General features: G+C 70.4%; 108 protein-coding genes and 1 pseudogene (1 of these 109 only partly in view). 53 read left to right on the forward strand and 56 right to left on the reverse strand.

What is annotated here, in order from left to right; all coding sequences use genetic code 11:
* Positions 1 to 282: 282 nt before the first annotated feature.
* Both WG923_RS02475 and WG923_RS02480 read left to right on the forward strand, forming a co-directional pair.
* Positions 283 to 1,401, forward strand: coding sequence for a metallophosphoesterase (locus WG923_RS02475; RefSeq protein ID WP_340349344.1), 1,119 nt, complete (start codon positions 283 to 285; stop codon positions 1,399 to 1,401).
* 65 nt (positions 1,402 to 1,466) lie between these two features.
* Entirely contained in the window at positions 1,467 to 2,189 is a 723-nt protein-coding gene (locus WG923_RS02480; protein ID WP_340349345.1) for a hypothetical protein, read from the forward strand.
* Positions 2,190 to 2,287: 98 nt separating this feature from the next.
* Here the strand turns inward: WG923_RS02480 and WG923_RS02485 are convergent, their stop codons facing one another.
* From WG923_RS02485 to WG923_RS02500, 4 genes are all read right to left on the reverse strand, one after another.
* Complete coding sequence (locus WG923_RS02485; RefSeq protein WP_340349346.1) at positions 2,288 to 2,797, reverse strand: diguanylate cyclase; 510 nt, start codon at positions 2,795 to 2,797, stop codon at positions 2,288 to 2,290.
* Positions 2,798 to 2,888: 91 nt separating this feature from the next.
* On the reverse strand, positions 2,889 to 3,311 hold the full coding sequence (locus tag WG923_RS02490) for an ExbD/TolR family protein (protein ID WP_340349347.1): 423 nt from the start codon (positions 3,309 to 3,311) through the stop codon (positions 2,889 to 2,891).
* A complete protein-coding gene (locus WG923_RS02495) occupies positions 3,312 to 3,737 on the reverse strand; it encodes an ExbD/TolR family protein (RefSeq protein WP_340349348.1) in 426 nt (141 codons plus the stop codon).
* Position 3,738: 1 nt separating this feature from the next.
* Complete coding sequence (locus WG923_RS02500) at positions 3,739 to 4,494, reverse strand: MotA/TolQ/ExbB proton channel family protein (RefSeq protein ID WP_340349349.1); 756 nt, start codon at positions 4,492 to 4,494, stop codon at positions 3,739 to 3,741.
* A gap of 60 nt (positions 4,495 to 4,554) precedes the next feature.
* On the opposite strand from WG923_RS02500, the gene WG923_RS02505 reads away from it, so the two are divergent.
* Together WG923_RS02505 and WG923_RS02510 are read left to right on the forward strand one after the other, a co-directional pair.
* On the forward strand, positions 4,555 to 5,076 hold the full coding sequence (locus WG923_RS02505; RefSeq protein ID WP_340349350.1) for an NUDIX hydrolase: 522 nt from the start codon (positions 4,555 to 4,557) through the stop codon (positions 5,074 to 5,076).
* A gap of 88 nt (positions 5,077 to 5,164) precedes the next feature.
* Positions 5,165 to 5,434: a hypothetical protein gene (locus WG923_RS02510; RefSeq protein WP_340349351.1), complete on the forward strand. Its 270-nt coding sequence runs from the start codon at positions 5,165 to 5,167 to the stop codon at positions 5,432 to 5,434.
* Between the two features lie 9 nt (positions 5,435 to 5,443).
* On the opposite strand, the gene WG923_RS02515 is transcribed toward WG923_RS02510, so the two are convergent.
* The 7 genes and pseudogenes from WG923_RS02515 to WG923_RS02540 form a co-directional block, all read right to left on the reverse strand.
* Entirely contained in the window at positions 5,444 to 6,424 is a 981-nt protein-coding gene (locus WG923_RS02515; protein ID WP_340349352.1) for a Bug family tripartite tricarboxylate transporter substrate binding protein, read from the reverse strand.
* A 17-nt stretch (positions 6,425 to 6,441) separates the two neighbouring features.
* Positions 6,442 to 7,197, reverse strand: a complete 756-nt coding sequence (locus WG923_RS02520) for an SDR family oxidoreductase (protein ID WP_340349353.1) — start codon at positions 7,195 to 7,197, stop codon at positions 6,442 to 6,444.
* A gap of 16 nt (positions 7,198 to 7,213) precedes the next feature.
* Positions 7,214 to 7,777, reverse strand: a pseudogene (locus WG923_RS30390) (NAD(P)-dependent oxidoreductase); the annotation flags it as partial.
* 24 nt (positions 7,778 to 7,801) lie between these two features.
* A complete protein-coding gene (locus WG923_RS30395; RefSeq protein ID WP_445322887.1) occupies positions 7,802 to 8,194 on the reverse strand; it encodes a hypothetical protein in 393 nt (130 codons plus the stop codon).
* Positions 8,191 to 9,177 (reverse strand): Bug family tripartite tricarboxylate transporter substrate binding protein, encoded by a 987-nt coding sequence (locus tag WG923_RS02530; RefSeq protein WP_340349354.1) that lies wholly within the window; start codon positions 9,175 to 9,177, stop codon positions 8,191 to 8,193. Before WG923_RS02530 ends, WG923_RS30395 begins: the two co-directional genes overlap by 4 nt.
* Positions 9,178 to 9,202: 25 nt before the next feature.
* The gene (locus WG923_RS02535) at positions 9,203 to 9,958 is read right to left on the reverse strand and encodes a class II aldolase/adducin family protein (RefSeq protein WP_340349776.1); all 756 of its coding nucleotides are present in this window, start codon (positions 9,956 to 9,958) and stop codon (positions 9,203 to 9,205) included.
* Between the two features lie 97 nt (positions 9,959 to 10,055).
* On the reverse strand, positions 10,056 to 11,420 hold the full coding sequence (locus tag WG923_RS02540; protein ID WP_340349355.1) for a hypothetical protein: 1,365 nt from the start codon (positions 11,418 to 11,420) through the stop codon (positions 10,056 to 10,058).
* 32 nt (positions 11,421 to 11,452) lie between these two features.
* Here WG923_RS02540 and mnmA point away from each other — a divergent pair, with 32 nt between their 5' ends.
* A complete protein-coding gene (gene mnmA / locus WG923_RS02545) occupies positions 11,453 to 12,589 on the forward strand; it encodes a tRNA 2-thiouridine(34) synthase MnmA (protein WP_340349356.1) in 1,137 nt (378 codons plus the stop codon).
* Complete coding sequence (locus WG923_RS02550; protein ID WP_340349357.1) at positions 12,586 to 13,680, forward strand: hypothetical protein; 1,095 nt, start codon at positions 12,586 to 12,588, stop codon at positions 13,678 to 13,680. Before mnmA ends, WG923_RS02550 begins: the two co-directional genes overlap by 4 nt.
* Positions 13,681 to 13,686: 6 nt before the next feature.
* On the opposite strand, the gene WG923_RS02555 is transcribed toward WG923_RS02550, so the two are convergent.
* The gene (locus tag WG923_RS02555) at positions 13,687 to 15,198 is read right to left on the reverse strand and encodes a tripartite tricarboxylate transporter permease (RefSeq protein ID WP_340349358.1); all 1,512 of its coding nucleotides are present in this window, start codon (positions 15,196 to 15,198) and stop codon (positions 13,687 to 13,689) included.
* Positions 15,199 to 15,316: 118 nt separating this feature from the next.
* On the opposite strand from WG923_RS02555, the gene WG923_RS02560 reads away from it, so the two are divergent.
* The 3 genes from WG923_RS02560 to WG923_RS02570 all read left to right on the forward strand — a co-directional run bounded on the left by WG923_RS02560 (position 15,317) and on the right by WG923_RS02570 (position 18,396).
* The gene (locus WG923_RS02560; protein ID WP_340349359.1) at positions 15,317 to 16,006 is read left to right on the forward strand and encodes a response regulator transcription factor; all 690 of its coding nucleotides are present in this window, start codon (positions 15,317 to 15,319) and stop codon (positions 16,004 to 16,006) included.
* Complete coding sequence (locus tag WG923_RS02565) at positions 16,003 to 17,403, forward strand: sensor histidine kinase (RefSeq protein WP_340349360.1); 1,401 nt, start codon at positions 16,003 to 16,005, stop codon at positions 17,401 to 17,403. The genes WG923_RS02560 and WG923_RS02565 overlap by 4 nt, the downstream gene beginning before the upstream one ends.
* 183 nt (positions 17,404 to 17,586) lie before the next feature.
* Positions 17,587 to 18,396 carry a hypothetical protein gene (locus WG923_RS02570; RefSeq protein ID WP_340349361.1) on the forward strand — a complete coding sequence of 270 codons (810 nt, stop codon included), beginning with the start codon at positions 17,587 to 17,589 and terminating at the stop codon, positions 18,394 to 18,396.
* Positions 18,397 to 18,398: 2 nt separating this feature from the next.
* On the opposite strand, the gene WG923_RS02575 is transcribed toward WG923_RS02570, so the two are convergent.
* The 3 genes from WG923_RS02575 to WG923_RS02585 form a co-directional block, all read right to left on the reverse strand.
* Positions 18,399 to 18,728, reverse strand: a complete 330-nt coding sequence (locus WG923_RS02575; RefSeq protein WP_340349362.1) for an AzlD domain-containing protein — start codon at positions 18,726 to 18,728, stop codon at positions 18,399 to 18,401.
* A gap of 16 nt (positions 18,729 to 18,744) precedes the next feature.
* Complete coding sequence (locus tag WG923_RS02580; protein WP_340349363.1) at positions 18,745 to 19,488, reverse strand: AzlC family ABC transporter permease; 744 nt, start codon at positions 19,486 to 19,488, stop codon at positions 18,745 to 18,747.
* Positions 19,489 to 19,561: 73 nt separating this feature from the next.
* Entirely contained in the window at positions 19,562 to 19,846 is a 285-nt protein-coding gene (locus WG923_RS02585) for a hypothetical protein (RefSeq protein WP_340349364.1), read from the reverse strand.
* Between the two features lie 108 nt (positions 19,847 to 19,954).
* Here WG923_RS02585 and WG923_RS02590 point away from each other — a divergent pair, with 108 nt between their 5' ends.
* The 5 genes from WG923_RS02590 (at position 19,955) to WG923_RS02610 (ending at position 24,993) form a co-directional block, all read left to right on the forward strand.
* The gene (locus WG923_RS02590; RefSeq protein WP_340349365.1) at positions 19,955 to 20,518 is read left to right on the forward strand and encodes a PAS and helix-turn-helix domain-containing protein; all 564 of its coding nucleotides are present in this window, start codon (positions 19,955 to 19,957) and stop codon (positions 20,516 to 20,518) included.
* Positions 20,519 to 20,607: 89 nt separating this feature from the next.
* Complete coding sequence (locus WG923_RS02595) at positions 20,608 to 22,116, forward strand: class I adenylate-forming enzyme family protein (protein ID WP_340349366.1); 1,509 nt, start codon at positions 20,608 to 20,610, stop codon at positions 22,114 to 22,116.
* A gap of 78 nt (positions 22,117 to 22,194) precedes the next feature.
* Complete coding sequence (locus tag WG923_RS02600) at positions 22,195 to 22,530, forward strand: c-type cytochrome (protein ID WP_340349367.1); 336 nt, start codon at positions 22,195 to 22,197, stop codon at positions 22,528 to 22,530.
* A 122-nt stretch (positions 22,531 to 22,652) separates the two neighbouring features.
* Positions 22,653 to 23,345 carry a DUF1345 domain-containing protein gene (locus tag WG923_RS02605; protein ID WP_340349368.1) on the forward strand — a complete coding sequence of 231 codons (693 nt, stop codon included), beginning with the start codon at positions 22,653 to 22,655 and terminating at the stop codon, positions 23,343 to 23,345.
* Positions 23,346 to 23,469: 124 nt separating this feature from the next.
* Positions 23,470 to 24,993, forward strand: coding sequence for a sensor histidine kinase (locus WG923_RS02610; protein ID WP_340349369.1), 1,524 nt, complete (start codon positions 23,470 to 23,472; stop codon positions 24,991 to 24,993).
* 60 nt (positions 24,994 to 25,053) lie between these two features.
* On the opposite strand, the gene WG923_RS02615 is transcribed toward WG923_RS02610, so the two are convergent.
* The 3 genes from WG923_RS02615 to WG923_RS02625 all read right to left on the reverse strand — a co-directional run bounded on the left by WG923_RS02615 (position 25,054) and on the right by WG923_RS02625 (position 25,962).
* Positions 25,054 to 25,365 (reverse strand): ATPase with chaperone activity, encoded by a 312-nt coding sequence (locus tag WG923_RS02615; protein WP_340349370.1) that lies wholly within the window; start codon positions 25,363 to 25,365, stop codon positions 25,054 to 25,056.
* Positions 25,366 to 25,584 carry a hypothetical protein gene (locus WG923_RS02620; protein WP_340349372.1) on the reverse strand — a complete coding sequence of 73 codons (219 nt, stop codon included), beginning with the start codon at positions 25,582 to 25,584 and terminating at the stop codon, positions 25,366 to 25,368.
* A gap of 102 nt (positions 25,585 to 25,686) precedes the next feature.
* On the reverse strand, positions 25,687 to 25,962 hold the full coding sequence (locus tag WG923_RS02625) for a hypothetical protein (protein ID WP_340349373.1): 276 nt from the start codon (positions 25,960 to 25,962) through the stop codon (positions 25,687 to 25,689).
* 96 nt (positions 25,963 to 26,058) lie between these two features.
* Here WG923_RS02625 and WG923_RS02630 point away from each other — a divergent pair, with 96 nt between their 5' ends.
* Positions 26,059 to 27,252 (forward strand): PQQ-dependent sugar dehydrogenase, encoded by a 1,194-nt coding sequence (locus WG923_RS02630; RefSeq protein ID WP_340349374.1) that lies wholly within the window; start codon positions 26,059 to 26,061, stop codon positions 27,250 to 27,252.
* A gap of 37 nt (positions 27,253 to 27,289) precedes the next feature.
* Here WG923_RS02630 and WG923_RS02635 read toward each other — a convergent pair whose 3' ends face one another.
* The 7 genes from WG923_RS02635 to WG923_RS02665 all read right to left on the reverse strand — a co-directional run bounded on the left by WG923_RS02635 (position 27,290) and on the right by WG923_RS02665 (position 32,814).
* Positions 27,290 to 27,589, reverse strand: coding sequence for a hypothetical protein (locus tag WG923_RS02635; RefSeq protein WP_340349375.1), 300 nt, complete (start codon positions 27,587 to 27,589; stop codon positions 27,290 to 27,292).
* Positions 27,589 to 27,846: a sulfur carrier protein ThiS gene (thiS, locus tag WG923_RS02640; RefSeq protein WP_340349376.1), complete on the reverse strand. Its 258-nt coding sequence runs from the start codon at positions 27,844 to 27,846 to the stop codon at positions 27,589 to 27,591. The genes WG923_RS02635 and thiS overlap by 1 nt, the downstream gene beginning before the upstream one ends.
* 6 nt (positions 27,847 to 27,852) lie before the next feature.
* Entirely contained in the window at positions 27,853 to 29,127 is a 1,275-nt protein-coding gene (locus WG923_RS02645) for an NAD(P)/FAD-dependent oxidoreductase (protein ID WP_340349377.1), read from the reverse strand.
* 9 nt (positions 29,128 to 29,136) lie between these two features.
* Positions 29,137 to 30,984, reverse strand: coding sequence for an aldehyde ferredoxin oxidoreductase family protein (locus WG923_RS02650; RefSeq protein ID WP_340349378.1), 1,848 nt, complete (start codon positions 30,982 to 30,984; stop codon positions 29,137 to 29,139).
* 13 nt (positions 30,985 to 30,997) lie between these two features.
* Positions 30,998 to 31,474 (reverse strand): 4Fe-4S dicluster domain-containing protein, encoded by a 477-nt coding sequence (locus WG923_RS02655; protein WP_340349379.1) that lies wholly within the window; start codon positions 31,472 to 31,474, stop codon positions 30,998 to 31,000.
* Positions 31,475 to 31,609: 135 nt separating this feature from the next.
* The gene (locus WG923_RS02660; RefSeq protein ID WP_340349380.1) at positions 31,610 to 32,416 is read right to left on the reverse strand and encodes a 2-keto-4-pentenoate hydratase; all 807 of its coding nucleotides are present in this window, start codon (positions 32,414 to 32,416) and stop codon (positions 31,610 to 31,612) included.
* A 26-nt stretch (positions 32,417 to 32,442) separates the two neighbouring features.
* A complete protein-coding gene (locus tag WG923_RS02665) occupies positions 32,443 to 32,814 on the reverse strand; it encodes a pyridoxamine 5'-phosphate oxidase family protein (RefSeq protein ID WP_340349381.1) in 372 nt (123 codons plus the stop codon).
* Positions 32,815 to 32,982: 168 nt separating this feature from the next.
* Here WG923_RS02665 and WG923_RS02670 point away from each other — a divergent pair, with 168 nt between their 5' ends.
* Positions 32,983 to 33,606 carry a hypothetical protein gene (locus WG923_RS02670; RefSeq protein WP_340349382.1) on the forward strand — a complete coding sequence of 208 codons (624 nt, stop codon included), beginning with the start codon at positions 32,983 to 32,985 and terminating at the stop codon, positions 33,604 to 33,606.
* A 271-nt stretch (positions 33,607 to 33,877) separates the two neighbouring features.
* Here the strand turns inward: WG923_RS02670 and WG923_RS02675 are convergent, their stop codons facing one another.
* The gene (locus WG923_RS02675; protein ID WP_340349383.1) at positions 33,878 to 34,894 is read right to left on the reverse strand and encodes a tetratricopeptide repeat protein; all 1,017 of its coding nucleotides are present in this window, start codon (positions 34,892 to 34,894) and stop codon (positions 33,878 to 33,880) included.
* 1,483 nt (positions 34,895 to 36,377) lie between these two features.
* Here WG923_RS02675 and WG923_RS02680 point away from each other — a divergent pair.
* The 4 genes from WG923_RS02680 to WG923_RS02695 all read left to right on the forward strand — a co-directional run bounded on the left by WG923_RS02680 (position 36,378) and on the right by WG923_RS02695 (position 42,814).
* The gene (locus WG923_RS02680; protein ID WP_340349384.1) at positions 36,378 to 37,298 is read left to right on the forward strand and encodes a DUF6502 family protein; all 921 of its coding nucleotides are present in this window, start codon (positions 36,378 to 36,380) and stop codon (positions 37,296 to 37,298) included.
* Positions 37,295 to 38,686: a DUF5666 domain-containing protein gene (locus tag WG923_RS02685; RefSeq protein WP_340349385.1), complete on the forward strand. Its 1,392-nt coding sequence runs from the start codon at positions 37,295 to 37,297 to the stop codon at positions 38,684 to 38,686. The genes WG923_RS02680 and WG923_RS02685 overlap by 4 nt, the downstream gene beginning before the upstream one ends.
* 282 nt (positions 38,687 to 38,968) lie before the next feature.
* The gene (locus tag WG923_RS02690; protein WP_340349386.1) at positions 38,969 to 40,954 is read left to right on the forward strand and encodes an acyl CoA:acetate/3-ketoacid CoA transferase; all 1,986 of its coding nucleotides are present in this window, start codon (positions 38,969 to 38,971) and stop codon (positions 40,952 to 40,954) included.
* Positions 40,955 to 41,074: 120 nt separating this feature from the next.
* The gene (locus WG923_RS02695; protein ID WP_340349387.1) at positions 41,075 to 42,814 is read left to right on the forward strand and encodes an alkaline phosphatase D family protein; all 1,740 of its coding nucleotides are present in this window, start codon (positions 41,075 to 41,077) and stop codon (positions 42,812 to 42,814) included.
* A 66-nt stretch (positions 42,815 to 42,880) separates the two neighbouring features.
* Here WG923_RS02695 and WG923_RS02700 read toward each other — a convergent pair whose 3' ends face one another.
* Genes WG923_RS02700 through WG923_RS02710 form a run of 3 tightly spaced genes read right to left on the reverse strand, consistent with a single transcriptional unit; the run spans position 42,881 to position 45,636 of the window.
* Positions 42,881 to 43,663, reverse strand: coding sequence for a DUF899 domain-containing protein (locus WG923_RS02700; protein WP_340349388.1), 783 nt, complete (start codon positions 43,661 to 43,663; stop codon positions 42,881 to 42,883).
* Between the two features lie 15 nt (positions 43,664 to 43,678).
* The gene (locus tag WG923_RS02705) at positions 43,679 to 44,371 is read right to left on the reverse strand and encodes a Vgb family protein (RefSeq protein WP_340349389.1); all 693 of its coding nucleotides are present in this window, start codon (positions 44,369 to 44,371) and stop codon (positions 43,679 to 43,681) included.
* Between the two features lie 44 nt (positions 44,372 to 44,415).
* Positions 44,416 to 45,636 carry a helix-turn-helix domain-containing protein gene (locus WG923_RS02710; RefSeq protein ID WP_340349390.1) on the reverse strand — a complete coding sequence of 407 codons (1,221 nt, stop codon included), beginning with the start codon at positions 45,634 to 45,636 and terminating at the stop codon, positions 44,416 to 44,418.
* Positions 45,637 to 45,744: 108 nt separating this feature from the next.
* Here WG923_RS02710 and WG923_RS02715 point away from each other — a divergent pair, with 108 nt between their 5' ends.
* Positions 45,745 to 46,254 (forward strand): hypothetical protein, encoded by a 510-nt coding sequence (locus tag WG923_RS02715; RefSeq protein ID WP_445322888.1) that lies wholly within the window; start codon positions 45,745 to 45,747, stop codon positions 46,252 to 46,254.
* 16 nt (positions 46,255 to 46,270) lie between these two features.
* Here the strand turns inward: WG923_RS02715 and WG923_RS02720 are convergent, their stop codons facing one another.
* Both WG923_RS02720 and WG923_RS02725 read right to left on the reverse strand, forming a co-directional pair.
* A complete protein-coding gene (locus tag WG923_RS02720) occupies positions 46,271 to 47,554 on the reverse strand; it encodes a YncE family protein (RefSeq protein ID WP_445322889.1) in 1,284 nt (427 codons plus the stop codon).
* A gap of 14 nt (positions 47,555 to 47,568) precedes the next feature.
* Positions 47,569 to 48,357, reverse strand: coding sequence for a creatininase family protein (locus tag WG923_RS02725; RefSeq protein WP_340349392.1), 789 nt, complete (start codon positions 48,355 to 48,357; stop codon positions 47,569 to 47,571).
* A gap of 170 nt (positions 48,358 to 48,527) precedes the next feature.
* Here WG923_RS02725 and WG923_RS02730 point away from each other — a divergent pair, with 170 nt between their 5' ends.
* Entirely contained in the window at positions 48,528 to 48,761 is a 234-nt protein-coding gene (locus WG923_RS02730) for a PepSY domain-containing protein (protein ID WP_340349393.1), read from the forward strand.
* A gap of 36 nt (positions 48,762 to 48,797) precedes the next feature.
* Here the strand turns inward: WG923_RS02730 and WG923_RS02735 are convergent, their stop codons facing one another.
* On the reverse strand, positions 48,798 to 49,703 hold the full coding sequence (locus tag WG923_RS02735) for a pyridoxamine 5'-phosphate oxidase family protein (protein ID WP_340349394.1): 906 nt from the start codon (positions 49,701 to 49,703) through the stop codon (positions 48,798 to 48,800).
* Between the two features lie 107 nt (positions 49,704 to 49,810).
* On the opposite strand from WG923_RS02735, the gene WG923_RS02740 reads away from it, so the two are divergent.
* A complete protein-coding gene (locus tag WG923_RS02740) occupies positions 49,811 to 50,722 on the forward strand; it encodes a LysR family transcriptional regulator (RefSeq protein ID WP_340349395.1) in 912 nt (303 codons plus the stop codon).
* Between the two features lie 28 nt (positions 50,723 to 50,750).
* Here WG923_RS02740 and WG923_RS02745 read toward each other — a convergent pair whose 3' ends face one another.
* From WG923_RS02745 to WG923_RS02760, 4 genes are read right to left on the reverse strand one after another with little or no spacing between them, the layout of a single operon-like run.
* Positions 50,751 to 52,097, reverse strand: a complete 1,347-nt coding sequence (locus WG923_RS02745; RefSeq protein ID WP_340349396.1) for a class-II fumarase/aspartase family protein — start codon at positions 52,095 to 52,097, stop codon at positions 50,751 to 50,753.
* 38 nt (positions 52,098 to 52,135) lie between these two features.
* Positions 52,136 to 53,326, reverse strand: a complete 1,191-nt coding sequence (locus WG923_RS02750) for a CaiB/BaiF CoA transferase family protein (protein ID WP_340349397.1) — start codon at positions 53,324 to 53,326, stop codon at positions 52,136 to 52,138.
* Positions 53,327 to 53,362: 36 nt separating this feature from the next.
* Complete coding sequence (locus WG923_RS02755; protein WP_340349398.1) at positions 53,363 to 54,223, reverse strand: FAS1-like dehydratase domain-containing protein; 861 nt, start codon at positions 54,221 to 54,223, stop codon at positions 53,363 to 53,365.
* A gap of 17 nt (positions 54,224 to 54,240) precedes the next feature.
* The gene (locus tag WG923_RS02760) at positions 54,241 to 56,298 is read right to left on the reverse strand and encodes a 4-oxalomesaconate tautomerase (protein ID WP_340349399.1); all 2,058 of its coding nucleotides are present in this window, start codon (positions 56,296 to 56,298) and stop codon (positions 54,241 to 54,243) included.
* A gap of 92 nt (positions 56,299 to 56,390) precedes the next feature.
* On the opposite strand from WG923_RS02760, the gene WG923_RS02765 reads away from it, so the two are divergent.
* The 6 genes from WG923_RS02765 (at position 56,391) to WG923_RS02790 (ending at position 61,160) form a co-directional block, all read left to right on the forward strand.
* On the forward strand, positions 56,391 to 57,296 hold the full coding sequence (locus WG923_RS02765) for a LysR family transcriptional regulator (RefSeq protein WP_340349400.1): 906 nt from the start codon (positions 56,391 to 56,393) through the stop codon (positions 57,294 to 57,296).
* Positions 57,297 to 57,535: 239 nt separating this feature from the next.
* Complete coding sequence (locus WG923_RS02770) at positions 57,536 to 57,901, forward strand: nuclear transport factor 2 family protein (protein WP_340349401.1); 366 nt, start codon at positions 57,536 to 57,538, stop codon at positions 57,899 to 57,901.
* 14 nt (positions 57,902 to 57,915) lie between these two features.
* Complete coding sequence (locus WG923_RS02775; protein ID WP_340349402.1) at positions 57,916 to 58,464, forward strand: DUF3280 domain-containing protein; 549 nt, start codon at positions 57,916 to 57,918, stop codon at positions 58,462 to 58,464.
* A gap of 146 nt (positions 58,465 to 58,610) precedes the next feature.
* Positions 58,611 to 58,964 carry a DUF1428 domain-containing protein gene (locus WG923_RS02780; RefSeq protein WP_340349403.1) on the forward strand — a complete coding sequence of 118 codons (354 nt, stop codon included), beginning with the start codon at positions 58,611 to 58,613 and terminating at the stop codon, positions 58,962 to 58,964.
* Positions 58,965 to 59,089: 125 nt separating this feature from the next.
* Entirely contained in the window at positions 59,090 to 60,643 is a 1,554-nt protein-coding gene (locus WG923_RS02785) for an amidohydrolase family protein (RefSeq protein ID WP_340349404.1), read from the forward strand.
* A gap of 250 nt (positions 60,644 to 60,893) precedes the next feature.
* The gene (locus WG923_RS02790; RefSeq protein WP_340349405.1) at positions 60,894 to 61,160 is read left to right on the forward strand and encodes a hypothetical protein; all 267 of its coding nucleotides are present in this window, start codon (positions 60,894 to 60,896) and stop codon (positions 61,158 to 61,160) included.
* 21 nt (positions 61,161 to 61,181) lie between these two features.
* On the opposite strand, the gene WG923_RS02795 is transcribed toward WG923_RS02790, so the two are convergent.
* A complete protein-coding gene (locus WG923_RS02795) occupies positions 61,182 to 63,044 on the reverse strand; it encodes an AI-2E family transporter (RefSeq protein WP_340349406.1) in 1,863 nt (620 codons plus the stop codon).
* 192 nt (positions 63,045 to 63,236) lie between these two features.
* Between WG923_RS02795 and WG923_RS02800 the strand changes: the two genes are divergently transcribed.
* Both WG923_RS02800 and WG923_RS02805 read left to right on the forward strand, forming a co-directional pair.
* On the forward strand, positions 63,237 to 63,512 hold the full coding sequence (locus tag WG923_RS02800) for a DUF2277 domain-containing protein (protein ID WP_340349407.1): 276 nt from the start codon (positions 63,237 to 63,239) through the stop codon (positions 63,510 to 63,512).
* The gene (locus tag WG923_RS02805; protein WP_340349408.1) at positions 63,509 to 63,835 is read left to right on the forward strand and encodes a hypothetical protein; all 327 of its coding nucleotides are present in this window, start codon (positions 63,509 to 63,511) and stop codon (positions 63,833 to 63,835) included. The genes WG923_RS02800 and WG923_RS02805 overlap by 4 nt, the downstream gene beginning before the upstream one ends.
* Positions 63,836 to 63,911: 76 nt before the next feature.
* On the opposite strand, the gene ssb is transcribed toward WG923_RS02805, so the two are convergent.
* The 3 genes from ssb to WG923_RS02820 all read right to left on the reverse strand — a co-directional run bounded on the left by ssb (position 63,912) and on the right by WG923_RS02820 (position 66,436).
* Positions 63,912 to 64,424 (reverse strand): single-stranded DNA-binding protein, encoded by a 513-nt coding sequence (ssb, locus tag WG923_RS02810; RefSeq protein ID WP_340349409.1) that lies wholly within the window; start codon positions 64,422 to 64,424, stop codon positions 63,912 to 63,914.
* 41 nt (positions 64,425 to 64,465) lie between these two features.
* Positions 64,466 to 65,671, reverse strand: a complete 1,206-nt coding sequence (locus tag WG923_RS02815) for an MFS transporter (RefSeq protein WP_340349778.1) — start codon at positions 65,669 to 65,671, stop codon at positions 64,466 to 64,468.
* A gap of 144 nt (positions 65,672 to 65,815) precedes the next feature.
* On the reverse strand, positions 65,816 to 66,436 hold the full coding sequence (locus tag WG923_RS02820) for a hypothetical protein (RefSeq protein ID WP_340349410.1): 621 nt from the start codon (positions 66,434 to 66,436) through the stop codon (positions 65,816 to 65,818).
* 192 nt (positions 66,437 to 66,628) lie between these two features.
* Between WG923_RS02820 and uvrA the strand changes: the two genes are divergently transcribed.
* Both uvrA and WG923_RS02830 read left to right on the forward strand, forming a co-directional pair.
* Positions 66,629 to 69,517 (forward strand): excinuclease ABC subunit UvrA, encoded by a 2,889-nt coding sequence (uvrA, locus tag WG923_RS02825; RefSeq protein ID WP_340349411.1) that lies wholly within the window; start codon positions 66,629 to 66,631, stop codon positions 69,515 to 69,517.
* Between the two features lie 262 nt (positions 69,518 to 69,779).
* The gene (locus tag WG923_RS02830; protein ID WP_340349412.1) at positions 69,780 to 70,034 is read left to right on the forward strand and encodes a GlsB/YeaQ/YmgE family stress response membrane protein; all 255 of its coding nucleotides are present in this window, start codon (positions 69,780 to 69,782) and stop codon (positions 70,032 to 70,034) included.
* A gap of 136 nt (positions 70,035 to 70,170) precedes the next feature.
* Here WG923_RS02830 and pyrF read toward each other — a convergent pair whose 3' ends face one another.
* A complete protein-coding gene (pyrF, locus tag WG923_RS02835) occupies positions 70,171 to 71,013 on the reverse strand; it encodes an orotidine-5'-phosphate decarboxylase (protein WP_340349413.1) in 843 nt (280 codons plus the stop codon).
* Positions 71,014 to 71,052: 39 nt separating this feature from the next.
* Between pyrF and WG923_RS02840 the strand changes: the two genes are divergently transcribed.
* The 3 genes from WG923_RS02840 (at position 71,053) to WG923_RS02850 (ending at position 75,970) form a co-directional block, all read left to right on the forward strand.
* Positions 71,053 to 71,979, forward strand: a complete 927-nt coding sequence (locus WG923_RS02840; protein WP_340349414.1) for a DMT family transporter — start codon at positions 71,053 to 71,055, stop codon at positions 71,977 to 71,979.
* Positions 71,976 to 73,943, forward strand: a complete 1,968-nt coding sequence (locus WG923_RS02845; protein ID WP_340349415.1) for an ATP-binding protein — start codon at positions 71,976 to 71,978, stop codon at positions 73,941 to 73,943. Before WG923_RS02840 ends, WG923_RS02845 begins: the two co-directional genes overlap by 4 nt.
* 104 nt (positions 73,944 to 74,047) lie before the next feature.
* The gene (locus tag WG923_RS02850) at positions 74,048 to 75,970 is read left to right on the forward strand and encodes a PAS domain-containing hybrid sensor histidine kinase/response regulator (protein ID WP_340349416.1); all 1,923 of its coding nucleotides are present in this window, start codon (positions 74,048 to 74,050) and stop codon (positions 75,968 to 75,970) included.
* Here WG923_RS02850 and WG923_RS02855 read toward each other — a convergent pair.
* The 7 genes from WG923_RS02855 to WG923_RS02885 are packed head-to-tail and all read right to left on the reverse strand — an operon-like array spanning position 75,963 to position 83,919.
* Positions 75,963 to 77,390 (reverse strand): multicopper oxidase family protein, encoded by a 1,428-nt coding sequence (locus WG923_RS02855; protein ID WP_340349417.1) that lies wholly within the window; start codon positions 77,388 to 77,390, stop codon positions 75,963 to 75,965. The genes WG923_RS02850 and WG923_RS02855 overlap by 8 nt on opposite strands.
* Positions 77,391 to 77,404: 14 nt before the next feature.
* Positions 77,405 to 78,091, reverse strand: coding sequence for an ABC transporter ATP-binding protein (locus tag WG923_RS02860; protein WP_340349779.1), 687 nt, complete (start codon positions 78,089 to 78,091; stop codon positions 77,405 to 77,407).
* A gap of 5 nt (positions 78,092 to 78,096) precedes the next feature.
* Positions 78,097 to 79,830, reverse strand: a complete 1,734-nt coding sequence (locus tag WG923_RS02865; RefSeq protein ID WP_340349418.1) for a branched-chain amino acid ABC transporter ATP-binding protein/permease — start codon at positions 79,828 to 79,830, stop codon at positions 78,097 to 78,099.
* Positions 79,827 to 80,753 carry a branched-chain amino acid ABC transporter permease gene (locus WG923_RS02870; protein ID WP_340349419.1) on the reverse strand — a complete coding sequence of 309 codons (927 nt, stop codon included), beginning with the start codon at positions 80,751 to 80,753 and terminating at the stop codon, positions 79,827 to 79,829. Before WG923_RS02870 ends, WG923_RS02865 begins: the two co-directional genes overlap by 4 nt.
* A gap of 1 nt (position 80,754) precedes the next feature.
* Positions 80,755 to 81,927, reverse strand: coding sequence for an ABC transporter substrate-binding protein (locus WG923_RS02875; RefSeq protein ID WP_340349420.1), 1,173 nt, complete (start codon positions 81,925 to 81,927; stop codon positions 80,755 to 80,757).
* A 20-nt stretch (positions 81,928 to 81,947) separates the two neighbouring features.
* The gene (locus WG923_RS02880) at positions 81,948 to 82,619 is read right to left on the reverse strand and encodes an aromatic-ring-hydroxylating dioxygenase subunit beta (protein ID WP_340349421.1); all 672 of its coding nucleotides are present in this window, start codon (positions 82,617 to 82,619) and stop codon (positions 81,948 to 81,950) included.
* A gap of 10 nt (positions 82,620 to 82,629) precedes the next feature.
* Entirely contained in the window at positions 82,630 to 83,919 is a 1,290-nt protein-coding gene (locus tag WG923_RS02885; protein ID WP_340349422.1) for an aromatic ring-hydroxylating dioxygenase subunit alpha, read from the reverse strand.
* Positions 83,920 to 84,046: 127 nt separating this feature from the next.
* On the opposite strand from WG923_RS02885, the gene WG923_RS02890 reads away from it, so the two are divergent.
* The 7 genes from WG923_RS02890 (at position 84,047) to WG923_RS02920 (ending at position 93,214) form a co-directional block, all read left to right on the forward strand.
* A complete protein-coding gene (locus tag WG923_RS02890) occupies positions 84,047 to 86,197 on the forward strand; it encodes an indolepyruvate ferredoxin oxidoreductase subunit alpha (RefSeq protein WP_340349423.1) in 2,151 nt (716 codons plus the stop codon).
* 91 nt (positions 86,198 to 86,288) lie between these two features.
* The gene (locus WG923_RS02895; protein WP_340349424.1) at positions 86,289 to 87,881 is read left to right on the forward strand and encodes an indolepyruvate oxidoreductase subunit beta family protein; all 1,593 of its coding nucleotides are present in this window, start codon (positions 86,289 to 86,291) and stop codon (positions 87,879 to 87,881) included.
* A 56-nt stretch (positions 87,882 to 87,937) separates the two neighbouring features.
* Positions 87,938 to 88,909, forward strand: a complete 972-nt coding sequence (gene dctP / locus WG923_RS02900) for a TRAP transporter substrate-binding protein DctP (RefSeq protein ID WP_340349425.1) — start codon at positions 87,938 to 87,940, stop codon at positions 88,907 to 88,909.
* A 91-nt stretch (positions 88,910 to 89,000) separates the two neighbouring features.
* Positions 89,001 to 89,531 (forward strand): TRAP transporter small permease, encoded by a 531-nt coding sequence (locus WG923_RS02905; protein ID WP_340349426.1) that lies wholly within the window; start codon positions 89,001 to 89,003, stop codon positions 89,529 to 89,531.
* Positions 89,532 to 89,544: 13 nt separating this feature from the next.
* Entirely contained in the window at positions 89,545 to 90,864 is a 1,320-nt protein-coding gene (locus tag WG923_RS02910) for a TRAP transporter large permease (RefSeq protein WP_340349427.1), read from the forward strand.
* A gap of 110 nt (positions 90,865 to 90,974) precedes the next feature.
* Entirely contained in the window at positions 90,975 to 92,210 is a 1,236-nt protein-coding gene (locus tag WG923_RS02915; RefSeq protein WP_340349428.1) for a virginiamycin B lyase family protein, read from the forward strand.
* Positions 92,210 to 93,214 carry an alpha/beta hydrolase gene (locus WG923_RS02920; RefSeq protein ID WP_340349429.1) on the forward strand — a complete coding sequence of 335 codons (1,005 nt, stop codon included), beginning with the start codon at positions 92,210 to 92,212 and terminating at the stop codon, positions 93,212 to 93,214. The genes WG923_RS02915 and WG923_RS02920 overlap by 1 nt, the downstream gene beginning before the upstream one ends.
* 19 nt (positions 93,215 to 93,233) lie before the next feature.
* On the opposite strand, the gene WG923_RS02925 is transcribed toward WG923_RS02920, so the two are convergent.
* Genes WG923_RS02925 through WG923_RS02940 form a run of 4 tightly spaced genes read right to left on the reverse strand, consistent with a single transcriptional unit; the run spans position 93,234 to position 95,656 of the window.
* Positions 93,234 to 93,728: a DoxX family protein gene (locus WG923_RS02925; protein ID WP_340349430.1), complete on the reverse strand. Its 495-nt coding sequence runs from the start codon at positions 93,726 to 93,728 to the stop codon at positions 93,234 to 93,236.
* 17 nt (positions 93,729 to 93,745) lie between these two features.
* On the reverse strand, positions 93,746 to 94,477 hold the full coding sequence (locus tag WG923_RS02930; protein ID WP_340349431.1) for a DNA-binding domain-containing protein: 732 nt from the start codon (positions 94,475 to 94,477) through the stop codon (positions 93,746 to 93,748).
* Positions 94,474 to 95,319, reverse strand: a complete 846-nt coding sequence (gene bufB, locus WG923_RS02935; protein WP_340349432.1) for an MNIO family bufferin maturase — start codon at positions 95,317 to 95,319, stop codon at positions 94,474 to 94,476. The genes WG923_RS02930 and bufB overlap by 4 nt, the downstream gene beginning before the upstream one ends.
* A 22-nt stretch (positions 95,320 to 95,341) precedes the next feature.
* A complete protein-coding gene (locus tag WG923_RS02940; protein ID WP_340349433.1) occupies positions 95,342 to 95,656 on the reverse strand; it encodes a BufA1 family periplasmic bufferin-type metallophore in 315 nt (104 codons plus the stop codon).
* 168 nt (positions 95,657 to 95,824) lie between these two features.
* Between WG923_RS02940 and WG923_RS02945 the strand changes: the two genes are divergently transcribed.
* Both WG923_RS02945 and WG923_RS02950 read left to right on the forward strand, forming a co-directional pair.
* Positions 95,825 to 96,379, forward strand: a complete 555-nt coding sequence (locus tag WG923_RS02945) for a sigma-70 family RNA polymerase sigma factor (RefSeq protein WP_340349434.1) — start codon at positions 95,825 to 95,827, stop codon at positions 96,377 to 96,379.
* Positions 96,376 to 97,017 (forward strand): DUF1109 domain-containing protein, encoded by a 642-nt coding sequence (locus WG923_RS02950; RefSeq protein WP_340349435.1) that lies wholly within the window; start codon positions 96,376 to 96,378, stop codon positions 97,015 to 97,017. The genes WG923_RS02945 and WG923_RS02950 overlap by 4 nt, the downstream gene beginning before the upstream one ends.
* Position 97,018: 1 nt before the next feature.
* Here the strand turns inward: WG923_RS02950 and WG923_RS02955 are convergent, their stop codons facing one another.
* Positions 97,019 to 98,206, reverse strand: a complete 1,188-nt coding sequence (locus tag WG923_RS02955; protein WP_340349436.1) for a YihY/virulence factor BrkB family protein — start codon at positions 98,204 to 98,206, stop codon at positions 97,019 to 97,021.
* Positions 98,207 to 98,362: 156 nt separating this feature from the next.
* Here WG923_RS02955 and WG923_RS02960 point away from each other — a divergent pair, with 156 nt between their 5' ends.
* Genes WG923_RS02960 through ggt form a run of 6 tightly spaced genes read left to right on the forward strand, consistent with a single transcriptional unit; the run spans position 98,363 to position 105,233 of the window.
* Complete coding sequence (locus WG923_RS02960; protein WP_340349437.1) at positions 98,363 to 99,511, forward strand: mandelate racemase/muconate lactonizing enzyme family protein; 1,149 nt, start codon at positions 98,363 to 98,365, stop codon at positions 99,509 to 99,511.
* 21 nt (positions 99,512 to 99,532) lie between these two features.
* Positions 99,533 to 100,507 carry a Bug family tripartite tricarboxylate transporter substrate binding protein gene (locus WG923_RS02965; protein ID WP_340349438.1) on the forward strand — a complete coding sequence of 325 codons (975 nt, stop codon included), beginning with the start codon at positions 99,533 to 99,535 and terminating at the stop codon, positions 100,505 to 100,507.
* A complete protein-coding gene (locus WG923_RS02970) occupies positions 100,504 to 101,613 on the forward strand; it encodes an enolase C-terminal domain-like protein (protein WP_340349439.1) in 1,110 nt (369 codons plus the stop codon). The genes WG923_RS02965 and WG923_RS02970 overlap by 4 nt, the downstream gene beginning before the upstream one ends.
* Before the next feature lie 60 nt (positions 101,614 to 101,673).
* The gene (locus WG923_RS02975) at positions 101,674 to 102,594 is read left to right on the forward strand and encodes a cation diffusion facilitator family transporter (protein ID WP_340349440.1); all 921 of its coding nucleotides are present in this window, start codon (positions 101,674 to 101,676) and stop codon (positions 102,592 to 102,594) included.
* A 51-nt stretch (positions 102,595 to 102,645) separates the two neighbouring features.
* Positions 102,646 to 103,572 (forward strand): pseudouridine-5'-phosphate glycosidase, encoded by a 927-nt coding sequence (locus WG923_RS02980; protein ID WP_340349441.1) that lies wholly within the window; start codon positions 102,646 to 102,648, stop codon positions 103,570 to 103,572.
* 20 nt (positions 103,573 to 103,592) lie between these two features.
* Entirely contained in the window at positions 103,593 to 105,233 is a 1,641-nt protein-coding gene (gene ggt / locus WG923_RS02985; RefSeq protein WP_340349442.1) for a gamma-glutamyltransferase, read from the forward strand.
* Positions 105,234 to 105,446: 213 nt separating this feature from the next.
* Here ggt and WG923_RS02990 read toward each other — a convergent pair whose 3' ends face one another.
* The 3 genes from WG923_RS02990 to WG923_RS03000 all read right to left on the reverse strand — a co-directional run bounded on the left by WG923_RS02990 (position 105,447) and on the right by WG923_RS03000 (position 109,042).
* Entirely contained in the window at positions 105,447 to 105,857 is a 411-nt protein-coding gene (locus tag WG923_RS02990) for a response regulator (RefSeq protein ID WP_340349443.1), read from the reverse strand.
* A 124-nt stretch (positions 105,858 to 105,981) separates the two neighbouring features.
* Entirely contained in the window at positions 105,982 to 106,275 is a 294-nt protein-coding gene (locus tag WG923_RS02995) for a 2Fe-2S iron-sulfur cluster-binding protein (RefSeq protein ID WP_340349444.1), read from the reverse strand.
* Positions 106,276 to 106,387: 112 nt separating this feature from the next.
* Positions 106,388 to 109,042: an Ig-like domain-containing protein gene (locus tag WG923_RS03000; RefSeq protein WP_340349445.1), complete on the reverse strand. Its 2,655-nt coding sequence runs from the start codon at positions 109,040 to 109,042 to the stop codon at positions 106,388 to 106,390.
* Between the two features lie 805 nt (positions 109,043 to 109,847).
* On the opposite strand from WG923_RS03000, the gene WG923_RS03005 reads away from it, so the two are divergent.
* Positions 109,848 to 110,135, forward strand: coding sequence for a hypothetical protein (locus WG923_RS03005; RefSeq protein WP_340349446.1), 288 nt, complete (start codon positions 109,848 to 109,850; stop codon positions 110,133 to 110,135).
* A 41-nt stretch (positions 110,136 to 110,176) separates the two neighbouring features.
* Positions 110,177 to 110,550: the 5' portion of an SDR family oxidoreductase gene (locus tag WG923_RS03010; RefSeq protein ID WP_340349447.1), read on the forward strand. It continues 328 nt past the right edge of the window; only the first 374 of its 702 coding nucleotides appear in the window; its start codon is at positions 110,177 to 110,179; its stop codon lies beyond the right edge, outside the window.

The following is a 110,550-nucleotide window of genomic DNA, read 5'->3' on the forward strand; positions in this document are numbered from 1 at the left end:
GACGACCTCGGGGACGGTCGCCACGCGCTTCTCGAGCGGCGCCGTCTCCTTCGGAACTCCGATCAGCAAGGGCTTCTTGGCCGTCCCGGGGGTGGCGGCAACACGGGTTTCACCTGCCGGCTCGGCAAGCACGTCGGTCTGCATGGACGTTTCTCCTCGTAGCGGAGTTGTTGATCTCTTCGATCGGGGGTCGGGTCTTGGCCTGACCGCGAGCTTACATGAAACCCTGCTGAGCTCCGCCGGGCGCCGGCGGCCTCACACTCACGCGAATCCGATATCAGCATGTCGCTGGCCACCGTCCTCGCCCTGTCCCTCGCGCTGCACCTGTATATCGGTGCGCGCATCGTTCCGCAGCTGCCCTGGCCCGCGGGGCTCGCGCTCGCGGCCCTCCTGCTTGCCTCCGCATTGCTCGTTCCCCTGTCGATGCTCGCGCGGCGCCTGCTGCGCCCGCCCGCGTCCGACCGGCTCACCTGGGCCGGCATGCTGTGCATGGGACTCTTTTCATCGCTGCTGGTCCTGACCTTCCTGCGAGACCTGATGCTGCTCGTGCTCGGCCTTGCAAACCTTGACGCGCCGCAATGGGAGGAGTTCACGGCCGCCGGAGTGCCCTTGTTGGCCCTGGCACTGTCGCTGATCGGCCTCATCAACGCGCGGCGCACCGCGCCGGTGGTGCGCGTGACCGTCCCGATGGCCGGCCTGCCGCAGCCGCTGCACGGCCTGCGGATCGTGCAGATCAGCGACATCCACGTCGGGCCGACCATCAAGCGCGGCTACCTGGAAGCGATCGTGGAGCGCGTCAACGCGTTGGAGCCGGACGTGGTGGCGATCACGGGGGACCTGGTGGACGGCTCGGTCGCGGAGCTGGCCGCGCACGTCGCGCCGCTGGCGAAGCTCAAGTCGCGCCACGGCAGCTTCTTCGTCACCGGCAACCACGAGTACTACTCGGGGGTGCATGGCTGGGTGGACGAACTGTCGCGGCTCGGCGTGCGCGTGCTGCACAACGAGCACGTGGTGCTGCAGCACGGCGCGGCCCGCCTCGTGCTCGCCGGCGTGCCCGATTACGGCGGCCACCATTTCGACCCGCAGCACCGCAGCGACCCGCAGGAGGCCGTGCGCGGGGCGCCCGAGGGCGTGCCCCGCGTGCTGCTCGCGCACCAGCCGCGCAGCGCGCCGGCCGCGGCCGCGGCGGGCTTCGACCTGCAGCTCTCGGGGCACACCCACGGCGGCCAGTTCCTGCCCTGGAGCCTGCTCGTGCCGCTGCAGCAGCCCTACACGGCGGGCCTGCACCGGCTGGGCGGCCTGTGGATCTACGTCAGCCGTGGCACCGGCTACTGGGGGCCGCCGAAGCGGATCGGTGCACCATCTGAAATTGCCGAGTTGCGTCTGTCCTCGTCAGCCTGAGTCCTACAGGCCGGCGGCGCGTTGTCCGACGCAGCTGAGCTTGAGCCCTACCGAACACTGGCTTCATGGCACGTACGGCTTTCCTACCCTTCCCCCTCACCGGCGCTGGCGCTTCCAACGTCATCTACCTCGGCGCCGCCCTCTGCCGTCGCAAATTCGAGCTTTTCTATCCCGATGGATTCGCGGACGAGACCTATCTCGTGGCCGAGCGTTCGCACAAGGAGCGCGCTCATCTCGAATGGGAGGCCGAGCTCGGCCCGGCCTCCTTCCGCAAGCTGCTGGCGCGCGGCGAGTTCCGCGCCATCGCCGATGCGGCGGTGCGCATCGAGGCGCGCGCCAACCTGCTGTTCTCGTTCGAGCGCATGGCGCTGCGCGACGCGGTCAAGAGCCCGGCCGGCGCGCGGCTGTTCGCGACGGAACTCTACGCCTGGATTTACGGCCACGGCTCGCCGCAGCGGCGCTTCGGCGACTGGATCGAGGCGCTGGGCGACCTGCCGCAGCGCAAGAGCCGGGTGCTGACCTGGCCCGTGGCGACGGTCTTCGGCTTCGTGGCCCGGCCCGACCGCCACCTGTTCTTCAAGCCCCGCGCCATGCGCAAGGCGGCCCGCCTGTACGGCTATGCGCTGGCGTACGAGCCGACGCCGTCGTGGGCGCTGTACCAGGACATGCTCACCTTCGCGGCGGTGCTGCGCCGCGACCTGGATCGCAGGCCGGGCTTCAAGGCGCGCGACATGATCGACCTGCACTCGTTCATGTGGGTGCAGGGAGCGCCGGAGTACGAGATGTAGGCGAGGTCGCAGCACGCTTCGTAGGCTGGTGGTGACCGGAGGGAACCCCAGCGCTTTGCAGGGCGCACGAGCCGGGGTTCCCTCCGGTCACCGCCAGCCTACCCCACGCGCACGTCGCGTCGCGCCCGCAAGCAGCGCCAGCTCTCCTGCGCCATCGGCAGCACGTTGAGCAGCAGCACCGCGAGCCCCACGCCGGCCAGGTAAGCCGGCGGCCACGGCTCGGGCTTCTCCCCCACGGCCAGCACCGCCAGCAACCCCAGCAGCGCCAGCGGCAGCATCTCCATGAAGCTGTGCACCATCTGCTCGAAGGGCCGGATCTCGCGCCGCGGCGCCGTGTAGCGCAGCTCCACGTACGTCGTCAGCTCGTGGGCCACGAACGCGCCCAGCACGATCAGCAGCAAGGCGGGCCCGGGCGGCAGCAGCGCGGTGGCCACCAGCGCCACGCCGCCCTCGGCGAGCAGCACCCAGTGGAAGGCGTTCTCGCGCCAGCCGCTGGTGCGCTCGATGGCGGTGCGGCGATGGCAGTTCCAGTCGACCAGGCCCGCGGCGATCCACAAGGGCACCACGCCCAACATGATCGCCAGCCGCGCGGCTTCCTGCGGGTTCACTGGAGAACCTCCCCCAGGCTGCGCTCTTCGTGCTCCGCCTCCCCCCTCCGCAAGCGGACGGGGCGAGCGCCTTCGGGCGGCCGGGCAGCGCTCACTGCGCGAACTGCTCCGTCCCCACCAGGCCGATCTTGCCCAGCCCGAGGCGCTGCGCGCTGGTCAGCGCCGCCGCCACCGCCTCGTACTTGGCGCGCGGATGCGGCCGCAGGTGGATCTCCGGCGGGTCGGCCTCGGCGGCGGCCTCGCGCAGCTTGCCCTCCAGCGCGCCGCGGTCGGCCAGCGGCTCGCCGTTCCACACGAAATGCCCGCCGGCATCCACCTCCAGCTGCACGATCGTGGGCTGCACCGGCGGCGTCGGCGCGTTGCGCCCCGGCATCTCCAGCGACACGGCATTCAGCTGGATCGGGATGGTGATGATCAGCATCACGATCAGCACCAGCAGCACGTCCACCAGCGGCGTGGTGTTGATGTCCACCATCGGCTCGGGATCGGGCTCGCTGCCGGCGCGGATGTGCATTCAGCGCTCCGGCGGCTCGGTGAGGAAGCCGATGCGCGCGATGCCCGCCTGCTGCGCGGCCAGCACCACGCCGCCCACCGGCGCGTAATCGGCGCGCACGTCGCTGCGGATGTGCACCTCGGGCTGCGGCTGCATCGCGGCGATCTTCTGCAGCAGCTGCACCAGCGCGGCGCGGTCCGGCAGCGGCGTGTCGAACCAGTAGACCGCGCCCTGCGCATCGACGGTGACGATCACGTTCTCCTGCTGCGCGTCCACGCGCTGGTTCTGCTCGCGCGGCAGCGTGACCGCGATCGAGCTGTTCACCACCGGAATCGTGATCAGGAAGATGATCAGCAGCACCAGCATCACGTCCACCAGCGGCGTGGTGTTGATCTGCGCGATCAGCGCGTCCTCGCCCGCCTGCGGATCGCTGTACTGGATCGCCACCTCAGGCCCCCTTCTCGCCGGTGGCCAGCAGCACCGTGTGCAGGTCGGAGCCGAAGGCCCGCACCGTGTCCATCGCCACCTTGTTGCGGCGGACCAGCCAGTTGTAGCCCAGCACCGCCGGCACCGCGACCGCCAGGCCGATCGCCGTCATGATCAGCGCCTCGCCCACCGGCCCGGCCACCTTGTCGATCGAGGCCGTGCCCGAGGCGCCGATGCGCACCAGCGCGTTGTAGATGCCCCAGACGGTGCCGAACAGGCCCACGAAGGGCGCCGTCGAGCCCACCGTGGCCAGCACCGCCAGCCCTTCCTGCGTGCGGCTGTGCACCGTGGCCACGGCCCGCTCGATGCTCTGCCCCACCCAGGTATTCAGGTCCACCTTGCCGATCAGCCCCTCGTGCTTGCGCGTGGCCTCCAGCGCCGATTCCGCGATGAAGCGGTAGGGGCTGCCCGGCTGCAGCGCCCGGGCCCCCTGGCGAACGGTGTCCGCCTTCCAGAAGCTGGCGTTGGCGGCCCGCCCCTGGCCGCCCATGCGGCGCTGGGCCAGCAGCTTGGCCACCAGCACGTACCAGCTCGCCAGCGACATGATCACCAGGATCACGATCGTGGCCCGCGAGACGATGTCGCCCTGGGCCCACAGCGCGCCCAGCCCGTAGGGATTGGCCGCCGCCGGCGCCTGGATGGAGGGCAGCGTCCCCTGCGCCAGGCTGGCGACGGGGAGCAGGACGAGCGAAAGCAGCGCGAGGACGCGGAGCAGCATGGAGGGACGAAGTGGAAGCCTGGGCGCCCCCATTCTGTCTCAACCAATCAATAATCGGCCATGAGCAATCGTTGGCGACCCAGCGTGACCGTGGCCGCAGTGATCGAGCGGGACGGCCGCTTCCTCATGATCGAGGAAGAGACCTCGGAAGGTCTGAAGATCAACAACCCGGCGGGCCACCTGGACCCGGGCGAGACCCCGGCCGAAGGCTGCGCCCGCGAGGCCCTGGAGGAGACCGCCTGGCGTTTCCGGCCCACCGCCCTGCTGGGCGTGTACATCTCGCGCTTCCAGCGCTCCACCACGGGCGAGGACATCACCTACCTGCGCTTCGCCTTCACCGGCGAGCTGGGCGAGCACGTGGCCGGCCGCGCGCTGGACCACGGGATCGTGCGCACCCTGTGGATGACGGCGGATGAACTGCGCGCCACCGCCGACCGCCACCGCAGCCCCCTGGTCCTGCGCTGCCTCGACGACTACCTGCAGGGCGTGCGCCTGCCGCTGTCGGCCGTGTACTGCGACCCGAGCGTCCACGGGCCGCAGGCGCAGGACGAGCGCCGGCAAGCGGTCGAGGAGCCGGAGTAACCCCGCTCGCCGCGTGTCTTGACGCGGCGCAAGGTTGGCGCGACAACGGCGCCTAGGCTTCCCATCAAGGCAGCCCCGGGAGACGCGCATGGCACCGACCTCTCTTGCACACCGGCACGAGCACGATTCGCGCGTGCTGCTCAGGGTGGCCTTCTGGCTGGCCGTCGTGGCCTGGGTCCTGGCCGCGCTCCTCACCCCGCGGGTGGCGGCCGAGACGCTCGACGACGCCTCGCCGCTCATCGCCCCGCTGGAGGCGCCGCGCCTGGTCTGGCCCTGGCACGAGATCTACCGGCCGCACTGCCTGTACGGCCGGCTCGCCGGCGTGCGCGCCGTGCGGCATCCGGTGACCTGGCGTTGATCCGCCCTCCTAATCGGCCCGGATCTGCGCCTTGCGCACGATCTCGCGCCAGGTCTTCTGCTCCTTGGCGATGAACGCGGCGAACTCCGCCGGCGGGCCGCCGCCGCCCACGGCGTTGTCGGTCGCGAAGCGCTCGGTCACCGCGCTGGAGCGCAGGGCCTTGTACGACTCCTCCTGGAGCCGCTTGACGATCTCCGGCGGCGTGCCGGCGGGCGCCAGGATGCCGTACCACTGCGAGGTCTCGAAGTCCTTGTAGCCCATCTCCTGCACCGTGGGCACGTCGGGCAGCGCGGGGATGCGCTCGTGCGTGCCGACGGCGATCGCCCGCAGCTTGCCGGCGCGGATGTGCGCCCCCAGCGCCGGCATGCCGGCGGACGAAGCCTGGGTGCGGCCGGCCAGCAGGTCCGTCAATTGCGGGCCGGTGCCGCGGTAGGGGATGTGCGTGATGAACATGCCCGTCACCAGCTTCAGGTACTCCATCGCCAGGTGGCCGGCACTCGCGTTGCCGGCGGAGCCGTAACTGAGCTGGCCCGGATGCGCCTTCACGTACGCGACGAACTCGCGGAAGTTCTTCGCCGGCACGTCGGGATGGATCACGAACACGTTGGGCACCTTGGCCAGCAGCGTGACCGGCACGAAGTCCTTGTTCACGTCGTAGGGCTGGTTGGCCAGCATGTACGGGTTCACCGCCAGCGTGCCGACGTGGCCCAGGATGATGGTGTGGCCGTCGGGCGGCGCGTGCGCGGCCTCGGCCATCGCCACCACGCCGGCGCCGCCCGGCTTGTTCTCGACGAACACGCTCTGCCCCAGCTGCTTCGTCAGTTCCGCGGCGACGGACCGGGCGACGATCTCCGACGTGCCGCCCGGGGCGAACGGCACCAGGAAGCGGATCGGCCTGGACGGCCACGCGGTCTGCGCGCGCAGCAGGGGCGCGGTGGCAAGCGCTGCGGTCCCGGCCACGAACTGCCGGCGGCGGATGGAGAGGGACATGCGGGCTCCTCGTCGTTTCAGAACTGGTAGCGGCGCAGGCCGCCATCGACCGGGATCACCGCGCCGGTGATGTACGCCGCGCGCGGCGAAGCGAGGAAGGCCACCAGGTTGGCGAGTTCCTCCGGCTCGCCGTAGCGGCCGACGGGAATCTCGTGCTCCGATTGCCACTGCCGGTACTCGGGCGTGTAGTTGCGCAGGATCTGCTCGGAATGGATGCGCCCCGGCGGCACGCAGTTCACGGTGATGCCGTGCTTGCCCACCATGCGCGACAGCCCCTTGGCCCAGCTGTGGATGCCCGCCTTGGCGCAGAAGGCGCCGTTGACGTGCTCCGGCTCGCTCTTGCCGGTGATGTTGATGATGCGGCCCCAGCCGCGCGCGATCATGCCGTCGATGAGCGCGTCGGCGATCTGGCGCGGCCGGTGGAAGTTGAGCGTCATGGCTTCCTGCCAGCGCTCCTCGCTCACGTGCAGCTCGGTGAAGCTGCGCGAGCCGCCCGCGTTGTTCACGAGGATGTCGACGTGGCCCAGGCCCTGCACGGCGGCGCCGGCCAGCGTCACCGCGGCGTCCTCCTCGTACAGGTCGCAGCCGATCACCACCGGGCGGGCGTAGCCCTGGTCCACCATGTGCGCCGCCAGTTCCTCCAGCAGGTTCACGCGGCGCGCGGCGATCGCCACCTGCACGCCCTCGGCCGCGAGCGCCAGCGCGATGCCGCGACCGATGCCGGTGGAAGCGCCGGTCACCAGCGCGGTCTTGTCGGAAAGTTGCAGGTCCATCGAATTTCCCCGTTGTTCAGGCGGCGAGGTTGCGCAGGCCCTCGCCCGCGCACCAGCGGCGCAGGTTGTCCAGGAACAGGCGCTCCACGCGGGCAGAGTTGCCGGCGGAGAAGCCGGCGCTGTGCGGCGTCGCGATCACGTTCGGCAGCGTCCACAGCGGCGAGTCCGCCGGCAGCGGCTCGTGCGCGAACACGTCGAGGAAGGCGCCGGCCAAGCGGCCCGATTGCAGCGCGGCCACCAGTGCCGGCTCGTCGACCAGTTCGCCGCGGGCGACGTTGACCAGCCGCGCGCGCCCGGGCAGCAGCGCCAGCTTGTGCGCGTCGATCAGCCCGCGCGTCGCATCGGTGAGCGGGCATGCCAGCAGCAGCCAGTCGGCCTCGGGCAGGACGTCGCGCAGCCGGCCGGCGGCAACGGTGGCGAAGCCCTCGCCGGCCGGCCGCTCCTGCTGCCGCACGACCGTCACGCGCAGGCCGAACGCCAGCAGCAGACGGCCGATCTCCTGCCCGATCGGCCCCCAGCCCACCAGCACCGCGTGCTGGCCGTCGAGGTCGCGCGGCAGCGCGGTGGCGATCAGCGGCGACCATCGGCCTTCGCACTGCGCCGCTCACAGCTGCGGCAGGTGGCGCGCCAGGGCCAGCACGCCGGCCAGCGCGCTGTGCGCCACCACCGTCGCATTGGCGCCCGAGGAGGTCGTCACCTGCACGCCGCGCGCGCGCAGCCGCTGGTACACCGGCCGGTCCACCCCGGCGGAGTGGATGTGGACCCAGCGCAGCGACAGCGCAGCTTCCATCGCCTCGTAGAAGGCCTGCGTGGCGGGCTGCAGCTCGAACTTGGTGGACAGGCCGGTGACGTCGCGGCTCACGAAGGCGAGGTCCGCGTCCACGCCGCGCTCGGGTGCGACCAGCACGTGCGGGCGCTCTCCGAGGGCCGCGGCGATCCCGGGCGCGAGGCGCTCGCCGGCCGCGCGCGACAGCAGGATGCGCAGCGGCAGGCTCACTCCGCGGTGGCGCGCGATTCGCGCACCACGCCCTTCCACTTCTCGTATTCGCGCCGCACGAACAGGCCGAACTGGTGGGGCGAGCCGCCGACGGGGTCGGCGCCCTCCTTGACCATCTGCTGCTCGAGCCCGGGCAGCGCCTCGTTCACGGCCTTGTTCAACTCCGCGATCACGGACTCGGGCGTGCCCCTGGGCGCGAAGAAGCCGAACCACGATCCCGCCTCGAAGCCGGGGAAGCCGCGCTCGGCCACCGTCGGCACCTCCGGCATCGAGCGCGAGCGGTTCGCGCTGGTGACCGCCAGCGCCCGCAGCTTGCCGGCGTGGATGTGCTGGATCACCGAGGGGATGGTCGCGAACATGAACTGCACGCGGCCGGCCAGCAGGTCCTTCAGCGCCTCGGCGCCCTTGTACGGCACGTGCTGCATGTCGGCGGAGATGCGCTGGCCCAGCATGAAGCCCGAGAGATGCGAGGAGGTGCCGATGCCGGTCGACGAGTAATTGAGCCTGCCCGGTTGCGAGCGCGCGTAGGCGACGAACTCCTCCAGCGTCTTCGCGGGCACGTCGGGGTGCACCACCAGCACGTTGGGCACTTCCGCGATCTGCACCACCGGCACCAGGTCCGTCAGCGGATCGATGTTCAGCTTCCTGAACAGCGTCGGGTTCACCGCGATGGGGCCGACCGAGCCGACCAGCAGCGTGTAGCCGTCCGGCGCGGCCTTGGCCGCCATCTCGGTGCCGATGTTGCCGCCGCCGCCCGGCTTGTTGTCGACCAGGAAGGGCTGCTTGTACTTCTCGGTGAGCTTCTGGCCCACGGCGCGCGCCAGCAGGTCCGTGGTGCCGCCGGCGGTGAAGGCCACCAGGATGCGCACCGGCTTGTTCGGGTAGTCCGACGCCTGCGCGAGAGCGTTGCCGCCCGGCCAGGCCGCGGCGCCGGCGGCGAGCACGAACTGGCGGCGGCGCAGGGCGGAAGGGGTGCTGCTCATGGCATCTCCTGAGACGACGGGAACTTCAGTCGCGATAGCCGGGGTCGAGGCGATCGAGCTTGCGCAGCAGCGCGGGCCACTCCATCACGCCGTAGGGCCGGCGGGTGCCGGGCTGGTAGTTGTTCCAGGTCTCTTCCAGCACCTGTTGCGGCACGGCGCGCAGCGGGCTGTTGCAGGACATGGCGGCGATCTGCGAGCGGCAGGCGAGTTCCAGCCGGTGCGTCCAGTTGAAGGCCTCGCCGCAGGTGCGCCCCACCACCAGCACGCCGTGGTTGCGCAGGACCAGCGCCTCGCCCGCGCCCAGGTCCTCGACGAGCGAAGCCTGTTCGGCCGTGTCCAACACCACGCCCTGGTAGTCGTGGTAGCCGATCTTCAGGAAGCGCATCGCCGTCTGCGTGATCGGCAGCAGTCCGCCATCGAGTGCCGACACCGCCATCGACGCCCAGCTGTGCGTGTGGATCACGCAGCCGACCTCCGGTCGCGCGCGGTGCACGGCGCTGTGGATCACGTAGCCGGCCTGGTTGACGCCGTAGTTCAGCGCGCCGAAGTCGGGGCCGGCGAGGATCCGGCCCTCGAAGTCCACCTTCAGCAGGCTGGAGGCCGTGATCTCCTCGTACATCATCCCGTAGGGGTTGATGAGGAAGGCGCCCTCCTCGTCGGGCACGCGCGCCGAGATGTGGTTGGCCATCATGTCGGCCATGCCGAACAGCTCCACGAGCCGGTAGCACGCGGCGAGGTCCACGCGGGCCTGCCACTCGGCCTGCGAACAACGGGCCTTCATCGAGGGAATCGCGAGGACGCCCGGTTTCTCCTGCACTGCGCACTCCTTCTCGGGGGAAGGGGCAGCGTAAGGGCCGGCGCCGGCAGCGGCAACCGGGTTACTTCGGACAGGTGCCCGACAGCGCGCGGCCCACCACCGAGGGGGCATTGAGCAGGCCGCCGAGGGCGCCCTGCTTGCCGTCGCCGCGCAGGCAGTCCTGCCGTGCGGCGTCTTCCATACCCTCGGCGAGCGGGTCGCGTGGCGTGCCTCGGCGCAGCTGCTCGTTGGCCATGTCGGCCAGGCTGCGGCGCTGCGGCGGGCGGTAGGGGCCCTGCAGCGACGGCAGCGGCGAAGGCGGAAGGATCACCGGCGCCGGCGGCAAGGCCGGCGGACGCGCGACGGTCGGCGGTGCGACGCCCGGCGCGCCCCAGCCGGGGCTGGAGCCGGGGCCGGGGCCGGGGCCGGAGCCGGGGACCGGGACCGGGACGGCGGATCCGCCCCGCGGCGAGCCGGGCGCCACCGGCACGTCGATGGTGGGCCCCTGGTCGCGCGAAGGGGCGGGCGTGGCGGCCGCGGGGGGTGCGGTGGCCGCGGCGGGAGGAGCCGCTGACGGGACCGGCGCGGCGACCGCAGGCGCGGGCGCGGGAGCCGGCGCTGCAACGGGGGCCGGCGCGGGAGCCGGTGCGGGCGGCGCCGGGACGGGCGCAGGGGCCGGCGCCGGCGCGGGCGCCGGCACTGGCTCGGGCGCGGGAGCAGGGGCCGGCGCCGGCGGTGCGGGCACCGGGGTCGGCACCGGGGCGGGAACCGGCGCCGGCAGGGGCGCAGGGGCCGGAACCGGCGCGGGCGCCGGGAGGGGGACCGGCGGCTGCGGCACGGGCACGGGCTCCGGCTCGCGCGGCGGCGCCGGCTCGGGGACCGGGGCGGGTGCGGGTGCGGGTGCGGGTGCGGGCACGGGCACCGGCATCGGCACGGGAATCGGCGGCGGCTGCGGCGGTGGGGGCTCCGGCGCCGGCGCGACGGCCTGCGGCGGCGGCTCCACCGGCTGCGGCGGCGGCTCGGGCGCGGGCTGCGGCGGGCTCAGCTGCGTGTCGGTGCGCAGTCGTGCCGCCGGCGCGGCATCCGGCTGCGGCGCATCGGGTTGCTGGCGCCGGTTGCGCGGCTTGCGGGTCTCGCTCGGTTGCGGCAGCGTGTCCGTGGCCCGCAGCGGCAGGCTGGAATCGGGCCGCAGCGTGAACACCGCGAGCGGGTCGCCCTGGATCCCGCGCGCCGGCGGCAGCGTGATCGCGTGGCTGCCGGGCGCGGTCGCCGCGGGCGTAGTTGCGGGCTTCACCGCCTGGTAGATCACGTAGCGCACGGCCTGCTGCACCGGGGCGTATTGCAGCAGCATCCAGGCGAGCGCGACGTGCAGCGCCCCGGTGGCGGCAAGCGCCTCGGGCGACATCCGCTGCCGGGGCAGCTGCGCGTGGTTGGGCCGTTGCAGCATGGGGAAAAGGTCGCACAGGGATAATCGCACACATGGATCGCAAGCCACGCGTCGTCGTCGGTCTGAGCGGGGGCGTGGACTCCGCGGTCAGCGCGTACCTGCTCAAGCAGCAGGGCTACGAGGTCGTCGCCCTGTTCATGAAGAACTGGGAAGACGACGACGACAGCGAATACTGCTCGTCCAACGAGGACTTCGTGGACGCGGCCGCCGTCGCGGACGTGATCGGCATCGAGATCGAGCACGTCAACTTCGCCGCCGAATACAAGGACCGCGTCTTCGCCGAATTCCTGCGCGAATACCAGGCCGGCCGCACGCCCAACCCCGACGTGCTGTGCAACGCCGAAATCAAGTTCAAGGCCTTCCTCGACCACGCCATGCGCCTGGGCGCCGGGAAGATCGCGACGGGTCACTATGCGCGCGTGCGCGAACGCGCGGGCCGCTTCGAACTGCTGAAGGGCCTGGACGAGAGCAAGGACCAGAGCTACTTCCTGCACCGCCTGAACCAGTCCCAGCTGGCCAGGACCCTGTTCCCCGTCGGCGAGCTGCGCAAGACCGAAGTGCGCCGGCTGGCGGAGGAGATCGGCCTGCCCAACGCGAAGAAGAAGGACTCGACCGGCATCTGCTTCATCGGCGAGCGGCCCTTCCGCGATTTCCTGAACCGCTACATCAGCAAGGAGCCGGGTCCGATCAAGGACCCGAAGGGGCGCGTGATCGGCAAGCACGTGGGCCTGTCCTTCTATACGCTGGGCCAGCGCCAGGGCCTGGGCATCGGCGGCATCAAGGACAAGGGCGCGCAGCGCGGTGGCGGCGAGCACGCGCCGTGGTTCGTCGCGCGCAAGGACATGGCGAAGAACACGCTGTGGGTGGTGCAGGGCCACGACCATCCCTGGCTGCAGTCGTGCGCGCTCGAAGCCGACGACGCGAGCTGGGTCGCCGGCGAGCCGCCCGCGCCCGGTGCCTACGGCGCCAAGACGCGCTACCGGCAGGCCGATGCGCCGTGCACGCTGATGCGCACGCGCGACGGTTTCCGGCTCGAATTTGACGACCCTCAATGGGCGGTGACGCCCGGCCAGTCGGCCGTGCTCTACGATGGCGAAGTTTGCCTGGGGGGCGGCGTGATCGCAGCCGCCCAGCCCACCGAAGTGCCCTACCCCCAAGCCGCCACGTGACTCCCGCCCTCAGCGCCCTTTGTACCCTGCAGGCCTGGGAGCAGCGCTCCGAGATTCCCGGCGGCGTCGCCTTCGAGCCGCTGCTGCGCCGCCTCGCCCTCGACCACTCGCCGGCGAGCCTGGCGCGCATCGACACCTTCCTCGACGCGCTGCGCACGGCCAAGAAGCCGCAGCGCGAAGCCTTCCTGGCGGAGCAGTCCGGCCAGAACCTGCTGTACCTGCTGGCCTTCTACGCCGCCGACGTGATCGGGCGCTCGCTGCATTGCGCGCCGGAATGGGTGGCGCACGAGCACTCCGGCCTCGCGCGGCTGCAGGGCGAGCTCGGCGAGCGTGTCTTCGAGAACAGCATCGTGTGCAACTTCCCGGGGTCGGCCGCGCGGATCGCGGATTTCGCGCCGCTGGTGTCCATCTGCGCGCGGCTGTTCTCGGCCGCCGGCGACAAGAGCGTCGCCTTCAGTTGCGGCGCGCTGATTCCCGCGCCGGTGCAGGGCAGCGCGATGCCGCTGCCCGCCGCGCCCGGCTTCGGCTATCCGCTCGACCTGCAGGAAGCCCTTTCGCGCTGCGGCGCCCGCGACCGCGCGTCGCTGGACATCCTGCCTCCGCCCTGGGTCGCGAAGGACCCGCTGGCGAGCCTCTTCGCCGCCGTGCCGCACGTGCTGCGCAGCGGCCGCGTGGTGTGGGGCGCGGTGATCCAGGCCAACCAGGTGCTCTTCACGCCCGAGCCGCATGGCGGCGCGCCGGGCGAAGTCGTCTACGACCCGACCGGCCGGGCGCCGGCCGCCGCGCTGGACGAGGTGGCGCAGGCGATCCTGGCCTTGAAGGGCAAGCCCTTCGACGACCCGGCGCTGGCCGGCATCTCGAAGTACCTGGCCGACGAGACGACGCGCGCCTTCGGCCTCGACGTGCCGGCCTCGATCAGCCCGTATCCGCTGAAGATCGCCAGCACGTGGTTCGACCGCGGCTACCTGCCGGGAACCGTGCTGGCGCACCGCTCGTTCCCGCTGATCGTCAGCCCCGCGCAACCGGGGCTGGTGCTGTTCCTGCCGGCGGTGGTGTGGCCGGCGGTGCTGCTGCAGGCGTGGCGGCAGTAGCGCGCCTCAGTCCTCGACGAAGGCTTCCTCGCGCCGCGCCTTGATGGAGGGCAGCGCCACGATCACGACCAGCAGCAGCGCCGCGGCCAGCAGGCCCGCCGAGAGTGGCCGCGTGACGAGCACGCTCCAGTCCCCGCGCGACAGCAGCAGCGCGCGGCGCAGGTTCTCCTCCATCATCGGCCCGAGGATGAATCCGAGCAGCAGCGGCGCCGGCTCGCATCCCAGCTTGATGAACAGGTAGCCCACCACGCCGAAGAGTCCCACCAGCCAGATGTCGAAGGTGTTGTTGTTGGTCGAATAGACACCGATCGCGCAGAACAGCACGATCGCCGGGAACAGCCAGCGGTAGGGCACCGTCAGCAGCTTGATCCACATGCCGATCAGCGGCAGGTTCAGGATCACGAGCATCAGGTTGCCGATCCACATCGAGGCGATCAGGCCCCAGAACAGCTGCGGGTTGCTGGTCATGACCTGCGGGCCCGGCTGGATGTTGTGGATGGTCATCGCGCCCACCATCAGCGCCATCACGGCGTTGGGCGGAATGCCCAGCGTGAGCAGCGGGATGAAGGAGGTCTGCGCGCCGGCGTTGTTGGCCGACTCGGGCGCGGCCACGCCGCGGATGTTGCCCTTGCCGAAGGGCACCTCGCCGGGCTTGAGCTTCGTCTTCTTCTCCACGGTGTAGGCGGCGAAGGACGCGAGCAGCGCCCCGCCACCGGGCAGGATGCCCAGCGCGGAGCCGAGCAAGGTGCCGCGGATGACGGCGGGCAGCATGCGCTTGAAGTCCACCAGCGTCGGGAACAGGCCCTGCACCTTGGCGGTGAAGACCTCGCGGTGTTCGTCGCTCTTGCCCAGGTTGCTGATGATCTCGCCGTAGCCGAACACGCCCATGGCGATGGTGATGAAGCCGATGCCGTCGGTGAGTTCCGGGATGTCGAAGGAAAAGCGCGCCACGCCGGAGTTCACGTCGGTGCCCACGAGCCCCATCAGCAGGCCCAGCACGATCATGGCGATCGCCTTGATCAGCGAACCCGAGGCCAGCACCACCGCGCCGATCAGGCCCAGCACCATCAGCGAGAAGTATTCGGCCGGGCCGAACTTGAACGCGACTTCGGTCAGTGGCGCGGCAAACGCCGCCAGGATCAGCGTGCCCACGCAGCCGGCGAAGAACGAGCCCAGGCCGGCGGCGGCGAGCGCCGGACCCGCGCGGCCCTGGCGGGCCATCTGGTAGCCGTCGATGACCGTCACCACCGAGGACGATTCACCGGGCAGGTTGACCAGGATGGCGGTGGTGGAGCCGCCGTACTGCGCGCCGTAGTAGATGCCGGCCAGCATGATCAGCGCCGACACGGGCGGCAGCGCGTAGGTGGCGGGCAGCAGCATGGCGATGGTGGCCACGGGCCCGATGCCGGGGAGCACGCCGATCAGCGTGCCCAGCAGGCAGCCGATGAAGCAGTACAGGAGGTTGATCGGCGTGACGGCCACGCCGAAACCCGTCATCAGGTTGGAAACCAGGTCCATGGGCGCGCCTCTCACCTTTGAAGGGTCTTTATGGACGGCGCTGTCTGACCAGCCCCTGACCTGCCCGTAAGTGGAACCACGTAGCGCGCGCGGCGCGCCATCGCGCTACACCCTGCTCATGCGTGTCTTGCTGGTGGAAGATGATCCGACCCTGCGGCAGGTGATCCGGCGCAGCCTGGAGGATGCGGGCTGCCGCGTCGACGAAGCCGGCGACATCGCCGCCGGCGACCACATCTGGCGCGTGCAGTCCTTCGACGTGGTGGTGCTGGACCTGAACCTGCCGCATTCGCAGCATGCGCTCAGCGGGCTGGGCAGCGGCCTGGGCCTGCTGCGCAGCGCGCGTGCCCGCGGCGACCACACGCCGGTGCTGGTGCTGACGGCGCGCAACCGCACCTCGGAGCGCATCGAAGGCCTCAACGCCGGCGCCGACGACTACCTGGGCAAGCCGTTCGACCTCGACGAGCTGGAGGCGCGCCTGCGCGCCCTGGTGCGCCGCAACCAGGGCACCGCGGACCACGTCGAGGTCGGCGCGCTGGCACTGGACCGGCGCGCGCGCCGCATCCTGATGCACGGCGAGCTGCTGCAGCTGCCCGCCCGCGAGTTCGAGGTGCTGTGGGAGCTGATGACGCCGGCCGGCCGCGTGGTCAGCAAGCGCGAGCTGTCGCTGAAGCTCTCGGAACTCGGCGAGCTGCTGACCGAGAACGCGCTGGAGGCCTTCATCTCGCGCCTGCGCAAGCGCCTGGTCGACTCCGGCGTGCAGATCCGCACGCTGCGGGGGCTGGGCTACCTGCTGGAGGAAACCAAGTGAGGTTGCGGCGGGGACCGCCGTCCCTGCGCGAGAACGTCCTTCGGCACGTCCTGCTGTGGCTCGGGGCGGTGTGGCTGCTCGGCTCGGTGGTGGCCGTCGGCGTGGGCCAGTGGTTCACGCGGCAGGCCTTCGACCGCGCGCTGCTGGACGACGCGTACCTGCTCGCCTCCAAGGTGCAGGTGCAGGACCAGCGCCTCGCGCTGCAGCTCACGCCGCGCGAGGTGGAGGACGTCCTGTTCGACCAGAACGAGACCGTGCTGTTCACGGTGCGCGGCGCCGACGGCGTGCTGCTCGCCGGCGACGCGGCCCTGCCCGGCGCGCCGCGGCTGGTCGCGCCCGGCCATCGCTTCCAGGATGCGGACCTCGGCGGGCGGCGCTTCCGCGTCGTGACGCTGGCCGTGGCGGGGCCGTCGATGTTCTCGGTCTCCGTGGCCCAGAGCACGAGCGAGCGCTCGCGGCTGCTGCGCGAGCTGCTCGCCTTCTCGCTGGCGCCGCAGGTGCTGCTGCTGCTCGTGCTGGCCTGGCGCCTGCACCGCTCGATCGCGCAGGACATCGCGCCGCTGTCGAAACTGCGCACGGCGGTGGAGGAACGGCGGGCGGGCGATTTCACGCCCGTGCCGGTGCAGGCCGATTCGGCCGAAGCGCACGACCTCGCCGAGTCCATCAACCTGCTGCTGGCGCGGCTGGAGGAAAGCGCGCGCGGGCAGCGCGAGTTCACCGGCAACGTGGCGCACGAACTGCGCACGCCGCTGGCGGGCATCCGCGCGCAGGCGGAGTACGGCCTGCGGCACCGCGACCCGGAGGTCTGGCGCGAGCAGTTGCAGGGCATCGCCGCCAGCGAGTCGCGCGCCAGCCAGGTGCTGGACAAGCTGCTGGCGCTGGCCCTCGCCTACGAGGCGGGCACGGCGCTGCAGCTCGTGCCGGTGCGGCTGGACGAGGCCGTGCAGCAGGCCGTGATGCGCTTCCTGCCGCGCGCCGACAAGCAGGGCGTGGACCTGGGCGCCGAAGGCGTCGACACGCCCGCCACGGTGCAGGCGGACATGACGCTGATCGAAAGCATCCTCGACAACCTGCTGGAAAACGCCTTGCGGCACGGGGCCGTGACGGCCGAGGGCCGTCCGGTCGTGACGGTGGCCGTGCAGCAGGAGGGCGGCCGCACCGTGCTGTCGGTGCAGGACAACGGGCCGGGCATCCCCGCGGAGCGACAACCGGAAATGCTCAAGCGCGGCGTGCGCGGCGTCGGCCCCGGCAGCGGCACCGGCGGCGGCGTGGGGCTCGCGCTGGTGACCTTCTACGCGCAGTTGCTGCAGGCGCCGGTGACCTTCGGCAGCGGCCCGGACGGGCGCGGCTGGCGCTGCGCGATCGTCTTCGGCGGGCGGGGCGAAGGCACTGGTTAGGGGAAGCGCCTAACCATGGCGTTTTTCCTGCGCGGTGGCGTCGTCGAACATGACAGCCATCAAACTTTGGCCGATACCCAAACCTAGGATTTCCGGGGCGTCCTGGATCGACGGCAGAACCCTGAGGAAGAGCCCGCTGCCGACAGGCGCTCTTTCGACGGATCCGCCAACAAGGAGGCCTTCATGGACCGCAAGAACAATCGCATTTTCGCCACCGCCGTGCTCCTGGCCGCATCGGCCTGGCTGTCGGTGGCCGACGCCGGCGCCTGCCTCGGTGCCGGGCCGGCGCGCAGGTGCGCCCCCGATGCCGCACCGGTGAGCGCCGCGAAGGCGCCGGCCCCGACCGCGGCTTCCGCCCCCGGGGCGGACGTGCGCGTGGCGCCCATCCACACCACGCCCGACGGCCAGAGCTACGGCCGCTGGGCGGCGCAATGGTGGCAGTGGGTGCTCGGGGTCCCGGCCACCAGCAATCCGCTCGCGGACACCGACGGGAGCCATTGCGCCGAGCGGCAGGTGGGCGACGTGTGGTTCCTGGCCGGAGCACTGGCCGGGGCCGGCAGCGTGGTGCGGACCTGCACCGTTCCCGCGCGCAAGGCACTGTTCTTCCCGCTGATCAACAACTTCATGGGCGCCTTCCTCAGCGATCCGCCCGAACAGCGCACCGACGCCTTCATGCGCGCGGCCGCCGCGTGCAAGGACCCGGTCACCATCGAGGCGTGGATCGACGACAAGGCGATCAACAAGCCGACCGGCTACTTCACCGGTGCGAAGGGAAGCCCTTCGCCGCTGTTCAACGTGCAACTGCCGCCGGGCAACCTCTTCGGTCTCGACGAGACGGTCGTCCCCGAACTCGTGTTCAGCCCGTCCGCGGAAGAAGGCTACTACCTGTTCGTCCAGGAACTGGCTGCCGGCAACCACCGGATCCGGTGGCTCGCCACCGGCTGCACGGAGGGCAACGTCCAGGACATCACGTACTACCTGAAAGTGCAGTAGCGCTACCACCCCAGCCCGAAGCGCAGCGCCAGCATCACCCCCGTGCCGCACACGATGGTGCCGAACAGGTCCTGCCGCCAGGTGTAGAACGCCAGCCCCGCGAGCGCGCCGAAGATGCGCGCATCGCGCCAGGTCTGCACCAGGTGGCCCTGCGTCATCACGATCTCGGGCGCGACGACGGCGGCCAGGGCCGCGATGGGCGCGTAGCGCAGGCCTTCGCGCAGCCAGCGCGGCATCGGCAGCTCCTCCTCGGGAAGCAGGAAGAACGCGCGGCACAGGAGCGTGACCGCTGCCATGCCGAGGATGGTGAAGAAGATCTCGAGCGGGCTCACGGTGTCCTGTCCATCGTCACGACGCGTCCTTGCCGCGCGTGTGCTGCGCCAGCACGCCGATCGCCACCGCCGCGGAAATCGCGACGACGATGTTCAGCCGCAAGGGCAAGGCATAGGCGGCGACGGCCGCGCACGCGGCCACCAGCGCCGCGACCCAGGTCGAACGCGTGCGCAGCTGGCTGCAGGTGAGCGCCAGCAGCGCCATGGTGCCGGCGAAGCCGATGCCCCATTCGGGCGGGATCGCATTGCCGGCCACGATGCCCGCGATCACCGCCAGCTGCCAGGCGCCGTAGGTGACGACGGCGGCGCCCCAGAAGTAGTCCACCTGCCCCGGCGCGCGCTTCGGCTCGGGATAGCGGCGCAGGAACAGGGCGAAGATGGTGTCGCCCATGAAGTAGCTGAGGACCACGCGCCGGCGGCGCGGCAGGTGGGCGAAGTACGGGCGGTACTGGAAGCTGAAGACGAGGAAGCGCAGGTTGACGCAGGCCACCGTGGCCCACACCACCCACATCGGCGCGTCGCCGGCGATCAGGGGCAGCGCCGCCACCTGCGAGGACCCGGCGGAGACGAGCACGGACATGAGGATGGCCAGCGGGATGCCCATGCCGCTCTTGGCCATCGCGACGCCGGCGACCAGCCCCCAGGCCGCGATGCCGATCGACATCGGCACGCATTCGCGCGCGCCGGCACGGAACATCGGCCGGCGCGTGGCGGCCAGCGCCTTGCGGCGCATCCTGGCAATGCGGTAGGTCAGGTCCACCTCTTCCCCTGGGCCGCCGATTGTCCATCACGCCCGAGGTCGCCCCGGCGCTGCCTGCCGCCGTGGGGGCGGCCTACATTCCGGAGCCGGAGGCCGACCTGCAGTGCCAGGTCTTCGCGCGCAGATGGTCCGCGGCACCCGGCACCGGGGACGCATCGATCTCGTCGACGTCCCTCCCGCTGCAGTAGGCCCGGGCCTTGGCCCGCACGTTGCGCTCGTTCGTGAGCTGCGGATTCCACAGGATGCGGATCGTCTCGGCGCCGGCGAACAGGATCTCGTCCTGGCCGCCGCTGCTCACCGGAACGCCGGCGCATCCCGCCAGCGCCGCGCACACCACCACCAGCCGGAGCCTTGCCATGGGGGACCTCCCGAGGCGGGCATTCTGGCGCCGGCGCGGGCGGGCTGGCAATCGACCCGGGAAACCTCCTGATCGGTTGGCGTGGCGGCGGCACAATCAGGCCGCACCATGACCGACGACGCCCGCATCCTCCAGACCCTGCAACTGGCGTTCACGCTGGCGCCGGTGGGCCTGTGCGTGTCGCGCGATCGCGTCGTGGACCTGTGCAACGAAGCCTTCGCGCGCATGTTCGGCTACGAGGTCCGGGAGCTGGTGGGGCAGCCGCTGGCGCCGCTGTATCCCTCCGCCGACGAGTTCGCGCATGTCGGCCAGCTGGGATTGCCCGTCATGCGCGAGACGGGCGTGTACAGCGACGAGCGCATCATGCGGCGCAAGGACGGCACGCTGTTCTGGTGCCACGTGGCGGGCCGCGCGCTGGACCGCTCCGACCCCTTCGGTTGCGCCGTCTGGATGTTCGAGGACATCTCGCAGCGCCGCCCGGTGACCGCCACCCTGACGCTGCGGGAACGCGAGGTCGCGCAGCAGCTCGCCGCCGGCGCGACAAGCAAGCAGATCGGCCGTGCGCTCGCCATCAGTCCGCGCACGGTGGAGGCGCACCGCGCGCGCCTGATGAAGAAGTTCGGCGCGGCCACCACCGGCGAGCTGGTGGCACGGCTGGTCGGCGCGGGCTGAGCACGCACCCTGCGGCCCCGGGGCTGCCCCGAGGTGTTTCTACGCTATTGGCAGCCGGGCCCGCGCCGGACTATCTTCCATCACCTGCCATGAACCTCGCCCAGACCCTCCTGCGCATTGCATTGGCCGATCCGCGCCGGCCGGCGGTGCATGAAGGCGACCGCCTCGTGCTCGATTACGGCCAGTGGGCCGACCGCGTGGCGCGCCTGGCCGCCGCGATGCTGGACGGCGGCCTCGCGCCGGGCGACCGCGTCGCCGTCTTCATGCGCAACCACCCGGCTTACCTGGAGGTGCTCTACGCTGCCTGGTGGGCCGGGCTGGCGGTGGTGCCCGTCAATGCCAAGCTGCACCTGCGCGAAGCGCAGTGGATCCTGGACCACGCGCAGGCGCGCTGGGCCTTCATCACGCCCGATGTCGGCGCGGGCCTGCAGGCCCCCGGCCGCACCGTGGACGCGAGCGGCCCGGCGTACGACGAGCTCTTCTCGCTGCCCCCGGTGCCCGTGGCCGCGCGCGCGCCGGACGACCTGGCGTGGCTGTTCTACACCAGCGGCACCACCGGCAAGCCCAAGGGCGTGATGCTCACGCATCGCAACCTGATGACGATGGGCCTCACGTACTTCGTGGACGTCGACGCGATCGAGCCCGAGGACGCCATCGTCTACGGCGCCCCGATGTCGCACGGCGCGGGCATCTACGCGATCCCGCACGTGATGGCCGGGGCACGCCACGTGGTCCCGGCGTCGGGCGGCTTCGATCCGGCGGAGATGTTCGAGCTCGCGCGCACGGTGGGGCGGCTGTCGATGTTCGCCGCGCCCACGATCGTCAAGCGCCTCGTCGACCATGCCGAGGCCACCGGCGCCGAGGGCACCGGCTTCAAGACGATCGTGTACGGCGGCGCCCCCATGTACGTGGCGGACATCCAGCGGGCCCTGCGGATCCTGGGTCAGCGCTTCGTGCAGATCTACGGCCAGGGCGAGAGCCCGATGGTGATCACCGCGCTGCCGCGGCGGCTCCTGCAGGACACGCAGCATCCCCGCTACGCGCAGCGCCTCGCCTCCGTCGGATTCCCGCAAACGCCGGTGCAGGTGCGGGTGGCCACGGAGGACGGCGAACCCCTGCCCGCGGGCGGGGTGGGCGAGGTGCTGGTGCGCGGCGACACGGTGATGGCGGGCTACTGGCGCGACGCCGAGGCCACGGCCGCGGCGCTGCGCGACGGTTGGCTCTTCACCGGCGACATGGGCAGCCTGGACGAGGACGGATTCCTGACCCTGAAGGACCGCAGCAAGGACGTGTTGATCAGCGGCGGCTCCAACATCTATCCGCGCGAAGTGGAAGAAGTCCTGCTGCTGCATCCCGCGGTGGCGGAAGCGGCCGTGGTCGGCGCCCCCGATCCGGAGTGGGGCGAGGTCGTCGTCGCGTTCCTCGTGGCGCGTCCCGGGCTGCAGGTCACGGTGGAGGAACTGGACGCGCTGTGCCTCGAGCACATCGGCCGCTTCAAGCGGCCCAAGCGCTACGAGATCGTGGAGGCATTGCCGAAGAACAACTACGGCAAGGTGCTCAAGCGGGAGTTGCGGGAACGGCTGACGAAGTCGCAATGACCAGGAAAAGCGCCAGCGTTCACCCTCCGTTCAGGTTGCCAGGCGCAGAGTGACTCCCGTGATCAACCGGAGAACTCCATGAAAACGATGCACAGCGCAACGATGATGACAATGGTCCTGGCCGGCGCGTTCTTCGCGCTGCCCGCGGCTGCGCAGGACGCCGAGGCGGCTCAGAAATTCATGAAGGCGGAGAACTGCACCAAGTGCCACTCCGTCGACAAGACCAAGAAGGGCCCGCCCTACCAGAAGGTGGCCAGCAAGTACAAGGGCAAGGGCGACGCCGAGGCCAAGCTCGAGACCTTCCTCACGACCGGCCCCAAGGTGAAGCTGGACGACGGCTCCGAGGAGGAGCACAAGGTCGTCAAGGACAAGGGCGCGATGCACAACTTCATCAAGTGGGTGCTGGCGCTCTGACCGCCCGCCCTCGCGCCGCTCCATGAACAGGCCCCGCAGATGCGGGGCTTTGTCCTTGGGGGCGGCGCACGGGGACTATCGAGCACCGCTTGCGACGCGGGCCGCCGCGCAGAATCGCGGGCATGGCCTCCACCCGCCCGCCTTCCTTGCACCCCCGGTCGCTGGGGGCCGCCCTGCGCGCGCGCCCTCGCCTCGTCGCCAGCGCAGCCGTCGGGGCGGTGCTGTTCGGGGCGCTGCGTGCCGTCCTGCCGGCGACGAACGCGTCGATCGCGCTGCTCGCCTGGAACGCGGGCGCGCTGCTGTACCTGGGCCTGGCGTGGCACGCCATGACGGGGGCCCACGTCCAGGCCCTGCGCAAGCGGGCGGTGCAGGAGGACGAAGGGCGCCTGGCCATCCTCCTGCTGGTGGTGCTGGCGGCGCTGGCCGTGCTGCTCGCGGTGGGTAGCCAGCTCGCGCAGGTCAAGAACCTGCACGGGCCCGCCAGGGCCCTGCACACCGCCCTCGCGGCGCTGACCGTGCTCACGTCCTGGCTGTTCACGCAGGTGCTGTTCGCGCAGCATTACGCGCACGACTTCTACGCCGCGCGGGTGCACGGCGGCGTCGACCCGCTGCTCTTTCCCGGCACGCCGGAGCCGGGCTATGGCGACTTCTTCCACTTCGCGTGCGTCATCGGAACCTCCGCGCAGACCGCCGACATCAGCTTCAACGGCTCGGGGCTGCGCGGTGTCGGCACGCTGCATTGCATCGTCGCGTTCTTTTTCAACGCCACCCTGCTGGCCTTGTCGATCAACATCGCGGCGGCGCTGCTCCTGTGACGAACCGGGGATGCCGCGTGGCGTGAAGCGGCAGGCGCGGTGAGAATGCGGGACCGTTCCAGTCTTCCCGGACAGCGGCAGCGCCACCGCGCCGCGGCCCGTCCGTCAGCCAGGAGTCTCCAGATTGCGGGATCGTGAAAGCCAGTTCGAGTCCATGTATCGCCTCCTGTGCGACCACATGGCCGAGGGTTTCTGCATCCTCGAGATGCTGTTCGACGACGCCGGAAATCCGCGGGACGGCATTCTCCGGGAAGTGAACCGGGCCTACGAGGTGCAGACCGGCCGGGTGCAGGCCCTGGGCCGCCGCATCAGCGAGCTCGCCCCGGAACTCCAGGATGCCTGGGTCCAGGCCTTCGGCGGCGTGGCGCGGACCGGCGAGCCCGCGCGCTTCGAGCAACGCGCCGCGACGCCGGGCAAATGGTACGAAGTCCATGCGTTCCGCTGGGGCGCGCCGGAACAACGGCTGGTGGGCGTCCTCTTCAACGACGTGACGCAGCGCAAGCTCGACGAGCTGATGGCGCAAAGCGTCCTCGAGTACGCCATCATCGTGCTGGACCCCGAGGGTCTCGTGCGCAGCTGGAACGCCGGGGCGCAGCGCATCAAGGGCTACACCCGCGAGGAGATCCTGGGCCGGCCGCTCTCCGTCTTCTACACGCCGGAGGACATCGCGGCGGACCGCCCCGCGCAGGTGCTGGCGCTGGCCGCGCAGTCCGGCCGGTTCGACGAGGAGGGCTGGCGCGTGCGCCGCGACGGCTCCCGTTTCTGGGCCAGCGTTTCCGTGGCGCCGCTGCACGACGCGGACGGGAAGCTGCAGGGCTTCGTCAAGGTCACGCGCGACCTGTCGGAGCGCAGGCGCACCGACGAAGCCTTGCACGCCGAGATCCAGGAGAGGGTGCGCGCGCAGGAGGAACTGCGCGCCCTGAACAACCGCCTGGAGGCCGAGGTCGCCGGGCGCACCGCAGACCTCACCCGGGCGAATGCGGACCTCGTCGAGGCGAAGGAGCGGCTGCGGGAGCTGTCGTCGCGGCTGATCCGCGCGCAGGAACAGGAACGCGGCCGGATCGCCCGCGACTTCCATGACGGGACCGGCCAGTTCCTCACGCTGCTGCGCATGCGCCTGGCCGAACTGTCGCGCGACGTGGGCGAAGCCCGGGTGCAGCCCAGCACGGAGCTGGTCAAGCAGGTCATCGACCATACCCGGCAGCTGGGCCTGATCCTGCGGCCCATTGCCCTCGATGACCTCGGGCTCGATGCCGCGCTCGAAGCCATGGTGGAACAACAGGCCTCGCTGGCCGGGTGGTCCGGCACCTACGAGGGCGGCATCGGGGACCGGCGCTTCGCCGACGAGGTGGAGACGGCCTGCTTTCGCATCGCGCAGGAGGCGCTCACGAACGCCGCGCGCTATGCGGGCGCCAGCAAGATCTCGGTGTCGCTGGCCATCGAAGGCGACCAGCTCGTGCTGCAGGTGGCCGACGACGGCCGCGGCTTCGATGTGGAGCGCTACCGCGCGCCCGAGGTGCGATCGAGCCACTTCGGCCTGGTGTCGATGGAGGAGCGCGCCGCGCTGCTGGGGGCGCGGCTCGCGATCGATTCGGCGCCCGGCCAAGGCACACGGGTCACGGCGCACTTCCCCTTGCGCGGGTCGTAGGCCGGCAGGCGCCCCACGCGGCTCGGCGTGGGGCCTTGTCCCTCGATGGGGGCAGCAGCCTCAGCTGCCGCCCGGCAACTCCCAGGCCAGGAGCTCGGCGACACGCGTCACGACCCAGGCCGGCTCGGACTCCCGCAGCGAGCCACCCTCGGCCGACAGCGCCGCCTGCATGCGGGCCAGCACCTCGCCCGGACCGGCACCCGACTTGAACGCGGCGGTCGACGCCTGCTCGCACAGGATCTGCGCCAGGTCTTCGCACAGCTCGTAGCGCTCGCGCACCTCGTTCATCGGCTGCTTGAGGCGATAGCCGCCGGGACTGGCGAACAACGCCACGAACGAGGGTGGCACCTCGATCTGGTTGGGATCGTCCACTCAGGCGTTCGCGAGGTGGTTGCCCAGCTCGAACACCGACACTGGAATGCGGCCGGCCAGCTGAGCGGGCGTATGCCCCAGCCATGCCATTCGCTTGTGTTCCTCGATGGCCGCCTTGCGCTCCTGCGCGAGTTCCTTGGCCGTGAGCTCTGCCTCGTCCTCGAGGACAACGTGGATTTCTGTTTCGACCGGAGCGGCCGCTTCACCCTTGTTCTGCATCGGCCGGATTGTCCGGCAAAACTGGCTCAACCGCGCCGTGCGAGGAGGCAATACCCCCGCGAAGTCACCGGAGCTTGCGCAGGGCTGCCGGCTGATGAGGCACTACAACAGCGGCGCGCCGTCGTCCTTCTCTCCGACCATCAGGAAGGACTGCATGCCGTGGACGATCCCGCCCATGCAGTGGCCGGCCGGGCCGGGGAAGCGGCCGGCAACCGAAAGCGTCTGCAGGCTCTCCGCAATCTTCAGGATGAGGCTGCGATCCGTGCCCGAGGTGTTCAAGGTGCCGGCCAGCGCGAATCCGACGGCCTGGCCGCACCCATCGAGGGCTTCCAGGAGCATGCCGAATGTCAGTGGTGTTGCCTCGCTGAACTCGCTCATGGGTAGCCTCCCCAAAAAAGCCAAGGTTAGCGCATGGGCTGCACGCAGCGGACGCTGCGCCATGCCATCCCGGTAGACTGCCCGCACGAGGTCGTCATGAAGCCAGTCCTCCTCCTGCTCCTGACAGCGGTCCTCGCCGCCTGCGGCGGAGGCGGCGCGGGCAGCGCGGGCGACGCGGGCGGCGGCGGCAATGCTGCCCCGCCGCCCGCGCGCCCCTTCGCGCTCGTCACGTCCGTCGCCGTCTCGGGCTTGAACGAGCCCATGTTCGCCACCGCTCCCGCCGGCGATGCGCGTCTCTTCGTCGTCGAGCGGGCGGGCCGCATCGTCCTCGTGAAGGGCGGCGCCAGATCGGCCGTGCCCTTCCTGGACATCTCGGCGCGCGTCGGCACCGAAGGCGAAGGCGGGCTGCTGTCGATGGCCTTCGACCCGCAATATGCCGTCAACGGATTCTTCTACGTCTATTTCACCGAGGCGACCGGCGACATCGCGATCGAGCGCTTCCGGCGCTCCGCAGCCGATCCCGACCTCGCGGATGCGGCGCCGCTGCGCATCCTGACGATCCCCCACCGCACGTTCTCCAATCACAAGGGCGGGCTGGTGCGGTTCGGACCCGATGGCTTCCTCTACCTCGGGACCGGAGACGGCGGAGGCGGCGGCGATCCACTGGGCAACGGGCAGAACCTCGACTCGCTGCTCGGCAAGCTGCTGCGCATCGACGTGAACGGCGCCAGCGCCGCGGCGCCCTACTCCATCCCTGCCACCAATCCATTCCGGGGCCAGGCCAACCGGCGCCCCGAGATCTGGGCGTACGGCCTGCGCAACCCGTGGCGCTACGCGTTCGATCCTCCCGCCGGCCGTCTCTACATCGCCGACGTGGGACAGTCCCGGATCGAGGAAGTGGATGTCAGCGCCGCCGACAGCGCAGGGCTCGACTACGGCTGGAACGTCACCGAGGGAAGGTCGTGCTTTCCGGCCGATCCTTGCGACAGGACCGGGGTGACCTTGCCGGTGCTGGAATACGGGCACGATGCGAATGGCGGATGTTCGATCATTGGCGGATTCGTCTATCGCGGGAACGCATTCCCCGAAATCCAGGGCAGGTATTTCTATTCCGACCTCTGCAGCGGCTGGCTGCGCAGCTTCGTCTTCAGCGGTGGCGTTGCGACCGCCGATCGACAGTTCATCGCGGGCATGGGGACGGTCGTGTCTTTCGGCGAGGACGGCCAGCGGGAGCTGTACGTGCTGACGGCGGCAGGTGAGGTCCTGCGCATCGAACGCGTGTTCCAGTAGCCCGGTCCCCGCGGCCGGCCGCAGGGAGCCGGCGCGGCTAACCGCCGCCGCGAAGCATGTACAGGTCGAACCGCTTCATGAACGCATGGCGCGCCTCGTCGTCGACGTTGTCGAACGCGAAGGCAACGTGCAGGCGCGCGAGTTCGAGCAGCGCGATGCGGCGCGGCGGCGCGGCGCGCCACGACAGATGCAGCGTGCCGCCGGCGATGCGCACGCACGCGCCGCCGGCTTCGCGCTGCCATGCGAGATCCCCGATCGCCCGCGGCAGGCGCGCGAGCCACTCGGCCTCGGTGCCGGCCGTGTCGCGCTCGAACCGCGCGGGATAGTACGCCTGCATCAGCCGCCCGCGATCGGCGGCCAGATGGCAAGCACGTCGCCATCGGACAGGCGCCGCGTGGCCCGCTCGGCGGGCGGCACGAAGACGCCGTTCACCAGCACCAGGTGCACCATCTTCTGCGGCAGCTGGAAGGGCGCGACGATCTCGCCGATCGACGCGCCTTCCGGCACCTCGATGTCGACGCGGTTGCTGCCGCGTTCGCGGTTCGCCGGCAGGTAATCCGTCAGCGAGGCGAACAGCTTGAACGTGATCTTCATTCGCTCCTAGCGCCTGCGCCCATCGGCCGCTCCCTGCCAGCGGCCCTGGGCCTGTGCGGCATCGAGGTAGGCCTCCATGATGCGCGTCGGATCCTCGAGCAGCTTGTCCTTCCACCCGCCAAGCCGCACCTGTCCCTCGACGAGCCCCCGCAGCACGCCGACGTGCTGGGTCCAGCCGATCGCATTGGCGCCGACCATCACGTCGCCGTCGAAGCGCAGCGACAGGTGCCGCACGCCTTCACGGTCCGTGAACTCGGCCTGCTCGCTGCCGGGAGCTCCTTGCCAGTCGCCGAAGCTGGCGGAGACCAGCCCCAGCGTGTCCAGTACGTTGATGTACGTCACGCAGGACAGTTCCGCCTCCAGCCCCGCCATGTTCATCCCCGCAATGCGCGCCTGGTCCGCCGCGTTGGGCTGGATCGCGCTGACCATCGTCCGGCCGGTGATCTTGTCGAACGCTTCCGCGCAGTCTCCGGCGGCGTAGATGCCCGGCACGTTGGTCTGCATGTGCGCGTCCGTCAGGACGCCGGCGAGGCACGTGATCCCCGACTCCTCGAGAAAGCCGATCGAAGGCTTCACGCCGGTGGCGCTGATCACCAGGTCGGCATCGAGCGCCTGCCCGTCCGACAGGCGCACCCGCAGCGGCGACGCGGCCGCGATTTCCTCGACGCGGGTTCCGGTGAAGACCTGCACGCCCTTGGCGACGCACCAGTCCCTGATCATGGAGCCGGCGACGGGGCCCATCATGCGCGGCACCATGCGGTCGGCCATTTCGACCACCGCCAGCTGCACGCCGCGCGCCGCGAGCGCTTCCATGATGATGCAGCCGATGAAGCCGGCACCCATCTGCACCACGCGGGCGCCCGGCCTGGCGAGCTCCATGATGTGGCGCGCGTCCTCCAGCGTCCAGCAATGATGCACGCCGGGCCGGTCGATGCCGGGGATGGGCGGTTTCACGGGGCGGGCCCCCGTGGCGATCAGCAGGCGGTCGAACGCGAGCTTGTCGCCGCTCGGCAGCGTGACGGTCCGCGCCTGCGAATCGACCGCGGTCACGCGCAACTGCATCAACTCGATGCGCTGCCGCGCGAAGTGCTCGGCATCGTGCCGCAGCCAGGTGCCGGACTCGGGGATGTTCCCCGCGAGCAGGTAAGGGATCGCCATGCGCGAATAGGGCGGCTCGCGCTCCGCACCGATGATGGTGATGCGGTCGTCGGGACGATGCTTGCGGATCGTCTCGGCCGCGATCACGCCCGCCGGTCCGGCGCCGAGGATGACGTGGTGCATCGCGCCTCCTCAGAGACCCAGGCGCTCGCGGGTCTCGGGCTTGAGCGTGCCGTCGGGGTTCCAGCCACGCACTTCGTAGTAGCGCGGCAGCATCTTCCCGAGCTCGTTGACCTTGCCCTTGGCCGGCCCGGTCTTGATGGCCTCTTCGAGCAGGCGCTTGGGCAACTGGTCGTCGGCGGCCGTCAGCCCGGCCCGGTTGTTGAAGTCGCGCTCCATGTTCCAGATGCGCTCGCCGATCTTTTCCAGCTCCTCGGTGGTGTACTGGTCGCCGCAGGCGGCGGCCAGCTGCGGTGCGAGGTCCGCCAGGCCCCACGCGAAGGTGGTGAAGACGCACAGGCCCGACGCATCGAAGGCCGCCGTCGCATCCTGGAAGGCCTTCACGAGTTCGGGCTTGCCCTCGCTCACGAGCGGATCGGTCTTCACGGGGATGCCGAGCACTTCGGAGGCGACCGTGTAGCCGCGCAGGTGGCAGGCGCCGCGGTTGCTCGTCGCGTACCCGAGGCCGATGCCCTGGATGCCGCGGCCGTCGTAGGCCGGGAACTCCTGGCCCTTGACCGACATCGACAGTTCCGGGTGCCCGTACTTCGCGGTGAGGCGCTTGGAGCCCTGCCCCAGTTCCTTGCCGAAGCCTTCGCCCTTGGCCGTGGCCTCCGCGAGGAACACGAGCGCCTGCGCCGAGCCGAACGGCGCCTCGATGCCGATCTGCTCCTTGGTGAGCACGCCCATGCCGTACAGCTCCATCACGGCGGAGACGGTGGCGCCGAAGGAAATCGGGTCCATGCCCTGCTCGTTGCACAGCATGTTGACGTACTGCAGCGCCTCGAGGTCGTTCACGCCGTTGGAGGCGCCGAGCGACCAGGCCGCCTCGTACTCCAGGCCGCCGGAGGCGCCCCAATACTCGGGCTTGTTCTTCACCGTGAAATGCCCCGCGTCGAGCTTGCTGACGCGGCCGCAGGCGATCGTGCAGCCGAAGCAGGCCTGGTTGGTCACCAGGTGCTTCTTGCCGTCGGTCTTGCGCGGCGTGGCCATCGCCTCGGCGGAGATGTCCTTCGCGCCCTCGAACTGGCTGTCGCGGTGGTTGCGCGTGGGCAGCGCACCGATCTCGTTGATCACGTTCATCAGCACCTGCGTGCCGTAGGCGGGCAGGCCCTGGCCGGTGACCGCGTTGTCCTTCAGGATCTGCTTCTTCTCCTTGACGACCTGCATGAAGCGCGCCGGATCCTTGATGTTCCCGACGCCCTTGGTGCCGCGCACCGCGATGGCCTTGAGGTTCTTGCTGCCCGCCACCGCGCCCACGCCGGAGCGGCCCGCGGCCCGGTGCATGTCGTTGACGATCGCGGCGAAGAGCACCTGGTGCTCGCCCGCGGCGCCGATGCTCGACACGCGGGTCAGCGGATCCTGCAGCTGCTTCTTGAGCGTCTCCTCGGTTTCCCAGACCGACTTGCCCCAAAGGTGCGCGGCATCGCGCAGCTCGGCGACGTCGTCGTTGATGTACAGGTACACGGGCTTGGGCGACTTGCCCTCGAAGATGACCATGTCCCAGCCGGCGAACTTCAGCTCCGCGCCGAAGTAGCCGCCCGAGTTGGAGCACGCGATCGCACCGGTGAGCGGCCCCTTGGTGACGACCGTGTAGCGCCCCCCGGTGGAGGCCGCCGTTCCCGTGAGCGGGCCGGTCGCCCAGATCATCTTGTTGTCCACCGACAGCGGATCGATCTTCGGATCGATTTCCGAGACGAGGTACTTGGTGGCGAGGCCGCGCGAGCCGACGTACGTGCGCGCCCAGTCCATGTTGAGGGGTTCCGACTTCACCGTGCCGCGGGTGAGGTCGACGCGAAGGATCTTTCCGGTCCAGGACATGTTCGTTCCCCCTTCAGGCCGCTGCGGGCTGGTTGCCGACCTTGTCCGCCCACTGGCGCATGCGCTCGAGGCCGGTCCAGTTCGCGTCGATGTAGGTGATGGCGCCGGTGGGGCAGGCCTCCGCGCACTTCGGCTCGCCGCCGCAGAGGTCGCATTTCTGCACCTTGCCGGTTTCCTGCAGGTAGTTGATCGTGCCGAACGGGCAGGCGACCGTGCAGACCTTGCAGCCCACGCACGTCGTCGCGTTCACGACCTTGGCGCCGGTCAGCCGGTCGAGGGTGATCGCCTCGACAGGGCAGGCATGCAGGCACCACGCCTCGTCGCATTGCGTGCAGGTGTACGGGACCTTCTTGCCGGTCGCGTGGAATTCGAACACCTTGATGCGCGATTTCGCGGGCGCGAAGACGCCGTGGTGTTCGTACGAGCACGCCATTTCGCACTGCAGGCAGCCCGTGCATTTCTCGGCGTTCAGATGCAACATCTTCCGCATGGGGGTCCCCTTAAAGTTCGCAGCGCATTCTTGGAACCGTATGGCTCGCGCTTCATAGGGGAAAACCCTAGTGCGGTATTTCGAGAGGCTTTTCCGGGGCAAGGCCCGGGCCCTTGCCTGGCCGCCTTCCTTCGATCAGGCGAACGCGACCTGGACGCTTCCCAGGCCGGAGAACTCCATCGTCGCTGCATCGCCCGCCTGGAGCCACACGGTCTTGACCAGGCTGCCGGTCATCACGATCTCGCCGGCCCGCAACGCCGTCCCTTGCCTCGCCAGGTGGTTGGCCAGCCAGGCCAGTGCATGGTGCGGATGGCCGAGGACGTCGGCGCCGGACCCCCGGCCCGCCTCCCGGCCGTTGATCAAGGTCCGGCCTTGCACCTGCAGCAGATCCGGGACCGCGGAGCGTGGGACCGGTCGACCGAGAACCACGCCGGCGGCGAAGAAGTCGTCGGCGATGAGGGTCGGCGCGCCGAGCGTCTCCCAGTGCACGTAGCGGTCGTCGACGATCTCGATCGCCGGCAGGTAGCACTCGATGCTGTCCGCCACCGAATCGCCGGTGAAGGGTGCGCCTGCGGGAACGAGGTCCTGGCCGAGACGGACCGCGATCTCGCACTCGACACCGACGCGGACGAAACCCGCTGCGTCCAGCACCACCCCGCCCTGGTGCACCGCTCGTGCAGGAATGCCCCCTGCGCACGGGTGGGGAATCGCAAGGTACTCCTGCATGACGTCGCTGGTACAGCCGATCTTGTAGCCGACCAGCGGGCCCAGCCCGGGCGCCAGGAGCCGATGAACCTCCGACTGGATGCGGTAGCCGTCGTCGACGCCCTGCGGGGCGAGCGCTTGCGGCAGGGGCGGCAGCGGCGCCAGGCTTCTTCGGGCTGCCGCGATGATCTGCGCGGCGTCGCGCACCGCGTCCGAAGCGGGATGTCGGTCGGTCACGCCGGTCCTCCTGGAGGGAACATGGCTCACGCGATCTCGACGCAGTCGGAACCGCACGTGCCCGGGGCGGCAGCTGGCCCGGACGGCGCGGGCCGGTGCAGGACGGCGCGATCGGGCGTGACGCGCAAACCGGCGCCCGCCACGACGGCCCGGCCATCGACGATCAAGGAATAGTCCGACTCCGACTGCGGTGGCCACACCAGGGCGATCTCAGGCCGCTGCTGGGCGTTGTCGCGGGTGCGGCGCCCGGTCTCTTTCACGACCAGCTCGCCGCCTTCCAGCACCGCGGTGACGGCGACCGCATGCGGTGCCCCGCGTTCGCTCGCCGTGAGCAGGTAGGCAAAGCGGTAACGCGCCAGCACTTCCGCCAGCCTGGACACATCGACAGGAATGGTCATGACCATGGCCCCCAGGGGTTGAATGGAGCGTGGCGAACGACGCCCGGCGTCAATGTAGCAGCGGCACCCGGCGGGCGGGATGCCCCCTTTGGCCGGCACCCGTCCTCGCGGTCGTAGCTCTGCGACTGGAGGGCGAGCGACAATGGCTTTTCCATCCTGAGGCTCACCATGAACAAAGTGGCTCTTGGAGCGGCAGCGGTGTTGCTGGGTGTCGCCGTGGTCGCCTGGCAGCAATCCGGGAAGTCCGGGCCCGAGGAGCGCGTCGAACTCCTCGACCCTGCGAAAGTGGAGATGATTCGCACACCGGGCGGGCTGCTGGAGGTGAGCGCCATGGAGAAGGTCGAGGAATTCGGCTGGCGCACCTCATGGGATTGCCCGATCGTCGACTGCAGCGAGCTGCCGAAGACCATGTCGACGATCCGCGTCAAGGCGCACTACGTGTACCAGATCCCGCTCGCCCCCGAATGGCGGCTCGACCTCGAAGGCGACCATTACAAGCTCACGGTCCCCGCCATGCGACTGCGGCAGCCGGTTGCATTCGATACCGCCACGATGGAGATCGAGACCAGGAAGGGAGTGTTCTCGCCCGCCGCAGCGCCGAACCGCGAGAACGCCCTCCGCCATCTCGGACCCGAGCTTTCACAGCGGGGCGCAGCGGCGGCGTACCTCGACGCGCAACAGCGGACCGCCGAGAAGACGGTGCGCGAATTCGCCCGGAAATGGATGATGGAACAGGGGAAGAAGCCGGCGCGGCCGATCACCGTCGTCTTCACGGGACCCAATCCGCTCTGAAAAGCCGGCGTTTGCACGAGCATCCCCGCCTGCACCGTGGCTCGCCTCAAGCCTCCTGCAGCAGCCGCGCCAATTCCGCCAGGTCCGCATGGGATCGCCGGAAGCAGACCCGGCCGGACCGTCGAGGACGTCCAGCGCGCAGCCTGGGTGTGTCTCGACGGGAAACTCCCCCACTTTCCCGAGTCGCCCCGGCCCGCTGCGGACGCTTCGAATCCCCGGCGCTGACTCGAAGCAGCGCGGCCACTGCGGCGATGGCTGCGCGAGCTGCTGGCTAGAGAACGATCTTCTCCAATGCCGCGCGGTAGGGCGTGACCTTGCTGTTCGACTGGTACTGCCCCAGGTATTGCAGGAGCGCGCTGCGCGGCACTTTCAACGCGTTCGCTTCGCGGATCAGTGCCTGGACCCCCGGATCCTTCTGCGTCTTGCCGTGGTCCATTTCCTGTGCAGCCTTCACATACAGGCCGAGCGCCAATGCCATCCGCGCGCCCCCGAAGTCCCTCGTCTTCAGCGATTCGCGTCCGTAGGCAATGCCGTCGTCGAACATGCCCTCGCCGATGAAGACCTCGGCCCAGGAGAGGGGCGTCCAAGCGTCCGTCGGGATACGCGCTTTCAGTGCGGCCGCCGCCAGTCTGCGCTTCTTCTTCTCCATGTCTTCGTCGCCGATCCGCCAGCCGTGCAAGCTCATGAGAGCTTCGCAGAAAGCATTGCGCTCGGACGCGGACGTGCCCGGGCCGGCGTCTTCGATCTCGCGATAAAGGTGGTAGGCATCGAAGCGCTTGCCGATGTTCTTGTTGTAGCGGGCGTATTCGATCTTGAGCCAGGGATCCTGGGTGCCAAGCGCCTTGGCCGCCTCCAGCTCGCGAAGTTCCTCCGGGAAATGGCCGGTCCTGCCGTACACCTGCGCCTTCAGGATGTGTGTCTTGGGGATCGTCGGATCGAGCTCGAGCGAACGATCGAGCAACGCCACGTACGAGTCGAACGATCCTGCTTCGTACCGCCCGAAGCCCAGGAAGCCGCCGAGGACTACCGCGCGGGCAGCCTGCAGGTAGACGTGGGCGTCCTTCGGGTTCGCTTCATGGGCCTTCTTGATCAGCGCGGCAGCGTCCTCGAGCTTCGCTTGTTCGCCGTGGTAGCTGTCCAGGAGTTCCCTGGCACGCACGATCGTCGGGGCTTCGGGTGCCGCGCGCAAGGAGACTGGGGCCGTCAGTGTCGTGAGCGCCACGCACACGCACAGGAGGGCGCGTCGGCCCGAAGTGAGCGCAAGCGAAATTGCACCGTGGAAGGGCATGTGGCGATGCTGCACTCTCTTCGTGGTACGAGCCAGTGGCGCCAGCGAAATGTCCGGATGCCCGTGGTGTTTGCCTGCTGCGTAGCCGGCCTGCGGGAGCGACGTACCATTGCGCCGACCCACATTCGCCCCGCCAGGTGCCGCAACATGCAGACTCATTTTCCAATTCGAAACGCCACACTCCACTGACACTGCTCTGCTCCTTCTGAACGCCTTCATGTTGAAACCCGGGACTTGCCACCCGCCGGCATGATTGCGATGCTACTTGGGCCCTTCCCCTTGTTCCAGGACGGAATCGGCTCAACTGAGGAACATTTGGCTATCCCTCGCTTCTGCGCCACGCGTCAGCTCCATGGCTGCCGCGGCGGCGAGCCCCTTCGAGCCCGGGATCCCGCCTGCGACCCGTTGGCGGCCTTGCTACCCAGCGTGACGGCGTGAGCTCGGCCACTTCGTCACGCAGCGCCGCGAGCTTCGCATCACTCCGGACGTCACCAGCCGCGCGCCCTTGAACAGCACCGCCCCGCCGGTCCGCGCCGTGACGGCACACCGCCCCCCGGTTCCAGGCTGCTCGCGAGGACTGCGCACTCCTCACCATTCCCCGGTCCAGAAGCGCTGCCGCCGAAGACTGAGGCTACCGGTCGGGCACCTGCGGCGCCCGCGGGCAGCCCCCGGGCGGCGAAGCGACTTCGCCGCCGCGCCCGCTCAGCGATGGCCTGCGCCGTCATCGGCAGCATGGCCGACGGCATGCCCCGCTTCGTGACCCGCCGCGTCGTCGGCGGCATGGCCCAGGCCATGTCCCGCTTCGTGACCCGCCGCGTCGTCGGCAGCATGGCCCAGGCCGTGCCCCGCTTCGTGTCCGGCCGCGTCGTCGGCACTGTGGCCATGTCCCGCGATCCCCCCATTCGCGCTGTTGCCGCTCCCTGGCCCCGAGTTGCCCGACGGCCCGGAATTGCCCGATGGCCCCGAGTTGCCGGACGGCCCCGAGTTGCCCGACGAGCCCGAACCGCCTGAGGACGCCGAGCTTCCCGACGAACCCGAGCTGCCGGACGAACCCGAGCTGCCGGACGAACCCGAACTGCCGCCGCCGCCACTGCCACTGCCACTGCCACTGCCAGCGCCAGCGCCAGCGCCGCCTCCGCCTCCGCCTCCGCCACCTCCGCCACCGCCACCGCCACCGCCACCACCACCACCACCGCCATGCGCGAGAGCGGATACCGAGAACAAGCACAACGTCAACACGACGAGTCCGTTGGCTGCGGTCTTTCTGAAGTCGATCATGTCCATCTCCTTGGAGTACTCGACACTTGCCGATCCGGAGAGGATTGCGGGTGCAATCCTGCTTCGCCTGATTGGCTGTGGGAAAGTTTCCCACAGCCGAAACGGAGCCTACGTGGGAATCTTTTCCACGTCCACGTTTTTTGTGTGACAATTACCCACGCCAACCGCCAGACTGCGGACCGTCACGAGCCACTTGCCCTTCGGTATGCCTGAGAGCCCTTCGTCCCACGCCACGCCGCCGCGCGCGCTGATCCAGGCGCTGCGCCATGCGTTGCGCCCGCTCGTGAAGGTCATGCTCGCGCGTGGCATGACCTTCACCTACGCCAGCGAGCTGCTGAAGTCGCTGTTCGTGGAAGTGGCGGACCGGGACTTCCGGCTGGAGGGCAAGGTGCCGACCGACAGCCGCGTCAGCCTGGTGTCCGGGGTTCACCGGAAGGAAGTCAGCCGGCTGCGGGCCGTGCTGGAATCGGGTGAAGAGGTCGTGCCCGAGGTGATCTCCCTCGGCGCCCAGGTGGTCGCGCAGTGGATGGGCGCCCCCCCGTACGTGGACGACAAGGGCCGGCCGCGGCCCCTGGCCCGCTTCGCGAGCGAAGGCGCGGAGCTGTCCTTCGAGGCCCTGGTCGCGCGCGTGAATCGCGACATCCGTCCCCGTGTCGTTCTCGACGAATGGCTGCGCCTGGGCGTCGTGGACATCGACGAGGACGGCCGCGTGCGCCTGCATGCGGGCGCGTTCGTGCCGAGCAAGGGCTTCGAGGAGATGAGTTTCTATTTCGGCCACAACGTGCACGACCACGCCGCTGCCGCCGCGCACAACCTGCTGGGTGGCGAGCCGCCCTTCATGGAGCGCAGCGTGCATTACGACGGACTGAGTGCGAACGCCGTGGAACAGCTCGCGCGCCAGGCGGGCACGCTGGGCATGGAGGCGCTCGTGGCCGTCAACAAGAGCGCGCTTTCGCTGGCGAAGCGAGGGGGGACGACCTCGCTGCCCCGCCAGCGCATGACCTTCGGCGTGTACTTCTATGCCGAGGCGTCGGACGCGCCCCCGGCGGATGCGGCGCGCGCCGGCTCGCGGGCGCCTGCGTCCGGGGCGCCGGTCCGGCCAGGCCGCAAGAAGGCGTCGAAATGACATCCCATCGTCCCCGGCGCCTGGCGGGCGCACTGTGGACCGTCCTCCTGTGGGGCGGCCTGGCCATGTCTGCGGCGGCCCAGGACACCTGCAGCTCCGGGGCGTCGCCGGTCAATCCGCTGGCGCGCACGGCCTCGGGCGGGACGGGAACGGGCGGCACCGGCGGCATCGGCGGAACCGGGGGAGGCAGCGGGGCGGGCGGCGGACGGGGCGGCATCGGCGGCACGGGAGTCACGGCGCGCGCGAGCTCGCCCGGCGGCGGCATCGGCGGGACGGGCATCGTCGGCTCGATCACCGGCTTCGCCAGCATCTGCGTGAACGGGCTCGAGGTGCAGTTCGATCGCGACACACCGGTTTCCGAGAACGGGCTGCCGAGTTCCGTGAGCGAGCTCGTCGTCGGCCAGGTCGTCGCCGTCCGGGCCGTGGGCCAGGGCAAGGACCTGCGTGCGGAATCGATTTCCGTGATGCACGCGCTGGTCGGCCCCGTGGACGCCATCAAGGACGAGGGCCGGACGATCCGGGTGCTGGGCGAGGACGTGATCGTGCCGAAGCCCGGCGCCCAGCGCAGCGGCGAGTGGGTGCGCATCAGCGGGTACCGGAGGTCCGACGGCGTGCTCACGGCCACGCAGGTCGAGCCACTGCCCGCTACCGCTCCCCGCGAGGCACAGGTGTCGGGGCGCGTCGATGCGATCGCCCCGGGTGCCATGCAGGTCAACGGCACGCGCGTGCAGCTGGACCCGCGCACGACACCGCGCGAACTCGCACGCGGCCAGCATGTGCGCGCGGCCGGTCCATGGGACGGGAGCACGCTGTTCGCGCAACGCGTGACGATCGACCCGGCGCGCGACGACATCGGGCTCGTGAGCGACGTGGTGCTCGAGGGCTATGTGCAGGAACTGGGCGCCGGCTCCATCAGCCTGGGGCATGACAGGCTGCAATTGAACGCCGATGCGCAAGTGCTTGGCGGCAGCGCAAGCGACCTGACCGTCAACCAGTTCGTCCGCGTGACGGGGCGCATGGATGCCGAGCGGCGCATCGCGATCGACCGGGTCGTGATCGAACCGGGCGGGCCGGGCGGCGCGGGAGGGGGGAGCTCAGGGTCTGGTTCGGGTTCCGGGCATGGGTCCAGTGGATCGAGCGGGTCGAGCGGGTCGAGCGGGTCGAGCGGGTCGAGCGGGTCGAGCGGGTCGAGCGGGTCGAGTTCAGGCGGAGGTGGCGCGGGAAGCTCGGGCTCCTCCGGCAGTTCCGGCAGCAGTGGCGGCGGGGGTGGAAGTGGCGGTTCCGGTGGCGGTGGCGGTTCCGGTGGCGGCGGAGGCGGCGGCGGCGGGGGCGGGGGCGGTGGCGGTGGCGGTGGCGGCGGAGGCGGAGGCGGAGGCGGAGGCAAGTGATGCGCGCCCCGAGGCGCCGCCGGACCCCGAAGCAACGGCGTGCAATTCCGACGCCATTCCCCGCGGCCTTTGACCTGCCTCAGGCTTCCCCGAAGTTTCCGGCCGGCCCGGGGCACACCCTCCTCATCCGGGCGCATCATCGCTGCCAGGGTGACGTCCATCGTCATCACGGCGGCCAAGCGCAGGCGTGCCGCAAGTTGCCGCCACCTCCACGGGCGCAAGCCGCTCTGCGCGCAGCGCCTCCGGCGGACCGACCCTCATCCCGGCGCGCCTGAGGACATCATGAGTCTCTTGCGCCCCCGCTCGCCGGGCCACTCCGATACCGGCAAGATCGTCTCCGCGGCCCAGGCCGTCGCCCTGATCCGCGACGGCGATACCGTCGCGACCACCGGGTTCATCGGCATCGGCTTCGCCGAGGAGATCGCGATCGCCCTCGAGGAGCGCTTTCGCAGCACCGCCACGCCGCGCGACCTCACCCTGGTCTACGCAGCGGGCCAGGGCGACGGCCACGGCAAGGGCCTCAACCACCTGGTCCACGAAGGCCTCGTCAAGCGGGTGATCGGCGGCCACTGGGGCCTGGTCCCCGGACTCGGAAAGCTCGCGGTGGCGGGCAAGGTCGAGGCGTACAACCTGCCGCAGGGCGTCATCTCGTGCCTGTTCCGCGATATCGCGGGCGGCCGGCCGGGCCACCTGAGCCACGTGGGCCTGGGCACGTTCGTCGACCCTCGCCTCGGCGGCGGGAAGATGAACGACCGCACCACGGAAGATCTGGTGGAACTGTGCCATCTCGGCGGCCGCGAGTGCCTTTGCTACAAGGCCTTCCCCATCCACGTCGCGATCATCCGCGCGACCAGCGCCGACGCCGACGGCAACCTCACCATGGAACGCGAGGCCCTGACGCTGGAGAGCCTGTCGGTGGCCACGGCGGCCCACAACAGCGGTGGCATCGTCATCGCCCAGGTGGAGCGCATCGCGGAAAGCGGCACGCTCAATCCACGGCAGGTCAAGGTGCCCGGCGTGCTGGTCGACTGCGTGGTGGTCGCCCGCCCCGAGAACCATTGGCAGACCTTCGGGACGCCCTACTCCGCCGGCTACAGCGGCGAGCTGCGCGTGCCGGCCAGCGCCGTCGCGCCCATGCCGCTCGACGTGCGCAAGATCATCGCCCGGCGCGCCGCGCTCGAACTGGCGGCCAACAGCGTGGTCAACCTGGGCATCGGCATGCCGGAGGGGATCGCCAGCGTCGCCAACGAGGAGAAGGTGATCGAACTGCTGACGCTGACCGCCGAGCCGGGTGTCATCGGCGGCGTGCCGGCCTCGGGGGCGAACTTCGGCGCCGCCATCAACACGCAGGCCATCATCGACCAGCCCTACCAGTTCGACTTCTACGACGGCGGAGGCCTGGACATCGCGTTTCTCGGCCTGGCCCAGGCCGACCGCCACGGCAACCTGAACGTGAGCCGCTTCGGGGAGCGTCTGGCCGGTGCGGGCGGCTTCATCAACATCAGCCAGAACGCGAAGAAGGTCGTCTTCGTCGGTACGTTCAGCGCCGGCAAGCCTCATTTCGAGCTGCGCGACGGCAGCTTGCGCATCCTGCGCGATTCGCAGCACCGCAAGTTCGTGCAGGAGGTGGAGCACCGCACCTTCAGCGGCGCGGAGGCGCTCAAGCGCGGCCAGCCGGTGCTCTATGTCACCGAGCGCTGTGTCTTCCGGCTGTGCGAGCAAGGGCTGGAGCTGGTCGAAGTGGCGCCCGGCATCGACATCGAGCGCGACGTGCTCGCCTGCATGGACTTCCAGCCCTTGATGCGCAAGACGCCCGGCCTCATGGACGCGCGCATCTTCCGGCCCGAGCCGATGCAACTGCGGCAGGACATGCTGCTCCTGCCGCTGGAGCAGCGTTTCAGCTTCGATGCCGCGCAGGGCCTGTTCTTCGCGAACTTCGAGGGCCTGACGGTCCGCAACCAGCACGACGTGGAGCAGATCGGCGCCCAGCTGCAGCAGCGGCTGCAGCCGCTGGGCCGGAAGGTGCCGGTCATCGTCTGCTATGACAACTTCGATGTCCTGCCGGACGTCCTCGATGCGTACGTCGGCATGGTGCATGACGTCGCCGAGCGGTACTACAGCGGCGTGTCCCGCTACACCACGAGTACCTTCCTGCGCGCGAAACTCGGTGAAGCGCTCGAGCGGCGAGGCGTCGCACCCCACATCCACGCCAGCGCGGCGCTGGCGCGGGCGGACTTGTGGAGCCAGGGATCCGCGGCGGCGGGGTAGACGCTGCCCAGGCACTTGCGCGGTCACACGCCGTTACCTGGACCCACTCCATCGAGACGGCCGGGTTAGGCTGCGGCGCTGGCGTTCCCATGCCGTTGGCAAGGGCGCACGGAGAGATCCATGACAGAAGAAAAGCTCGACCGCTCCATCGCAAGGGCCAACGCCTCCACGACAGCAAACGCTGCCGTCGATCCACCCTCGGGCGACTATGCCGGGCTCGCCGTCGCCGAATTCTCGCGGCGACGCTTCGTGATCGGCGCGGGCTCGGCGCTCGCGCTTGCCAGCACGTTCGGCCTGGGTGCCTGCGGCGGCGGCGGCGATGTCGACGAGGATCCCTTCGGCTATGGGGTTGCGAGCGGCGACCCGCTGCCGGATCGCGTCATCATCTGGACGCGTGCGAATCGCCTGTCCGAAGCGGTGCAGCTCCAGTGGGAGGTGGCGCTCGACGCCTCCTTCTCGACCCTGGTGAAGTCGGGCACGGTGACCGCCGAACCGGCCCACGACAGCACGGTGAAGGTGGATGTCACCGGCCTGCAGCCCGCCACCAGCTATTTCTATCGTTTCAGGAACGGCGCCGTCGTCTCCGAAACGGGTCGCACACGCACGCTGCCGACCGGCAGCGTCCAGCAGGTCAAGCTCGGCGTGTTCTCATGCGCGGCGTACTCGATCGGGCAGTTCCACGTCTACAACCACGCGAGCAACCGGACGGACCTCGACGCGGCGCTCATGCTGGGCGACTACATCTACGAGACGGGCCTGACCGACGCGGAGCAGCTGGCCGCAGGTGCCCTCGGCCGCCAGGCGGATCCGCAGGGCGAACTCCACACGCTCAACGAGTACCGCCTGCGCTATCAGCGCTATCACACGGATGCGGACCTGCGCGCCCTGCGGCGCAACATGCCACTGATCGCCGTGTGGGACGACCATGAGCTCGTCAACGACATCTGGCGGGATGGCGCGGGCGGGCACGACCCGGCCACGGAGGGCAGCTTCGCGGCGCGGCGGGCGGCCGCCGTGCAGGCGTACCACGAGTGGATGCCCACGCGCACCGGCGCAGACCCGCTCAGGATCTACCGCTCCTTCGACTTCGGCAACCTGCTGTCGCTGCACATGCTCGACACGCGCGTCGTCGGCCGCGATGCACCGACCAACCGCGATGCCTATCTCGCGGGCGCAGCGGACGACCCCGCCCGGCAGCTGCTCGGCACCGAGCAGGAAGCCTGGCTGGCTGCGCGCCTGCAGGAATCCGGCGCCACCTGGCAGGTGCTGGGCCAGCAGCTCGTGTTCGGCGGCATGCGCATTCCGCTGTCGGTGTTCGACGACTTCAGCGAGGACGCCATCAACGCTTTCCTCGCCGCGCTGGACACACCGGAGGCTTCCCGCACCGATGCGCAGCGCGCCCTGGTGGCGCAGCCTCGCATCGGCTACGAGCTCGGCAACTGGGACGGCTACCCCGCCGCGCGCGAACGCGTGCTGGCGATGGCGAGCGCCAGCGACAGGAACCTGGTGGTCCTCTCCGGCGACAGCCATAACGCCTGGGCGCACGACCTGCGCGACACGGCGGGGCGGCGGATCGGCGTGGAGTTCGCCACGCCATCCGTCACATCGACCGGGCTGGAGATCGCGCACCCCAGGATCGGCCGCCAGTTCCTCGCCGATTCGTTCCTGCGGATGGTGCCCGATCTGAAATACGCGGACACCGCACGGCGTGGTTACGTGGCCGTGAGCTTCACGCCGGCCTCGGTGACGGGCGAGTTCGTGTTCGTGGGTTCGGTGTTCGGGAACAGCTTCTCGGTGGCGGTCGGGCCGTCCCTGCAGGCGCTGGCGGGCCCGGCGGGACGCGAGTTGCACAGCGTGTAGCCGTCCACCCGTCCGCCGACCGCCATCCGCCGACCCCGACGCCGGCTTGCAGGCGGGCCAGGCGCCTCACGCTTCGCAATGCGGACACGCCGCCGCCGGCGGTGCCAGCTTCTGCGGCGCCGGCTCGAAGCGCTGGCCCGCCTCGTAGCGGTCGTGGTGCCGCACCCACTCCATCTTGTAGAACACGTCGCGCTCGTTGCGGCCCTGCGGCGCCAGGTCCATGAGCAGGTATGCGCCCATCATCACTTCCACGCCACGCCCGAACGTGGAATACGTGTGGAACACCTCGCCCGCATCGTCCCTGCAGAACACGCTGAGGCCGGGCGCCTCTTCCGCCGGGAAGAAGCCCTTGCGGTAGTTGTAGGCCACCTCGCCGCTGGCCAGTTCCTGCGGCGTGAAGCTCACGCCGAAGTCGAAGTTGAAGTCGCTGCCGTGCGACGAGACCCAGTCGAACTGCCAGCCCATGCGCTCGCGAAAGCGCAGGATGTCCGCCAGCGGCGCGCGCGACACGGCGACGAAGCGGATGTCGCGGTGCGCCAGGTGGACGTTCATGCCGTCGACGTGGTCGGCCATGAACGAGCAGCTGGGGCAGCCCTGCTCCCAGCCGGGCCCGAACATGAAGTGCTGCACGATCAGCTGGCGACGCCCGGCGAACAGTTCCGCCAGCGTGCGCGCGCCTTCGTGCGTGTCGAACCGGTAGTCCTTCGCGACGCGCCGCCACGGCAGCGCGCGGCGTTCGCCGGCGACCTGGTCGTGCAGCTTCGTCAGCTCCTTTTCGCGCGCCAGCAACTGCTTGCGCGCTTCGGTCCACTGCGCATCGGAAACGATGGGGTGCGTGAGGGTGCTCATGGTGTGCTCCGTGGGTCAGGTGCGGGCGCGGGGCCGGCGCACGACGCGCAGCTTGCCGCTGGGGCCGCCGCCTGCGTACAGCAGGCCGGCACCGTCGGACTCCAGGCCGCTCACGCCGGCGCCGGGTGGCATCTGCAGGCGCTCCAGGACTTCGCCGTTGTCCGGGTCCAGCCGGCGCAACTCGCTCTCGTCGCCTTCCCAGGTGCCGTGCCACAGTTCGCCGTCGACCCAGGTGACGCCGGTGACGAAGCTGTTCGATTCGATGGTGCGCCGGATCGCACCCGTTTTCGGATCGACCTGGTGGATCCTGCGGCCGCGGTAGTTGCCCACCCACAGGCTGCCCTCGGCCCAGGCCAGGCCCGAGTCACCGCCGCCGCCGGGTGCGGGGATGGACGCCAGCACCTTGCCCGTCGCCGGCTCGATCTTGTGGATGTGCGTCTCGGCGATCTGCCAGAGGTGCTTGCCGTCGAAAGCCGTGCCGGCGTCGCAGGCGCAGGGCAGCGAGCGCGCCACTTCGCCGGATTGCGGATCGATGGCCAGCAACTGCGTGCCGCCCGCGGCCCAGACGTGCCGACCGTCATGGCTCACGCCGGCGATGCTGCTCGTGCCGGGGAAGGGGCCGAGTTCGCGGACGACCTCGGCCGGGTGCGCGGGAGGGTACGAAGGCGGTTGGTCGGCGGGCCGCTCGCGGGGTGTGGTGTCGGGCATCTCGGGGTCCTTTCGCGCCTGCAGGCCAGGCGATGGAAAGGACTCTACGCACCGGGCAGCGCAGCGGGGAGTAACAAGATTGTCGTGAAATCCACCAGCGGCGCGGCGACCCAGCGGCGCGAGCGCGCCTGGCCGATGGCGCGCACCTGCCCCGCCGCCTCGAGCTGCGCCACCGCCCGCTGCACCGTGCGCTGGCTGGCGTCGAGCGCAAGCGCGAGCGCCGACGTGGACCAGGCCGCTCCATCCGCCAGCAAGGCCACCACGGAGGCCAGCTCACCCTCGATCGGCGGCTCGAGCACGACGACCTCCGCCGCCCCCTCGGGCCGCAGCACGAATCCGCGCGCCGTGGCCGCTATGCCTGCCATGCCCTGGACCAGCGCGCGCAGGCGGCCGATCTCCACGCGCAGGCGCGCGCGATGCGTCTCGTCCGGCCGGCGCGTGCGGAACGCCGTGGCGATCAGTGCGTCGCGCTCCACGTCCTGCGGCCAGGCCTGCGCCAGCGCACGGGCCAGCGCGAACAGGATGGGCCGGCGCACCAACGACTGCCAGGCGCCGCGCAGGGCGAGGCCGCGGCGGCAGGCATCCAGCACCAGCGCATCGGAGGCGAGCAAGGCCTCGACCTCGTGCAGCTTCAAGGGGACCGTCGCACCCGCGGTGACGCGCCGCGCGGCAGGCCGCTCCAGCGCGCTGCGTGCCTGCGCGACTTCGCCGATCAGCGCGGGAATGCCGGAGCGGTAGGCGGCCTGGTGCGCGCGCCCGAGCGCGGATCGCGCGGCGGCGGACTGCAGGCAGCGCAAGGCCAGTTCCGCCGCCGCCAGTTCCGCCACGGCGGCCAGGGCCGGCGGCAATGTGGACGCGTCCACGGACGCGAGCAAGACCCGCGCGTCCGCCAGGCGCCCCATCAGCAGCGAACGGCGTGCCGCGAGCAGGCGGGCGTGCAGCGCGTTGGCGCGGTCGCCGTGGCGCTCCAGCGTGGCCGTTGCTGCCTGCAGCGCGCGCAAGGAGCCGCCCAGCTCACGCATCGCCAGTGCGACTTCGGCGTCGGCCAGCACGCAGCGCGCCCGCGCCAGCTGTTCCTGCGGGCCGAAGGCGCGCTGCGCGCGGCGCAGCAGCTCGCGTGCGCGTGCGTGCTCGCCCAGTTGCGCCATCGCGATGCCGCGCAGCGCCAGGGCCGGAGGGTCGTCGCGCAGCGCCACCCGCTTGAGCGCGCCCAGCGCGTCGCCGGCGGCGAGCGCACGCGCAGAGGCGGAGATCAGTGCGTCCATGGAAGTTCGGTGGAGGCCCCGCGCATGCGGGTGCACGCGGCGTGCCAGGCGCCGTGCCGCGGCAGTTTAGGCGGCACGGGCGGGAACGGCGCGTTGCCGGGACCGAGGATGCAACAATCCTGCATGGACGAATCCGATAGCGGCAACGGGCAGGAAGCCATTCACGAAGCACGCCTGTGGAAGGACAACGGCTGGACGGCCCGGGTGATCAAGAACGAGGAGGACGATGGCTGGGCGGTGGCGATGACGCCCGATGGCCAGGTGGAACCCGCGCTCGTCGGCCCCTGGACGATGGGGCGCGACAAGAAGAACCCCAAGCCGCTGGACACCGCGGCCTTCCACACGCTGGTGAAGACCGCCACCGAGTTCGTGCGCCGGCACGAGCAGCAGTTGCATGCGAGCCTGCACCATGCGATCGAGATCTCGCACGAGGCGGGGCGCGTGAGCGTCACGCTGGATATCACGCCGGACGAAGAGTCGCCGTCCGCCGTGCTGCGGGCCACCGACGCGGCCGGCGAGGTGCTGGGGGAAGCGGGCGTCTCGCCCGGCTTCAGGCTGACGCGCGCGAGTGCGCTTGCCTGGGCGGAGGCACGCTTCAGCCCTCGGGCGGTCCGCTGAACCTGCGCCCCGTCGGTCAGCGCAGATTGCCGGTGTGGCCCAGGCTGTAGCGCCCGGGCTGCGGCCAGACGGTGAGCCCGTGCGGCTCGCGCCCGACCTTCACGCGCACGACGTTGCCGTCGGAGGTGTCGAAGCGGTAGACCTCGTTGTCGTAGCGGCCGGACAGCCAGAGATAGCGGCCGTCCGCGCTCACGTTGCCCATGTCCGGGCTGCCGCCGCCGGGGATGCCCCAGTCGGCCACGACCCGTTCGCTCGCGAAGTCGATCACCGAGACGCTGCCCCTGCCGCGCGGGCGTCCATGCACGCGGTTGCTGCCGCGGTTCGCCACGTACAGCTTCGTGCCGTCGCGGCTCGGATACAGGCCATGCGTGCCGACGCCCGTCGGGATGAAGCCGACCTGCCGGAAGGTGGCGAAGTCCACCACGTGCACGCCATCCGAGACCATGTCCGCCACGTAGAAGCGGCGGCCGTCCGGCGACACCCGGATGTCCTGCGGCATGGGCGTGGCCGAGACGATCACGGTGCGCGGCACCGTGGGGTCGATCATCCGGCGCGGCCTGCGGCCGGGCCGCTGCAGCATCTCCAGCACGTCGGGCCGGTCGAAATAGCGCGACAGCTTGATGGTGCCGACGACGCGCCGGTTCACCAGGTCCACCTTGGTGAGGCCGCCATCGAACTCGCACGTGAACAGGGCGTGCGTGCCGTCGATGGAGAAATCGGCGTGGTTGATGCCGCCGCAATCCGGCGTCTCGATCGAATACACCAGGCGCATCGTGGCGGCGTCGCGGAAGTCCAGCCGCTTGTAGGCCTCCGCCACCACGATCGCGTAGCGGCCGTCTGGCGACCAGTACATGTTGTAGGGGTCGTCCACCGGCACGGAGGGCCCCGGCCTGCCGGTGCGCGGATCGATGGGCGTGAGGCTGCCGTCGGTGCGGCCCTCGGCGTTGTTCGCCACCCAGAGCACCTGCAGGTTCCAGGAGGGCACGATGTGCTGCGGATTCACGCCCACGCGGAAGCGGTCCACCACGCGCAGCGTCGCGGGGTCGATCACCGACACCGTGTTATCCCCGCGGTTGGGCACATAGACGCGTTCCAGGTGTCCGGCCACCGCGGGCGACAGCTTGCCGGCTCTCGTCTCGCTGTACAGGTTGCGCGGGTCGGGCACGCCGGGCATGCCCGGCACGGTCACCACGGGCGCGACCGGCACCGGTGCGGGCGCGGCAATCTGCCCGTACGCGGGGGCAAGTGCACCCGCCATGGAGAGGGCGGCACAAAGTGCGCGGAGTTGGTTCACGTGCAAGGTTTCTTTCGTGTTCACCGCGTTCCCGCCAGGGCCTGGCGGATCGCGGTGACGGTTTTCCCGACGATGAGGTCGACGCCCTTCTGTCCCAGCGCGGCCGAGGCGCGCGTCGGGTCGCCGGTCACGCCGGTCTGCGGCGAGGCCTCTGCCAGGCGATCGGTGTGCACCAGCGAGGCGTCGACGGCCAGCATCAGGGAGGTGTCGGCCAGCCCGGCGTGCGGGCCGATCTGCGCGGGCGAGAAGCCGGCCTCCTGCAGCAGCTGGGCGTAGCCGGTCGTGGCCGCCTGGTAATAGGCGGCGATGTAGTGCACGCGGGCGCCGCTGCCGGCCCATTCGCGGTTCAGGCGTTCGCTCACCTGCCGCAGCAGCGGCTGGTAGTCGCCCGAGTCGCCCAGCAGCACGATGTCGCGGAAGCCGTGCTGGCGCAGGCTGCGCGCCGCTCCCGTGACGATGCCGCTGAAGGCCTCCCCGGACACCGAGATCGTGCCGGGAAAACGCATGTGCCCGGCGGACTCCGGCACGTAGGCCACCACCGGAGCGACCAGGGTGTGCCCCAGTTGCGTGGCGATGCGTTCGGCCAGCCGCGCGGCCCGCACGTTGTGCTTGCCAAGGGCCATGTGCGGGCCATTCTGTTCCGTGCCGCCGACGGGGATCAGGATGGTCGTGCTGCCGCCGCGCAGCGCGTCGCGCACTTCCGGCCACGTCAGGCCGTCGAGCTGTAGCTGTGCCGCAGCGCAAGGAGGCGCCCAGGCTGCAAGCAGCAGGACGAACAGCACGTGGGCGGTGATGGCGGTGCGGGTCACGCGACGGAATTGTGCACGAGGGAGGCGGCGCACGGGGTTTGCGCGCTAGCGCAGGGGCTGGGCGGTCTCGTTCCTCTCTCGTTCATGTAAGAGCGCCTATGCTCGAACGCAACATGAAAGGAACCCCCATGCGCCATCGAAATGCCCCGAGGCTGAGGCAGCATCGTTCCGTGACTTCGGGCGCCCTGCTGCTGGGCCTGCTCTTCCTGCTGCCGCCTGCCTGGGCGGACGTCGACCGCAACCAGGCCACCTCGATCGCGCAGAGCGTGGTTCCCGGCCGCGTGCTGGCGGTCGAACGCGGCCTCCACGTCGACAACAGCCTGGTGTGGCGCATCAAGGTGCTCACCCCGGCGGGCGACGTGCGCCTCATCGTCATCGACGCGAAGACCGGGCGGTCCCGCTAGGACGGCAGCGGTTCGGGCCGCAAGGGCCCTGGCCGCTCACCCCTGCTGCCAGCGCAGGGGCAGCCCTTGCGCGACCCGCACCATGCGCTCCACCTGGAAGCGCAGCACGCGCAGTGCGCCGGCCCATTGGCCGATGTGCGCGGCATCGGTCAGCAGGCTGGCGCGGCAGGCGAGGTGCAGGCGTTCGCCACTGCGGAAATCCAGCAACAGCAAGCCGCAACGCGGTTCGAGCTGCAGGTTGCCGAGCGTGTTGAAGAACATGTTGCCGGGATAGTCCGGCGCCAGCAGCGCGCCATCGGCCTGCACCCGCACGAAACCGGCGGGCCCGCCGCGATGCGATACGTCCACACCCTCCGCGGAGTTGCGGGAGCGCGCTGCCTCGGGATGTGCGCTGGCGATGAAGAAGGTGTCCGCGCCCCGCACGATGCGCAACGCCGCCTCGTCGAGCCTGTCGCCTGTCGTCACCTCGCCGGGTGCCTCCGAAGGCACGTGCACCGCCCGCCGTGGATGGATGTACTTCGGGCAGTTGCCGAAGCTCTGGCCCACGGCGACCTCGAACGCACCGTCGCGGTCGGCGACGATCCGGCCGTTCATGCGGTTGCGCCGGCCGGTCTCGGCCTGCAGGCCGAGCAACGCGACCGGTGCGCCTTCGCGCCACGAAGCCCCGACGGGATCCCCCTGCTGCGCTCGCGCCTCGATCCGCAGCGCTTGCGGCGTGGGCGAGGAGACGAAGCCCGGCGCGCCGGCCAGCAGCGAGGCCCACGGCTGCCCCGAGCCATCGACCAGCCCCGCATACACCACCGGCAGTTCGGCGAAGAACGCACGATGCTGCTCGGGCATGTGGTCGCGCAGCACGCGCGTGCCGACTTCCGCCATGCGGGCCGCGATCCCTTGCCCGCGATGCAGTTCCTGCTCTCCGGCATGCCAGGCTGGGGCGTTCATCGGCTGCTCCTTCTTGGACGGTGCGGCCGATTCTGTTTGCTGCGGGCGGCGGCATCAATGGTGCATCCCGCAGGACACTGCTCCACTTCGCGCAGTAATATGAACCGATGGACAGGTTCCGCGCCATGCAGACCTTCGTCGCGATCGCCGACGCGGGCAGCCTGACGGCAGCGGCGCGCTCGCTCGGCACCTCGCTGCCGGCGGTCGTGCGGTCGCTGGCCGGCTACGAGCGCGAGCTGGGCGTGCGGCTGTTCCAGCGCACGACGCGGCGCATCACGCTCACCGACGAAGGGCGGCAGCACCTCGAACGTTCGCGGCACATCCTCACCGCCCTGCAGGAAGCGGAGGCCGCCCTCAGCGCCGAGGCCTCCGCACCCGCGGGGCACCTGCACCTCACCGCGCCCGTGCTGTTCGGCCAGATGTACGTGGCGCCGGTGGTCACGCGCTTCGTGCAGCGCCACCCCGGCATGCGCTGCACCACGCTGCTCCTCGATCGCGTGGTGAACCTGCTGGAAGAGGGGCTGGACCTCGGGATCCGCATCGGCCCGCTGGAGGACTCGTCGCTCGTCGCGCGGCCGCTCGGGGAAGTGCGCCGGGTGGTGGTCGCCACCCCCGCCCTGCTGCGGCGCTCCGGCGTGCCGCGGCACCCGCGCGAGCTGCAGGGGCTGAACTGCATCCGGGTCCTGCCGGGGCGCACCGGGTGGGGCGACTTCCGGGAGAACGGGCGCGTGTTCCAGGTGCCCGTGAGCGGCAACCTCGAGTTCAACCACGTCTGGCCGGCGGTGCAGGCCTGCGCCGAAGGCGCCGGCTTCGGCATGTTCTTCTCCTACCAGGTCGAGCCCCTGGTCGAACGCAGGCAGCTGCGCGTCGTGCTGGAGGATTTCGAGCTGCCGCCGCGCCCGATCAGCATCGTGTACCCGCATGCGCGGCTGCTGCCGGCGCGCACGCGGTCGTTCATCGAGTTTGCCCTGCAGGAGCTCACGCGCTTCCGCCGCGCATCACGCGGCGCCGCACCTTGAGGCCTGCCGCCCGGTGCGCCGCAAGCGCTCAGGTGCGCGCTGCGAGCACGCGATCGACCATCACGGCGGCCTGGCCCAGGTTCCTGGCCGGATCGCAGAACGCCTCGAGCTGCGCGCGCGTGACGTGCTTCGAGATTTCCGCATGGGACGCCAGGATGTCGATCAGCGGGCGGTCCTCGGCGACGGCCTGGCGGCAGAGGTCGTACACCAGGTCGTGCGCAACCTCGCGGCCGATGTAGGGACCCAGGCCCATCATCACGGCCTCCGACATGACGAGGCCGTTCGTCATGTCGATGTTGGCTCGCATGCGCGTGGCGTCGACCTCCAGGCCCTTGAGGATGAATTTCGCCTGCTTGAGCGCGCCGGACAGCAGGCAGAAGATCTCGGGCAGGGCCACCCATTCGATTTCCCAGGGCCCGGTCGAGCGCTCGTGATCGGCGACCATCGCATCCATCAAAGCGGCGGCATGCTGGCGCGCCACCGAGATGTTGGCGTGGATGTACAGGCAGGAGATGGGATTGCGCTTCTGCGGCATCGTGGACGACGAGCCGCGGCCCGGCGCGAAGGGCTCGAACACTTCGCCGACCTCGGTCTGCATCATCAGCTTGACGTCCATGGCGATCTTGCCGAGCGAGCCGCCCACCAGGGCCAGGAAGGCGCCCACCTCCGCGATGGTGTCGCGCACGGTGTGCCAGGAGATCAGCGGTTGCGCCAGGCCGAGTTCCTTCATCAGGGCGGCCTGGGTCTCCATCGCGCCGCGCTCCAGCGACGACAGCGTTCCCGAGGCGCCGCCGAACTCCCCCATGAGCACCCTGGGCTTCAATTGCTGCAGCCGCTCGCGATGGCGGTCGATGCCGGCCAGGATCGCGGCCATCTTGTAGCCGAAGGTGATCGGCGTGGCCTGCTGCAGGTTGGAGCGCCCGATCACAGGCGTGTCCCGGTACTTGCGCGCGAGGGCGGCCAGTGCTTCGCCGATCTCGTCGAGGTCCTGCTCCACCAGCGCGAGGCCTTCCCGCATCTGCAGCACGGCGGCGGTGTCGGTGATGTCCTGGGTGGTCGCGCCCCAGTGGCAGAACTCCCCCAGGCCGTCGCGGCAGTTGGCGTTGATCTGGTTGACCACCGCGATGATCGGATAGCCGATCTGCTCGGTCCTGGCCTTGAGCTGCGTCCAGTCGATCTGCGACAGCTCGCAGTTCTTCACGATCTCGGCGGCCGCCTCCTTCGGGATGATCCCGAGGGCGCCTTGCACCTTGGCCAGGGCCCGCTCGATGTCCAGATACTTGGCGGTGCGGTTTTCGTCGGACCAGACATCGCGCATGCGTGCGTCGCTGAACATGTCGCCGAAGATGCGCGAATCGATGATGGTGGAAGCCATGGGATGTCTCTTTCTGGTGCGAAATTGGAAGGTGCCCGTCAGACCGCCTGCGCGGAGCGCAGGGCTTCGACGTCGCCGGCGGTGTAGCCCAGCTCCGCCAGGATGGCGTCGGTGTGCTCGCCCAGGGCGGGGACGGGGTCCATGCGAGGGGCCACGTCCCAGCTTCCGGGCGGCAGCATGGCGGGCAGCGGCCCTTGCGGCGAGCCGACTTCGGTCCAGCGGCCCCGCGCCTTCAGCTGCGGATGCCCCCAGACGTCCCGCATCGTGTTGACCTGGGCGTTCGCAATCTGCGCGGCCTCCAGCCGTTCGAGCACCTGCGCGACGCTCAGCGACGCGAACGCCGCCACGATGATTGCGCGCAGTGCCTCCCGCTCGGCCACCCGCTTGTAGTTGGCGGTGAACCGCGGATCGGTGGCAAGGGCCGGTTGCCGCAGGACCTTCTCGCAGAACGCGACCCACTCCCGCTCGTTCTGCAGGCCCAGCATCACCGTGCCGCCATCGCCGGCCGGAAAGGGGCCGTAAGGGTAGATCGTCGCGTGGCTCGCACCGGTGCGCGGCGGCGGCTCGGCGCCTTCGAATGCGTAGTACAGCGGGTAGCTGGTCCATTCGGCCAGGGATTCCAGCATGGAGATGTCGATCCTCTGGCCCTGGCCCGTCTGCGCGCGCTGCAGCAGGGCCGCCAGGATGCTGGTGTAGGCATACATGCCCGCCGCGATGTCCGCGATCGAGGGACCCGCCTTGCAGGGCTCTTGCGGCGTTCCCGTGACCGAGACGAAGCCCGCCTCGCTCTGGATCAGCAGGTCGTAGGCCTTCTTGTCCCGGTACGGTCCGGGACGGGCCGGATCGTCACCGTAGCCGGAGATGTCGCACACGATGAGCGCCGGCTTGCGCCTGGAGAGGCTCTCATACCCCAGTCCCAGGCGGGCCGCCGCGCCGGGGGCGAGGTTCTGCACGACCACGTCCGCCTTCTCGATCACCAGCCGCTCCAGCACCTTCGCGGCCTCGGGATGCTTGACGTCGAGGGTCAGGCTCTCCTTGGACCGATTGGTCCAGACGAAGTGCGAGGCCAGGCCCCGCACCCGCTGGTCGTACCCGCGGGCGAAGTCGCCCGAACCCGGGCGCTCGATCTTGATGACCCGGGCACCCAGGTCCGCCAGGTGGCGCGTGGCGAGGGGCGCGGCGATGGCGTGTTCGAGGGTGACGACGGTCAGGCCCTTCAGCGGCTGCATGGTGATCGTTTCCTTCCGGATGGATTCGTCGAACGGTCAGCGCAGGACTGCAGTGGCGTCCATGGTCAGCCAGCCCTCGTGGTCCGAGGCAAACAGCCGCACGGTCCTGCCGTCCGGCCCGGGCTGCCCGTTGACGTGGAACGGGTTCAGGTCGAAGGTCGGCCGCACCGCCTTGAAGCGGAAGCTCGCGACCTCGGCCTGCGGCATCTGCCGGCGCACCAGGTCCATCAGGAGCGTGGCGATGAGCGGGCCGTGCACGATCAGTCCGGGGTAGCCCTCGACTTCGGTCACGTACCTGCGGTCGTAGTGGATGCGGTGGCCGTTGAAGGTCAGGGCCGAGTAGCGAAACAGCAGCACATCGTCGGGAACGATTTCCCGTCGCCAGGCCGCACCGGCCTCGGCGCGCTGCGGCGGCGGCTCGACGTCGTCGGGCCGCCTGGCCTCCCGGTAGACGATGTCGTGGAACTCCACGATGGCCGGGTCCGTCGCACCGTTGCAGCGCAGCTCGTGCCGCACCTTGACGAAAACGAGCTTGCCCGTGCGACCTTCCTTCACCGACACATCGGCGATCGTCGACGTCCGCTCCACCGCGTCGCCCACGCGCACCGGCGAGCGGAATTCGAACTGGCTGCCAGCCCACATGCGCCGCGGCAGCGGCACCGGCGGCAGGAAGCCCCCCCGCCTGGCGTGTCCGTCGGGCCCGATCTCGCTTTGGCGATGCAAGGGCAGGAAGTACAGCCAATGCCACAAGGCAGGCAGTGCCGTCCCTTGCTCCACAGGCCGCGCCGGATGGTCCAGCGTTGCATCCAGTGCCCTGACGGGCGTCGCGCCAATGCTGTCGCGGACCGTTTCGGTGCGGCCGATCCAGGCCTGCAGGTCGTCGAGCGAGGTTTGCATGTCCCGGCTTTCCTGCATCAGTCGGCGGTCAGCCTGGCGCGCTGCACCACGCTCTTCCACTTGGCGAGCTCGCTCTTGACGAGCGCGCCGAACTCCTCGGGGGTGCTCGCCTGGACGTCGGCCCCGTGTTCGGCCAGGCGCTTGACCACCTCCTTGTCGGCCAGCACCTTGTTCAAGGCCTTGTTGATCTGCTCCACGATGGGCCTGGGCGTCCTGGCCGGCACGAAGAATCCGTACCATTGCCGCACGTCGACCCCGTCGACGCCGGCTTCCTTCAGCGTCGGGACGTCGGGCAGGAGCGCAGAGCGCTGCGGCCCCGCCACGGCCAGGGCGCGCAGCTTGCCGGCCTTCACGTGCGGCAGGGCGGTATACAGGCTCGGGAACATGAACTGCGTCTGGCCGCCGATGGTGTCCGTGATCGCAGGCGCGGACCCCTTGTAGGGGACACCCAGCATCACGACACCCGCGTTCAGCTTGAACAGCTCCGCCGCGAAGTGGGGCGCCGTGCCGTTGCCCGCCGAAGCGTAGGTGTACCGGTCCGGCTTGGCCTTCAGCTGTGCGACCAGGTCCTTCACGTCCTTGATCTGCACCGAGGTATTGGCCACCATGAGCGTCGGCGAATAGCCGACCAGGCCCACCGGCGCGAAGTCGGCCACCGGGTCGTAGCGCAGCTTCTGCAGCGCCGGATTCATGGCGTGCGTGGCGATGTAGCCGAACATGATCGTGTGGCCATCGGGCGTCGCACGCGCCGCGAACTCGCTCGCGATCGCGCCGTTCGCGCCGGCCCGGTTGTCGACGATCACCGTCTGGCCCAGCAGGGGCCCGAGCTTCTGGCCGATGATTCGCGCCATGGCGTCGTTGCCGCCGCCGGGCGCGGTGGGCACCACGATCGTGATCGGCTTGTCGGGGTAGGCCAGGGCCATCGGGGCGGCCGTGGCCAGGGCGGCGGCCAGGGCAGGGGCAAGCAGGCGCTTCATGGGTTTGTCTCCTTCAGGATCTTTCGAGAACACGTAGGGTGGGAGGTGCAGGTCGCCCTGCAGGATCTTGCGGGCGGTGCGCACGAGCGCGGCGCGCTGCACGCGCGCCTCGTCGCCGACGCCCTCGACGGCCACTTCGACCTCGATGCGCCCTTGCGGATGCAGCACGGCGATGGAGCGCACGCCCGGGCGGCGCGCACCGCTGCTGATGACCGTGCCGGGCAATGCGAAGGCGGTGGCCACGCCGATCGCCCCGGTGACGGCATGCGATGCGTGGCAGCGGCGCGGCGTGAAGTAGCGGGACGTGATGCTGTCCGCACCGTCGCCGTCGCTCGCGATCACCGGCTTCGGAACGACGCTGCCGGACACGTCGCCGAGGCCCATGGCCTCGCCGGCCGCGCGGCGGATCGCCTCGATGCGGGCCAGCAGCGCGGTGTCGGCATCGAGTTGCGCGGGCGATTCGCGTCCGCTCAAGCCAAGGTCGCGGGCGCGCAGGATCACCAGTGGCATCGCGGCATCGATGCAGCTCACTTCGATGCCGTCGATGGTGTCAATGCGGTGCCCGGTGGGAAACAGCGAGCCCGTGACCGCGCCCCAGGCGTCGAGGAAGTTCAGGCGGATGGGCGCTGCCGTGCCGGCCACCCCGTCGATTCCGGTGTCGCCGTCGTAGCGCACCCTGCGGCCGGGGGTCTGCACCGTGACGTCGATGCGGGAGCGGGTGTTCACGTTGAACACGCGGACCGTGGTTTCCCCGTCGTGGGCCGGCACCAGCCCCTGCTCGATGGCGAACGGAGCAACGCCCGAGAGCATGTTCCCGCAGTTCGGCCGCGTGTCGACCGACTTCTGGCCCACGCCGACCTGGGCAAACAGGTAGTCGACGTCGCACCCTGGCTGCGAAGACCGGGAGACGATGGCGACCTTGCTGGTCAGCGTGCTGCCGCCGCCGACCCCGTCGACCTGCAGGAGGTCCGAGGCGCCGATCGCGCCGATGAGGGCCTCGTCGCGGGCCGTGTCGTCGGCCGGCAGCCACTCGCGCAGGAAGAACGGCCCTCTCGACGTGCCGGCACGCATCAGGACGCAGGGGATCATTCGTTGCATGGGTGGATGATCCGTTCCGGCATTGCCAAAGTGAATTGCATCTTTAAGATCAACTGATGCTCTGCGCACATCACTGAATGGAGGGCCCAGCCGTGGCCATGAACTTCGACCTGAACGACCTGGTGGCCTTCCGCACCGTCGCGGAGCTCAGCAATTTCCGCAAGGCCGCCGAGGCGGTGCACCTGTCGCAGCCGGCTTTCAGCCGCCGCATCGACAAGCTGGAGCAGGCCCTGGGCGTGCGGCTGCTGGAGCGCAACACGCGGCGCGTCTCGCTCACCGCCGTCGGACGCGACTTCGAACGCAAGGTGCGTGAACTGCTGGACGACCTCGACGCGACCCTGGTGGGCATCCGGGGAGGCACGGCCACGCGGATGGGCGAGGTCACGGTGGCCTGCGTGCCTTCCACCGTGTACTACTACCTGTCGCACGTGATCCGCCTGTACCACGAGCAGTCCCCGCGCGTGCGCGTGAAGGTGCTCGACGCGGGCGCCAACGAAGTGCTGGCCGCGGTCGCCCGCAGCGAGGCGGACTTCGGGCTGAACTTCATCGGCGCCCAGGAGGGCGACCTGGAGTTCAAGCCGCTGGTGGAGGAGCGCTTCGTCGCGGCCTGCCGGCGCGATCACCCACTGGCCAGGCACCGCCGCGTGAGCTGGGCGCAGCTGAGCGACCACGACTACGTGTCGGTGGGTCGGTCTTCCGGCAACCGGGTCGTGCTGGACCAGGCGCTGGCCGGCGTCGCGAAGCGACCGCAGGCCATCTACGAGGCCGAGCACGTCACCACCGCGCTGGGCCTCGTCGAGGCGGGGCTGGGGGTTGCTGCCGTACCCGCCATGGCGATGCCCGGCAAGGAACATCCGATCCTCGTCAGCATTCCGCTCGTGGATCCGGTGGTGCATCGCAAGGTGGGCCTGATCCGGCGCCGCGGACGCACGCTGTCGCCGGCGGCGCAGCAGCTCTATGACCTCTTCGAGCAGATCAAGGGGCGGCGTCGAAGCTAGGAGTCTGCGCGCAGACTCCTAAGGTCCGCAGCGGGCTGGCGAGGGTCCGGGACCAGGACCTCGTGAGCCCAGGCGCGAGGCCCCGGCAAGTGGTGTCGCGCGAAGAGTTTCTCTATGATGGAACAGGCGCGAGCGGCAGTCCCGGCCTGAACACTGACGCCTGCGGCGTGGCACGTGCCACACTTGATCGACACTCGGCCTGGATCGGGCCGCGGCAACCCGCTACCAAGGAGACGCTGATGCTGACGATGGAGAAGACGGCTGACTACGTGGAGCGCTGGGTCGCCGCGTTCGAGTCGAAGGACCTCGATCGCGTGCTGGCGTTCTACACCAACGACGTCATCTTCCACTCCCCGCTGGTTGCGCGGCTGAGCCACGACCCCAGCGGCACCGTGCATGGCAAGGCGGCGCTGCGCGCCTACGTGAAGAAGGGCTTCGAAGTCTTCGATCACATCAAGTTCACCGTGCTCGACGTGCTGCGCGGCGTCGACAGCATTGCGATCCACTACAAGGGCATCACAGGCACGCATGTCGTCGAGGTGCTGTTCTTCGACGCGGACGGCCTGGTCCGCGAGTCCTACGTGCACTACGCGTCTCCCGAGTAGCGACGGTACCGGTCATGCAGCGCAGGACGGTGGTGGCATCGGTGGCCGCTCTCCTGTTCGGCCCGCCGCGCGCATTCGCGCAGGCTCCCGCGCCGCCGCCCGGGCCGCGGAGCATCGCGGTGCTGCAGATCGAACTTCTCGACGACCAGAACAATCCGGCGACGAAGGCCGCCCAGGAAGTTCGCCTGCGCGATGCCTTGCTCCAGCTTCGCAAGGAGCTGGGGGAGCGTGGGCTCTACCGGGTTGTCGACCCAGGTCCTGCCCAGGCACTGCAGGAGCATCTGCGAGCCCAGCAGGAGTTCTTCTATCGCTGCGACGACTGCGCCGCGCAGGTCGGACGCCAGCTCGGCGTCGATCTCGTCATGACCCCGTGGGTGCAGAAGGTCAGCGAGCTGATCCTCAACTTCAACGTCCAGATCTTCGACGTGCCTGCCGGCAAGGTCATCTTCAGCAAGTCGGTGGACATGCGCGGCAACGAAGACGAATCCTGGAGGCGTGCCGTTCGCTACCTCGTGCGCGACATGGCCGAGAAGCGCTCGATCCATCCGGGATACGGGCAATAGATCCGGTGTGGGTCGCGGCGGCGTGAATGCCGCGGATGGCCGCAGGCAGACCCCTGCAGCGTGCATGCTCCACGGCCCGTTCATGAGGTTGACAGCGTCTTGCGCGCTTCTGCAGCATGGCGTTCCCTTTATCGCAGGAGAACGCCATGGCTTACGTCGATGGATTCGTACTGGCCGTCCCGACCGCCAACAAGGATGCGTATCGCGCGTCCGCGGCCAAGGCCTGGCTACTGTTCAAGGAGTTCGGCGCCACGCGCCACGTGGAGTGCTGGGGCAACGATGTGCCGGACGGAAAGCTGACCGACTTCAAGCGCTCGGTGCAGGCGAAGGACGACGAGACCATCGTGTTCTCATGGATCGAATATCCGTCGAAGGAGGTCCGCGACGAGGTTTACCGGCGGATGAAGGACGACCCCCGGATGAAGGAGATGGACATGCCGTTCGACGCCAGGCGGATGATCTTCGGCGGGTTCCAGCCCATCTTTGACGAGAGGGCTTGAAGTCGTTCGGGACCGTTTATTTCCCTTCTCGATGTAACACTGCTTTACTCCCTGGATCACTGCATCTATGAATGCGCCCCAGGCGTCGCCACCCCGGACGACTCCGCATCGGAGGAGACCTCCCCATGTGCCGACTGTGCGATCAAGGCAGGCCGCAAGACCATCTCGATTCACCGGGCGCTTCTCCAGGCTATTCGCGGCGCAATTTCCTGAAGGCGGGGGCGGCGGGCGCCGCCGCTTCGGCGGCCGGGCTGGGCCTGTTCGCCGAGCGCGCTGCTGCGGCTCCGGGCAACGATGACCCCCCCGGGGAGAGCGGCCGCGATGGACGGCGCTATGTCATCAAGGGCGGCCACGTCATGTCCATGGACCCGAACGTGGGCGATTTCGTCCAGGCCGACGTGCTGGTCGAAGGAAGGAAGATCCTCGCCGTCGGGCCGCACCTGCCGGCGTTCGGCACCCCGATCGACGCCCGCGGCAAGATCGTGATGCCGGGGTTCGTCGATACGCACCACCACCAGTTCGAGACCGCGCTGCGCAGCTTCCTGGCCGACGGCCTGCTGCTCAACGACGGCAAGCCGCACGGCGCCATCAACTACTTCGATTACGTCCTCGGCAGGTTCGCTCCGGTGTACCGGCCGCAGGACGTCTACATCAACGAGCTGTTCGGCGCGCTCAGCCAGATCGACGCGGGTGTCACGACGGTGCACGACGTCTCCCAGATCCACCACTCGCCGCAGCACTCCGACGCCGCGATCAAGGGCCTGGCCGACTCGGGCCGGCGCAGCGTGTTCGGCTACTTCGAGAGCGCGGGCAATGTCCCCGGCAACCAGTATCCACGGGACGCTGCGCGCATCAGGTCGCAGTATTTCAGCTCCGACGACCAGCTCCTGTCCATGATCATGGGCGGCGAGATCTACCTGCCCGGCTTCGAGGCAGCCTGGACCCTCGGGCGCCAGCTCGGCCTGCAGGTGGCCGCGCACATCGTCGGCCCCTTCGGCATGGCGCCGACCTTCGATGCGCTCGCCGCAGCCAACCAGTTCGGCCCCGACAACCTGTTCATCCACATGACCGGGATGTCCGACATGAGCTGGCAGAAGGTGAAGGATGCCGGCGCGGCTGTCTCGCTCGCCGTCCCGATCGAGATGAACATGCGCCACGGGATGCCGCCCATCCTCAAGACGCTGTCCCTGGGCATCCAGCCCTCGCTGAGCGTGGACGTGGAATGCACCCTGACGGCGGACATGTTCACCCAGATGCGCGGCGCCATGGCCTTGCAGAGGGCCTTCGTCAACCAGATGGCGCTGGAGCAGAACAACCCACCCGGCCTGCCGGAGCTGCTGACCACGCGCGATGTGCTGCGCTTTGCCACCATGGAAGGCGCGCGCGACCTGCGGCTGGATCGCAAGACCGGCTCGCTCACGCCGGGCAAGGAGGCCGACATCATCATCCTCGACGCCGAGGCGATCAACGTGGCGCCGCTCAACGTCGTGCCGGGTGCCGTGGTCTCGCTGATGGAGCGCTCGAACGTCGAGACGGTGATCGTCGCCGGCAAGGTACGCAAGTGGAAGGGCACGCTGCTCGACGTCGACCTGCGCAGGCTGCGCCGGGACCTGGAAGCCTCGCGCGACTACCTCTTCAACGCGGCGGGCATCCCGCAGAACCTGTTCCGTCCCGGTTGACGCTGCCGGCGGCGGCCGCCTGCGAAGGGGTGCGCGGCACGCGTCCAGCGCTCCCGGCGCCTCCCCGCAGTGGCGGTCACATGATCCTGCTCAGACACCCGTGCCGGCCGGATCGGGATAATCGGGATTCGCGAGTGCGCACCAGTCCATTGGTGAACTCGCTCTTTCCCCCTCCACGCGAGGGAGCGGCATGCGTTCGGGAGGCCTTTCCCGGAGTTGCGCTGTCCTTCAACACTCCAGGAAACCCACAATGAGAATCGCGTTCATCGCCATGGCCTTCATGGCCGCAACGCCACTGGCCCAGGCCGACGGCAACGGCGAGCACCCTGCCATCGTCGCCCGCCGCGTCATCGCCTCGCAAGGCTACGACTATGCAGCGGCCTTCTATGGCCACCCCGCGGGCCCGAGCCTCGCGACCGGGCCCACCGGTGCGACGAAGGATCGGCCGGGCGACATCCTTGCCAGGCGCAAGGGGGGAGATCATCCTGCCGCGCGGGGAGCCGCTTCACGCAAGTGAACTGCGCGCGGGCGCCCGCGCCTAGGGGGCCTTGCGGTCGGCGATCACGAAGGCCACGGCCTCCGAAAACGATCGCACCACGAGGTCCACGTGGGCGCCGACATCCTCTTCGTCGGACACCCCGTCTTCCAGCGGCAGGCGCACCGTCAGCACGATCGCCTGCGGCAGCGTGACGCGCAACTCCAGCGCCACCCGTTCCCACACCGCCTGGTCGTCCTCCAGCGGAGCCGTGAGGACGACGGTCGCCACCGACCGCAGTTCCGACGCGCTGAGCAACTCCGCACCGGACCCGAGCGACACATTGCGCGAGGCGATGCCTTCGTCGCGCAGCGCCTGCACCAGCAGGTCGGTGAGCAGGTGGTCGCGTTCCGATCCGTTGCCCACGCACAGCACCACGGTCCCCGTCGGCCCGCCCAGGGCTCCGCGCCAGCGGCCGAGCCCGTCGTCGCGCAGCTGGCGGACGTGGGCGCCGAAATTCCCGTCCAGCAGCGAGGTCGAGCGCCGTCCGCGGCTCGCCCCTTCGTGCGGCTTCACCGCCGCCAGCGACTCGGCGACCGTGACGATCGTGCGGCGCACGCGTTCGTGCTGCTCCGAGCCGATCCGCCCGGCACCGAAATCGGCCGCCGCCAATGCAAGCCCGGGCAGGAGGATCTGGTCGCAATAGCGGGCGAAGTTGCTGCGGCGCAGGTAGTCGCGGGCGGCGGCCGCGATCTCGCGGGGCTCGCCCGAGAGCGCGCGCTGGTACAGGCGCAAGCCCGCGGTGAGCCCGGGCGCCTCGCCGAACAGGACCGACACCGGCGCGAGCGCGCGCACGTGCCGCCCCGCGACGACCAGGCACAGGGTCAGGGGCGTCGACAGCAGCAGGCCGACCGGCCCCCACAGCGCCCCCCAGAACAGGGCGGAGACGATCACGCCCAGTGGCGCCAGGCCGGTGCTGTAGCCGTAGACCTGCGGCTCCACCAGGTGGGCGACGAGAACTTCGAGCACCAGGAAGATCCCGACGCTCCAGAACACCAGCGCCCAGCCCGGGTCGACCGCCGCCGCGAACGCGGCGATCGCCGTGCCGGCGCCCAGCGCCCCCACGTAGGGAACGAAGCGCGCCAGTCCGCCGAGCGCGCCCCACAGCGCCGCGTGCGGAATGCCGACCAGCCACAGCGCGATGCCGAGCACCGCCCCGAAGGTCGCGTTCACCACGAACTGCGAGAGGAAGAAGCGCGAAACGCCTTGCGCCGCGTCTTCCAGCGCCTGCATCGTGCGGCCGGCCTCCGCCTCGCCGGCCAGGCGGATCATCCGGTCCCGCAGGCCTTCGTGCTCCAGCAGGATGAACACGAGCAGCACCAGCACGATGCCGGCCTGGCCCAGCGGGCCCCACAGCGTGGAGAAGACGCGGCCCAGCGTGTCGGTGGCCGAGGCACGCTCGTCCCGGATCTGCACGGGCAGCGGCGGGGCGGCGGGGGAAGCCGCGGGCCGCGGGCGCTGGCGGCTGCCGGTGACGATGGGCTCCTGGGGCAGCACGCCGCCGAGTTCCGCTTCCATGCGCTCCAGCGGCCGGATGGTCATGTCGCGCACGTGTTCCAGCTTGGAGCGCACCTCCTGCTTGTACTGCGGCAGGTCAGCGGCGACGTCGGCCACCTGCGAGGCGAGCACCACGGCGACCCATGCCATGCAGGAGCCCACCAGGAGCACCGAGAGGAGGGCGCCCGCGGTGTGGCCGAAGCCGCTGCGGGCGATCCTGCGCTTCAAGGGTGCCAGCACGAGGCTCAGCACGGAAGCCAGGGCCAGCGGCGCGAGAAAGTCGCGCCCGAGGTAGAGCAGCGCAAGGACGCAGGTGGCTGCAACGATCTGGCCGGCGCGCGTTCCCTGGTGCGATGGATGATCGCGCATCGAGCAACTCCGGTCTGTGAGGCGAGTGGTGGACACCGGGCGGAGCGGAATCCCGACCTTGCGCTGCGGCGGCGGGGACGGACCCGCCGGGTGACGGCCCATTGTGCACGCGTCAGGCGCGCGGCGTTTGCGCCGACGAGGTGCCCGCCCACCCCGTACCATGGGCCCGGAAGCGTACGCGCGGAGCAGCCCATGTGCCGGAACATCAAGACCCTCTTCAACTTCGATCCCCCCGCGACGGAACTCGAGATTCGCGATGCATCGCTGCAGTTCGTGCGCAAGCTGAGCGGCTTCACCGTCCCCTCGAAGGCCAACGAAGAGGCGTTCGAGCGCGCGATCGAGGAAGTTGCGGCATCGGCGCGGACATTGATCCAGTCGCTGGTCACCAGCGCGGAGCCTCGCACGCGGGAGGCCGAGGCCGCCAAGGCCCGGGAACGTGCAGCCGTTCGATTCGGCGGGCGGCGATGACGTGCCGGGCGTTTGCCGTCCTGGCCGTCCTCGCTTGCGAGGCGGTCGCCGCACCGGCGCCGGCACCGGCCCCCGCCTTCGACGTGGCCTACCGCGCCTGGGACATCGTGACCGAACTCGCCCGCGAGCACCGCGACGCGAACATCAGCGGCGAGTGCGGCAGGACCTTCCGGCCGTTCGTCATCCCCGGACTCAGGATGCAGGGCCGGCAGGACCAGGACCGCGCCGCGACCGCGTGCCAGGAGGCGGCGCGCGCCGCCTGCGCCGATGCGCGCCTGCGCCGCAGCGCCGAGGTCACGAAGAAGTGCGAGGAGTTCCGGTAGATCCGCGGCGAGGCTTCAACCGGCGACCCGCGCGGTGATGCCCGGCGGCATGCGCCGGGCGACGGGGGGCGGGACTTCAGAACGGAATGTCGTCGTCCATGTCGTCGAAGCCGCTCGCGGGCTTGGACGCCGGACGCTGGCCACCGCCGGCGCCACCGGCTGCACCGCCGGCGGGTGCGCGGCTCGCCGCCGGCGCGGACCGGCGCGGGGCGCTGTCGTAGCCGCCTTCGTCCTCGCCGGGAGAGCCCATGCCTTCGCGCTTGCCCAGCATCTTCATTTCGTCGGCGCGGATCTCGGTGGTGTACTTCTCGACGCCGTCCTTGTCCGTCCACTTGCGGGTGCGCAGGCTGCCTTCGACGTACACCTGCGAGCCCTTGCGCAGGTACTCGCCCGCGATTTCCGCCAGGCGGTCGTTGAAGACGACGCGATGCCACTCGGTCAGTTCCTTCATTTCGCCGGTGTTCTTGTCCTTCCAGCGTTCGGAGGTGGCGATCGTGACGTTGCAGACGCGACCGCCGCTCGGGAAGGTGCGCGTCTCCGGGTCCTTGCCCAGGTTGCCGACGATGATGACCTTGTTCACGGATGCCATGGAAACTCCTCTAAGGGGTCGATTATCGGGCCTGCGCCGGATCAGCCGGCCTCGGCCTCCTCGGCGAGCACTTCTTCGGCGGTCTTGCGCGGCTGGGGCGCCCGCATGGGCCAGGCGGCCACCAGCCACACCAGCATCAGGACGGCCCCGGTGCCGAACAGCCCTGCAGGTCCAACGTTCTTCGACAGCCAGCCGCCGACCGCGCCGCCGGCAAAAAATCCCAGCGATTGCAGTGTGTTGTACACACCGAGCGCGGCGCCGCGCGAGTGCGGCGGCGCCAGCCGCGACGCCAGGCTGGGCTGGGTGGCCTCCAGCACGTTGAAGCCGCAGAAGAAGAAGAACAGCAGCCCCGCCAGCACCGGCAGGCTGGGCGTGCCCGAAACCACCAGCAGGCCCAGCTGCACCAGCAGCACGATGCCGATGGCCGCCAGGAACACCGCCCGCAGGTAGCCGCGCCGCTCCAGCGTGAAGACGGCCCCCATCACCACGAAGGAGGCGACCACGGTGGGCAGGTAGACCTGCCAGTGGCGGTCCTTGCTCAGGCCCGCCTGCACCAGCAGCGCCGGCACCGCCACCCACATGGCGAGCTGCACGGCGTGCAGGATGAAGACGCCCACGTCCAGCCGCAGCAGTGGCGCGTGAGCCAGCACGTCCGCCAGGCGCCCCCGCGGCACGTTGGCGTGCTGCACGGGCGCCGGCGGCGTCCACCACAGCACCACGGCGATGCAGGTCAGCGCCAGCCCGCCGGTGATCGTGAACAGGCCGTGCAGCCCGATGCGCGCCGCCAGCATGGGGGCGGCCACCAGGGAGACGGCGAACATCAGTCCGATGCTGGCGCCCACCAGGGCCATGGCCTTGGTGCGGACGATGTCGCGGGTCTGGTCCGCCAGCAGGGCCGTGACGGCGGCGGAGACGGCCCCGGCGCCCTGCACCGCGCGGCCGATCACCAGCCAGGTGAGGTTGGGCGCCGCCGCGGCGACGAAACTGCCGACGGCGAACACGATGAGGCCCAGCACGATCACCCGCTTGCGCCCGTAACGGTCCGATGCGAGGCCGTAGGGAATCTGCAGGATGCCCTGGGTGAGACCGTAGATGCCCATGGCCATGCCCACCACGGCCGGGTCGCCGCCGCCGGGGTAGCGGGCCGCCTCCAGCGCGAACACCGGCAGCACCAGGAACAGCCCCAGCATGCGGGCCGCGAAGATCATGGCCAGCGAGCCGCTGGCACGCCGCTCGGCCGGCGTCATGCGGCTGGAGCCGGCAGGAACAGGGATGGAAGTCACGGATGGGGAGATCTGCTGGCGGACGTCACCGTCCGGCTAAAGGCAGGATTCTCCCCGATCAGGGAAAGCCCGGGGCCGGGGCCCCGGGATGGGGGGGCTATCAGGCGCTCAGTCCTTCGGGATGCCGGCGGCGAACCAGCCACCCGCGTTCTGCGCGCTCGCGCCTGCATTCAGGATCAGCAGCACGGCGGTCGGGCATTCCGTCAGCGGGTTGAGGAGCGCCAACTGCCCGCGCAGGCGGAAGTCGCCGTTGGGCGCCAGCTGCACGGTTTCTTCCGACGTGAACTTGGCGAGGCCGGCGCCGGCGCCGCAGTACAGCCGCATGCGCACGCTGACGCCGCCGCTGCGACCCACGTTGGGGCTGCCCGCGAAGATCAGGCCCTGGCCGCGCACGTCGAAGGCACCGTCTCCGAACACCTGCGCCTTCAGGTCCGAGATCACCCAGGGCCGGCCGGCCGGCGGTGTGTCGTTGACATTGTTCGCCGCCGCGGCCCCACCCGTGGGAGCAGCGTTGTTGGCACCCACCCAGGTGGCCGGCTGCACGCCGATGCCGCCGTCGAAACGCGCCACCGGGTTGTTGCCCTGCGCCTGCGCCAGGTCGCTCGCCAGCAATGCCATCGCCAGCAACGCGGCCAGCACCGCCCCGGCCAGCAGGCGGAGCATGGCTGCCTGCGCCCTGAACTGCCGGCGGGTGTAGCGCGAGACGGGATAGTACGGACGCGTCGTCATGGGTCCTCCTTGGGTGGTAGGTAGCGAATTAACGATCAGCCAGATGCGAACCTTCCACGGGCGAAACACAAATGCGCGCTCGTTACGCCTCGCTGCTCCGGTCGCGCTGTTGCGCTTGCGTTGAAGCCGGTGCGTGCGCGAGATGCCTCCCCGGCCCTATGATTTCGGGTTTTCCCTTGATGGGCGCGAGAGTTGAACGACAGCAGCGACGGCAAGTACCTCCATGCGGCCCTGGGCCAGCGGATCAGCATCCGCGGGGCACGCACGCACAACCTGAAGAACATCGACCTCGACCTGCCACGCTACCGGCTGGTCGTGATCACGGGCCTGTCCGGGTCGGGCAAGTCCTCGCTCGCGTTCGACACGCTGTATGCGGAGGGGCAGCGGCGCTACGTCGAGAGCCTGTCGGCGTACGCGCGGCAGTTCCTGCAGTTGATGGACAAGCCGGACGTCGACGTGATCGAGGGCCTGTCGCCCGCGATCTCGATCGAGCAGAAGGCCACCAGCCACAACCCGCGTTCCACCGTGGGCACGGTGACCGAGATCCACGACTACCTGCGCCTGCTGTTCGCGCGCGCCGGCACGCCCTACTGCCCGGTGCACGCGATCCCGCTGCAGTCGCAGACCGTCTCGCAGATGGTCGACGCGGTGCTGGCACTGCCGGAGGACACGCGCCTGATGCTGCTGGCGCCGGTGGCCCGCGAGCGCAAGGGCGAGTTCACGGACCTGTTCGCCGAGATGCAGGGCCAGGGCTACGTGCGCTTTCGCGTCGGCGGCGAGGTGTTCGAGTTCGACAACCTGCCGAAACTGAAGAAGGCGGAAAAGCACGACATCGACGTGGTGGTGGACCGGCTGAAGGTGAAGGCGGAAGTGCAGCAGCGCCTGGCGGAGAGCTTCGAGGCCGCCATGCGCCTGGCCGACGGCCGCGCGATCGCGATGGAGATGGACTCGGGCCGCGAACACATGTTCAACGCCAAATTCGCCTGCCCGATCTGCCACTACTCGATCGCGGAGCTGGAGCCGCGCCTGTTCTCGTTCAACTCGCCGGTGGGCGCCTGCCCGGGCTGCGACGGCATCGGCACCATGGAGTTCTTCGACCCGACGCGGGTGGTCGCCTTCCCCGAGCTGTCGCTGGCCGGCGGCGCGATCAAGGGCTGGGACCGCCGCAACCCGCACTACTTCAACCTGATCGAAAGCCTGGCGCGCCACTACAGGTTCGACGTCGACGCGGCGTTCCAGGACCTGCCGCCGCAGGTGCGCAAGGTGCTGCTGCACGGATCGGGCGAGGAGGAGATCCGCTTCACCTACTCGCTGGAGACGGCGGCCTCGTCCGGCCGCAAGGTCACGAAGAAGCATCCCTTCGAGGGCGTCCTCCCCAGCATGGAGCGCCGCTACCGCGAGACGGATTCGGCCGCGGTGCGCGAGGAGCTCGCGCGCTACCGCAGCCTGCAGCCCTGCCCCACGTGTGACGGCACGCGCCTGCGCACCGAGGCGCGGCACGTGAAGCTGGGTGAAGGCGACGAGGCGCGCGCGATCTTCGAGATCGGGCACATGACGCTGCGCGACTGCCATGCCTGGTTCCAGGCCCTGAAGCTGCACGGCGCCAAGGCGGAGATCGCCGACAAGGTGATCCGCGAGATCGGCGCCCGCCTGCGCTTCCTGAACGACGTCGGCCTGACCTACCTCTCGCTCGATCGCAGCGCGGAGACGCTCTCCGGCGGCGAGGCGCAGCGCATCCGGCTCGCCTCGCAGATCGGCTCGGGGCTCACCGGCGTGATGTACGTGCTGGACGAGCCCTCGATCGGCCTGCACCAGCGCGACAACGACCGCCTGATCGGCACCCTGCAGCACCTGCGCGACCTGGGCAACAGCGTGCTGGTGGTGGAGCACGACGAGGACATGATCCGCGCCGCCGACTACGTGGTCGACATGGGCCCGGGCGCCGGCATCCACGGCGGCCAGGTGGTGGCGCAGGGCACGCCGGCCGAGGTGATGGCCAGCGTTGCATCGCTGACCGGCCGCTACATGTCGGGCACGCTGAAGATCCCGGTCCCCGCGAAGCGCGTGCGCCTCGGCGAAATGCCCGACCCGCAGGTCCTGCGCATCGTCAACGCGAGCGGCAACAACCTCAAGGACGTGACGGTGGAGATCCCCGTCGGCCTGCTCACCTGCGTGACGGGCGTCTCGGGCTCGGGCAAGTCCACGCTGGTCAACGACACCGTCTATGCCGCCGTGGCGCGCGAACTCTATCGCGCGCACGACGAGCCGGCGCCGCACGAGAGCATCGAGGGCATCGAGCACTTCGACAAGGTGATCAACGTCGACCAGTCGCCGATCGGTCGCACGCCGCGCAGCAACCCCGCCACCTACACCGGCCTGTTCACGCCGATCCGCGAGCTGATGGCCGACACCACGCTGGCCAAGGAGCGCGGCTACGGCCCGGGGCGCTTCTCCTTCAACGTGCCGGGCGGCCGCTGCGAGGCCTGCCAGGGCGACGGGGTGGTGAAGGTCGAGATGCACTTCCTGCCGGACGTGTACGTGGCCTGCGACGTCTGCCGCGGCCAGCGCTACAACCGCGAGACGCTGGAGGTGCAGTGGAAGGGCCGCAACATCGCGCAGCTCCTCGACATGACGGTGGAGGATGCCTTTGCGTTCCTCAAGCCGGTGCCCGCCATTGCGCGCAAGCTGCAGACGCTGCTGGACGTGGGCCTGTCGTACGTGAAGCTCGGGCAGGCCGCCACCACGCTCTCGGGCGGCGAGGCGCAGCGGGTGAAGCTGGCACTGGAACTGTCCAAGCGCGATACGGGCCGCACCCTCTACATCCTGGACGAGCCGACCACCGGCCTGCACTTCGCCGACATCGCGCTGCTGCTCAAGGTGCTGCACCAGCTGCGCGATGCGGGCAACACCATCGTCGTGATCGAGCACAACCTGGACGTCATCAAGACCGCCGACTGGATCATCGACATGGGACCGGAAGGCGGGGACGGCGGCGGGACGGTGGTGGTGGCTGGCACGCCGGAGGAGGTGGCGGCGCATCCGCTGAGCCATACGGGGCATTACCTCAAGCGGCTGCTGTAACCGGCAGCGATCCGTAGGCTGGCGGTGGAGCGGCAGCGAAACCCCAGCGCTGCGCGAAGCGCCGTCCCGAAACGCTGGGGTTCGGCCTTCGGCGCTCACCGCCAGCCTACGCGCGTTCGGCCCTCGGCGCTCATCGCCAGCCTACGCGCGTTCGGCCTTCGGCGCTCACCGCCAGCCTACGCGCGCATTTCCAGCTGGCCTACAAGGCACCGTCGAGCCGCTCCCTAGCATGCTCCCCACACACAACTCGTCTGGAGATCACATGTCGATCATCGGAACCATCCTCGTCGGCTTCATCGTGGGCCTGATCGCCCGCGCCGTGAAGCCGGGCAATGACCGCATGGGCATCATCATGACCACGCTCCTCGGCATTGCCGGCGCGTTCGTGGCGCGCTTCATCGGCCAGGCCATGGGTCTCTACGGCCCGAACGACCCGGCCGGCTGGATCGCGTCGGTGATCGGGGCGGTGATCCTGTTGTTCCTCTTCGCGATGGTGCGGGGACGGCGGGGCGTCTGAACGCTGTCGCGGCGTCGGGGTATTCGTAGGCTGGCGGTGGAGCGATAGCGCAACCCCAGCGCTTCGCGCATCGCTGGGGTTCGCGGCCTTCGGCGCTCACCACCAGCCTACGAACCCCACACGCGTCCTGCGTCCCCTACGGCAGATCCGACATCACCGGCAGCCCCGACTGCAGCAGCAGCTGCGTGCGCAGCGCTTCCGCCCGCGCCGCCTCGGCGAAATCCGTGCCGCTGGACGCATACAGGATCGAGCGCGAGGAGTTGACGACGATGGGCCCCTTGGCGCGCCAGCCCGCCCGCACGGTCGCCACCGCATCGCCGCCCTGCGCGCCCACGCCGGGAATCAGCAGCGGCATCGTCGGCGCGATGGCGCGCACCCGCTCGATCTCGTTCGGGTAGGTCGCACCGACCACCAGCCCGAGCTGCCCATTGAGGTTCCACGACTCGTGCGCGAGGCGCGCGACGTGCTCGTACAGCAGCGGCTGCCCCGCCACCGACGCCAGCCGCTGGTTCTGCAGGTCGTCGCCGCCGGGATTGGAGGTGCGGCACAGCAGGAACGCGCCCTTCTCCGGGTACTTCAGGTAGGGCTGCACCGAATCGAAACCCATGAACGGCGAGAGCGTGACCGCGTCCGCGCCGTAACGTTCGAAGGCCTCGCGCGCGTACTGCTCCGCGGTGGAGCCGATGTCGCCGCGCTTGGCGTCCAGGATCACCGGCACCTGCGGCCAGTTGGCGCGCAGGTGCCGCATCAGCTGCTCGAGCTGGTCCTCGGCCCGGTGCGCCGCGAAGTAGGCGATCTGCGGCTTGAAGGCACACACCAGGTCGCCCGTGGCATCGGCGATGCCGGCGCAGAAATCGTAAATGCGCGCCGTGTTCGACGTCATTCCGAGCGGGAAGCGGGTGGGCTCGGGGTCCAGCCCCACGCACAACATCGAACCATTGCGCTGTTGCGCCGCCTGCAGCATCTCGAGGAAGGTCATGCGCCGATTCTAGGATCCGCCCTTGCGACAATGCCGGCCATGCACGCACTGTCGCGCCAGCAATTCACCATCCTCGTCATCCTCACCCTGGTCTGGGGCCTGAACTGGCCGGTGATGAAGCTCGGGGTCACCAGCTATCCGCCCCTCACCTTCCGCGCCCTCTCCATGTGGATCGGCCTGCCGGTGCTCGCCCTCGGCATGAAGATGCTCCAGGTGCCGTTCCGCATCCCGCGCCGGCACTGGCGCGAGCTGTTCTGGCTGGCCGTGACGAACATGTTCGTGTGGCACGTGTGCATCATCCTGGCGGTGCGCACGCTCTCCAGCGGGCGCGCGGCGATCCTGGGCTACACCATGCCGATCTTCTCGGCCGTGATCGGCGCCCTGTTCTTCGCCACGCCCCTCGGCCGCCGCGGCTGGACGGGCGTGAGCGCCGCCGCCATCGGCGTGCTGTTGCTGCTTTGGCATGAACTCACGCACCTGGCCGGCCGGCCCCTGGGGGTCGTGCTGGCCCTGGTGTCGGCCGCATCCTGGGCGCTGGGCACGCAGCAGTTGCGCCGCACGCGCGTGCAGGCGCCGGCCCTGGCGATCTCGTTCTGGATGACGGTGATGACCGCCCTCGTGATGGCGGCCCTGGCCACGCTGTTCGAATCCGGCCAGTGGCATGCGCCGGACCGGAATGCGACCGGCGCCATCCTCTACAACGCGATCCTGATCTTCGGTTTCGCCCACGCTGCCTGGACCTACCTGGCCCGCGGCCTGCCGGCGGTGGCCTCCACCCTCAGCGTGATGATGATCCCGGTGCTGGGCGTCTTCAGCGGCGCGGTGTGGCTGGGCGAAGCCGTGCACTGGCAGGACTGGACGGCGGTGGCGCTGATGATGGTCGCCATTTTGTCGGTGCTGTGGCCGGCGCGCGTCCCGCCGGTCGAGCCAGCCGTATCATCGCCAGCGAGCCGACGAACAGGATGACCGAGCCCCAGGAGCCCCTCCCTTCCGCCGAGAGCCTCGCGAACGCGCCGGGGGCCGCCGCGCTCCTGCGGGCCACGCTCGACGCCACCGCGGACGGCATCCTCGTCGTGAGCCCCGCCTTCGAGATCCTGCTGCGCAACCGCCAGTTCCTGCGCATGTGGAACGTCCCGCCGCGGCTCGCGCAGGCCGGGGCCGGCGAGCTGCTGCCCCACATCCGCAGCCAGCTGAAGGACCCGGAGCAGTCGATGCGCCAGCTCGACGCGCTGTTCCGCTCGCCCGATGCGCAAGGCTACGGGCAGCTCGAATGCGCCGACGGGCGCGTGTTCGAGCGCTACACCACGGTGATGCAGCTCGCGCACGGCGCCAGCGCGCGCGTACTGAGCTTCCGCGACATCTCCGCGCGCGTCGCCGCCGAAAAGGAAGCGCGCGAGGCCAAGGAAGCGGCGGAGACCGCCAACCGCGCCAAGAGCGACTTCCTGGACAACATGAGCCACGAGATCCGCACGCCGCTCAATGGCGTGCTCGGGCTCACGCGCCTGCTGCTGTCCGAGAACCTGAGCGCGCGCCAGCGCCGCTACGTGGAACTGGCCGATGCCAGCGCGTCCTCGCTGATGGAGCTGATCGAGGACCTGCTGGACCTGGGCAAGATCGAATCGGGCCGCATGGAGCTCCAGTCGGCACCGTTCCGCCTCGACGAGCTGCTGGACGACCTGCACGACATCTACCGCCTGCGCGCGCAGGAAAAGGGCCTGCGCTTCGTGCTCGAGGTGGACCCCAAGGTGCCGCTGGCGGTGCGCGGCGACGCCGGCCGGCTGCGCCAGATCCTGAACAACCTGCTGTCCAACGCGCTGAAGTTCACCGCGCAGGGCGAGTTCGGGCTGATGGTGGGCCGCAGCCTGGCGGGGCGCGGCAACGGCATGCTGCGCTTCACGGTCTACGACACCGGCATCGGCATTCCCTTCGAGGTGCAGCAGCGCCTGTTCACGCGCTTCACGCAGGCGGACCGCGCCACCGGGCGGCGCTATGGCGGCACCGGGCTGGGCCTGGCCATCGTCAAGCAGCTCACCGACATGCTGGGCGGCACCATCCTGCTGCAAAGCGAGCCGGGGCGCGGCACCTCGGTGCGCTGCGAGCTGCCGCTGCAGGAACTGCCGCTGGACCGGGTGCCCGCGCGCCTGCACGCGCAGCAGCCGGCCCAGGTGCCGCGCTCCGCCAAGCGGGTGCTGGTGGCGGAGGACAACGAGACCAACCAGGTGGTGGTGCGCGGGCTGCTCGCGCAGGCGGGCTACCACGAGGTCACCATCGTCGCCGACGGCGAGGAAGTCGTCGCCGCCGCCGCCGCTGGCGGCTACGACCTGGTGCTGATGGACTGCCGCATGCCGCGCATGGACGGCTACGAGGCCACGCGCCGCCTGCGGGCGCAGGGCTTCACGCAGCCGATCATCGCGTTGACGGCCAACGCCGCCCCGGGCGAGCGCGAACGCTGCCTCGCCTGGGGCATGAACGAGTACCTGTCCAAGCCGATCGATGCGGCGCAGCTCGCGCACGTGCTGGCCGAGTGGACGGGGCAGGCGCTCGCGCCCGCCGCGCCGGCGCCGGCCTCCGGGCCTCCGGCCGCACCGGCGGCCCCCCTCGACTTCGACCGCGCGGAGGCCCTGGAGCGGCTCGGCGGCGACGAGGAACTGCTGCGCGTGGCCCTGGGCGCCTTCGCCGACAACGCGCCCCACGTGCTGCAGTGGGCCCGCGCTTCCCTCGCCGCTGCCGCGGCCACCGACCTGCGCCGCCATCTCCACTCGCTGGCAGGATCCGCCTCCATGGTGGGCGCCGCGTCCGTGCATCGCCTGGCCAGGGAACTGGAGGCGCAGGCCGAAGCGGGCGCACTCTCCCCCGTGGGCGCGGCCCTGGACGAACTCGAGTCGCTGCTCGCGCGCTTCCTGGCCGAAGCCGGCACCGGCGAAGGCTGAGGCCGGCCGCTCATGCCGGAAACGCGTCCGTAGGACAACACCCCATTTACGAGCTGCATGGCAGCGGGTTACAAGGCCTTGCGATCATCATCCGGCCCATCGCCATGCTTGCCGCTTCCCATCCGGAGAACACGCTCGAGCAGCGCCTGCAGCTGCTGATCGAGGCCGTGACCGACTACGGGATCTTCATGCTCGATCCCGAGGGGCACATCGTCTCCTGGAACAGCGGCGCGCAGAAGCTCAAGGGCTACCGCCGCGACGAGATCCTCGGCAAGCACTTCTCGATCTTCTATCCGCCCGACGCCGTGAACTCCGGCTGGCCGCAGGAGGAACTGCGGCTGGCCAGGCAGCGCGGGCGCTTCGAGGACGAAGGCTGGCGCCTGCGCAAGGACGGCACGCGCTTCTGGGCCAACGTGACCATCACGGCACTGTACGGGCCGATGGGCGAACTCGCCGGCTTCGCCAAGATCACGCGCGACCTCACCGAGCGGCGGCGCCACGAGGAGGAGCTGCGCGTCAGCGAGGAGCGCTTCCGCCTGCTGGTGGACTCCGTGCAGGATTACGCCATCTTCATGCTGGGCCCCGACGGCACGGTGCAGAGCTGGAATGCCGGCGCCGAGGCGATCAAGGGCTACCGGGCCAGCGAGATCGTCGGCCAGGACTTCCGCATGTTCTACACGCCGGAGGACCGCGCCGCCGGCAAGCCGGACGCCGCGCTGAAGACCGCGCTGGAGAAGGGCCGCTTCGAGACCGAAGGCTGGCGCGTGCGCAAGGACGGCAGCCTGTTCTGGGCCAACGTGGTCATCACCGCGGTGCGCGGCCCGGGCGGCGACCTGCGCGGCTTCGCCAAGGTCACGCGCGACATGAGCGAGCGCCGGCGGCTGGAGGAGCTGGAGAAGTCCAGCCGGCGCATGAACGAATTCCTCGCGATGCTGGCGCACGAACTGCGCAACCCGCTCGCGCCGATCCGCAATGCCGTCACGATCATGCAGCTGGAGACGCTCGCCAGCCCCGTGCTGCGCAACTGCCGCGACGTGATCGACCGGCAGCTCACGCACGTGACCCGCCTGGTCGACGACCTGCTGGACGTGGGGCGCCTGACCACCGGCAAGATCAAGCTGCGCAAGGAACTGGTGCGCCTGTCGGACGTGGTCGCGCGCAGCGTCGAGACGGTGCGGCCGCTGGTCACGACGCGGCGCCACACCCTGGCCGTGGAGCAGCCGCGCGAGGCGGTGTGGGTCAACGGCGACTCGACGCGCCTGTCGCAGGTGCTGCAGAACCTGCTGGTGAACGCCGCCAAGTACACGCCCGACGGCGGCCGCATCGAGTTGCGGGTGCGCCTCGACGCCGGCTTCGTGTACGTGACGGTGAAGGACAACGGGCGCGGTATCGCGGCCGAGGACCTGCAGCGCATCTTCCAGCTCTTCGCGCAGGCCGAGACGGCGCAGTCGGCCGCTTCGGAAAGCGGCCTGGGCATCGGCCTGACGCTCGCGCGCTCGCTGGCGGAGATGCATGGCGGCAGCATCGATGCCGCCAGCGCGGGGCGCGGCTTCGGCAGCACCTTCACGCTGCGCCTGCCGGTGGCCAGCCAGGCCGCGGTGGCGGCCGAGGAAAAGCGGCAGGAGGACGCCGCGGGCGGCCTGCGCGTGCTGGTGATCGACGACAACCGCGACTCCGCGGACAGCGCGACCGACGTGCTGCGCCTGCTGGGCAACCAGGTCGAATCGGCCTACGACGGCGAAGGCGGCATCGCGGTGGCACGCCGCTTCCTGCCGCACGTGATCCTGCTCGATCTCGCGATGCCGGGCATGGACGGCTACGAAGCGCGCCGGCGCCTGATGGCCGAGGACGGCGCACCGACCGCCTTCCTCGTCGCCATGACGGGCTTCGGCAACGAGGAAGACAAGAAGCGCACGCGCGACGCCGGCTTCGATGCGCACCTGACCAAGCCGGTGGAACTGGATGCCCTGATCGCGCTGCTGAACGAGGCGCGCACGCGCCTGGGCAGGCCCGCGGAAGTCAGGTGACCGTGAACTGACCCATCATGCCGGCGTCCTCGTGCTCGAGGATGTGGCAGTGGTACATGAAGGGCACGGTGGGCGCCGGCTGCGTGAAGCGCACCAGCAGTTCCACCGGCGCGTCCACCAGCACCGTGTCGCGCCGGCCGATGTCCAGCGGCCCCGGGGCGCGGCCATCGCGCTGCAGCACCTCGAAGTGCACGCCGTGCATGTGGAAGGGGTGGGGCTGGTCCATCATCATCCCGGGCAGCGACGAGACCTCCCAGATCTCCACGGCGCCGAGCTTCACGCGTTGGTCGATGCGCGCCATGTCGAAAGGCCGGCCGTCGAACCCGTGCGGCATGGGCATGCCGTGCATCCCCTGCATGCCCGGCATGCCGTCCATCGCGCCATTGCCCAGGGTCATGGTCAGGCGGCGGCGCTGCGCCGCCGCCTCGCGCGTGGGGGACTGCCAGCTCGCGAGGCGCGCCGGAACGGGCTGTGGCCGGGGCTCGCCGGCGGGAGCGAAATGCAGCAGGGATTGCTGGCCGGCGGTGCTGCGGTTCACCAGCACGGCGCTGCGCGCGTCCGAGAAGTCGACCAGGATTTCGGCGCGCTGGCCGGGCGCGAGCAGCATGCGCTGCAGCGGCACCGGCTCGCGCAGCAGGCCGCCATCGGTGGCGATCCAGTGGAAGTTGCGGCCATCCTCGAAGGCCAGGTCGTAGACGCGCGCGTTCGCGCCATTGAGCAGCCGCAGCCGCACCAGCCCCGCGGGCACGCCAGCGCGCGGCTCGCGCGCGCCGTTCACCAGCATCACGCTGCCCTGCACGCCGTGCATCAGGGCCATGTGCCCGCGCGGGTAGACCAGGTGCTGCTCGCGGTCGAACACGCGGTCCTGCAGGATCAGCGGCAGGTCGTCGGCGCCGTAGCGCGAAGGCAGGCCCAGCGCCTGCTCCTCGCGATCCGTCACGATCAGCATGCCGGCCAGCCCGCCGTACACCTGCAGCCCCGTGCGCCCGTGCGGATGCGGGTGGTACCAGCAGGTGGACGCGGACTGCTGCACCGGCAGCACGGCCTTCCACGTGCCGCCGGCGGGGATCTCGTTGTGCGGCCCGCCGTCCACCGCGGCCGGGATCAGCAGGCCGTGCCAATGCACCGTCGTCATCTCCGGCAACTCGTTGCGCACGTTCAGCGTGACCTCCTCGCCGCTGCGCACGCGCAGGGTCGGGCCGAGCAGGTGGCGGTTGTAGCCGGCGGTGGGACTGGCCTTGCCCGGGAAGAACTCGGTTTCGCCGACACGGGCGGTGAGCGTCACCGGCGCGCCGGGCCGCAGGTCCACGAGCGGCGGGATCGACAGGCTGGGGCGCTCCTGCGCCCGCGAGGGACCGGCCACGGCGGCCAGGCTCGCGAAGGATGCGGTCTGCAGGAAATGCCGACGGGTACTGAGCATCGCGCGACTTTAGTTCAGACGCCGAGATAGCGGTGCCAGGCCGCGCGGTCGGCGTCCAGCGCGGCGGAGGAGCCCTGCCATGCCACCCGCCCCTTCTCCAGGATCACGTGCCGGTCCGCGAGGCCGAGCAGGCGCTGCACGTACTTGTCGATCACGATCATCGAGTGGCCGGCGTCGCGCAGCACGCCCAGCACGTGCCAGATCTCCTCGCGCACCAGCGGCGCGAGGCCTTCCGTGGCTTCGTCCAGGATCAGCAGGCGCGGATTGGTGGCCAGCGCCCGCGCCATGGCCAGCATCTGCTGCTCGCCGCCGGAGAGCTGGTTGCCCAGGTGGCCGCGGCGGCGTGCCAGCGCGGGCAGCAATTCGAACAGGTTCGCGGGCGTCCAGCGCCCGGGCCGCGCGAAGGCGGTGAGGTGCTCTTCCACCGTGAGGTTGGGAAAGAGCTGCCGGCCCTCGGGCACCAGCGCGATGCCGCGCCGCGCCACCTGGTGCGGCTTCAGGCCGGTGAGCGGCTGGCCCTCGAAGTCGACGCGACCCTGCAGCGTGGGCAGCAGGCCCATGACGGTGCGCACCAGGGTCGTCTTGCCCATGCCGTTGCGACCGAGCAGGCCGAGGATCTCGCCCGCCTGCAGGTCGAGGTCGACGCCGAACAGCACCTGGCTGCGGCCGTAGCCGGCGCACAGGCCGCGCACCGCCAGCATCTCGCTCACGCCAGCGCCTCCTCGCCCAGGTACGCGGCGACCACGCCCGGATCCCTGCGCACCGCTTCGGGTGCGCCGCTGGCGACGACGGCGCCGGCGACCAGCACGGAGACCCGATCGGCCAGCCGGAACACCGCCTGCACGTCGTGCTCGATCAGCAGCACCGCGCACTCGCCGCGCAGGCTGGCGATCAGCTCCGTCATCGCGCGCGATTCCTCCGGGCCCATGCCGGCCAGCGGTTCGTCCAGCAGCACGAGGCGCGGGCGGCTGGCGAGCGTGAGGCCCACTTCCAGCGCGCGCTGCTCGCCGTGGGACAGCTGCTCGATGAGTGCGTCGCGCCGTGTTGCGAGGCCCACGCGCGCGAGCACGTCGTCGACCGTCCTGCCGCCGCTGGCGCGCGCCTGCACGGCGAAGGCCGCGTGCTCCGCCACCGTGAGGCTGCGGAACAGGCGCGTGATCTGGAACGAGCGCACGAGGCCGCAGCGTGCGCGCTGGTGCATGCGCAGGCGCGTGAGGTCGCGCCCGGCAAAGTGCACCGTGCCGGCGTCGCTGGGCAGCTCGCCCGCGAGCTGCGCGACCAGCGTCGTCTTGCCCGCGCCGTTGGGCCCGATCAGCGCGTGGATCTCGCCGGCGTGCACGTCGAGGTTCACGCCGTCGGAGACGACGAGGGAGCCGAAGCGCTTGCGCAGGCCGCGGACCTGGAGCAACGGGGATTGGGGTTCGTAGGCTGGTGGTGAGCTGTGCGAACCCCAGCGATGCGCGAAGCGCTGGGGTTCGCGCGCTTCGCGGCTCACCGCCAGCCTACGTTCGGCGACCGATGCAGCGAACAGGCCCGCGAGGCCGCGGCGCGCGAACAGGACGGCGGCCAAGAGCACAAGCCCGGTCCAGAACTCCCAGTGCTCCGTCCACGCCCCCAGCGCTTCTTCCAGCAGCAGCAGCGCCACCGCCCCCGCGACGCCGCCCCACAAGCTGCCCGCGCCGCCCAGGATCATCATCACCAGCAGCGTGCCCGATTGCGTCCAGTGCAGGTTGCCGGGGCTCACGTATCCCTGCAGGTTCGCACCGAGCGCGCCCGCGAGTCCCGCGACCGCGCCGGCCACCACGAAGATCGCCAGCTTGAAGCGGTAGGTGGGAAGGCCCAGCGCCTCGGCCCGCAGCTCGTCGTCGCGCAGCGCGCGCACCGCGAGGCCGAGGCGCGAGCGGTCCAGGCGCCACAGCGCGAGCAGGCACAGCGCCAGGACGAGGAGCGTCGCGTGGTAGAGGGTCGGCCCGTGGTGCAGGTCGAACCCGAGGGGCAGCAGCACCCGCGCGCGGATCCGCAGCCCTTCGTCGCCGCCGTACGCCCTGAGCGAGTTCGCGAGGTAGAACAGCATCTGCGCGAAGGCCAGCGTGATCATGATGAAGTACACCCCGCGCGTTCGCAGCGAGATCGCGCCGATGACCAGTGCGGCGAGCGCGGTCACGGCGATGGTGGCCAGCAGGTGCACGGCCAGGCCCTGCTGCCCCCCGGCCAGGAGCACGCCGCTCGCGTACGCGCCCAGGCCCATGAACGCGGCATGCCCCAGGGACACCATGCCGGCGTATCCGAGCAGCAGGTTGAGGCTGGTGGCCGCGATCGCGAACACGAGGATGCGCGTGGCCAGGCTCAGGTAGAAGCCGGCGCCGAAAGCCTCCAGCAGCCAGGGCAGCGCCAGCCCGGCGACCAGCGCAGCGCCGGCGGCGACGCGCGAGGGCGTCATCGCCCGCGCACCGGCAGCAACCCCTGCGGCCGCCACACCAGCACCGCGGCCATCAGCACGTACACCGCCACCGAGGCCAGAGCGGGCCCCGCGGCGCTCGCCCACTCGGGCGGCAAGGTTTCCCGCAGCGCCTGCTGCAGCACCGTGCGGCCGAGCGTGTCGACCATCCCTACCAGCAGCGCGCCGACCAGCGCGCCGCGCATGGAGCCGATGCCCCCGATCACCACCACGACGAAGGCCGGGATCAGGATGGTCTCGCCCATGCCCACCTGCACCGCGAGCAAGGGCCCGAGCAGCGCACCGGCCACGGCGCACAAGGCGGCGCCGAGGCCGAACACCGCCGTGAACAGCGTGGGCACGTCCACGCCCATCGCGCTGCTCATCTCGCGGTTGGAGGCGCCGGCGCGCACCAGCGCACCGAAGCGCGTGCGCTGCACCAGCAGGTAGAGGACCACGGCCAGCACCAGCCCCGTGGCGATGATGACCAGCCGCCACGCGGGGTACTGCAAACCCAGGGGCAGCGCCACGGGATCGGCCAGACCCTCGGGCACCGACAGCGGCCGGTCGGTGCCGAACACCATGCGCACCCCGTCGTTCAGGATCAGGATCAGCGCGAAGGTGGCCAGCACCTGCGAGAGGTGGTCGCGCAGGTAGAGGCTGCGCAGCACCGTGACTTCCAGCAGCATCGCCGCCAGCGCGGTGAGCACCACGGAGCCGGGCAACGCGAGCCAGAACGAGCCGGTGACCTGCGTCAGCCACGCGGCGAGGAAGGCCCCGACCATGTACAGCGAGCCGTGGGCGAGGTTGATCATGTCCATCACGCCGAACACGATCGTGAGGCCCGCGGCCAGCAGGAACAGCATCAGCCCGTACTGCAGTCCGTTGAGCGCCTGCTCCAGGAAGAGGACGAGGCCCCCGCTCACGTCACCGCGGCATGTGGCACTGCTGCACGTAGGCGTCGCCGTGGTCCTTGAGGATCGGCTCGGTAAAGGACTTGTTCACCAGCCCGCCCTTGCCGTCGCTGCCCACGGTGCGCACGTAGTAGTTCTGGATCGGGTACTGGTTGGTGTTGAACCTGAAGCTGCCGCGCACCGATTCGAACCTCGCCGCGCGCAGCGCCGCGCGCACGGCCTGCGTGTCTTCGATGCGGCCCTTGACGTCCCGCACGGCGGCGTCGATCAGCCGCGCCGTGTCGTAGCCCTGCGACGCGTACAAGGTCGGCGTGCGCTTGTATTCCTTCTCGAACTCCGCCACGAATTTGCGGTTCGCCGCGTTGGCGAAGTCCGGCGACCAGTGCGCGGTGTTGAACAGGCCCGCCATCGGCGTGCCCACGGCGCCGATCACGTCCTGGTCGGCGCTGAAGCCGGGCAGCAGCAGCATGATGTCCTTCGACAGGCCGGCACCGACGAACTGCTTGATGAAGTTGATGCCCATGCCCCCGGGCAGGAAGATGTACAGGGCCTGCGGCCTGGCGGCACGGATCTCCGCCAGCTCCGCCGCGTAATCGAGCTGCCCCAGCTTGGTGTAGGCCTCGCCCACCACCTGGCCCTTGAAGGTGCGCTTGAAGCCGGCCAGCGAGTCCTTGCCCGCCTGGTAGTTGGGCGCGACGAGATAGGCGTTCTTCAGCGCGCGCTGGTTGGCGAAGGCGCCGGCGGCCTCGTGGTAGGCGTCGTTGGGCCAGCTCACCGCGAAGAACAGGGGATGGCATTCCTTGCCCGCCATCGGCGACGGCGCCGCGTTGGGGCTGAGGTAGATCACCTTGTTGTCGATCGCCTCCGGCAGCGCGGCCAGCATGATGTTGGAGAACACCACCCCCGTCATGAAGTCGACCTTGTCGCGCTTGACGTTGCGCTCGAACAGTTGCCGCGCCACGTCGGGCTTGAACTGGTCGTCGCTCACCAGCACTTCGGCGGGCAGGCCCCCGAGCTTGCCGCCATTGAGCTTCACGGCGAGCAGGAAGCCGTCGCGGATGTCGACACCCAGCGCGGCGGAGGGGCCGGAGAGCGTGCTGACGAAACCGACCTTGACCTTGTCGGCCGCCTGCGCGACGAGCGCCGTGGCGGCCAGGGCGCAGGCGAGGAGGAGGGGGCGCAGCATGGTGTTGTTCCTTGGCACGCTCAGACCCAGACCTGCAGGACGTAGTCGTAGGTCGCCTGGCTGTTGAACAGGTCGACCCGCTGCAGCCGGATGCGCAGCGCCCCCGCGGTGTCGCGCACCAGCGTGTGGCGGTAGCTGCCGCCGAAGTGGCGGATCTGGTCGCGCCGCAGCTCCATCATGTGGAAGCGCGAACGCACCTGCACCTGGTTGCCGTCGCCCGCCTCGATCGTCACGTGGCTCACCAGGTGATTGGTGGCCCATTGCGGCGCCTGCGACCAGGCGTTGGGGTGCGTGACGCGGCCCTTGCGGATCTCCATCATCAGCTTGTCCTCGGCGAAGATGGAGGGCGAGCCTTCCCAGTCGGTCTGCTCCGGCGTGATCGGCATCCAGTACACGCCGGCGTCGTCGAACAGGTCGATCCAGGCCTGCCAGTGCTTGCCATCCAGCAGTTCGGCCTGGCGGTAGAGCAGCTGCTCCACCTCGCGCTGCAAGTCCAGCCCCGTGGCCTGGCCCATGCGCAGCACGGTTTCGATCGGCCGGATCGCGCCGGCCTGCGGCGCGCGCGGCGAGTGGTCGGGCGCGATCGCCTGGGCACCGGTGGGCGCGCTCACGCTGCCGGCGATCACCACGTCCTGCGCCAGCAGGTGCTCGAAATCGGGCCCGGCATTCGGGATCGCACGGCTTTCGCTCATCGCTGCCTCCTCATTGCGCAAGGTATTCGGCCCAGGCGCGGAACTGGTTGCGCATGACAGCCTCGGAGGTGCCGTGGTTGGAGTAGGTCACGCCGTTCTCCTCGCGGTCGTCGCCGTACCAGCGGTGGAAGCTCACCCAGTCCAGTCCCTTGGACTGCAGGCCCCACTGCGCCTTGGTCCAGTTCTCCAGGTCGTCGGCGTTGATCATGGTGGCCGGCGAGTTGACCAGGTTGAAGTACCACAGGCTGCGGCGGTAGATCGCCTCGGGCGCGCCCTTCAGGCGGAAGTGCCAGATCTCCGACAGCGTCTTGTCCGGCGAGATCGGCCGCAGGCAGCGCAGCTGCTGCAGCGGGCTCTGCACCGAGAGATACGGATACACCAGCACGTGGTGGATGCTGCGCGAGAGGTACTCCTCCATCTTCTCCTTGCCCCAGGCCTGCTCCAGCAGCGCCTCGTGGGCCTTGGTGTCCGGGTCCTGCGGGCGCAGGCCCATGTAGGCCTTGAGGATGCCGTGGCCGCGCGGGAAGTTGATGGTCTGGACGTTGTCCCACTGCTCGAAGTTCGAGGCGAAGGCGGACAGGTAGTGGTAGTACAGGGGCGCCGCGCCGCGCTCGGCCTTCAGGCGCCGCTCGACCCGGCCGGCGGCGATGCCGGTGGACTGGTGCGTCACCGAAGGATGCAGCGCATCGAGCTGGTTCTCCATGAAGAACTTCCAGTTCGACTGCTGGATCACGCGGTGGCAATAGGGCACGACCTCCACCTCGCCCTCGGGCGAACGGTCGCACATGTCGTCGAAGGCCACTTTCGCCTCGCCGAGGAATTCGGCCAGCGTCGGCCCGTCGGCCGCGAGGCTCGCGAACACGAAGCCGCGGTAGCTGTCGACGCGCGCGGCGCGCCGCATCGAGCAGTCCGGGTTGTCGCGCGTCATGCGCGTGTTCTCGTAGCCCTGCGCCAGCGGGATCGCGCGCACGCTGCCGTCGAGGTGGAAGCTCCATGCGTGGTAGGAGCACACCAGCGCGCTGCCCGTGTTGCCGCACTGGTTGCCCACCACCTGCACCCCACGGTGGGGGCAGCGGTTGTACAGCACCTGGATGCCGCCGTCCTGCTGCCGCACCATCACCATCGGCTGCCGGCCGATCGTCACCGCGTGGTAGTCGCCCGGCGCCTTGACCTGGGATTCGTGCCCGCAGTAGACCCAGATGCGCTCGAAGATCTTCTCCATCTCGGCGTCGAAGATCGCCTGGTCCGTGTAGACGCTGCGGTGCACGCGATCGGGTTCGACGAGGTGGTCGACTTTCATCGGGGCCAATCTCCTTGGATGCAGGCGAGACTGCGCAGGCTGCGCTCGGTGTCCCCGCGCCAGCAAGCGGACAAACCCTGAACCCCTGCGCAGGGTGGGATGCGCGCAATTCCGTACAGTGCCGCCAATGGCAGAACGATCGTTCGCGCAGGAAGTGGGCAAGCTGCGCCTGGGCGCCGGCGAGGAATTCCGCGGCGAGGGCATCCTCGCCGTGACCAAGGCGCTGCTGCAGTCCGGCGTCTCCTACGTGGCCGGCTACCAGGGCGCGCCGATCTCGCACCTGATGGACGTGCTGACCGACGCCCGCGGCATCCTGGGCGAGCTGGGCGTCCGCTTCGAGCACAGCGCGTCGGAGGCCGCGGCGGCGGCCACGCTCGCTGCCTCCGTCAACTATCCGCTGCGCGGCGCGGTGACGTTCAAGTCCACGGTGGGCACCAACGTGGCCTCGGACGCGCTGGCCAACCTTGCCTCCGGCGGCGTCACGGGCGGCGCGCTGCTGATCGTGGGCGAGGACTACGGCGAAGGCTCCAGCATCATGCAGGAGCGCTCGCACGCCTTCGCGATGAAGTCGCAGGTGTGGCTGCTCGATCCGCGGCCCAACCTGCCCGGCATCGTGCGGGCGGTGGAACAGGGCTTCGCGCTTTCGGAGGCGAGCCGCACGCCGGTGATGCTGGAGTTGCGCATCCGTGCCTGCCACGTGCACGGCAGCTTCACCGCGAAAGACAACGTGCGGCCGGACTTCACCCTGAAGGACGCGCTGGAGCATCCGCGCCGCGACACCGGCCGCATCGCCCTGCCCCCGGCCACCTATGCGCACGAACAAGAGAAGATCCGCGACCGCTGGCCGGCTGCGGTGCGCTTCATCCGGGAGCACGCGCTCAACGAATTCTTCGCGCCGGATGCGCGCGACTTCGGCATCGTGCTGCAGGGCGGCATGTACAACGCGGTGGTGCGCGCGCTGCAGCTGCTGGGGCTGTGCGACGCCTTCGGCGGCACCCAGGTGCCGCTGTACGTGCTGAACGTGACGTACCCGCTGGTCAACGAGGAGCTGCTGCGCTTTTGCGAGGGCAAGCGGGCGATCCTGCTGGTGGAGGAAGGCCAGCCCGATTTCATCGAGCAGGCCCTCCACGCCATCTTGCGCAAGGCGGGCTTGGCGACGCGCGTGCACGGCAAGGACGTGCTGCCGATGGCGGGCGAATACACGGGCGGGGTGGTGCTGCAGGGCGTGCGCGGCTTCCTGGCGCAGGTGGCGCCGGAACTCGTCGCGCCACGCAGCGAGGCGCCCGTGGATCCGGCTGCGTCGATGGCGGTCCAGGACGCCATCGCGCAGGTGCACGGGCGGCCGCCTTCCTTCTGCACCGGCTGCCCGGAGCGGCCGATCTTCACTGCGCTCAAGCTGGTGGAGCGGGAGCTCGGGCCGCACCACGTGAGCTGCGACATCGGCTGCCACCTCTTTTCCATCCTGCCGCCCTTCGAGATCGGCGCGACGACCATGGGCTACGGCCTCGGCTGGGCCGCGGCCTCCGCCTTCAATACGCCCGAGACGAGCAAGCGCGCACTGGCGGTGATGGGCGACGGCGGCTTCTGGCACAACGGGTTGACCAGCGGCGTCGGCAACGCGGTGTTCAACCAGACCGACAACGTGCTGCTGGTGGTGGACAACGGCTATTCGGCCGCCACCGGCGGCCAGGACCTGCTCTCCTCCAAGGCGCACAACCCGAGCCTCAGCACGCACCATCCGATCGAGCGGGCGGTGCGCGGCGTGGGGGTCGACTGGGTGCGCACGGTCGATCACACCTACAGCCTGGACCGCATGCGAGGGGCGCTGCGCGAGGCGCTCACCTCGCAGGACAAGGGCCCGAAGGTGATCGTCGCCTCGTCGGAATGCATGCTGAACCGGCAGCGGCGCGAGCGGCCGCTGGCGCGCCAGGCGATCGCGCGCGGCGAGCGCCTGGTGCGGGAGCGCTTCGGCGTCGACCCGGACACCTGCACCGGCGACCATTCGTGCATCCGCCTGTCCGGCTGCCCGTCGCTCACGATCGCACCGAACCCCGATCCGCTGCGCACCGACCCGGTCGCGGCCGTGATCGACAGCTGCGTCGGCTGCGGCCTCTGCGGCGAAGCCGCGCATGCGGCGGTGCTGTGCCCGTCCTTCTACCGCGCCTCCATCGTCAACAACCCGACGCGCTGGGACCGCTTCAGGCAGCGCGTGCGCGGCGTGGTGATCGGCTGGCTGCAGGCGCGCAGCGAGCGGCGGCTCGAGGGACTGGCCGCGTGAGCGCCGCACGGCCGCCCGAAGGCGCTCGCCCCCTCCGCTTGCGGAGGGGGGAGGCGCAGCACGCAGTGCGGAGCCTGGGGGAGGTTCTCCAGTGACCGAGCCGCGCGCGATCACGATCGCCCTGCTGGCCATGGGCGGCGAAGGCGGCGGGGTGCTGGCCGACTGGCTGCTGGACCTGGCCGAGCACAACGGCTTCGTGGCGCAGGCCACCTCGGTGCCGGGGGTGGCGCAGCGCACCGGTGCGACGCTCTACTACATCGAGATGTTCCCGCGCGATGCGGTGCCGGCGGGAGCGCAGCCGGTGCTGGCGCTCGCGCCGGTGCCGGGCGAGGTGGACGTGGTGATCGCCTCGGAGCTGATGGAGGCGGGGCGGGCGCTGCAGCGCGGGCTGGTGACTCCGTCGCGCACCACCCTGATCGCGTCGACGCACCGCGTGTACTCGATGGCGGAGCGCACGGCGATGGGGGATGGGCGGGTGGACGCGCGCAAGCTGCTGGAGGGCGCGCGCGCGGCCGCGCGGCATCTGGTGGCGGCGGATTTCGCCGCGGTGGCGGAAGCGGCGGGCTCGCCGATCACGCCGGCCCTGTGCGGCGCGCTCGCGGCCTCGGGTGCGCTGCCGTTCTCGCGCGAGCAGTTCGAGCAGACGATCCGCCGCGGCGGGGTGGGGGTTCAGGCGAGCCTGCGGGCGTTCGGGGCGGGGGTGGAGGGGGCGATGGATTCCCGCCTGCGCGGGAATGACGGAGTGGGGCGCGGGGTGGGCGAGCAGCAACGCGGGGCGGGCGACCGGGGGCGCGGCGCGGGCGACCGGGATGGCGGGGCGGGCCACCTGGGACGCGGGGATGGCGAAGGGGCGCGTGGGGAGCAGGCGGCGTCGCCGACCCGCCTGGGTCCGCGGCTTGCCGATCTGGAGCAACGCATCACGGCCGAATTCCCGGCGGGCGCGCACGAGATGCTGCGCGCCGGCGTGCTGCGCCTGGCGGACTACCAGGACGTCCACTACGCAACGCAGTTCCTCGATCGCCTCGCGCCCCTGCGCGAAGCGTCCCCCGGACTGCTGCAGGAAACCGCCCGCCACCTCGCCCTCTGGATGAGCTACGAGGACGCGATCCGCGTCGCCGACCTCAAGACCCGCCGCAGCCGCTTCGCGCGCGTCGCCACCGAGGTGCGGCTGGACGACACTCAGGTCCTCGAGATCGGCGAATTCATGCACCCTCGGCTGCAGGAGATCGCGGACATCCTGCCTGCCGGCATCGGCCGCTGGCTGCTGTCGTCCGCGTTCGGCCGCGGCCTGGTGGAACAGTTCACGCGCAAGGGCCGGGTCGTTCGCACGAGCACGCTTTCCGGTTACCTGCTGCTTTACGCGATCGCGGCCTTGCGGCCGCTGCGCCCGCGCTCCCTGCGCTTGCAGCAGGAGGACGGGCGCATCACGCAATGGCTCGCGCAGGTGCAGCGGCTGGCCCGCACGCATCCGGCGCTGGCGCTCGAAGTCGCGCGGGCGCAGCGGCTGGTGAAGGGTTACGGCGACACGCATGCGCGCGGCTGGGCCAGCTTCGAGCGCCTGATGGCGACGCTGCCGCGCCTGGAGTCCGCCAGCGACGGCGGGCCACGCCTGCGCAAGCTCGCCGACGCCGCGCTGGCCGACGACAGCGGCGCGGCGCTGGAGCGCGAACTCGCGTCTCTCTGAATTGACCCGGGCGGCCCCTGCCGCTAAGGTCCCTGCACCCCGAAGGAGACCAGACCATGGAAAGACGCATGTTCGCCCGCGCCGCAGCCGCCGTGCTCGCGTGCAGCCTCGCCGGCGGCGCCGCCGCGCAGGAAGTGACGCTCCGCCTCGTGAGCGCCTTCGCCGAGAACGGCATCTACGTGCAGCGGCTGCTGCCCTGGATCCAGAAGGTGAACGCCGAGGGCAAGGGCGTCCTGCAGATCAACTTCATCGGCGGGCCGCGCGCCATCCCCACCTTCGAGGTCGGCAACGCAGTGAAGACCGGCGTGGTGGACATGGCCTTGTCCACCGGCGCGTTCTACACCAACGTGATGCCGGAGGCGGACTTCCTCAAGCTCACGCAGGTCAACGTCGCGGAGCAGCGCCGCAACGGCGCCTTCGCCGCGATCAACCAGGTGTGGAACGAGAAGGGCAACATGCAGTACCTGGCGCGGATGGTGGAGAACCAGCCGTTCCACATCTACGTGAACAAGCCGGTCAGCAAGCCGGACCTCACGGGACTGAAGATCCGCATCACGCCCGTGTACCGCGATTTCTTCCAGGCGCTCAACGCCAACGTGATCACCACCGCGCCCGGAGAGGTCTACACGGCGCTGGAGCGCGGCGTGGTCGACGGCTACGGCTGGCCCATCGGCGGCATCTTCGACCTGAACTGGCAGGAAAAGACCAAGTACCGCGTCGACCCGGGCTTCTACGACGCCGAGGTGTCGCTGGTGATGAACCTGCCCGCGTACCGCAAGCTCACGCCCGCGCAGCACGACTTCCTGCAAAAGCAGTTGCTGGCCCTGGAGGCCGAGAACACCTTCTGGACCAGGTACGCGGCCGATGAAGCCGCGCGCCAGGAGAAGGCCGGCATCCAGACGATCCGCTTCGATGCCGCCAGTTCCAAGGCCTTCGTCGACAAGGCCTACCAGGTCGCCTGGGCCAGCGCGGAGAAGCAGAGCCCCGAGGTGGCGAAGCGCTTCCGGCCGCTGTTCGCGCCCAAGTGAGCGCCGCACGGCCGCCCGAAGGCGCTCGCCTCCTCCGCTTGCGGAAGGGGCAGGCGCAGCACGAAGTGCGGAGCCTGGGGGAGGCTATCGAGTGACCGGCCGCATCGAGCGCGGTTTCGGCTCCGTCCTCGCCGGCCTCGCGTGGGTCGGCTGCGCCCTGCTGTTCGCGATGCTGCTCGCGATCGTGGGCGACGTGGCGCTGCGCAACATCCCCGTGCCCGGGCTGCCGCGCGGCCTCGCCTGGAGCAACGAGATCTCCGAGCTGATGCTGTACCTGATCACGATGTGCGTGGCGCCCTGGCTGCTGCGCCGGGGCATGCACATCCGCGTCGACGTGCTGCTGCAGGCCTTGCCGCCGCGCCTGGCGTGGGGGCTGGAATGGGTCGGCGACGGGCTGGGTTTCCTGTGCTGCCTCGTGATGACCTGGTACGGCGCGCGCGCCGCGTGGTCCAGCTTCGCCTCCGGCGCCGTCAACATCAAGACCCTGGTCACGCCGGAGTGGTGGTCGCTGGCGCCGCTGCCGGTGGCCTTCGCCCTGCTTGCCACCGAGATGGTGTTCCGCATGGCACGCCTGCACGCCGGCCCGCGCCGCCCGCGCCACGACGCGGTGAGCACGGGATGAGGAGGCACTGCGCATGAGCGGCTGGGGCCTCGCCGCCTGGCTGATGCTGGGCGGCTCCACGCTGCTGCTGTTCATCGGCATGCCGGTGGCGCTCACCTTCATGGCGGTGAACATCGTCGGCGCGTGGCTGTACATGGGCGGGGAAGCCGGCCTGGCGCAACTGGCGCGCAGCAGCGTGAGTTCGGTGGCCGCCTTCTCGCTCACGCCGATCCCGCTGTTCATCCTGATGGGAGAGATCCTGTTCCACAGCGGCCTGGCGGTGCAGGTGATCGAAGGCATCGAGCGGCTGATCCGCCGCGTGCCGGGGCGCCTGGCGGTGGTGGCCGTGGTCGCCGGCACCGTGTTCTCCGCGATCTCCGGCTCCACCATCGCGACCACCGCCATGCTGGGTTCCCTGATGCTGCCGGTGATGCTCTCGCGCGGCTACCACCCCACGCTGGCGGCGGGGCCGATCATGGCGATCGGCGCGGTCGACATGCTGATCCCGCCTTCCGCGCTGACGGTACTGCTCGGGTCGCTGTCCGGCATCTCGATCTCCAAGCTGCTGGTGGGCGGCGTGCTGCCGGGCCTGATCCTCTCGGTGGCCTTCGTGCTGTGGATCATCGGGCGGGTGAAGGTCACGCCTTCGCTGGCACCGCGCGAGGAGGACCAGCCGGCCTACGTGGGCTGGGAGCGCTTCCGGCCCTTCGTGCGCTACGTGCTGCCCACGCTCTCGATCTTCGGCGTGGTGGTGGGCGCGCTGGCCGGGGGCTGGGCGACGCCCACCGAATGCGCCGCGATCGGCGCCTTCGCCACCATGGTGCTCGCGGTCGCCTACCGCGCCCTCACCCTGCAGGTGCTGACGAAGTCGCTGCAGGGCACCGCCGCCATCTCGGGGATGATCCTCTTCATCATCGTGGGCGCCACGACCTTCGCGCAGATCCTGTCCTTCTCCGGCGCCAGCAGCGGGCTGGTGCAGGCGATCACGGGCCAGGGGCTGTCGCCCGGCCTGATCGTGGCCGGCATGATGCTCACGCTGATCTTCCTGGGCGTCTTCGTCGACCAGGTGAGCATGATGATGATCACGCTGCCGATCTTCATGCCCATCGTGCAGAGCCTGGGCATCGACCCGGTGTGGTTCGGCGTGATGTTCCTGATCTGCATGCAGCTCGGCCTGCTGCTGCCGCCGCACGGCCTGCTGCTCATGACGATGCGCGGGGTGGCGCCGCCCACGGTGACCATGGGGCACATCTTCCGCGCGGTGGTGCCTTATGTCGCCATGAGCCTGTTGCTGCTGGCGGCGGTGTTCTGGATTCCGGCGATCGCGACCTGGCTGCCGGCGCGCATCGGCTGAATCGCGCCACGGCCGAGCTGTGGCGGCCGGCAGTGCAGGGTTCTCCCGATGAACTTTGGTTTCACCCCCGCTAGCCTGCATCTCCCCACCCCGAATTCCTGGAGATGACCATGCGTGCAGTCCGCCCCCTGACCACCGCCGTCGCCGCCGGCGCGCTGCTGCTCGCGGCGGGCGCCGCCCTCGGCCAGCAGAACCTGCCGCCCGGGCCGGGCCGCGACATCGTCGCGAGCAAGTGCTACGCCTGCCACACCTTCGAGGCGCGGGTGGGCAACGGCTACACCGCCGAGGGCTGGGACACGGTGCTGCGCATGATGCAGAACCACGGCGTCGCGCTCACGCCCGCGGAAATCACGCAGGCCAGGCCCTACCTCGTGGCCAACTTCCCCGAGAAGAACAAGGTGCCGGCGGTGATCGTGCCCGGCCCGCTGAACGTGAACATCACGCTGTTCAAGACCGGCATCACGCCGGGTGCCCGGCCGCACGACCCGCTGGCCACGCGCGACGGCGCGCTCTGGTACACGGGCCAGATGGTCAACGCGCTGGGCCGCGTCGACCCGAAGACCGGAGAGGTGAAGGAATTCCCGCTCAAGACCGCGCACTCCGGCCCGCACGGCCTGGTGGAAGACCGGCAGGGCAACATCTGGTACACGGGCAATGCCGGCGCGCTGGTGGGCAGGCTCGATCCGCGCACCGGCGCCGTCACCGAGTACAAGATGCCCGGCGGCAAGGGCGACCCGCACACGCTGACGATCGACCGCAACGGCATGGTGTGGTTCACGCTGCAGAACGCCAACCAGGTCGGCCGGCTCGACCCGAGGAACGGCGAGATGAAGTTCGTGACGATGCCCACGCCCGGCGCGCGGCCCTACGGCATGGCGTTCGATCCGCGCGGCAACCTGTTCATCGTGGAGTTCGGCACCAACGGCGTGGCGATGGTCAACCCCGACACGATGGCCGTGCGCGAATACAAGCTGCCCGACCCCGGCTCGCGCCCGCGCCGCATCGCGGTCACGTCGGACAACAAGGTCTGGTACACCGACTATGCCAAGGGCCGCCTGGGCCGCCTCGACCCCGGCACCGGCGAGGTGAAGGAGTGGCAGTCGCCCAGCGGCCCCGGCTCGGCGCCCTACGGCATCTCCGCCATCGGCGACACGATCTGGTATTCCGAATCGGAGGCGACGCCCAACACCGTCGTGCGCTTCGACCCGGGCAGCGAGAAGTTCCAGAGTTGGGCCATCCCGGGCGGCGGCAACATCGTGCGCAACACCTCGGTCACCACCGAGGGCGACTTCGTGCTGGCCAACAGCCTGGTCAATGCGGTCACGCTGGTGAAGATCCCGCGGTGATGCAAGCGCCTTCGCGCCGCGGCTTCCTGGTGATCGCCGGGGCCGCGGCGGCCCGGCCCGGCACGGCCCCGGCGCAGCCCGCCGGCAGCGACACGCCCGGCAGCGAGCACTGGACGACCAAGCGTGCCGACGGACAGGACGTGCGCCTGTTCCTCTGGCGCCGCAACGCGCGCACGGCCGGGCCGCGCAAGGGCACGATCGTGTTCGTGCACGGCTCCTCGGTCTCGTCCACGCCGGTGTTCGACCTGGAGATCCCCGGCCGCCCCGAGTCGTCGACCATGCAGTGGTTCGCGCGCAAGGGCTTCGACACCTGGTGCTTCGACTGCGAGGGCTACGGCCGCTCGGACAAGTCGCGCCCGGTGAACGCGGACGTGGCCTGCGGCGCCGACGACCTGGCGGCGGTGAGCGAGTACATCCTCCGCACCACGGGCACCGCGAAGTTGATGCTGTACGGATCGTCCTCCGGCGCCTTGCGCGCGGCCCTGTTCGCGCAGCGCCACCCCGAACGCGTGCAGCGCCTCGCGCTCGACGCGCTGGTCTACACCGGCGAGGGCAGCCCCACGCTGGCGGAGCGGCGCAAGCGCCTGGCGAGCTACCGCGCCAGCCATCGCCGGCCCATCGACCGCGAGATGATCCGCAGCATCTTCACCCGCGACCATCCCGGCACGAGCGACCTGACGGTGGTGGAGGCCTTCGCCGATGCGGTGCTGAAGCTCGACGACTCCGTGCCCACCGGCACCTACATCGACATGTCGGCCAACCTGCCGGTGTGCGACCCGGCGCGGATCGCGGTGCCCACCATGATCATGCGCGGGCAGTACGACGGCATCGCGAGCTTCCGCGACCTGGCGGACTTCTTCGAGAAGCTGCCGAATCCGGACAAGCAGTTCATCGTGATGCCGGGCATCGCGCATACGAGCACGCGGTCGAAGAACTACGCGGTGGCCTACCACGTGATCGAGCAGTTCTTCTCGCAGCCGGCGCCGGTGTATACGGGCGCATAGGAGTCTGCGCGGCAGACTCCTAAGCCAGTCGCAGCGCGCGGTCGAACGCCCAGCGGCCACCGCCGCGGCCCACCAGGTACAGCAGCAGCCCCGCCCACGACAGGTGGGTAGGCCATGCGTCCGGGTACACGAACAGCTGGATCACCAGCGTCATGCCCAGCAGGGCCGCCGCGGAAAGCCGCGTGGCCAGCCCCAGCACGAGCAGCAGGGGGAACAGGTGCTCGGCATACGCCGCCAGGTGGGCTGCCAGTTCCGGCGGCAGCAGCGGCACCTTGTATTCGGTGCGGAACAGCTCGATCGCGCCCGGCGTCACGTGCAACAGGCCATCGACCTTGGTGCGGCCGGACTGGAAGAAGGTGGCCGCCATCGACAGCCGCGCCGCCACGGCGAGCAGCTCGGGCGTGACCACGCGATGGAGCGTCAGGGCCGCGCGGTTCCAGCGGGCGCGCAGGCCGCGCGCGGCGGAGCGCGAGGGGGGCAGCGCAGCGGCGGCCGTCGTGATGGGTGGATGCATGGGGTGTCTCCGGGGGATCAGGCAGGATCGGTGAAGGCGCCCGCCTGCAGCAGGGTCGCCAGCAGCGTCGCGACATCGGTCGCGGGGTCGGTCATCGCGCGCTCGGCGGCGTGCCCCAGGCCGAGGCCGGCGGCGCAGGCGTCGAGGAAGTCGCAGCCGCCGCGCGCCAGCGGCTGCCAGCGCACCGCGCCGTCGACGCGCGTCAGCAGCAGGCCCTCGCCGTGCCAGGCCAGTTCGCCGGGCGCCGGCGCGTCGCCGCGGTTGCGCGACCAGATGCTGGGCACCGGCACGGCGTCGAACCAGGCCCAGCGCGTTGCCGGATGCGGGCGCAGCACGCGCGCGGCAAGCGCCTCGGGCGCGACGGCCGCCAGCGAGGCGGCCTGCAGCGGCGGTGCATCGGCCGCCACGTGCACGGCGCGCCAGAGCGTGTCCAGCCGCGCGACGCCGGCCAGGTAGGGCAGCGAGGCCGCCGACGCGAGCGCCTGCAGGAAGGCGCCGAAGCCGTCGTCGCCATAGACGAACAGGCGCACGTCCGTGGGCGGATGCGCGCGCGCGTACGCCACGGCCGCCGCGCGGAACCAGTCGCTGCCGACCAGCCGCGCCACCGCGGGGAAGTTCGCCTCCAGCGTGTCGACGCAGCCCTTGAGCACCGTGTTGCGGTGGACGGCCAGCGCCGGGTGCGACCAGGCGGGCTGCGGCTCGACCCGCCCCAGCAGCGAGTGCGCGAAGGCGGCCTGGAAGCCGTTCATGCGAACGCCTGCGGCAGCGTCGCCCGCCGCAGGATGTCGTGCGCGAGCGCGCGTTCCTGCATCAGGGCGTCGAACGCGGGCAGCTTGCCGTCGCGCTCCACCAGTGTGGGCCGCGGCCCGCTGCGCGCGACGAAGTGCCGGTACAGCGCCCAGACCTCGGGCGCCACCGGCGCATCGTGCGAGTCGATCAGCAGCGCCTCGCCCAGCACGGCATCGGTGGAATGGCCGGCCAGGTGCACCTCGCTGACCAGCGCGTGCGGGAAGCGATCCAGCCAGGCCACCGCATCGAAGCCCAGGTTGCGCGCCGACACGTGGACGTTGTTCACGTCCAGCAGCAGCGTGCAGCCGGTGCGGCGCGCGAGCTCCTGCAGGAACTCGATCTCGTCCCAGGTGTGGCCGGGCAGGCGCAGGTAGTGGCTCGGATTCTCCAGCGCGATCGCCAGGCCGAGCGCGTCCTGCACCTGCGCGACGTGCGACGCGATGCGTTGCAGCGCCTCGGTGGTGCGCGCGAACGGCAGCAGGTCGGGCAGGTAGCCGCCCTCCCAGCGCGACCAGGCCAGGTGCTCCGACACCCGCACCGGCTGCACGCGCCGCACCAGCGCGGCCAGCGCGCGCAGCTGCGCGACGTCCGGCGGCGCCTCGCCCGCGAGCGACAGGGAGACGCTGTGCAGCGCCAGCGGATGCCGCGCGCGCACCGCCTCCAGCCAGGCGAGGCGGGGCCCGCCGGCCACGAGGTAGTTTTCCGGGTGCACTTCGAACCACAGGCCGGGCGCGGCGGCCCGGACGGCTTCGTCGAAGTGTTCGGGCTTGAGGCCCAGGCCGGCGCCGGGAGGGCTGCGCATGGCGTCCGTGCTGTGCCGGCGATCAGGACTTGATCGGGGCCAGCGAGCCCATGCCCTTGGGCGTCCGGATCGACACGCAGGTGCCGGCCGGCACGTTCTTCCAGGCGTTGCCCTGGTAGTCGGCCTTGGCGGTGCCCGCGCAGGTGGTGCCGGGACCGGCGGCGCAGTCGTTCTTGCCGGCCAGCGCGACGCCGTAGCACTTCTCCATGGCGGCGGGCTTGGCATCGGCCATCTTGCCGTCGTTCATGGCGTTCATCGGCTGCGACTGGGCCAGTGCGACGCCGCTGGCGAGGGCGGACAGGGCCAGGGCGGACAGGGCGAGGCGACGCTGGATCATGGAAGTTCTCCTTGGGTTGGAATGTCGAGGCCGCGCAAGGCGCGCGGTACCTCCTTGTTCGGCCGGGCGCTGGCGCGGGTTACAGCGCCGCGCCAGAATCGGCACCAATATCTTTTTCGCGCCTGCTGTAACCGGCAGGCGCCCTGGTCCGAATCCCCGAAAGGAACGATGGCCCCGACCGACGTCGAGTCCGAATTGCATGCGTTGTTCCTCCGCGGCCAGGCGGGCGACGCGAAGGCCTACCACGCCTTCCTGCGGCGCCTGGGTGCGCACCTGCGCGCCTACCTGGCGCGGCGGCTGTTCGGCTGGCCCGACGAAGTGGAGGACCTGGTCCAGGAATGCCTGCTCGCGATGCACAACCAGCGCCACACCTACGAGCCCGACCAGCCGCTGACGGCCTGGGTGCACGCGATCGCGCGCTACAAGCTGATCGACCTGCTGCGGGCGAAATCGGCGCGCGAGGCGCTGCACGATCCGCTGGACGACGAACTGGCCGTGTTCGCGGCCTCGGCGGAGGAGGCGAGCGACGCCCGCAAGGACGTGGCCGGCCTGCTGGAGACGCTGCCGGACCGCCATCGCCTTCCCATCCTGCACGTGAAGCTGGAAGGCCGCTCGGTCGCCGAGACGGCGAAGCTGACCGGCATGTCCGAATCGGCGGTCAAGGTGGGCATCCATCGCGGCCTGAAGGCCCTGGCCGGCAAACTCGGAGGGAACGCTCCATGAAGACCGAAGAGCTCGTCGCGCTGCTCGCCACGCAGGCGCAACCCGTGCCGCGCGGTGCGGCGCGGCGCCGGCTCGGGCTGGCCCTCCTCGCCGCGCTGCCGCTCTCGCTGGCGCTCATGCTGGCCGGCTACGGGCCGCGTCCGGGCCTCGTCGCCAGCCTCGGCGGCGCGATGGCGTGGATCAAGATCCTGCTGCCGGCGGCGATCGCCGCCGCGGGCTTCGTCGCGCTGCAGCGGCTGGGCCGGCCCGGCGTGCGCGTGCGCGGCGCCTGGGCGGCGCTGGCGGCGCCGGTGCTCGTGCTGTGGCTGCTGGGCCTGCTGGCGTGGTGGGCCGCGGCGCCGCAGGAGCGGCCCGCGCTCCTGTGGGGCAGCACCTGGCGCACCTGCGTGTTCAACATCGGCCTGATGGCCACGCCGTTCTTCCTGGCCGCCCTGCTGGCGCTGCGCAGCCTGGCCCCGACGCGCCCCATGCTGGCGGGAGCGGTCGCCGGTGCGACGGCCGGCGGCGCCGGCGCCGCCGTCTATGCCCTGCATTGCCCCGAACTCGGGGCGCCTTTCCTCGCGGTGTGGTACGTGCTGGGCATCGCCCTGCCCGCGGCGCTCGGCGCGTTGGCGGGGCGCTCGCTGCTGCGCTGGTAGCTCAGGGCGCCTTCTGCCTGCGCTGCAGCGCGCGCCGCAACAACGCGACGGCCAGCCCACCGGCCACCGCAGCACCCCCGGCCAGCGCCGCCTCGGTCCCCGGCTTGTCCCACCAGGCGCGCGGCTGAAGCGCGTCGCGCTGCACCTCCTCGTCGCGCAGCAGCACGCGGTTGTCCTCCAGCCGCACGGCGCCGGGCACGGGCGGCAGCGGCACGGCATCGGGCGGTGTCGGCTGCTCCTGCCTCGCAGCGGCGACGGCCCCGGCCGCCGAGGCCGTGTCGGTGGGAACGCCCGTCACGGCCGTGGCCGCGGTCGCCTCCATCGCGGCCTGGCCGGAACGCGAGCCGCGCTCCTGCGCATACACCTTGGTGAACTCGGCGCCCAGCAGGAAGACCTGGGCCGCGTAGTAGACCCACGCGATCAGGATCACCAGCGAGCCCGCGGCCGCGAAGGTCTCCGTCATGCTGCTCTTGCCGATGTACAGCCCGATCAGGAACTTGCCGGCCTCGAACAGGACGGCCGTGGCGAACGCACCGACCCAGACGTCGCGCCAGGCGATGCGCGTGGAGGGCATCAGCTTGTAGATCATCGCGAACAGCACCGTCGCGACGGACAGCGAGACGGCGAAGTTCAGCACCTGCAGCAGCAGCTCGGAGCCCGGCATGAGGTCGCTGGTGAGGGCGCCCAAGGCCGCCACCGCGGCACTCACCGCGAGCGACACCATCAGCAGGAACACCATGCCCAGGATCAGGCCGAAGGACAGCAGGCGCGCCCGCAGCGTCGCCACGATGCCCTGGGGCTGCTGCGCAGGCGGCACGTGCCAGATGCGGTCGAGCGCGCTCTGCAGCTCCGCGAAGACCGTGGTGGCGCCGACCATCAGGATCACGGTGCTGATGAGGCTGGCGACCAGGCCCTTGTCCTTGTCGCTCGCCGCCGCCACCAGGCTCTGCACCAGCGACGCGCCGTCCGGCCCGATCAGGCCCTGCAATTGCGCCGTGATCTGGCCCTGCACCGCCTCGCGGCCGAACACCGCACCGGCCACCGCGATCACGATCACCAGCAGCGGCGCCAGCGAGAACACGGTGTAGTACGAAATCGCTGCGCCCATGCTGGGCGCGTAGTCGTCCGACCACGCCTTGGCGGCCTTGACGAACAGATGGAAGAGGCGCGGGAGCTTCAGCTTCATCATGCAGGGAGTCCTTGCGTTCCCCCCGGGTTGTAGCCCATGGGCAGCGCCGGACCTTGTCGTCCCGCGCAGGCAGGGTGCGTCGGTGCGCAGGAAGCCCTGCCGCCGGCGGGTAAACCCGGTTTGCGCGTGCCTGTCGGCCCCGCAGGATGCCGTCCCATGAAGATCACCTCCATCACGGCCGTTCCCGTGTCCTACCGCCTGCCGGAGGGCAGGACGGTGACCATGGGCATCGGCAGCACGCTCAAGCGCGATGCCGTCATTGTGCGCGTGCAGACCTCCGAAGGCATCACGGGGTACGGCGAGGCGCACCCGGGCCGCAGCCCCGGCGCCATCGCCAGCCTGATCCATAACACGCTCGCCCCGCTGCTCGTGGGCATGGAAGCCACCGACGTCGTGGGTGCCTGGCAGCGCGTGCACCGCATGCAGCTGTCCAGCCATGGCGTGGGCAGCGGCGCGGCGCTCGCGCTCTCGGGCATCGACATCGCGCTGTGGGACATCCGGGGCAAGGCCGCCAACATGCCCCTGTACGCGCTGCTCGGTGGCAGCCGGCGGCGCGTGCCCGCCTATGCGGGCGGCATCTCGCTGGGCTACCAGCCCAAGGAATCGCTGGCGCAGGAGGCCGCCGAATACGTGGAGCGCGGCTACCGCGCGCTCAAGCTGCGCATCGGCGACAACCCGCGCGACGACATCGCGCGCGTGCAGCACGTGCGCAGCGCGCTGGGCGACGAGGTCGACATCCTCACCGACGCCAACACGGCCTACACGATGGCCGACGTGCGCCGCGTGCTGCCGGTGCTGGAGGAGATCCGCGCCGGCTGGCTCGAGGAGCCCTTCGCCTGCAACGACTTCGCCTCCTACCGCGAGGCGGCGAAGGTCAGCGCGCTGGTGCCGCTCGCCGCCGGCGAGAACCACTACACCCGCTTCGAGTTCGCGCAGTTGCTGGAAGCGGGCGCGGTGAAGATCTGGCAGCCGGATCTCTCCAAGTGCGGCGGCATCACCGAGGGCCTGCGCATCGCGGCGATCGCGTCGGCGTGGCGCATCCCGGTGAACGCGCACAGCTCCGCCACCACCATCAACCACGCGGCCACGATGCACTTCCTGGCCGCGATCGAGAACGCCGGCTACTACGAGGCCTGCGTGTCGAAGTTCAACCCCTTCCGCGACCTGTTCGGCGACATCGCGCAGATCGGCCGCGACGGCTGCGTGCAGCCGCCGGAAGGCCCCGGCCTGGGCATCGCAGTCGACGAATCGGTGTTCGCCAAATACCCGCTGATCGACGGCCCCGGCTACGTCGTCAAGTTCTGACCATTTCCAGGAGACACCCGCATGCCCCATGTGAGCAGGAGAACCTTCGCCCTCGGCGCCGCGGCGCTGCTGTGCGCGCGCGGCGCCCACGCGCAGAACTTCCCGGAGCGCACCGTGCGCTTCGTCGTGCCCTATCCGCCCGGCGGCTTCAACGACACGCTGGCCCGCGTGTCCGCCGACAAGCTCACCAAGATGTGGAACCAGCCGGTGGTGGTGGAGAACAAGCCCGGCGCCAACACCACGCTGGGCAACAGCATCGTCGCCAAGTCGCCCGCCGACGGCTACACGATCCTGATCACGCCGCTGCCCTTCTCCGCCCTGCCCGGCCTCTATGGCGCCACCCTGCCCTACGACGCGCTGAAGGACTTCACGCCGCTGGTGTGGGCGGGCAGCACGCAGAACGCGCTGGTGGTGCGCAACGACCTGCCGGTCAAGGACGTCAAGGAGCTGCTGGAGCTGGCGCGCAAGAGCCCCGGCAAGCTCAATTACGGCTCGACCGGATCGGGTTCTTCCAATCATCTTTCGATGGAACTGTTCATGCGCATGACGGGCGTGAAGCTCGCGCACATCCCCTACAAGGGCAGCGCGCCGGCGGTCACGGCGCTGCTGGGCGGCGAGATCGACGCGCTGTTCGACAACGTGCCGAACGTGGTGCAGCACATCAAGGCCGGCAAGATGAAGGTGCTGGGCGTCAGCGGCCTGCAGCGCTCGCCGCTGCTGCCCGACGTGCCCACGGTGGCCGAGGCGGGCGTGCCCGGCTACGAGGTCAACGTGTGGTTCGGCATGCAGTTGCCGGCGGGCACGCCCAAGCCCGTGGTCGACCGCCTGAACCACGACATCGTGCAACTGCTGAAGGAACCCGACACCGTGCGGCGCTTCCGCGCCCAGGGCGTGGAGGTGGTGGCCAGCACGCCGGACGAATTCCGCGCGCTGGTGAACAAGGAAGTGACCAAGTGGACGCAGTTGATCAAGGACGCCAACATCCGCATCGAATGAAGATCACCGACGTCACGCTCACGCTGTTCGCCTGGGACGGCATCCCGGCGACCAGCTACGGCGCGCACACGGGCAAGTTCGCCGGCGCGAGCCAGCTCGGGCTGCTGGAGATCACGACCGACCAGGGGATCACGGGCCATGCGTTCCTGGGCTCCGCCTTCCATGCGGCGGACATGGACGGCCCCGGGCTGGTCCGCAACCTGAAGCCGGTGCTGCTCGGGCAGGATGCGCTGGCGCGCGAGCGGCTGTACCAGGCCATGTTCAAGCGCGTGCGCACATCCAGCGTGCGGGCGATCGGCGCGGTCGACATCGCGCTGTGGGACATCGCGGGCCAGGCGGCCGGCCTGCCGATCCACCAGCTGCTCGGCTCGTACCGCGACCGCATCCCGGCCTACATCAGTTCCGCCGTGCTCGCGAGCGCGGACGCGTACGCCGAGGAGGCGCTGCACTATCGCGCGCAAAGGCTCGCAGCGTACAAGATCCATCCGCCGCAGCAGTGGCGCGAGGACATCGCCGTGTGCGAGGCCGTGCGCAAGGCGGTCGGCGACGACTACCTGCTGATGCTGGACTCCACCTGGAGCTACGACTACCCGGCGGCGCTGCGCGTGGGCCAGGCCATCGAGCGCCTGGGCTTCTACTGGTACGAGGACCCGCTGGCCGATGCCGACATCTACAACTACCTGGAGCTGAAGAAGCACCTGCACATCCCGATCATGGCCACCGAGTACCCGGCCGGCGGGCTGGACGCGTATGCGCCCTGGGTGAAGCAGCGCGCCACCGATTTCCTGCGCGGCGACGTGGCGGTGAAGGGCGGCATCACCGGCTGCATGAAGGCCGCGCATCTCGCGGAAGCCTTCCACCTCAATTTCGAGGTGCACCATGGCGGCAACTCGCTCAACAACTTCGCCAACCTGCACGTGATCATGGCGCTGAAGAACACCGAGCTGTTCGAGGTGCTGCTGCCTGCCGGATCGCAGAAGTACGGGCTGGTGCAGGACATCGGGATCGATGCCGAGGGCTTCGTGCACGCGCCGATGGCGCCGGGCCTGGGCGCGCAGATCGACTTCGAGCTGGTGGAGCGCAGGAAGGTCGCCGTGCTGAGCTGAAGCGCGCGCCCCGGGTCGGCCGTGCGGTGTTAGATTGCACAGCCCAACCGGCAGCAAGGCATGGCCGAATCGAAGACCGCGATCTACGGCGCGATCGCCGCCAACGCGGCGATCGCCGTCACCAAGTTCATCGTCGCCGGTGTCACCGGCAGTTCCGCCATGCTCTCGGAAGGCATCCACTCGCTGGTGGACACCGGCAACGGCGCGCTGCTGCTGGTAGGCCTCAAGCGCAGCCAGCAGCCGCCTTCGCAGCGGCACCCGTTCGGGCACGGCAAGGAGCTCTATTTCTGGAGCCTGATCGTCGCGGTGCTGATCTTCGGCGTGGGCGGCGGCGTGTCGATGCTCGAAGGGGTGATGCACGTGCGCCACCCGACGCCGCTGGAGGATCCGCACTGGAACTACATCGTGCTGGCGTTCGCGGCGGTGTTCGAGGGCGCCAGCTTCCTGCTGGCCTTGCGGCAGTTCAAGCGCGAACGCGGCGACCGGCCGTTCTGGAAGGCGCTGCACGCCAGCAAGGACCCCGCGACCTACACCGTGCTGGCGGAAGACGCGGCGGCGCTGCTGGGGCTGGGCTTCGCGGCGCTGGGAGTGTTCTTCAGCCACCGCTTCGACCTGCCCCAGGTGGACGGCATGGCCTCGATCGCGATCGGCCTCCTGCTGGCCGGCGTGGCCGTGCTGCTGATTCGCGAATCGCGCGGACTGATCGTGGGCGAAGGCGTCAGCGTCGAGACCGCGCAGGCGATCCGGGCGATCGCCGAAGCGGAGCCCGGCGTGCGCGAAGTGGGCCGGGTGCTCTCCATGTACGTGGGGCCGGACGACCTGCTGATCACCTTCGACCTCACCTTCGCGCCCGACGTGCCGGCCAGCGAGGTGGCCGCCGCGATCCGGCGCATCGAGCAGGTGGTGCGGGAGCGCTTTCCGCCGGTGCGGCGGATCTTCCTGGAGCCGGTGCGGGAGGGCGCCGCGGTCCCATCCGCTTGATCGCCACGAATCTCCGGCACACTGCGGGCTGCCGCAGCCCGGAGCTTCGCGATGAACGCCGACCTTGCCCGTTCCTACCTGGTCCGCAGCGCGCCGGTCGCCGCGGCCTGCGCCGCGGGCCGCCCCGTGGTGGCGCTGGAGTCGACCATCATCGCCCACGGCATGCCCTACCCGCAGAACGTGCGCACGGCGCGCGAAGTGGAAGCGGTGATCCGCGCACTCGGCGCGGAGCCGGCCACCATCGCCGTGATCGGCGGGCGCATCCGCATCGGCCTGGCCGACGAGGAACTCGAGCTGCTCGGTCGCTCGGGGCAGGCGCACAAGGTGAGCCGGCGCGACCTGCCGGCGGTGCTGGCCAGCGGCGAGCTGGGCGCCACCACCGTGGCCGGCACCATGATCTGCGCCGCGCTCGCGGGCATCGAGGTCTTCGTCACCGGCGGCATCGGCGGCGTGCACCGCGGCGCGGCCGAGAGCTTCGACATCTCGGCCGACCTGCAGGAGCTGGCGAAGACTTCGGTCGCCGTCGTGTGCGCCGGCGCCAAGTCCGTCCTCGACATCGGCCTCACGCTGGAATACCTGGAGACGCACGGCGTGCCGGTGCTCGCCTGCGGGCAGGACAACTTTCCCGCCTTCTACACGCGCGACAGCGGCTTTCGCGCCCCCTGGCGCATGGACGACCCGGCGCAGCAGGCGCGCTTCGTCCGCACGAAATGGGACCTGGGGCTGGCCGGCGGCGTGGTGCTGGCCACGCCGGTGCCCGAAGCGGCGGCCATGCCGCGCCAGGAGATCGCCGCGATGATCGACCAGGCCCTGGCCGAAGCCGCGCAGCAGGGCACCACGGGCAAGGCGCTCACGCCCTTCCTGCTCGATCGCATCCAGGCGCTGACCGGCGGGCGCAGCCTGGCGACCAACATCGCGCTGGTCAAGCACAACGCGGAAGTCGGCGCGCGGCTCGCGCTCGCGCTGGCAGCGCTTTAGGAACGAAGGAGACATTCGACATGGACGCAAGCAGGTTCTTCCAGATCCGCACCGGCCGGCCGGTGACGCTGGGCACCAACGGCATGGTGACCTCGCCGCACGCGCTGGCTTCCGCCGCCGGAGTGGACGTGCTGCGCGCGGGCGGCTCCGCCATCGACGCGGCGATCGCGACCAGCGCGGTGCTCGCCGTGGTGTACCCGCACATGACCGGCGTGGGCGGCGACGCCTTCTGGCTGATCCACGAAGGCGCCAGCGGCGAGGTGAAGTACCTCAATGGCGGCGGCAAGGCGGCGGCCGGCGCCACGCTGGACGCGCTGGCACAGCGCGGGCTGAAGGAAATTCCCCTGACGGGCGTCGTCCCCGCCACGCTCACGGTGCCGGGCTCCGTGGCGAGCTGGATCACCGCGCACGAGGCGCACGGCCGCCTGCCGCTGCCGCGCGTGCTGGCCAGCGCGATCGCGTACGCGCGCGAAGGCTTCCCCGTGAGCGCCCGGCTCGCGGGTTTTGCCGCCGCCATGCGCGAGGAACTCGCGCGGCAGCGCGATGCGGCCGCGATCTTCCTGCCCGGGGGCGAGCCGCCGCCCGCGGGCAGCCGGCTGCGCAACCCGGCGCTCGCGGACACGCTGCAGGCGATCGCCGAACAGGGCTGGCCCGGCTTCTACCAGGGCACGGTGGCCGCGGAGATGGCGCGCTTCGCGCGGGAAGCCGGCGGCTTCTTCGGCGAGGGCGACTTCGACCGGCAGCGCGCTGGCTGGGGTGCGCCGCTGGTGGGCCGGTACCGCGACGCCACCATCTACAACACGCCGCCGCCCACGCAGGGCTTCACGGTGCTGCAGATGCTCAACCTCGTCGAGCCGCACGCACCGCACGGCATGGAGCTGCTGGGGCCCGACCGCGTGCACCTGCTGGTGCAGGCCAAGCAGATCGCGTATCACGACCGCGACCGCGTGCTGGCGGACCCCGCCTTCGCCCCGGTGCCGGTGGACCGCATGATCTCGAAGGAGCATGCGCGCGAGCGCGGCCGCCTGATCGACATGGGCCGGGCCCTGCGCTGGGACGAGGTGCCCTCCTGGGGCAGCCTCCAGGGGGACACGGTGTACGTGGCCGCGGTGGATCGCGACGGCAATGCCGCCTCCCTGATCCAGAGCCTCTACGGCGTGTTCGGTTCCTGCACCGTCGCCGGCCGCACCGGCGTGCTGCTGCAGAACCGCAGCGCCTACTTCTCGCTCGACGCCCGGCATCCGAACCGGCTGGAGCCGGGCAAGATCCCGCTGCACACGCTGATCGCCTCGATCGCCAAGCGCGACGGCAAGCTGTGGGCGGTGCTGGGATGCATGGGCGCGGACGGCCAGCCGCAGATCCAGCTGCAGCTCTATTCGGGCCTGCTGGACCACGGCCTGGACATGCAGGAGGCCATCGAGATGCCGCGCTTCCTCTCGGGCCGCTTCGCGCTGGGCGAGGCGCGCGACACCCTGCACATCGAGGGCCGCTTCCCGGAAGCGACGCTGCGCGAACTGGAGCGCCGCGGCCACCTCGTCGACCGCTGGGGCGCGTGGAACGAGCTGGCCGGGCATGCGCACGGCATCACGGTCGATGCCGGGCACGGCGTCTTCAGCGGCGGCTCGGACCCGCGCAGCGACGGCGCGGCGATCGGCTACTAGGGCACCTGGGCCCTTAGGGAGATCGCACGGTCGCACCCCCTCTTGGTCGCGGCATGGGCGGAACGAAGGTGCCGGAGGGTGGGCGAATCTCCCCGGGAGTGGGGGTTGGGGCGAGGCCGGGTGCGGGCCCCGGCGAGCGCGCGCCGGGCACGGGCTTAACCCGAAAGAACCAGGAACGAAGGAAGGTGGAGGCCGCGCCGCGGGGCGCGGACCTCAGGCGCCGTCGGTGCCGCAGTTGCACTGGCCGGAGGCGGCCAGCAGCCACTGCTCCATCTCGGCCAGCGCGAAGGGCTTGTGCAGCACGTGGGCGACCTGGTGCTCGCCGGCACGCCAGACGACGGACTCGCTGGTGTGCGCCGTCATCATGATGCAGCCGCACACGTCCTCCCTGGCCCGCATGGCGCCGAGGATCTGGAAGCCGTCCATGTCCGGCAATTCGTAGTCCATCAGGACCACGCAGGGCCGGCTGCGGTCGTATTCCGCCAGGGCGTGCTCGCCGGTGCGGGCGAGCTGGGCGTCCCACCCCCGACGGCGCAGGTACTCCTGGAGATTGCTCCCCAGGAGGTGCTCGTCTTCGACGATGAGAACGGATCCGCGCGACACCATGACTCCCTGGCTGGACATTTTCGATGGAGCAAGTGAGCACGAGGCATGCCAGTAACCGCTGATTTCATCTCCCGGGCGCCCACGCACGCACTGGAGATGCGTGCAACGCACATGCAAGTCGCACGACGCGCGGTGCGCTGCCTCAGCCGTCCCACCACGCCTTCTGGGCCGCCTCGGCGAGCACGACGTCGCTGGTGGGCTCGGCCACGCAAGGCAGCACCCAGCCGTCGCCGCGCTCGTCCAGCGTGAGGCCCGGCCACGGGATGCGGTACTTGACCGTGCCGGAGGCGAGCTTGCGCATGCAGGTGCGGCAGGTGCCGTTGCGGCAGGAGCTCTGCATCACGACGCCGGCGTCCTGCGCCGCCTCGAGGAGGGAGGCGCCATCGGCGGCCTCGAACGCGGCCGCGGGCTCCAGGATCAGGACGGTGTGGGGCATGGCACCCCGAGCATAGGCGAGCCGCGGACGGCGCCCCCAAAAGGAAGCGCCGCCCCGGCAAGCCGTGGGCGGCGCTTCTTCCTGCTCCCCCCGGGGAACTCAGGTCATCGCATCACCGCAGGACGATCGCGGCCGACGTCGCCCCTCCGAGCACCGGCGCGCTCGAGAACGTCCGGATGTTCTTCGGCAGGGTGGACCAGAACGTCGTGTCGGTGGGATCGCTCGCGCCGCCCGGGGTGCCGACCTTGTCGTACAGGAAGGTGCCGGTGGCGTCCACGACGGCCGTGCCGACCACGCAGGCCGGGATCGCCGCCGTGCCGTTGCACACCTGCCCCGTGGAGCGGATCGTGCCGTCGGCATAGGCGATGGTCACCGTCTGGAACTCGCGCACCGTGTCGGTCCCGCTGACCGTCCAGCGGGTCGTCGCTCCGCCGCCGATGTTGGCCGCGCCCTTGAAGTCCTTCTTGGTGTACGTGAGGGTCTCGGCGCCGATCACGGTGAGCGTCCCCGTCGCCGTGTTCGCGGACAGCACGCCGGCAGCGTCCTTCACCCGGTAGGTGATGCTGAAGTTGCCGGTGGACGTGGGCACGTAGCTGATGCCGCCGTTGACGGGCACGGGCTGCGCCCCGAGGCCGGCGGGCCAGGTGAGGATCACCGCGTCCTTCACGTCGGTGTTGCCGTCCGGGTCGGTGGAGTTGCTGATCAGGTTGGCGATGTTGGTCTTGGAAACCACCGCGCCCACCGTGATCGGGCCCGCCACCGGCAGGTCGTTCACCGGCGTGATCGTGATCGCCAGCAGCGCCTGGTTGGAGACCTGGCCGTCGACCGTCACCGTGTAGTTGATGTTGTCCACCCCGTTGGCGTTCGGGCTGGGCGTGTACGTCACGATGCCGTCGGGCGTGACCGTCGCCGTGCCCAGGCGCGGCGGCGTGGTCGTCACGCTGATCGTCGCCAGGTTGTTGGTGACGGCAGTGCGCAGGTTCGTCTGCACGCCGTTGAGCGCCACGGTGTCGTTGGCCAGCAGGTCCACGACCAGCGACTGGCCGGGGGCGCAGGCGGTGGCGGCGGTCGCCGAGCAGTCCTCGAACATGGTGGCCGCATCGTTCGCCGCGCTGGGAATGCCCACCAGCACGGCCGCGCCGCGCAGGGTGCTCGAGTCCAGCAGCGTCGCGCCGCCCTTGGTCGAAACGATCTGCACGCTGGAAGGCGGCGCCTGCAGCGTGTTGACCGAGGCCGTGCCGTTGACCAGGTCGAGCCCGGTGCCGGCGCCGCGGCCGACCACCACGCCCGGCGTGCCGGCGTCCGCGGGACCGTAGCCGGCGAGCGACAGCACCGCGGTCGGGTCGGACGACGTGGCGCTGACGGTCAGGGTGCCGTTGCCCGGGCCGTTGAACGAAGCGGCGGTGACCGACACCTGGTCCGTGACGTTCTTCAGGTAATAGGCCGGCACGACCTGGCCGGCGGCGTTGCGCGCCGTGGAGTCGACCAGGCACACGTAGTCGGGCGGCACGCCGCCGGGCTGGCTCTGGCCCCAGAAGTCCTTGTCGGTCTCGGCCATGTTGTGGGCGATGCCGGCGGGCGCGGTGTAGGGCGGCGGGTTGACGATGGGCAGGCCGGTGACCGGGTCGACGCCGATCGCGCCGGCGCAGGCGGTGTCGTAGAACGACAGCGCCGGGGTCACGGGCGCCACCACCGGCTGCGCCGGGATGCGCGCCTGGCGCGTCGGCGCGGCGGTGGCGTACACGTCCAGGTCGGTGATGTTGCCGGCCGCGTCGGCCTTGTAGGTCGAGCGGATGCTGCTGACGTTGCCGGGGAGCGTGCCCGTCATGAGACGCCCGTTGACGGTGAAGTTGGTCTCGCCGTCCACCGTGTAGAAGACGTGCCCGTTGTGGTCAGGCTGCGTGACGCGCACTTCCACGCGGAACGTGTTGTGGTTGCGCGTCGACGGGATGCCCGGGGTGGCGCCGGACGGGTCGATGTCGTAGGCGGTGAAGTCCGGCAGCGTGGTGCCGGTGACCGGGCCGATGCGCTTGGGGTCGGCGATGTACTTCTGGCCGGTGCCCGGGTCCGCGGTGGCGGCGCCCAGGGCCAGCACCTGGTCGTAGAACGGGTCCGTGCCGGGGGGCGCCGCGGCCAGGTCGGGCATCGGCGGCACTTCGGGGCCGCCGGCGGTGGGCGAGGGCAGCAGGAAGGGCCCGATCGCCGTGTCCAGCGTGCAGGTAAAGGTGCCGACGCACTTCAGGCCGATGTCGCTCGTCTCGAAGATCCGGTCGCCCGCCTTCTGGCCGTAGTAGCTGATGTCCGTGTACGGCGTGATCACGCGGTAGTCGCCGTCGAAGGGCAGGCGCGGGATGAAGACGCGCACGCGGCCGAAGGTCATCTGGTCGCCGTCGACCACGGCGTTGTTCGCGAACGCCGCTTCCAGGCCGACGGTCAGGCGCGCGCGGAAGGCGTTGCCCGTATCCAGCAGCACGTTGGTCGCCGCGTAATAGAAGTGCTCGTTGAAGAACTGGTTGGGAAAGCTCTCCGGGAACACCGGCCCCGGCGGGATCAGGACGCACCAGCCCAGGTCCAGTTCGGCCTGGGTCTGCGGGTCGCAGAACTCCATGGTGACGCCGGTCGTGTCCTGGAACCAGGCGGGATAGCCGCCGATGGTGGGGGCCTTGCTGATCGGTCCCATGCGCTCCAGCACCGCGTGCGCGGGTGCTGCAGCGACCGCGAGAGCCGCGGCCAGGGCGATCAAGGAAAGTTTTGGAGTATGTGTCATTTCATTTCCTGTCGTGGATGGATCCAAGCGAGCTTTCCCGGGAGAGACTTCGCCCGCGCCTTCGTCGCCGTACTGCCCCCGCCGCCCGCGACCTGGGACGGCTTCGCTCCGCGGGCCGCGCTGCGGACCGCGAGAAGTCTTTCTTGCGCGCCGGTCGGCCCGCGGCGGTGGTTTGCCGCGGGCCCGGTACTGCCGGACCTCCGCGCCTCTTGGCCTTTCAGGTTACGTTTTGCGTAACCAGTAGTTCTTTGGTGTGCAAAAAGTGGGCCTTGCCGAAGCTTTCCCGGCCGAAGCACGGAAGTGCCGCGCCCGAAGCACTGGCGTATCGGCCACCCTCCATTCGGCAGGGCGCCGCAAGTGGCTCGGCAGCCGCCGCGGGCAGCCCGTGGCGGGGCGGTGGGGGCCGGCACCTTGGTGCCGTGGGGAATGCAGGCCCGTTTCCCCATGGCTGGGGGGCGTTGACACCCAGACGGCGCGCGCGCCCGCGGCGTGGAGCGAAATCCGCGGCTGACGTGACATTCGTACGTCAGCAGGGAAAACCCTGAGGCCGGGCGGGAATCCAACTTGACAGGCCGGGCAGGAAATCACCACCCCGGCCTTGCGCGGACAGCGCGCGGGCCCCGCCTGCCGCGCCGCGCCGCATCGTGCCGACGCCGCATCCTTTCGCCGAAACAGGCGCCGCGGCGGCCAGCCCCACGAACCGGACGATGCGTTCGCCAGCCACAGGTATTCGCCCCTTCGCACGCTTGGAAGGGCCTGGGCGGCCGGGGAGATCCCCTCCCCGACTTTCCTGACGGTACCGATCATGCAAATCACGACCCATGACCTGATCTACAGCGACTACGCCTGGACCGAACTGCGCCGGGACGATCCGAAGCGGACAGGCCGGCCCGACAACGTGCTGTTCAACCGGCGCGAAGGCCAGGAGGTGCTCGCCTTCCTGGCCCACAACTTCCCCGACGCCGAAGATGCGCACAAGGCGGAATGGGCCCTGCGCCACCAGGTGCCCGCGCGGCTGCACAGCCGCAAGCAGGTGCACCAGTGGCTGGTGCTGAACTGGGCGTTCGTGCTCAACGTGTGCCAGGCCCGCTGAGGACAGGCTATCGTTGCGGGATGGCGGACGAAGGAGCACCGATGGAATGGCAGGACCGGACGGTGATGGTCACGGGGGCCGCGGGCCACCTCGGGCGCGCGGTGGCGGCGACGTTCCGCGCCCGCGGCGCGCGGCTGGCGCTGGTCGGCCACGATGCGGCGTCGCTGCGGCACGCTTTTCCTGAAGACGCCGGCACGCTGCTGCTGGCCGCGGACCTGCGCGAGACAGCGCAGGTGCGCGCCGCGACCGGCGAGGCCGTCGACCGCTTCGGCCGCATCGACGCCCTGTGCCACCTGGCCGGAGGCTTCCGCATGGGGCAAGCCGTGCACGAGACCACGCCGGCCACCTGGGACTTCCTGATGGACGTGAACGCCCGCAGCCTGGTGCATGTCGCCCAGGCGCTCGTGCCGCACCT

It is taken from the genome of Ramlibacter sp. AN1133 (assembly GCF_037890035.1).
Taxonomy (GTDB): Bacteria; Pseudomonadota; Gammaproteobacteria; order Burkholderiales; family Burkholderiaceae_C; genus Ramlibacter.

Excerpts from the sequence above, each read along its gene's own strand:
- WG923_RS02475 (WP_340349344.1), top strand. The coding sequence starts at position 283 with ATGTCGCTGGCCACCGTCCTCGCCCTGTCCCTCGCGCTGCACCTGTAT.
- WG923_RS02480 (WP_340349345.1), top strand. The coding sequence starts at position 1,467 with ATGGCACGTACGGCTTTCCTACCCTTCCCCCTCACCGGCGCTGGCGCT.
- WG923_RS02490 (WP_340349347.1), bottom strand. The coding sequence starts at position 3,311 with ATGCACATCCGCGCCGGCAGCGAGCCCGATCCCGAGCCGATGGTGGAC.
- WG923_RS02500 (WP_340349349.1), bottom strand. The coding sequence starts at position 4,494 with ATGCTGCTCCGCGTCCTCGCGCTGCTTTCGCTCGTCCTGCTCCCCGTC.
- WG923_RS02505 (WP_340349350.1), top strand. The coding sequence starts at position 4,555 with ATGAGCAATCGTTGGCGACCCAGCGTGACCGTGGCCGCAGTGATCGAG.
- WG923_RS02510 (WP_340349351.1), top strand. The coding sequence starts at position 5,165 with ATGGCACCGACCTCTCTTGCACACCGGCACGAGCACGATTCGCGCGTG.
- WG923_RS02515 (WP_340349352.1), bottom strand. The coding sequence starts at position 6,424 with ATGTCCCTCTCCATCCGCCGCCGGCAGTTCGTGGCCGGGACCGCAGCG.
- WG923_RS02520 (WP_340349353.1), bottom strand. The coding sequence starts at position 7,197 with ATGGACCTGCAACTTTCCGACAAGACCGCGCTGGTGACCGGCGCTTCC.
- WG923_RS02530 (WP_340349354.1), bottom strand. The coding sequence starts at position 9,177 with ATGAGCAGCACCCCTTCCGCCCTGCGCCGCCGCCAGTTCGTGCTCGCC.
- WG923_RS02535 (WP_340349776.1), bottom strand. The coding sequence starts at position 9,958 with ATGAAGGCCCGTTGTTCGCAGGCCGAGTGGCAGGCCCGCGTGGACCTC.
- WG923_RS02540 (WP_340349355.1), bottom strand. The coding sequence starts at position 11,420 with ATGCTGCAACGGCCCAACCACGCGCAGCTGCCCCGGCAGCGGATGTCG.
- mnmA (WP_340349356.1), top strand. The coding sequence starts at position 11,453 with ATGGATCGCAAGCCACGCGTCGTCGTCGGTCTGAGCGGGGGCGTGGAC.
- WG923_RS02555 (WP_340349358.1), bottom strand. The coding sequence starts at position 15,198 with ATGGACCTGGTTTCCAACCTGATGACGGGTTTCGGCGTGGCCGTCACG.
- WG923_RS02560 (WP_340349359.1), top strand. The coding sequence starts at position 15,317 with ATGCGTGTCTTGCTGGTGGAAGATGATCCGACCCTGCGGCAGGTGATC.
- WG923_RS02570 (WP_340349361.1), top strand. The coding sequence starts at position 17,587 with ATGGACCGCAAGAACAATCGCATTTTCGCCACCGCCGTGCTCCTGGCC.
- WG923_RS02585 (WP_340349364.1), bottom strand. The coding sequence starts at position 19,846 with ATGGCAAGGCTCCGGCTGGTGGTGGTGTGCGCGGCGCTGGCGGGATGC.
- WG923_RS02590 (WP_340349365.1), top strand. The coding sequence starts at position 19,955 with ATGACCGACGACGCCCGCATCCTCCAGACCCTGCAACTGGCGTTCACG.
- WG923_RS02595 (WP_340349366.1), top strand. The coding sequence starts at position 20,608 with ATGAACCTCGCCCAGACCCTCCTGCGCATTGCATTGGCCGATCCGCGC.
- WG923_RS02600 (WP_340349367.1), top strand. The coding sequence starts at position 22,195 with ATGAAAACGATGCACAGCGCAACGATGATGACAATGGTCCTGGCCGGC.
- WG923_RS02605 (WP_340349368.1), top strand. The coding sequence starts at position 22,653 with ATGGCCTCCACCCGCCCGCCTTCCTTGCACCCCCGGTCGCTGGGGGCC.
- WG923_RS02620 (WP_340349372.1), bottom strand. The coding sequence starts at position 25,584 with ATGCAGAACAAGGGTGAAGCGGCCGCTCCGGTCGAAACAGAAATCCAC.
- WG923_RS02625 (WP_340349373.1), bottom strand. The coding sequence starts at position 25,962 with ATGAGCGAGTTCAGCGAGGCAACACCACTGACATTCGGCATGCTCCTG.
- WG923_RS02630 (WP_340349374.1), top strand. The coding sequence starts at position 26,059 with ATGAAGCCAGTCCTCCTCCTGCTCCTGACAGCGGTCCTCGCCGCCTGC.
- WG923_RS02635 (WP_340349375.1), bottom strand. The coding sequence starts at position 27,589 with ATGCAGGCGTACTATCCCGCGCGGTTCGAGCGCGACACGGCCGGCACC.
- thiS (WP_340349376.1), bottom strand. The coding sequence starts at position 27,846 with ATGAAGATCACGTTCAAGCTGTTCGCCTCGCTGACGGATTACCTGCCG.
- WG923_RS02645 (WP_340349377.1), bottom strand. The coding sequence starts at position 29,127 with ATGCACCACGTCATCCTCGGCGCCGGACCGGCGGGCGTGATCGCGGCC.
- WG923_RS02650 (WP_340349378.1), bottom strand. The coding sequence starts at position 30,984 with ATGTCCTGGACCGGAAAGATCCTTCGCGTCGACCTCACCCGCGGCACG.
- WG923_RS02655 (WP_340349379.1), bottom strand. The coding sequence starts at position 31,474 with ATGCGGAAGATGTTGCATCTGAACGCCGAGAAATGCACGGGCTGCCTG.
- WG923_RS02665 (WP_340349381.1), bottom strand. The coding sequence starts at position 32,814 with ATGACCATTCCTGTCGATGTGTCCAGGCTGGCGGAAGTGCTGGCGCGT.
- WG923_RS02670 (WP_340349382.1), top strand. The coding sequence starts at position 32,983 with ATGAACAAAGTGGCTCTTGGAGCGGCAGCGGTGTTGCTGGGTGTCGCC.
- WG923_RS02675 (WP_340349383.1), bottom strand. The coding sequence starts at position 34,894 with ATGCCCTTCCACGGTGCAATTTCGCTTGCGCTCACTTCGGGCCGACGC.
- WG923_RS02680 (WP_340349384.1), top strand. The coding sequence starts at position 36,378 with ATGCCTGAGAGCCCTTCGTCCCACGCCACGCCGCCGCGCGCGCTGATC.
- WG923_RS02685 (WP_340349385.1), top strand. The coding sequence starts at position 37,295 with ATGACATCCCATCGTCCCCGGCGCCTGGCGGGCGCACTGTGGACCGTC.
- WG923_RS02690 (WP_340349386.1), top strand. The coding sequence starts at position 38,969 with ATGAGTCTCTTGCGCCCCCGCTCGCCGGGCCACTCCGATACCGGCAAG.
- WG923_RS02695 (WP_340349387.1), top strand. The coding sequence starts at position 41,075 with ATGACAGAAGAAAAGCTCGACCGCTCCATCGCAAGGGCCAACGCCTCC.
- WG923_RS02700 (WP_340349388.1), bottom strand. The coding sequence starts at position 43,663 with ATGAGCACCCTCACGCACCCCATCGTTTCCGATGCGCAGTGGACCGAA.
- WG923_RS02705 (WP_340349389.1), bottom strand. The coding sequence starts at position 44,371 with ATGCCCGACACCACACCCCGCGAGCGGCCCGCCGACCAACCGCCTTCG.
- WG923_RS02710 (WP_340349390.1), bottom strand. The coding sequence starts at position 45,636 with ATGGACGCACTGATCTCCGCCTCTGCGCGTGCGCTCGCCGCCGGCGAC.
- WG923_RS02715 (WP_445322888.1), top strand. The coding sequence starts at position 45,745 with ATGCAACAATCCTGCATGGACGAATCCGATAGCGGCAACGGGCAGGAA.
- WG923_RS02735 (WP_340349394.1), bottom strand. The coding sequence starts at position 49,703 with ATGAACGCCCCAGCCTGGCATGCCGGAGAGCAGGAACTGCATCGCGGG.
- WG923_RS02740 (WP_340349395.1), top strand. The coding sequence starts at position 49,811 with ATGGACAGGTTCCGCGCCATGCAGACCTTCGTCGCGATCGCCGACGCG.
- WG923_RS02745 (WP_340349396.1), bottom strand. The coding sequence starts at position 52,097 with ATGGCTTCCACCATCATCGATTCGCGCATCTTCGGCGACATGTTCAGC.
- WG923_RS02750 (WP_340349397.1), bottom strand. The coding sequence starts at position 53,326 with ATGCAGCCGCTGAAGGGCCTGACCGTCGTCACCCTCGAACACGCCATC.
- WG923_RS02755 (WP_340349398.1), bottom strand. The coding sequence starts at position 54,223 with ATGCAAACCTCGCTCGACGACCTGCAGGCCTGGATCGGCCGCACCGAA.
- WG923_RS02760 (WP_340349399.1), bottom strand. The coding sequence starts at position 56,298 with ATGCAACGAATGATCCCCTGCGTCCTGATGCGTGCCGGCACGTCGAGA.
- WG923_RS02770 (WP_340349401.1), top strand. The coding sequence starts at position 57,536 with ATGCTGACGATGGAGAAGACGGCTGACTACGTGGAGCGCTGGGTCGCC.
- WG923_RS02775 (WP_340349402.1), top strand. The coding sequence starts at position 57,916 with ATGCAGCGCAGGACGGTGGTGGCATCGGTGGCCGCTCTCCTGTTCGGC.
- WG923_RS02780 (WP_340349403.1), top strand. The coding sequence starts at position 58,611 with ATGGCTTACGTCGATGGATTCGTACTGGCCGTCCCGACCGCCAACAAG.
- WG923_RS02785 (WP_340349404.1), top strand. The coding sequence starts at position 59,090 with ATGTGCCGACTGTGCGATCAAGGCAGGCCGCAAGACCATCTCGATTCA.
- WG923_RS02790 (WP_340349405.1), top strand. The coding sequence starts at position 60,894 with ATGAGAATCGCGTTCATCGCCATGGCCTTCATGGCCGCAACGCCACTG.
- WG923_RS02795 (WP_340349406.1), bottom strand. The coding sequence starts at position 63,044 with ATGCGCGATCATCCATCGCACCAGGGAACGCGCGCCGGCCAGATCGTT.
- WG923_RS02800 (WP_340349407.1), top strand. The coding sequence starts at position 63,237 with ATGTGCCGGAACATCAAGACCCTCTTCAACTTCGATCCCCCCGCGACG.
- WG923_RS02805 (WP_340349408.1), top strand. The coding sequence starts at position 63,509 with ATGACGTGCCGGGCGTTTGCCGTCCTGGCCGTCCTCGCTTGCGAGGCG.
- ssb (WP_340349409.1), bottom strand. The coding sequence starts at position 64,424 with ATGGCATCCGTGAACAAGGTCATCATCGTCGGCAACCTGGGCAAGGAC.
- WG923_RS02815 (WP_340349778.1), bottom strand. The coding sequence starts at position 65,671 with ATGACGCCGGCCGAGCGGCGTGCCAGCGGCTCGCTGGCCATGATCTTC.
- WG923_RS02820 (WP_340349410.1), bottom strand. The coding sequence starts at position 66,436 with ATGACGACGCGTCCGTACTATCCCGTCTCGCGCTACACCCGCCGGCAG.
- WG923_RS02830 (WP_340349412.1), top strand. The coding sequence starts at position 69,780 with ATGTCGATCATCGGAACCATCCTCGTCGGCTTCATCGTGGGCCTGATC.
- pyrF (WP_340349413.1), bottom strand. The coding sequence starts at position 71,013 with ATGACCTTCCTCGAGATGCTGCAGGCGGCGCAACAGCGCAATGGTTCG.
- WG923_RS02840 (WP_340349414.1), top strand. The coding sequence starts at position 71,053 with ATGCACGCACTGTCGCGCCAGCAATTCACCATCCTCGTCATCCTCACC.
- WG923_RS02845 (WP_340349415.1), top strand. The coding sequence starts at position 71,976 with ATGACCGAGCCCCAGGAGCCCCTCCCTTCCGCCGAGAGCCTCGCGAAC.
- WG923_RS02850 (WP_340349416.1), top strand. The coding sequence starts at position 74,048 with ATGCTTGCCGCTTCCCATCCGGAGAACACGCTCGAGCAGCGCCTGCAG.
- WG923_RS02855 (WP_340349417.1), bottom strand. The coding sequence starts at position 77,390 with ATGCTCAGTACCCGTCGGCATTTCCTGCAGACCGCATCCTTCGCGAGC.
- WG923_RS02860 (WP_340349779.1), bottom strand. The coding sequence starts at position 78,091 with ATGCTGGCGGTGCGCGGCCTGTGCGCCGGCTACGGCCGCAGCCAGGTG.
- WG923_RS02865 (WP_340349418.1), bottom strand. The coding sequence starts at position 79,830 with ATGACGCCCTCGCGCGTCGCCGCCGGCGCTGCGCTGGTCGCCGGGCTG.
- WG923_RS02875 (WP_340349420.1), bottom strand. The coding sequence starts at position 81,927 with ATGCTGCGCCCCCTCCTCCTCGCCTGCGCCCTGGCCGCCACGGCGCTC.
- WG923_RS02880 (WP_340349421.1), bottom strand. The coding sequence starts at position 82,619 with ATGAGCGAAAGCCGTGCGATCCCGAATGCCGGGCCCGATTTCGAGCAC.
- WG923_RS02885 (WP_340349422.1), bottom strand. The coding sequence starts at position 83,919 with ATGAAAGTCGACCACCTCGTCGAACCCGATCGCGTGCACCGCAGCGTC.
- WG923_RS02890 (WP_340349423.1), top strand. The coding sequence starts at position 84,047 with ATGGCAGAACGATCGTTCGCGCAGGAAGTGGGCAAGCTGCGCCTGGGC.
- dctP (WP_340349425.1), top strand. The coding sequence starts at position 87,938 with ATGGAAAGACGCATGTTCGCCCGCGCCGCAGCCGCCGTGCTCGCGTGC.
- WG923_RS02910 (WP_340349427.1), top strand. The coding sequence starts at position 89,545 with ATGAGCGGCTGGGGCCTCGCCGCCTGGCTGATGCTGGGCGGCTCCACG.
- WG923_RS02915 (WP_340349428.1), top strand. The coding sequence starts at position 90,975 with ATGCGTGCAGTCCGCCCCCTGACCACCGCCGTCGCCGCCGGCGCGCTG.
- WG923_RS02920 (WP_340349429.1), top strand. The coding sequence starts at position 92,210 with ATGCAAGCGCCTTCGCGCCGCGGCTTCCTGGTGATCGCCGGGGCCGCG.
- WG923_RS02925 (WP_340349430.1), bottom strand. The coding sequence starts at position 93,728 with ATGCATCCACCCATCACGACGGCCGCCGCTGCGCTGCCCCCCTCGCGC.
- WG923_RS02930 (WP_340349431.1), bottom strand. The coding sequence starts at position 94,477 with ATGAACGGCTTCCAGGCCGCCTTCGCGCACTCGCTGCTGGGGCGGGTC.
- bufB (WP_340349432.1), bottom strand. The coding sequence starts at position 95,319 with ATGCGCAGCCCTCCCGGCGCCGGCCTGGGCCTCAAGCCCGAACACTTC.
- WG923_RS02940 (WP_340349433.1), bottom strand. The coding sequence starts at position 95,656 with ATGATCCAGCGTCGCCTCGCCCTGTCCGCCCTGGCCCTGTCCGCCCTC.
- WG923_RS02945 (WP_340349434.1), top strand. The coding sequence starts at position 95,825 with ATGGCCCCGACCGACGTCGAGTCCGAATTGCATGCGTTGTTCCTCCGC.
- WG923_RS02950 (WP_340349435.1), top strand. The coding sequence starts at position 96,376 with ATGAAGACCGAAGAGCTCGTCGCGCTGCTCGCCACGCAGGCGCAACCC.
- WG923_RS02955 (WP_340349436.1), bottom strand. The coding sequence starts at position 98,206 with ATGATGAAGCTGAAGCTCCCGCGCCTCTTCCATCTGTTCGTCAAGGCC.
- WG923_RS02960 (WP_340349437.1), top strand. The coding sequence starts at position 98,363 with ATGAAGATCACCTCCATCACGGCCGTTCCCGTGTCCTACCGCCTGCCG.
- WG923_RS02965 (WP_340349438.1), top strand. The coding sequence starts at position 99,533 with ATGCCCCATGTGAGCAGGAGAACCTTCGCCCTCGGCGCCGCGGCGCTG.
- WG923_RS02970 (WP_340349439.1), top strand. The coding sequence starts at position 100,504 with ATGAAGATCACCGACGTCACGCTCACGCTGTTCGCCTGGGACGGCATC.
- WG923_RS02975 (WP_340349440.1), top strand. The coding sequence starts at position 101,674 with ATGGCCGAATCGAAGACCGCGATCTACGGCGCGATCGCCGCCAACGCG.
- WG923_RS02980 (WP_340349441.1), top strand. The coding sequence starts at position 102,646 with ATGAACGCCGACCTTGCCCGTTCCTACCTGGTCCGCAGCGCGCCGGTC.
- ggt (WP_340349442.1), top strand. The coding sequence starts at position 103,593 with ATGGACGCAAGCAGGTTCTTCCAGATCCGCACCGGCCGGCCGGTGACG.
- WG923_RS02990 (WP_340349443.1), bottom strand. The coding sequence starts at position 105,857 with ATGTCCAGCCAGGGAGTCATGGTGTCGCGCGGATCCGTTCTCATCGTC.
- WG923_RS02995 (WP_340349444.1), bottom strand. The coding sequence starts at position 106,275 with ATGCCCCACACCGTCCTGATCCTGGAGCCCGCGGCCGCGTTCGAGGCC.
- WG923_RS03000 (WP_340349445.1), bottom strand. The coding sequence starts at position 109,042 with ATGACACATACTCCAAAACTTTCCTTGATCGCCCTGGCCGCGGCTCTC.
- WG923_RS03005 (WP_340349446.1), top strand. The coding sequence starts at position 109,848 with ATGCAAATCACGACCCATGACCTGATCTACAGCGACTACGCCTGGACC.